Source organism: Mameliella sp. CS4, from assembly GCF_019392335.1.
Taxonomy (GTDB): Bacteria; Pseudomonadota; Alphaproteobacteria; order Rhodobacterales; family Rhodobacteraceae; genus Antarctobacter.
Genome location: NZ_JAHXRQ010000010.1, coordinates 54,892 through 164,834 on the forward strand (window position 1 = coordinate 54,892; position 109,943 = coordinate 164,834).

Here is a 109,943-nt window from a genome sequence, read left to right on the forward strand (position 1 = left end):
CGCGGATCGCCTTCTCGCCCACGACCCGCACCGCGGCGGATGTCCGGGATCAGTTGCTGGACATGAACGAATTCGGCGTCGCCGGTCTCGCCGCCATTGCGCACCATCAGACGCACCGGCCAAAAGGACAGCTTTGGCAAGGAGATCAGCCGTGATTTGATCGGGCGGATGCACGCGCTCAGATTCATCTGAACGGGTCTATGATCGCCTCGACGCGGCGGGCTTTGTACATTCGTTACCACCGAACAGTTCCCGGTTGCGTTTGGCCAGGTGAGCCTCCTCAGCGAGAGCAACCAGAGAATGCAGGTGTGATCGGTTCCTCGTGAGAGCGATGGCGCGCAGACGATACAAGGACCGGTTGACGCCAACGCGCTTCATTCGTGATTGGTGCATGGGGATGACGGAAAGACATCGCGTTTGCTCATGGATTTGCGAATGCTGTCAGCGTCATAGCCACGGTCGACCTGCAGAACGCTTGGGGTGGGCCGGTTGTCGGCCATGACCACATCGAAGCCAAGATAGTCAGAGGTTTGCCCCGCGGTGATCAGCCTAACCCGGCGTCGGGTAAACAATGTACTGAGACTTCACGCTAATCCACGGTGGCGGCGGGGCAGACCTGCTGCTGGCGGCACAAGACCGGCCACTTTGCTCGTCTTGCGGCCGGGTCCCGCACGGTCAGACCGGACATGCCCCGAAAAAAGAAAGATCCGCGCCGCAGAGCCATTTTGCGGCGCGGATCGTTTTTTGCCGGTCGGATCAGCAACCGTTTCGTACGCGGGACCTGGGCCCCCGGATGCGCTCAGAACGGGCTGTCGGGATAGTAGAACTGTGCCGCATTCTCCGGCGTGATCAGCACCGACCCGATGGTAAAGGTGCCAGAGACCGGTGCATTCGACGTCAGGCCCACCGCCGTCATCTCGATCGCGGTTGCAATCATCGAAGGCGGATAAGTCACGTCGGCAGGGATCATCGTGTCACCGTCCATGACCCGCTTGACCATCTCCTTCATGCCCGCGCCTCCCAGAACGAATTTCACGTCGTCCCGGCCTGCCGCGTCGATGGCTGCCAGCACGCCGACCGCCATGTCGTCATCCGAGGCCCAGACAGCATCGATCTGTTCGTGCTTGGACAGGAAATCCTGCATCACGTCAAAGCTGTCGTCACGGTTCCAGTTGCCGTGTTCCATGTCGATGATCTCGATGCCCGAGCCTTCGATCGCGGCCTTGAAACCATCGACCCGTTCGTTGTCGATGGTGGTCGGGATGCCGCGCAGCACGACGATCTTGCCGCCCTCGGGCATCATCGACACCATGTATTCACCCGACACCCGGCCAAAGCCCGGGTTGTCACCGGCGACATAAAGATCGGAGATCCCTTCGACCGACAGGCCACGGTCCACCACGGTAACCCATACACCGCTTTCTGCGACCGCCTGCACCGGCGGCGTCAGCGGGTCGGACTCGAAGGGCAGGACCACCAGCGCGTCGATGCCACGAGTGGCGACCATGTCCTCGATGTCGTTGACCTGCTTGCCCGGATCGGACGCCGTGGCCAGGACGAAATCCAGTTGCGGATAGACCTCTTCCAGGCGTTTTACCGTCTGCTGGGCGTGAAAGTTCATGCCGCCGGCCCAGCCATGGGTTGCGGCCGGGATCGACACGCCGATGACTTTCGTCTCGGCGTCCTGGGCAAATGCGCCGCCGGCACTTATCGCCAGAGCCGTGCAACCGGCCGTCAGCATCTTCATGTAGGACATTTTGTTTCCTCCCTTAAATGTGGCGAAGTTTCATGACTTCGCCTTGGCTTCCCGCTGCAGGATGACTGCGAGAATGATGATGACCCCCTGGATCGTGCCGTTCAGATAGGGCGAGACGAGATCGGTCAGGTTCAGGATGTTGTCGATCATGCTGAGGATCAGAACGCCGATCACGGTGCCCCAGACACGGCCGAAACCGCCCTTGAGGATCGTGCCGCCGATGATCACCGCGGCGATCGCCTCCAGCTCCCACAACACGCCGGTCGAGGCCGAGGCCGAGCCCAGGCGCGGCACATACATGATGGTCGCAACACCGACGAGCAGGCCGAGCATCGCGTAGGTATAAAGCCGCGTGCGATTGACATTGACGTTCGAGTAATGCGCCACGTGCTCATTCGATCCGGTCGCGGCGCAATGCCGACCGAACCGCGCTCGGCTCATCAGAATTTCGCCGACGATCACGGCCAGGGCAAAGACGATGATCGGCCAGCTGATCCCAAAGATCCCGTCGAAATAGACCGGGCGGTAAAAGGTGCGCAGACCGAAGTCGAGGCTGAGCGTGCCGCCATCGGCCATCCAGGTGACCAGGCTGCGATAGATCCCCATGGTGCCAAGGGTGACGATAAAGGCTTCGATCCCCAGCGTGGTGATCAGAAAGCCGTTTATCAGCCCGGCGATGATCCCCGCCAGCAGCGCCACCGCCATGCCCAGCAGGATGATCGGAACGCCAACCCCCAGCGACGGTAGCGCCGCGTTCATCACCAGGATCATGAGCCCCGCGATAAAGGCCGCCATGGACCCCACCGACAGGTCGAGCCCGCCGGCGGTGATGACAAAGGTCATGCCCACCGCAATGATGCCGATAAAGGCCGAGCGCGCCAAAACGTTGGTGATATTCGCCGCGCTGAGAAAGTTGGAATTGAGCATCGTGCCGATCACGACCAGGACAACCAGCGCTATCACCGGGCCGAGGACACTCATCGAGGGCAGCGCCCAGCGCGGCTTGGCTGCCGTAGTTTCGGACGTCATCATCCCACCCTTTCCATAGAGCCAGCGCCCACGCCCATGGCGTGCCTGACGATTGTGTCTTCCGTGATCTGATCCCCGGTCAGGGTCCCGGCGAGCCTGCCCGAGCGCATGACCAGCACCCGGTCCGCCAGACCGATGACCTCTTGCATCTCCGATGAGATGACGATGATCCCATGTCCTTCCGCGGCAAGTTTGCTCAGGAAGGCGTAGATCTGCTGCTTGGTTCCGATGTCGATGCCGCGTGTCGGCTCGTCGACGATCAGGATCACCGGGTCGGACTGCATCACCTTGGCCAGCAAAAGCTTTTGCTGGTTGCCACCCGACAGGTTGCCGACGCGCACATTGCGCGTGCCCGCGCGGACGTCGAATTCCGCGATCGCCTGGTCAAGCGCGCGCTCCTCAGCTGCGGTGTCGATCAGCAACCGGCCGTATTTGTGCAAGGCCTGCAGGGTCAGGTTCTCGCGCATCCCCTTGTTCAGCAGCAGCCCGCGCAGCTTGCGGTCCTCGGTCAGGTAGCACAGCCCATGCGCCAGCGCGTCACCGGGCCGGGCAATGCGCACCGGCGTTCCATTGATCTCGACCCGTGCGCTGGTGGCCGGACGCAGACCGCATAGACCTTCCATCGCCTCGGTGCGGCCGGAACCGATCAACCCTGCGACGCCAAGGATCTCTCCCCGGTGCAGTTCAAAGGAAATGTCGCTGGCATGGCCGGGCACGCTCAGCCTCGACTTCGGCCTGCGACTGGCCAGGACGCCCGCCGCCGAACGCGAGGCGCGGGTGGCGGAGGCCGCGCGCATCCTTGCGCTCGAGGACTACCTCGACCGCAAGCCGGGCCAGCTTTCCGGCGGGCAGCGCCAGCGGGTCGCCATCGGTCGCTCGATCGTGCGGCAACCCAAGGTCTTTCTCTTCGACGAACCCCTTTCGAACCTCGACGCGGCGCTGCGCACGCAGATGCGGGTCGAACTGGCGCAACTGCACCAGTCTCTTGATGCAACGATGATCTACGTCACGCACGATCAGGTCGAAGCGATGACCCTTGCCGACCAGATCGTCGTGATGAACAAGGGCCGGATCGAACAGGTCGGCGCACCCATGGAGCTCTACGACCGTCCGGCGACCGAATTCGTCGCCGGTTTCATCGGATCGCCAAAGATGAACCTGATCCCCGGTACCGCCATCGGGCGCAACGACGTCAAAACGGCCGGCGTCCGTCCCGAGCATATTCTGGCGGATGTGGAGCAGGGCGATTGGCCGGCCACCGCCAAGGTGGTCGAAACCCTGGGCGCGGATACCGTCGTCTATGCCGATGCCGACGGGATCGGAGAAATCACAGTGCGCCTGCCCGGCAATATGCGCCTGAAAGCGGGTGAACGGCTGTTCCTGACGCCAGAGCCGGACAGCCTTCACCTATTTGGCGAGGATGGAAACAGAATGGATAAACCACAATGAGCACTTTGGGAGTGGGCGTCGTCGGTTGCGGCGTCATCAGCGAGATCTACCTAAGCAATGCCGCCCTGTTTCCGCAGATCGAATTGCGTGCCGTGGCGGATCTGAACCCGGAAGCCGCCCGCGCCAAGGCCGAGGCGCACAGGGTTCCCGCCACGACCCCGGCCGAACTGATGGCGCGCGACGACATCGACATCGTGCTGAACCTCACCATTCCCGCGGCCCATGTCGAGGTCGGCCTGGCCGCGCTGGAGGCCGGCAAGCACGTTTATTCCGAGAAACCCCTTGCAGGCAGCACCGCCGAGGCGCGCCAGTTCGTCGACGCGGCCGAGGCGCGGGGACTGTGGGTCGGCTGTGCACCCGACACTTTCCTGGGCGGCGCGCACCAGACCGCCCGGGCCCTGCTGGACGCCGGACATATCGGGCGGCCGACCGCCGGAACGGCAACGCTCATGCTGCCGGGCCATGAACGGTGGCATCCGAACCCCGATTTCTACTACGCGGGACCGGGAGCCGGGCCGTTGTTCGACATGGGGCCATATTACATCACCGCGATGATTGCCCTGCTGGGGCCGGTGCGTCGGGTCACGGCATTGGCGGCACGCGGTCGAGACAGCCGCACCATCGCAACCGGCCCCCGCGCTGGACAGTCGGTGCCGGTCGAAACGCCGACCCACCTGACCGGCGTGATGGAATTTGCCAGTGGCGCGCTGGTGCAGCTGGTCACCAGTTTCGACGTCAGGGCGCATGGCCACGCGCCGCTTGAGCTTTACGGAACCGAAGGCTCGCTCGACATTCCCGATCCCAACCGCTTCGACGGCACCGTGCGGCTGTTCCGGGAGGACTGGCAGGACCAACCGACGACCCATGCGCATGGCGACGGAAACTATCGCGGACTCGGCCTTGCCGAAATGGCGGCGGCGATCACGGCGGGACGCCCGCAGCGCGCCAGCGGCACCCTGGCCCTGCATGTACTCGAAGTGATCGAAACCCTGCTGGCCTCGGCAGAGAGCGGCGCGGCCATCGCCCTTCAGACAACCTGTGAACGCCCGCCGGCCATGACCGCAGGCGGAAAAATCGGAGACATTACCGCGATGGAGGCGGCATGAGTAAAAGCGCACTGATCTTTTGGGGAGGCTGGGAAGGCCACGAACCCGAGGCCTGTTCGACGGTGGTCGAGGACATGCTGCGCGTGGAAGGGTTCGACACCCGCCGCGTCGAAGGCGCCGGGGTACTGGGCGAAGAGGGATTGGGCCAATACGACCTCATCGTGCCCGTGATGACCCAGGCGCCCGTCGGCAAGGAAGAACTGTCGAACCTTGTCGCCGCAATCGAAGCCGGCACCGGGCTGGGCGGCTTTCACGGCGGCATGGGTGACACCTTTCGCTTGGAACCGGCCTATCAGTTCATGGTCGGCGGCCAATGGGTCGCCCACCCCGGAAACATCATCGACTACCGGATCGAGATCACCAGGCCCGACGATCCGCTGGTCGAGGGTATCGGCGATTTCGATTACCACTCTGAACAATATTACATGCACGTCGATCCCGGCATCGAGGTCCTGGCCACGACCACCTTCAGCGGCGAACATGCGCCCTGGACAAAAGGCACCGTGATGCCGGTGGTCTGGAAACACCGCTATGGACAGGCGCGGGTGTTCTACTCGGCGCTAGGCCATACGGCGTCCGAATTCGAAGTTCCCCAGATGCGGGAAATCCTGCGGCGCGGCCTGCTTTGGGCTGCACGCTGATTGCAGTGAAAACGCGCGCCGATCATGACTCGGCGCATACCTTCTTCCCAACCCTGCATCGGTATGCAGAAATGCCAGTGCTAAAAAAGGACGGAAAATGTCTGACTTCTTTGGAAACCTTGAACCGCTGCGCTTTGACCCTGACGGGGAGGGCCTGTGCTTTCGCCACTACAACCCCGATGAGATCGTCATGGGCAAACGCATGGAGGATCACCTGCGTTTCGCCATCGCCTATTGGCACAGCTTTGCCTGGGAAGGCGGCGATCCCTTTGGCGGACGGACCTTCGAACGCCCCTGGTTTGGCGCGGACATGGACGCGGCGCGTCTGAAGGCGGATGTCGCCTTTGAAATGTTCGACCTGCTCAACGCACCGTTTTTCTGCTTCCACGATGCGGACATCCGGCCCGAGGGGGGCAATTTCTCGGACAGCCTGCGCAACTTCGAAGAGATCATCGACATCTTCGAACGCAAGATGGAAACCTCGAAAACGCGCCTGCTCTGGGGGACGGCAAACCTGTTCAGCAACCGCCGTTTCATGGCGGGTGCCGCAACCAACCCCGACCCTGATGTCTTTGCCTGGTCCGCCGCGACGGTGAAGGCCTGCCTCGATTCGACCCACAGGCTGAATGGCGCGAACTATGTTCTCTGGGGCGGTCGTGAAGGGTATGAAACCCTGCTCAACACCGACATGGGCCGCGAGCGTGAACACGCCGGACGGTTCCTGTGCATGGTCGTGGAATATGCCAAGAAGATCGGCTTTGACGGTACGATCCTGATCGAACCCAAGCCGCAGGAACCGACCAAGCACCAGTACGATTACGACGTTGCCACCATCTACGGTTTCCTCAAGGACTTCGGCCTTGAGAAAGAGGTCAAGGTCAACATCGAACAGGGGCATGCCATCCTGGCAGGTCACAGCTTTGAACACGAACTCGCCCTGGCACGCGAGCTGGGTGTTCTGGGCTCGATCGACATGAACCGGAACGACTATCAGTCCGGCTGGGACACCGACCAGTTCCCGAACAACGTGCCAGAGACGGCGCTGGCCTATTACGAGATCCTGCGCGCCGGGGGCTTTACCACGGGCGGCACCAACTTCGACGCCCGCCTGCGTCGCCAGTCGCTGGACGCCGAGGACCTGATCGCCAGCCATGCGGGCGCGATGGACGTCTGCGCGCGCGGCTTCAAGGCGGCGGCGCGGATGCTTGAGGATGACGCGCTCGAGGCACCCCGCCGCGAACGCTATGCCGGCTGGGACACCCCCGCCGCCAAGGCAATGCTGGACAGCGATCTTGCCTCCATCTCGGAGCGGGTGATTGCCGAAGACCTCAATCCGCAACCGCGTTCCGGTCGGCAGGAAGTGCTGGAAAACATCGTCAATCGCTACGTCTGATCCAGAAGAGGCGTGCCCGGCTTGCGGGCGCGCCCTTGATCAGCCTATCCGAGCGGGTATGACCGTCATGCGGATCGATCAGGTATTCTGATCATCGCCGAAGTTCGGGACAGAAACCGCAAGGCCGGCCAGCAGAGCGCGGGTATCGGCCACGATCTTCTTGAGAACCTTGTGTGGATCGGACCGGGTCGCGGTCATGGGAATTTCCAAGCCGAGCGGAATGTCCGGGGGCAGGGCGCGGATGAAGGCTGGAAGGTCAATCTGACCTTCACCCGGCGGCAGGCGCATTTCCCGCGCCGTGTAAAGCAAGTCGTCCAGACTGTAGGGCGGCGTGACCGGGGCATCACAGAGATGCGCGAGACGCAGGCGCGAAGCAGGAATTGCCTTGAGCTGTTCGGCTGTGCTGCCGGAACGGTCGAAATGGAGACTGTCCACAAGGATGGCAACCTCCGGTCCGGCCTTAGACACCAGGGTCATCGCAGCCAACACGTCAGGGACCACGGTCCAGGGGAAGAACTCCAGGGAGACCCCAAGTCCACGCGCCGCGGCGTGTTCCGACAACAGCCCGAGACGATCGGCCAGCCGGGTCAGGTCCGGGTCGTAGGGCGCGGTTATGATCTCGCACGCGCCAAGCTCGGCCCCGGCATCCAGAAAGGGGGCGAGGGAGGCAACATTCGTGTCCGGTGCGATCTTGACGAACTCGATGTCATTGACCCGTAGCCCGGTTTCGGACAGCGCCGCCTTGGTCGCGCGCATCAGTCGTGCGTCCTCCATCAGAGGATAGCCGGGGCTGGTCTCGGTCACGCGGATCAGGCGCAGGCCAACGGCATCAAGACCTGCCTGCGCTGCCAGTCGGATCAGGTCAGGAGGCGGCAGGTCGAGGGCGGTCAGATGGGCCAGGGACAGGGGGTGGTTCATGGGGTTGCCTCGGCTGCATGGCGGCCAGCGATATAGCCGAAGGTCAGGGCCGGCCCAAGGTTTATTCCCCCGGCGGGGTAATGGCCGCCCATGACGCTGGCCATGTCGGTGCCCGCGGCATAGAGGCCAGGGATTGGAAGGCCTTCCGCATCCAGAACGCGCGCGGCGCCGTCCGTGCGCAGCCCCGCGAAGGTGCCGAAACTCCCGGGCAGCACCTTGACCGCGTAAAACGGCGCATGAGTGATGGGGGCCACGCAGGGGTTGGGCAAGTTCCCGGGGTCGCCTTGCAGCCGCATGTACGCGGATGTGCCGCGCCCGAATTCCGGGTCTTCGCCGCGCGCGGCGGAGTCGTTGTACCCCTCGACGGTCTCTTTGAGCGCCGCCGCGTCGATCCCGCAGCCCCGCGCCAGTTCAGGAACCGTCTGTCCGCGCTTCAAGTATCCTGAACGCAGCCACGGCGCGATGGGCAGCGGGGCAGGGCGCACGATACCCAGGCCATAGCGCCGCAGGAAACGGTGGTCGCAGATCAGCCAGCTGGCCGGATCCTCGTCCTCCGGGATGACCTGCAGCATGGCCCGGACATAATCGTGATAGCCCAGGCCTTCGTTGCAAAAGCGCTTGCCACTGGCGAGGACGCCGATCACCCCCGGTTTGCCCCGGTCGATGATGTGCGGAAAGGTGCCTGTGCTGCCATCGGGCCAGGTGACATGTGAGACCGGGCACCATGCGCCCGGCGCGGCGAGCTCTGTCGCGGACTGTCCCCCCGCCGCTTCGCCAATGCGGACACCGTCGCCGGTGGCGTCCGGGACCGCCAAAGGCAGATGTGTCTCCGGCCTTGGAAAGGTGGCGTTGCGGCGCGCAAGGTCATGTGGGTAGCCGCCCGAGGCCAGAACCACGCCGCGCCTTGCGGTGACGTGGACTTGCCCTTTGGCGGTGTCCAGCACGGCGCCCGTTACGCGGCCATCCTCGGAAACGACATCGGTCAGCGCGTGGCCAGGTCGAAGGTCGACGCCCAGGTCCAGGGCCGAGCGGATCAGGCGGGCCACCAGAGCATTGCCATTGCGCAACTGCATGGCCCGCCCGTGCCGTGCCAGATCCCACAAGTGCCGTGCCATGCGCCGGGCGACAAAAAGTGCCGATGCGGCTGATCGTGTCGCCGTCATGAAGGCGCGCAGGTCCGGCCCTGCCTGGATCGGCAGGCCCATGAAAGAGGTCTCGCGCAGTGGCGGGCGCAACAGGTCGATGGCCTTGCCCAGGGCACGACCGTCATAGGGCTGGGCGATGACGGACCGCCCCCCTTGGCCGGCGCCGGGCAGGTCGCTGTAGGTATCGGGGATTTTCAACCCGGGCTCAAAGCAGAGCGCGGTTTCGCGCTCGAAGAAATCGACCATCTCGGGCGCGGCGCTCAGAAAGGCGGAGGCCAGGTCCTCGTTGAACGCGTTGCCCAGAACCGCCTGCAGATAGCGCTTTGGGGCATCGCTTGCCTCGTGGATTCCGTTCCGCGCGCAGACCGGATTCCCGGGCGCCCAGATCCACCCTCCGGACCAGGCGGTGGTGCCCCCCAAGACCTGCGCCTTTTCAGCGAGGACGACCCGCAATCCTCGATGCGCGGCGACCGTGGCCGCCGCCAGGCCGGCGGCGCCGGAGCCGGCAATCAAAAAATCGCATTCGATTGTGGGTTGGGGCATGCTGGAGCCTCTTGTGGTTTGGCCAAGTTTCCCCTTGCTGCTGCGTAACGTCAAATGCATGTTTGTTCGCGATGATAACATCACGTTAATCGGAAGGCCGTGCCATGTCGGAAATGACCCTGCGCCAGATCGAGGTGATCCGGGCCGTGATGATGACGGGCACGATCAGCGGCGCGGCCGAAATGCTGAATGTTTCTGCCCCGGGGATCAGTCGTCTTGTGAAACACACCGAGGAATCCCTGGGCATCCGCCTGTTCGAACGCAAGGCCGGGCTTTTCGTGCCTTCGGTCGAGGCCGGGCCGGTCTTCGATCAGGTGCGCTCGGTCTACAAGGGGGTCGAGAACCTGAATCATGCGGTGGATGCCCTGCAAAAGGGGGAGGATGTCCAGCTCGCCTTTGCGTCGGCCCCGTCGGTCGCACAATTCGTGGCGGCGCGCGTACTGAAACAGGTGCGCGCCCGATATGCCGACCTGTTCATCGACCTGAACATCCTCAAGATCGAAGAAACGACCGATTACCTGCTGCTGGAACGAGGCGAGTTCGTGATCATGAGCTCGCAGGTTCAGAGCGCCGCAATCGAGAATGAGCAGATCGCGAGCGGGCGGTTGGTGGTGATCCTGCCCGACGGGCATCCGCTGGCGCGGAAATCCGTGATCTCCGCTCATGACCTGGCGCAAGAAGAGCTGATTGGTGTCGACCCCAACGACCCATACGGGCATTTGATGGCCAGGCCGTTCGTAGAGGCCGGGTTGCCTCTGGTGCATTCCATGCGTGGACGTTTTGCGCAGACGGTGGTGAGCCTTGTCCGGCACGGGCTGGGCGTGGCGGTGATCGACGAATTCTCGGTCGCGGAGGTCTACATGCCCGGGGTCACGCAACGATCTCTCGACGTGGAAATCGAGGTCGGCATTCACGTGGTCAAGAAGAAGGGTCGCGTGCTGTCCGGTTTCGCTGAATACGCGATCCAGCAGTTTCGAAGAGAACTGGCCCGCGCAGTCGCAGACGGACCCAAATTGCGACGCAGAGAGTAACATCAAGTTAATCTCGGCATAACTTAGGTATTTGACGTTATGGGGCGGGAACGGCCATTGTACGGATTGTCTAAGGGCCGCTTTTCGGCCCCAAGGAAGAGACCACTAGGGAGGATACCTATGAAACGCGTTCTGCTTGGCGCCCTCGGCGCCATTGCCCTGACGGCCACTGCGGCTGTTGCCGAATACCCCGAGAAGGAAATCCAGGGGATCATCCAGTGGGGTGCGGGTGGCTCGACCGACACCGTGATGCGCTCTGTCACGCCCCACGCCGAAGAGGCTCTGGGTGGTACCATCGTCATGCAGAACATGACCGGCGCTGTCGGCGCCATTGCGTTGAACCACGTGGCAGGGTCTGACGCTGATGGCTACACCCTGCTGATGGGTGCGGAAAACCCGATGCTCTACAAGATCATGGGCCTCGGCGAAAAGGACTATACCGCGTTCACGCCGATCAGCATCCTTGCCCGCGGCACCCCGATGCTGGTTGCCAACAACGACGCTCCCTTCGACACCTATTCCGAGATGATGGACTACATCAAAGCGAACCCCGGGACGGTGCGTTTCGGTTCGACCGGTCCGGGTGGCCTGCCGTCGGTGATCACCGCCATGATCGAAACGGTCGAGGGTGGCCTTGACGTGATCGCCGTTCCCTATGACGGCGACGGCCCGGCGCTGACCGGCCTGCAAGGCGGTGCAATCGACGTCATGCCCGCCGTTCTGGGCGCGGCCATCGAAGGCATCCGCGCCGGCAACATGAAGCCGCTGGCCGTGTTCGATACCGCCGCCAGCGACAAGCTGCCCGATGTGCCTGCAGTGGTCGACGCAAATGACGGCTACAACACCTACCTGCCGTGGGGGCCGTTCTTTGGTGTCTTCGTGCCCAAGGGTACCCCGGAGGACGTGGTCGCCAAACTGTCCGCTGCCTATGCCGAAGGCGCGAAGAACCCCGAGTTCATCGAGCTGATGGAAGGCCGCGGCTTTACCCTGATGGGCATTTCCGGTGACGAGGCCGAGGCCTTCTTGTCCAAGTGGCAGCAAGGCACCGCTTGGCTGCTGCAGGACGCCGGGCTGACCAAGATGTCGCCGGAAGAATTCGGTATCGCACGTCCGGGCGAATAACCCCGGTGCGGGCGGACTGATCTCCGGATCACGTCGCCCGCGCATCGGGCGCAGTTGATGCCGCCTGATCGCTTGGGCGCCGCACTTCCCGAAATGGAGCGCGGCGCCTTTTTCATTCCGCTGGCAGACGGGGAGGCCGCCATGCAGCACCTAGATCCAGACCACCACGACGGTACATCCGACGCCACGCCAGGGGGCGAGCGGGACAAGCGACGCCCGGGAGAATTGCTGTTCGCGATGGCTTTGACCGGTGCGAGCCTGTTCCTGTTGTTTGACGCTTGGGGCATCGAAAACGCCTTTGGTCCCAATGGGCTGTCCTCACCGCGGGCCATTCCGCTGGCCGCGACGGCGGCCATGCTGATCAGCGCGCTTCTGGTCACGGTCAAGACCCTGCGCCTGCCGCTGGATCGGACGGAAACGGTGATGAAGGACATCCTGCCGGTGACCGTCATCCTGTTTGCGGCCCTGTTGATCGCCTATGGCGTTCTGTTGCGCCCGCTGGGCTTTCTGCCGACGTCAGCACTGTTCCTGATCGTGGCGATCAAGGTTCTGGCCCGCCGGGGATGGTTCTGGACGATCGGTATCTCGCTGGGAAGTCTTGTCGTCATCTGGTTGATCTTCCGCATCGTGTTTTCCGTTCTGATGCCGTCGGGCGTCGTGCCCGAGGCCGAGTTCATCCAGTTCTTCCGCAACCTGACCGCAGGAGGGGGCGCGTGATGGGCAGCCTGATGGACTTCCTGACCGTCTTTACCCAGCCTCAGCTTCTGGCGCTGGTGGGGGTCGGCACTTTCGCGGGCGTCTACGTGGGCGCCATTCCGGGCCTGTCCGTCACCATGGCGGTGTCGATCCTGATTTCCTTTACCTTCTCGTGGGATGTCTACCCGGCGATCTCTCTGATGATCGGCATCTACATGGGCGGCGTCTATGGCGGTTCGCGGACCGCGATCCTGCTGAATATCCCTGGCGCGCCTTCGGCCATCGCCACTGCACTGGACGGCTATCCCATGGCCAAGAGGGGCGAGGCGGGTACCGCCATCGGCGTGACCACGGTCATGAGCTTTATCGGTGGCTTTATCGGCATCGGCGTGCTGGCGCTGGCCGCGCCGATGGTGTCGGATTTCGCGCTGAGGTTCCAGCCGCGCGACTACATGCTGCTGGCAATTCTGGGTATCCTGCTGGTCGGCTCGCTGAGCCAGGGGTCGCTGGTCAAGGGGATCTTTGCAGGTGCTCTCGGCATCGCCATCGGCGCCGTGGGACGCGACCCGCTGACCTTTACCGAACGCTTCACCTTCGATCTGCAGCTGATGGAAGGCGGGATCTCTTTCATCGCCGTCATGATCGGCATGTTCGGCGTGTCCGAGGCGCTCTTGCAGCTTCATCATGTCGACAAGGCAGCCGTCCGGCAAAAAATCAGCCGCGTCGTGCCGTCAATCGCAACCGTGAAGAAACATTTGCCGCTGTCGGTGCAGACCTCGACCATCGGCGTGGTAATCGGCGCGCTGCCCGGCACCGGTGGCGATATTGCCGCGCTCATGGCCTATGACCACGCCAAGCGTGTGACCAAGGACCCCGAGCGCCCGTTCGGAGAAGGCGCGATGGAAGGCTTGGTCGCCCCCGAAACGGCCAACAACGCCGCCGTGGGTGGCGCCTTTATCCCGATGATGACGCTGGGCATTCCAGGCGACGCGGTGACCGCCATCATGATCGGCGCGTTGTTCATCCACGGGCTGAATCCCGGCCCGATGCTGATGATCGACAAGCCTGACATGTTCTGGTTTATCGTCGGGTGCCTCGTGATGGCGAACTTTTTCATGCTGCTGTTCGGCCTGACCGGCATCAGGCTGTTCACCAAGATCGTCGAGATGCCGCGCTCGGTACTGATCCCGTTGATCATGCTGCTGTCGATCGTCGGCGCTTACGCGGTGAACAACTCGGTCAGCGATGTCTACTGGATGCTCGGCTTTGGTGTCTTCGGCTATTTCATGCGACACTACGGCTATCCGCTGGGGCCGGTGATCCTTGGCGTGATCCTGTCGCGCCTGCTGGACGACAACTGGCGCAGAGCCATCATCACTGAACGGGAAGACCTGGGCCTGTTCTTCAAGGGCGTGTTTGCGAGTCCGCTGTCGACGGTGCTCTTGGTGGCCGTGATCCTGATTTTCGTGTCCCAGACGCCGATATGGGCGCGGGCAAAGGCAAAATTGCTGAATCGAAAGGAACGGGTACAATGACTCTGCCTGATCTGAAGCTGGGACTGATCGGCGACAACATCGTCCGCTCGCGCTCTCCGTTGCTGCATCGGCTGGCGGGGCAGCAGAACGGGATGAACGTGCAATACGACCGGCTGATCCCCAAGGACATGGGCGAGGATTTCGACACGGTCTTCGACCAGAGTGCGAGACGCGGGTATCGCGGGATCAATGTCACCTATCCGTACAAGGAGCGGGCGTTTCAGAAGGTGGCCGTTTCCGATCCCCTTGTCCGGGCAATCGGCGCCGTCAACACGGTCATTTTCGAGGACAGCGGGCCAAATGGATTCAATACCGATTACAGCGGGTTCATTGCCGCCTATTGCGGAGCCCGGGGCAAGGCTGCTCCGGGTATTTCCTGCCTGATCGGAACCGGGGGCGTGGGCCGTGCTTTGGCCTTTGGCCTGTTGGCACTTGGCGCGGATGAGATACGGCTTGTGGACCGCGACCAGGACAAGGCCGAGACGCTCGCCACGGAATTGCGCGCGGCGGGTGAGGCAAGCGTGTCGGTGTTCGAGCGCGCCGAAGCGGCGGCAGAGGGCACCACGGGCCTGCTGAACGGCACGCCCGTTGGCATGGTCGGTTACGGGGGTGCCCCACTGGCCGCCACGGCCATGTCCGGTGCGAAATGGGCTTTCGATGCGGTCTATACCCCGGTCGACACCCAGTTCCTTCAGGACGCCGATGCCGCCGGGCTCGATATCATCTCGGGCTACGAGCTGTTCTTTTACCAGGGCGTGCAGGCCTGGGCGCATTTCTCTGGCAAACCGCTGGACGAGGCAGAGCTGCGCCGGTCCCTCCTCGAACAGGAGGCGATGGCATGAAAACTTCGATCGCCACCGTTTCGATTTCCGGCAACCTTCGCGAAAAGCTGGATGCCATCGCCAAGGCCGGCTTTTACGGCATCGAGATCTTCGAACAGGATTTCATCGCCGACGAGGGCTCTCCGCGCGAGATCGGAAACATGATCCGCGACCACGGGTTGCAGATCACGCTGTTCCAGCCCTTCCGGGACTTCGAAGGCTTGACCGGAGATCTGCGCAAACGCGCCTTTGACCGCGCCCGGCACAAGTTCGACCTGATGACCGAGCTGGGCACGGACCACATCCTGATCTGTTCGTCGACGCATCCCAAAGCGCTTGGCGGCGTCGACCGGGCGGCAGATGATTTCGCTGAGCTGGGCGAGATCGCCAAGGGATACGAGATTCAGGTGGGCTATGAGGCGCTGGCCTGGGGCGGCCATGTCAACGATCACCGCGATGCGTGGGAGATCGTCCGCCGCGCCGATCATCCCAACGTGGGCGTGGTGCTGGACAGTTTCCATACGCTGGCACGCAAGATCGACCCGGATACCATCCGCCGCATTCCCGCCGACAAGATCAGCTTTGTCCAACTGGCCGATGCGCCGCTGATCGACATGGACCTGCTCTATTGGTCGCGTCACTTCCGCAACATGCCCGGCGAAGGCGACCTGCCGGTCACAGATTTCATGCGGGCGGTGGCGGCAACCGGCTACGATGGGCCGATCAGTCTCGAGATTTTCAACGACCAGTTTCGGGGCGGCAGCCCCGCGGGCCTGGCCCGCGACGGCTATCGTTCTTTGATCGCGCTGATGGACGATGTGCGCCGGGCCGAGCCGGCCTTGCGGATCAACGCCCCGGATATTCCGCCGCGCGTGCCCGTCGACGGCGTGGAATTTATCGAGTTCGCCACGCGCGGAACAGAGGCGGAGGCATTGTCCGGCCTCCTGGCCGCTATGGGTTTTACCCATGTAGGCGACCACATCGCCAAGGACGTGGCACTTTGGCAGCAGGGTGATATCCGCATCATCCTGAACCGCGAAACGGAAGGCTTTGCCAGTACGGCCTTCAACATGCACGGCACGTCGATTTGCGATATCGGCTTGCGCGTCGCAGACGCCCATACCACGACAGAGCGCGCCGTGGCGCTGGCCGCGGCCCCTTTCGAACAGCCGGTCGGCCCGGGCGAGCTGCAAATCCCGGCAATCCGGAGCGTCGGGGGCAGCGTTTTGCATTTCATTGACGAGGCAAGCGGGCTGACGGATGTCTGGACCATCGAATTCAAACCGGCGGGCGGTGCAAAGACCGGCGCGGGCCTGAGCCGCGTCGACCATGTGGCCGAAACCATGTCCTACGACGAGATGCTCAGTTGGTCGCTGTTCTACACCGCGATCTTCGACATGGGCCGGTCGCCTATGGTGGACGTGATCGATCCGGACGGGCTGGTGCGCTCGCAGGCGATCCGGACTCCGGATGGTGCAACCCGGATCACCCTGAACGGAGCCGAAACGCACCGCACTCTGGCGGGTGGTTTCCTGGCCGACAGCTTTGGCGGCGCGGTGCAGCACGTGGCATTCTCCACCGACGATATCTTTGCCAGCGCCGAGGAGATGGCAGGTTTCGGCTTCTCGCCTCTGCCGATGACGGGAAATTACTACAAGGATCTGGAGGCGCGCTTTTCCATCGATCCGGAGCAACTGGCGCGCATGCGGGCATTCAACATCCTCTATGACGAGGATGCAGAGGGGGCCTTTTTCCAGTTCTACAGCCAGCCCTTCGCAGGCGGAACCTTCTTCGAGATCGTGCAACGGGTGGACGGTTACGATGGCTACGGCGCGCCAAATGCGCCGTTTCGCATCGCGGCTCAAAAGCGCCTCATGCGACCCAAAGGGATGCCACGGCAGGAGTGATGCAGCGATCCCTCCAGGGCCGAAGCAATGGACCGCACCGGGAGGCCGGAGGCTCCAACTCTTCCGTGCGTCACTTCACCGGATGAACGGGGAGGGGGCGTCTCGCCCTACATTTCACCCAGCCAGTTCACGAACAGTTCTCTCGGTTGATAGCTCGGCTCATCTTTGGGCCAGACAAAGTAATACGTTCCGATGCTGGTGTTGTTTTCCGACCAAAGCGCCACCAGTCGGCCGTCTTCCAATTCGCTTTCGACCAGGTAGGTCGGCAGCAACGCCGCCCCCATATCGTGGATGGCGGCCTGGATCATCGACGCGAATTGATCGAACAGCATGCCGACAGGGCACTCGACATCTTCTCCAAGCGCCTGAGCCCATTTTTCCCATGCATCCGGGCGCGTATCGAGGTGCAGGAGCGGCAGGGAAAACAGGTCCTTCAGCGTCGTGCCCCTGAGGGTTTCGGCGACCTTGGGCGATGCCACGGGCACAACGTATTCCCGCATGAGTTCGTGGTAGGCGACATCGGACCAATCCTTTTGGCCAAAGTGGATGGCCCCGTGAAAGGGCTCAGAGGCGAAGTCGAAGGGCTTCAGCCGGGTGCTGAGGTTCACGGTCACTTCGGGATGGCGGGCCACAAAGTCTGGCAGTTTCGGGGCCAGCCAGCGGACACCGAAGGCCGGGAGCATCGCGATATTGAGCTGGCCGCCGGCGGGGTTCGCTTTCAGGCGCAGGCTTGCGGTGCCGATCTGTTCAAGCGCGGCTCTGATCTGCGTGCAGTAGTCGCGCGCCGCCGGGGTCAGCGTGATGCTCTTCTTGTCGCGCGTGAATAGCGGCGTATCGAGGTAGTCCTCCAGGACCTTGAGCTGGCGGCTTACCGCGCTTTGCGACACGCCAAGTTCAAGTCCGGTTTGCGTCACATTGCCCGTCCGCTCAAAGGACTCCAGGGCGCGGAGCGCGGTCATCGGGGGCAGGAAGCGCTTTGGGTGCGGCATGGGTATGAGTCTTTTGCATTATTAATGCGATAATTGCGTTTCTCATATGACCCTATGGCATGTCAAACAGCCACTGCAACAGGAGCTGATGATGCTGCAGAAAGCCTATAGAATAGACGGAATGGCGCTGTCCGAGATCGTCGCGATCTCGGAAGAGGCCGCGCGCTTGCGTGCCGCAGGTCATGATGTTTTGGCATTAAGCACGGGTGAACCCGACTTTCCCACGCCCGCGCATATCTGTGACGCGGCCCACAAGGCGATGCAGGATGGCCAGACGCGCTATCCGCCCACGGCAGGCACCGCCGCGCTACGGTCTGCCATTGCGGACAAAGCCGGGGTTGCGCCTGGCGAGGTGATCGTCTCCACCGGCGCAAAACAGGTGCTGTCCAATATCTTCTTGGCCACGCTGAACCCCGGGGACGAGGTCATCGTGCCCGCGCCCTACTGGACGAGTTATTCCGACATCGTTGCCTTGTCTGGCGGTGACTCAGTCATCTTGCCCTGTGGCGCCGAGGCGGGGTTCAAACTGACCCCGGAGCAGCTTGAGGCCGCCATCACGCCGCGCACGCGCTGGCTCTTGCTGAACTCCCCGTCGAACCCCACCGGTGCGGTCTACAGCGCTGCGGAACTGGCCGCCCTCGGGGATGTTTTGGCGCGGCACCCCCATGTCTGGATCGCCTCCGACGAAATCTACGACCTGATCTGCTACGCGCCCTTCACCTCCTTCCGCGAGGCCTGCCCTGATCTGGCCGACCGCACCATCGTGATCAACGGTGTGTCCAAGGCCCACGCGATGACAGGCTGGCGGATCGGCTGGGGCATTGCTCCGGCAGAGCTGGTCAAGGCGATGATCGCCGTGCAGGGGCAGATCACCTCGGGGGCCTGCTCGATCTCGCAGGCTGCCGCTCTGGAAGCGGTGACAGGGGATCAGGCCCATATCGCAGAACGCCTGGCCGCCTTCCGGGACCGCCGCGATTTTGTCGTGCAGGCGCTGAACACCATTCCCGGCATTACCTGCCCGGAGCCTGACGGGGCGTTCTACGTCTTCCCGTCCTGCGAGGCGGTGCTGGGGCAGAGAACGCCGGACGGTACTCTGCTCGAAACAGACGCCGACTTCTGCGCCTACGTGCTGGCCGCGACGGGCCTTGCCATCGTGCCTGGTCGCGCCTTCGGGCTGCCGGGGCATTTCCGCCTTTCCTACGCATATGCGCGCGCCGATCTCGAAGATGGCTGCGCGCGCCTGAACCGGGCCGTCCAAGGCCTGATCTCGAACCAAAGGACAGCTTCATGACCTATCAGGACATTCTCGACGCCTGTGGCCTGACCGCGGCAGAAACCACCGGCGGCACGCTTTCTGTCACCACCCCCGTGGATGGCAGCGAAATCGCTCAGGTTCCCATGCACACGGTTGCCGATGCCGAAGCCGCGATTGCCAAAGGCGTCGACGCCTTCAATGCCTGGCGCAAAGTGCCCGCGCCGCGCCGTGGCGAGCTGGTGCGCCTTCTGGGCGAAGAGCTGCGCCGCGAAAAGGAGACCCTCGGTCGCCTCGTGTCGCTGGAATGCGGCAAGATCTACCAGGAGGGCCTGGGCGAGGTTCAGGAGATGATCGACATCTGCGACTTCGCGGTCGGTCTGTCGCGTCAGCTTTACGGTCTGACCATCGCCTCTGAACGTCCGGGCCACTCCATGCGCGAAACATGGCATCCCATCGGAATTTGCGGCATCATCACCGCGTTCAATTTCCCCGCAGCGCCCTGGTGCTGGAACGCCGCGCTGGCGCTGGTCTGCGGCGATCCCGTCATTGCCAAGCCTTCGGAAAAGACACCGCTGACCCAGCTGGCGATCCAGAAGATCTGCGAGCGCGCCATGACCGCCTTTGGCGACGATGCGCCCGAAGGCCTGATCCAGACCCTGATTGGAGAGCGTGACCTGGGCGAGGTTCTGACCGCCTCGCGCGATGTGGCGCTGATCTCGGCCACCGGCTCTGTGCCGATGGGCAAGGCCGTCGCGGCGGATATGTCCAAGCGTCTGGGCAAGACCATCCTCGAACTCGGCGGGAACAACGCGATGATCGTGGCCCCCTCGGCGGATCTGGAAATGGCCGTACGGGCGATTGTCTTTTCCGCCGTCGGCACGGCGGGTCAGCGCTGCACCTCGCTGCGCCGCCTGATCGTGCATGAAGACATCTACGACCAGCTGATCCCGCGTCTGACCAAGGTCTATGAGGGGCTGTCCATCGGCAACCCGCTGGAAAATGGCACCCTCGTCGGCCCGCTGATCGACACCGGTGCCATGACGGCGATGGAGACCGCGCTTGAGCAGGCCAAGGCCGAAGGCGGCACCGTTCATGGCGGAGGCCGGGCGCTGACGGACCAGTACCCCGATGCGGCCTATGTGGCCCCCGCGATTGTCGAGATGCCCGAGCAAAGCGCCATCGTGCACACGGAAACCTTTGCGCCGATCCTCTACGTGGTGAAGTACACCGACCTCGACGCGGCTATCGCGATGCAGAACGAAGTCCCGCAAGGCCTGTCTTCCTGCATCTTTTCGACCGACGTGCGTGAGACTGAGTACTTCCTGTCGGCCCAGGGCTCTGACTGTGGCATCGCCAACGTCAACATCGGCCCGTCGGGTGCGGAAATCGGCGGGGCCTTTGGCGGCGAAAAGGAAACCGGCGGCGGGCGCGAAAGCGGATCGGACGCGTGGCGCGCCTACATGCGCCGCCAGACCAGCACGGTGAACTACTCGCGCGAGCTGCCGCTGGCGCAGGGCATTTCGTTCGAGATATGACAACCATGCCGCGCCCCGACAGCCTGTGGTCCGACACCGCCCCGGACCGGACCCGCTACGCGCCTCTGGCCGAGACGATCACCGCCGATGTCGTGGTGATCGGCGGCGGGTTCACCGGGGTCTCGGCGGCCTATCACCTGGCCGCCGGGGGCGCCTCGGTGGCCCTGCTGGAGGCGCGGACCATCGGTTTCGGCGGATCGGGCCGCAATGTGGGCCTTGTCAACGCCGGGCTCTGGACGCCGCCGGACCAGGTGGAAGAAAAGCTCGGAAAATCGACCGGGGGGCGGCTCAACACGCTGCTTGCCGGTGGTCCCGCCACCGTATTCGACTTGATCGAGAAACATCAAATCCGATGTGAGGCCACGCGGCAGGGCACGCTGCACTGTGCCCACTCACCGGCGGGCCTGCGCGATCTCGAAAACCGTTTTGCCCAGCAAGAGGCCCGCGGCGCGCCGGTCAAGCTGCTGGATGCCGCTGAAACGGCTCGGCGCACGGGCAGCGCGGCCTATTGCGGCGCCTTGTGGGACGGACGGGCCGGAACGATCCAGCCGTTGGCCTACGTTCAGGGGCTGGCCCGTGCCGCAGAAGGGCAGGGGGCGCAGATCTTTGAAGAGACCAGCGCGTTGACCATGTCTGAGACCGCAGACGGCTGGACCGTCCGCACAGCACAGGGCGAAGTTCGCGCGGAGCGGCTCATTCAGGCGACGAATGCCTATGGCGTGAACGCGGCAGACGACAACGCCGTTATTCCGGCGCATTTTTTCCAACTGGCGACCGCCCCGCTGCCGGACGATCTGCGCAAAAGCATCCTGTCCGGCGGCGAAGGCTGCTGGGACACGGCGCTGATCATGTCCGCCTTCCGCCTCGATCAGGCGGGGCGGATGATTTTTGGCGCGCTTGGCAATCTAGACGGGTTCGGCGGCGCGCTGCATCGCGGTTGGGCCTCGCGCAAGATGGCAAAGCTCTTCCCCCAACTCGACGGCATCGCGTTCGAGCAGGAATGGACCGGTCGCATCGCGATGACCGGCACCCATCTGCCGCGCATCGAACGGCGCGGGAGAACCGGCGTTTCGATCTTTGGCTACAGTGGGCGCGGCATTTCCCCCGGCACGCTCTTTGGCAGGGCCGCCGCAGATTGGGCGCTGGGCTCCGCCGATCTGCCTCTGCCGATCCACGACCCGCAACCCGAACCCTATGCGGCTGCCAAGGGTCTTTACTACGAGACCGGCGCGACCCTTACCCACTTCACGAACGGGCGTCTTTAAGCGCCAGAGGATCACCAGATGACCGTATCCCCAAGCCAGATCCGCGCCGATTTTTCCGCCGCGATGTCCGAGATGTACCGCACCGAAGTGCCCGCCTACGGCACCCTTGTCGGGATCGTGGAGGACGTGAACGCAGCCGTTCTGGAGCGCGACGACAATGCTCTGGCGCTGACCCCCGGCGAAGACACCAACAGGATCAGCGCGGAACGCCACGGCGCGATCCGGCTCGGCACCGCCGAAGAGCTGGCCATGATGGGACGCGTCTTTGCCGTCATGGGGATGGAGCCTGTCGGCTACTGCGATCTTTCGGTCGCCTCCGTGCCCGTTCACTCCACGGCCTTTCGCCCGATCGGGCGGGACGCCTTGGCCGAGAACCCGTTTCGCGTTTTCACCTCGCTCCTGCGGCTGGAATTGATCGAAGACGAAGCTCTGCGCGAGAAGGCCGCCGCTACGCTCGCCCGTCGCCGGATCTTCACCGAGGGGGCCATTGCCCTGACCGAGAAGGCCGAGGCCGAAGGGGGCCTCAGCGCTGCCGATGCCGCACGCTTTGTGGCCGAGGTGCTGGAAACCTTTCGCTGGCATCCCGAGGCTTGCGTCGATGATGCGACCTTTGAGGACCTGATTGGCGCGCATCGGCTGATCGCCGATGTGGTCTCCTTCAAGGGGCCGCATATCAACCACCTGACGCCCCGCACGCTGGACATCGACGCGGCCCAGGCCGAGATGGTGGCCCAAGGCCTGCCCGCCAAGGCCATCGTCGAAGGCCCCCCGCGCCGGACCTGTCCGATCCTGCTGCGGCAAACGGCGTTCAAGGCGCTGAACGAGGCGATCCGTTTCCCTGTGGATGGCGGATGGCAGGAGGGTCAGCACACCGCGCGTTTCGGCGAGATCGAACAACGCGGCGTGGCGCTTACCCCCAAGGGCCGGGCGCTGTATGACAGCCTGCTGACCGTGGTACGCGCGGACATCCTGCCGGCCGCCGACGGATCGAACGCAGAGGAGTATGTGGCGAAGCTCGAAGAGGTCTTCGCAGCCTTCCCCGATAGCTGGCGCGCGTTGCACGACCAAGGTCTTGCCTATTTCAAATATGGCATCGGACAAGGCGCAGCCACGGGCGACGATCTGCCTTCGCTGCTCGACGCGGGCGCGTTGACGATAAGCCCGATCATCTACGAAGATTTCCTGCCCGTCAGCGCAGCGGGAATCTTTCAGTCCAACCTTGGCGACGAAGCCCGCAGCGACAGCCAGGCGGCATCGAGTCGCGCAGAGTTCGAAGCGGCGCTTGGCAAGCCCGTCACGGATGAATTCGCGCTTTACGAGGCGATGCAAGCGGCCTCCTGTGCCGCAGCATTGGAACAGTTGAACGCGAGCGCGGCATGATCCTCCCCGAGGGCATCAGGGCGATAACAGAGCCGAAAGACATGGCCGCCTTTCTGCAAGGCGTCCGGGGCGAAACCGGGACCAGCCCGGCGGTCCTGTTGCCCGAAACGACGGAGCAGGTGGCGCAGTGTCAACGCTGTCTTGAGAGCATCGACACCCCCTTTGTCGCCCAGTCGGGCAACACGGGCCTGGTCGGCGCATCTGTCCCGGATGACACGGGTACGCAAGTCCTTCTCAGCCTCTCGCGCCTGCGCGACACCTTCGAGCTGGACCTTGCCAACCGCTCGCTGCGGGTCAGCGCCGGGTTCCGCCTGTCGGAGGTCAACGACCGGCTGGCAGAGCACGGGCTGTTCTTTCCCATCGACCTAGGCTCTGACCCGATGATCGGCGGCATGCTCGCGACCAATACCGGCGGTGGGCGGTTCCTGCGCTATGGCGATGTGCGTCGCAATACGCTTGGGCTGACGGTAGTGACGGAGGGCGAAGTGCTGCGGCTTGGCAGTCCTGTGCGCAAGGACAACACTGGCCCTGACTGGAAGCAGATGCACATCGGCAGTTGCGGCTGGTTCGGCACCATCACCGAGGCGATCCTGAGCCTTGAGCCTGTGGTCACGGACCAAGCGACCGCCCTTGTTGTCCCCTCCAGCGATGCGGGCATGCTGACCTTGCTGCGTCATCTGGAAACGCGCGTCGGGCCGCTGCTGTCGGCTTTCGAATTCATGTCCCGCGCCGCGATGGCGCATACCTTTGACCACGCGGCGGCCCTGAAGAACCCTTTTGCCAGGGGCGAGATCCCCGAAACCGCCGTGCTGATCGAGCTGTCCCGCCCCACGAAAGCCCCGTGGGACACGGCCCTGGACGAGGTGCTCGAAGCCGTGCTGTCCGAGGCGTGGGAACTTCCGGAGGCGCCGATTGAAGACGCGCTTTTTGGCCGTCCTCAGGAAATCTGGGCGCTGCGCCATGCGCTGTCCGAAGGTGTGAAATCGGCAGGTCCGCTGATCGCCTTCGATCTGGGCTTTACCCGGGACAAGGTGATCGCGTTCCGGGCTGCGATGACACGCAAACTCGCGGCAGATTTCCCGATGATGGAGATCTGTGATTTTGGTCACCTTGGCGACGGCGGCTTGCATTTCAACCTGGTGAAAACGGATGGGCCCGTGGAGAGGGCATTCGAACAAAAGCTGCGCGACTATGTCGTCGATGAGGCCGTGACCGCGTTCGGCGGGTCATTCAGCGCGGAGCATGGGATTGGCCCGAAGAACATCAAGTATCTTGAGAAAACGCCTGATTTTCAGAAGGCATGGCATAGCAGCGCTGGAAATCCAGTATTGTCGGGGTCGGGATTGATACCCCGTGTTTGACGAATGCTGTCAGTCGCCATCGCTATGATGAATCAACCTGGGCGCGGGATCTCGCGCTTCAGCCGGTCGCTCGCGGCCCAGCAGGATCGCCCCTCAATATCAGAAGTCGGACACCTTGCCCCACTGGCTGCCTCCGAAGCGCGCGAGCCGGTATTGTGCCGCTTCGGTAATGGTCTTGCGCCCAAGAACCAGGTCCGCCACCAGGTGACCCACCCCCGGCCCGATGCCAAAGCCGTGCCCGGACAGGCCCGCGGCCAGGACAAGGCCCGGGATGCCGATGTCGGCGTCGATCACCGGCACGCCGTCCGGGGTGCTGTCGATGTAGCCGCCCCAGGTGGCCTGAACGGGAACCTTGCGCAGTTCAGGCACAAGCGCCTGCGCGCGCGCAAGCGTCTGGGCGATAACCTTGGCGTCGGGTTTCGGGTCAAGGATCCGCACCCGTTCCATCGGGGTTGGCCGGTCGAGCGCCCAACGGCGGCGCGTCTCAAAGCCCGCGGCCCAGGCCTGTGTGCCGCCCGGGCGCAGCACGCGCCAGCGCCGGGCGAACATCGGCAGGAAATGCCGCATGCCCATGATCGCGCCGGGGGTAGGATCGATATTGGCGCGGCCCGAGGTGGCCAGCGTGTACCCGCCATCGGCGCGCCGGGTGACGGTGACGCGCGCGGTATGCAGCGCATCGGGCAGTCCCTCCGCGCCGGGCGCCAAGGACAGGGCCGAATTGCGGGCAGAGGCCTGCGGGAAGAAGATGCCCTGTTGGTGCAGGAAGCTGCCCGCCCAGGCGCCGCCCGCCACGACAACCGCAGGCGTGCGGATCGTGCCACGCTCGGTCACGACAGCCGAAACCCGGCCCGCGCTGCGTTCGATGCCCCGTGCGGCGCAGGTCTGTACCACGTGGCCACCCAGCGTTTCGATCCCTTTGGCGATCAGCGGTGCCGCCCGTGACGGATCGGCGATGCCGTCGGTGGGCGACCAGACACCGCCTTTCCACTGTTGGCCCGTGGCGGCACCACGGACCGCCGCCTCCTGCGCGGTCAGCATGTGTGTCTCGACCCCTTCGCCACGCGCGAAACGGCCCCATTTCGCCCAGCCCTCGATCTCGGCCTCGTCGTTCGACAGGTAGATCAGTCCGCAGCGGCGGAAGCCCAGGCTGTCACCGATCTCGGCGCCCATGCGCTCCCATAGTGCGAGGCTGCGCGTGGACAGGGGCAGTTCCCGCGCATCGCGGTTCTGCTGGCGGCACCACCCCCAGTTGCGGCTGGACTGTTCACCGCCGATGGCGCCCTTTTCGACCAGCACGACCTTCTGGCCTTCGCGCGCCAGCCACCAGGCGGTACAGACGCCGACGATGCCGCCGCCGATCACCACGCAGTCGGCGTCGGGGGGGAGGGTATCGGTTGTCGTCACTGCGAGGCGTGGTGCGGACATGGGCAGACCTTTCGTTTGGCCGCAGCCTACCCGTTGAGATAAAGCGGGTTGTTCTGCAATTAGGCGCGCAAACGGCATTTCCTGTTGAAACCGGATGGTAAATAACGAGCAATGGGAGGCGGTCCCGCGCGGGCGGTTCCCCCGCCCGGAGCAGGTACAAGGAAACACGATGAAGCCGGCCTACAAGCTCGACCGGATCGATGTGAATATTCTCGCCGTGCTGCAACGCAACGGCCGCATCACGAACGTCGAACTGGCCGAGGAGGTGAACCTGTCGCCATCGCCCTGCCTGATGCGGGTCAAGAAGCTGCAGCAGGCGGGGTACATCCTGGGCTATTCGGCGCAGATTGACCTGGCCCGCCTTGGCTCGACGATGACGGTGTTTACTGAATTCACGCTCAAGAACCACAGGCAGATCGATTTCGCCCGCTTTCAGGAGGCGTTGGAAAAGATCGATGCCTGTGTGGAATGCCACCTGGTCTCGGGCGGCTATGACTACCTGGTAAAGTTCGTCACCGGCGGGATTGACGATTACCAGTCCATCGTGGAGGGGCTGATCGACCGGGGGGTGGGTATCGACAAGTATTTCAGTTTTGTCGTGCTCAAGACACCCTTCTCGCGCCAGCATATCGATCTGATACGCCTGTTCGGCGATCCGGATTAGGTGTTTGATCCCCCGGTTTGGTGGTGAGATCCTTTCGCAGGAATGGAAGGAAGCCTTGTGGGGCAAGGTCCTCATGGCTGCGCCACGTCCCCCGCACGCCGTCAGAACTGCACTGCAGCGGTCGCAAGCTTCGCTCTAGGAACTGAGCCGGAAGTTCGGGATCAACCGCAAGACGATAGCGAAGTGGCGCTTGATCCCTTCGCGGGCTTCTTCCTGCGCACCTGCTTCGACCAGGTGGAGGTCCCGGGACGTTTCATGCGGCCTGATCGGCAGCGTTGACCATCCTCCGCAATCAGGGCCGAAGAAGAAATGCGCCCCGGATCCCTCCAGCAGATTTCATGGTTCGGGTGGTGTCATGTTGGCGCGCGGGTTGCGAAGAAATGGCTATTTGCGAGGTGCCAGATCATCGGTGCCCTGTTTCATTCAACGTGAAATTTTGCGGCAGCCGCTCCTACCTCAGGTGCTGGTCGAATTGCCCATGTACATCGGTCCAGCGCGCCGGTGCGGAAAGGCGGCATTCTCGAAGGCTGCGGTCTCCTGCGTCAGCAACGCATTCGGAAGAAAGGGGGCGTCCCAGGCCGACCCGGGGCACACGGTCGGGCGCCATATTCGTCATCGCCTGTCTCTGATCCTGGATGCACCTGCGGCCCTGCAATCATCAAGCTCAAATATTTCAAGCTTGAAGCAAATGGCCGACTCGCATATCGTCGTTGGAAAGCGCCGCGTCTCTTGCGCGGCGACTTGAAGGGAGATCGCAATGCGGATTGCATGTTTGGGCGGGGGTCCTGCGGGGCTGTACTTTGCAATATCGACGAAACTGCGCGACCCTTCGGCTGAGGTCGTCGTCATCGAGCGGAACCGCAGTGATGACACCTTTGGCTGGGGCGTCGTTCTGTCGGACGAAACACTCCAAAACCTGGCGGCGAACGATCCGGTCAGCGCCAGGACGATTGGCGAGAATTTTGCCTATTGGGATGACATCGCCCTGCACTACCGGGGCGAAACGCATGTCTCCTCCGGGCATGGCTTCTGCGGGATCGGGCGCAAGAAGCTGCTGCTTTTGCTTCAGGATCGCGCGCGCGAACTGGGTGTCGAGCTTCGGTTCGAAACCGAGGTGCAAAGCGCCGAAGACTATCGCAAGGAGTTCGACGTTGTGGTCGCCAGCGATGGCCTGAACTCAAAGACCCGCACGCTCTACGCTGACAGCTTCAAGCCCGAGATCGACCAGCGGCTGTGCCAGTTCGTCTGGCTGGGCACCCATCAGAAGTTCGATGACGCCTTTACCTTTATCTTCGAAGAGACCGAACACGGCTGGATCTGGGTCCATGCCTACCAGTTCGACGACGACACAGCGACCTTCATCGTGGAGTGTGCGCAGGACACCTTCGACCGTTTCGGTTTTGGCGAGATGAGCCAGCAAGAGACGATTGCGGTCTGCGAAAAGATCTTTGCCAAGTATCTGGATGGTCATTCCCTCATGACCAACGCGAGCCATATCCGGGGCTCTGCCTGGCTGCGTTTTCCCCGCGTGCTGTGCGAAACATGGCATCATGAAAACGTCGTGCTGCTGGGCGATGCCTCGGCGACGGCGCATTTCTCCATCGGGTCCGGCACCAAGCTGGCGATGGAAAGCGCCATCGCCCTGGCCGAATACATCCACACCGAAGACAGCCTGGAAGCCGCCTTTACCCGCTACCAGGAGGAGCGCCGGCTGGAGGTCTTGCGCCTTCAGTCTGCCGCCCGCAACTCGCTGGAATGGTTCGAAGAGGTGGAGCGGTACCTGGGGCTCGATCCGGTCCAGCTGAACTATTCGATGCTCACCCGGTCCCAGCGCATCAGCCATGAAAACCTGCGGATGCGCGACCCGAAGTGGATGGAAAGCGCCGAGCGGTGGTTCATGACCCAGGCGGGCATGGCAGCCGATGCGCCGGTGCGGGCGCCGATGTTTGTACCCTTCAAGCTGCGCGACATGGAGCTGAAGAACCGCATCGTCGTCTCGCCAATGGCACAGTATCTGGCCGAGGACGGGTGCCCGAACGACTGGCACATGACGCATTACGGCGAGCGGGCCAAGGGCGGGGCAGGGCTGGTTTATACGGAAATGACCTGTGTCAGCCCATCGGGTCGGATCACGCCTGGATGTCCGGGGCTTTATGCGCCCGAGCATGAGGCCGCCTGGACGCGTCTGACCGACTTCGTGCACCAGTTTACCGATGCCAGGATCTGCTGCCAGATCGGACATTCCGGGCGCAAAGGCTCGACGAACATCGGGTGGGAAGGCATGGACAGGCCGCTTGCCGAGGGCAACTGGGATCTTGTCAGTGCCTCGCCGATCCCCTGGGCGGCTGAAAACGCCACCCCGCGTGAGATCACGCGGTCAGAGATGGACGAGATCCGCGATCAGTTCGTCAGCGCAGCGCAGATGGCCGACCGCGCGGGGTTCGACATGATCGAATTGCACGCCGCCCACGGCTACCTGATCTCGTCCTTCATCTCTCCGGTGTCGAATGACCGGACGGACGACTATGGCGGGAGCCTGGAAAACCGCATGCGGTATCCGTTGGAAGTCTTCGAGGCGATGAGGGCCGTTTGGCCCGCTGCCAAGCCGATGTCGGTGCGCATCTCGGCCAATGACTGGGTCGGGGACGAAGGCATCACACCCGAGGAGGCGGTCGAGATCGCCCGAATGTTCACCGAAGCGGGGGCCGATCTGATCGACGTCTCGGCAGGCCAGACCACGACCGAGGCAAAGCCGGTCTATGGCCGGATGTTCCAGACGCCCTTCTCGGACCGCATCCGCAACGACGCTGGCATCAAGACGATGGCGGTCGGCAATATCTACGAGGCCGATCACGCCAACTCGATCCTGATGGCGGGTCGCGCCGATCTGGTTGCGGTCGGCCGTCCGCATCTGGCCGATCCTTATTGGACGCTCCACGAAGGAGCGAAGATCGGCGACCGCCTGGCCGCGTGGCCGAAGCCCTACGAGGCGGGACGCGACCAGACCTGGCGCCTGGCCGACCGTGAAGCAGAGACGATCCGGGTATGAGCGTCGAGGGCAAGCATATCGTTGTCACCGGTGGCGGTACGGGCGTCGGGGCAGAGACCGCCCGGACATTGGCCGAAGCCGGTGCCAAGGTGACGATCATGGGCCGGTCCAAAGCTCCGCTCATGGAGCAGGGCCTGCCCTACCAGCTCTGCGATGTGACCGATGCGGATGCCGTCGGACAGGCGTTTGACGGGGCGCGCGAGGCGCATGGGCCGATCACGGGGGTCGTTGCGAATGCAGGCGCCGCCGACAGCGTGCCGTTCGCCAAGATGACGCCCGAACAGCTGCAGGCCATGCTGTCCGTGAACCTGATCGGCGTTTCGAATGTCTGGCAAGCGGCGCTGCCGGACATGAAAGCTGCCGGCTGGGGGCGGATGATCGCCATCGCATCGACGGCAGGCCTGAAAGGCTATCCCTACGTTGCTGCCTATTGTGCGGCCAAGCACGGTGTCGTGGGCCTGACCCGCGCGCTGTCGCTGGAACTTGCAAGGACGGGCATCACCGTCAACGCGATCTGCCCCGGGTTCATCGAGACACCGATGCTGGACCGATCGATCGCCAACATCATCGAGAAAACCGGAAAGACCGAGGACGAGGCCCGCGCGGCACTCTACGCGGGCAACCCGCAAAAACGGTTCATTCAGACCGACGAGGTCGCCGGCGCGACGCTCTGGCTGTGCTCAGAGGCGGCGCGGTCGGTCAATGGGCATGCATTGAGCCTGACAGGAGGCGAGATATGACGGTGCACCCCCAGACGACTCGTGAGTCCCTCTCAAAGGAACGTCTGCGCCTCTGGCTGAAGCTGCTCAAGACCAGCCGGTCCATCGAGGACGAGGTGCGGCGCAGGCTCCGACGCCATCACGACTGGACCCTGCCACGGTTCGACGTGATGTCGGCCCTGTCGCGCGCGCCGGACGGGCTGAAGATGGGCGAGATCTCTCGCATGCTGAAGGTCTCGGGCGGCAATATCACGGGCATCGTGGACAAGCTGACCGAAGAAGGGCTGGCCCTGCGCGTCGCGATCCCCGGGGATCGGCGCGCCCAGCTGGTGCGCCTGACGGACAAAGGGCAGGAGATGTTCGCCCGGCATTCCGCGGACCATGAAGCCTGGATTGATGACATTCTTGGCGGGCTGGATGCCGACGATCTGGGCGGCATGATCGCCCGGCTCGACCGGCTTACCGAAACACTGCTGGCGGAGGACAAAGATGCGGACTGATGTAGAGCACTTCTTGTGCAAGGTTGAGGATGGCATCGCGACGGTGTCCCTGGACCGACCTGAACGAAAGAACCCCCTGACCTTCGACAGCTACGCGGAACTGCGCGACTGGTTTCGTGACCTGCACTACAGCGATGACGTCAAGGCCGTGGTTTTCGCCCCCAATGGCGGCAACTTCAGTTCCGGCGGCGATGTGCATGACATCATCGGGCCGCTCACCAGAATGACCATGAAGGACCTCTTGGCCTTCACCCGCATGACCGGCGATCTGGTCAAGGCGATGGTGAATTGCGGCAAGCCGATCATCGCGGCGGTGGACGGCGTTTGCGCAGGCGCTGGGGCGATCATTTCGATGGCTTCCGATCTGCGGATCGCCACGCCTGAGGCCAAGACCGCCTTTCTGTTCAACCGCGTTGGGCTTGCGGGGTGCGACATGGGGGCTTGTGCCATCCTGCCGCGCATCATCGGTCAGGGACGTGCCGCCGAGCTGTTGTACCTGGGCCGGTCCATGACCGCCGAGGAAGGCGCGGCCTGGGGATACTTCAACAAGGTTGTGCCTGCGGAAGACCTGCTGGCGACGGCGCAAGGGCTGGCGCGGCGCATCGCGGACGGGCCGACCTGGGCCAACATGATGACCAAGACCATGCTGGCACAGGAGTGGTCGATGTCCATCGAACAGGCCATCGAAGCGGAGGCGCAGGCGCAAGCGATCTGCATGCAAGGGCAGGACTTTCACCGCGCCTACCAGGCGTTTGTGGCCAAGGAAAAACCGGTGTTCGAGGGCGACTGATGTCAGACAAGAGCTTTCTCGACTGGCCGTTCTTCGAGGATCGGCACCGCGACCTGGCCGCTTCGCTGGAAGAATGGGCGGCGGATCAATTGGCCACGGTCGATCATTCCGACACGGATGCGGCCTGTCGCCAGCTTGTGACGATGCTGGGCGAGGCGGGCATAGCCCGCCATTCCGGCGCCGAGGACGGCAAACTGGACGTGCGGACGCTCTGCCTGATCCGCGAGACGCTGGCGCGCCATGACGGGCTCGCGGATTTCGCTTTTGCCATGCAGGGGCTGGGGACGGGCGCGATTTCCCTCTTTGGCTCACCAGAGCAAAAGGCCGACTGGCTGCCGCTTACGCGCTCTGGCAAAGCCATCTCGGCCTTCGCCCTGACCGAACCCGGCAGCGGGTCCGACGTGGCGGCCAACACGATGAGCGCCGAGCGTGACGGTGATCACTATGTCCTGACCGGGCAGAAGACCTGGATTTCCAACGGCGGGATCGCCGATGTCTACACCGTCTTTGCGCGTACCGGCGAGGCGCCCGGCGCAAAGGGGATGTCGGCCTTTATCGTGCCTGCGGACACCGTAGGCCTTGAGATCACGGAACGGCTTGAGACCATCGCGCCGCATCCTTTGGCAACACTGACCTTCAACGAGGCCCGCGTGCCCGCGGCGGCGATGATTGGTGCGCCGGGGCAAGGCTTCAAGATCGCGATGTCGGTGCTGGATGTCTTCCGCTCCACGGTTGCGGCGGCAGCGCTGGGGTTTGCGCGGCGGGCCTTGGACGAGGCCCTGGGGCGGGTGACGACCCGGCAGATCCAGGGCGCGCCGCTCTTCGATCTGCAGATGGTGCAGGGGCATATCGCGGACATGGCGCTCAACGTGGATGCGGCGGCGCTGCTGGTCTACCGCGCCGCGTGGACCAAGGACAGCGGCGCGCCCCGGGTGACGCGCGAGGCGGCGATGGCCAAACTGTTCGCCACCGACCAGGCGCAGCAGGTTATCGACAAGGCGGTGCAGTTGCACGGCGGCGATGGCGTCAAATCGAACGAGACCGTCGAAAAACTCTATCGCGAAATCAGGGCCTTGCGCATCTACGAAGGGGCTTCGGACGTACAGCGCGTCGTCATCGCGCGCCAGGCTCTCAACGCTTTTCAGGGGAAATGATGATGCTAAGGCCTTCTGCACATACAGACACGTTTACGCGTGACAATCTTCCCCCGGCGGAACAGTGGCCGGACCTGATCCTGGACGGCTTCGACTATCCCGACCGGTTGAATGCGGGTTGGGAACTGACCGATGCCATGGTTGAAAAGGGGTTCGGGGATCGCACCGCGTTGATCGGCAACGGACGCCGCCGAACCTACAAGGAACTGTCGGACTGGACCAATCGCCTGGCCCACACTCTGGTGGACGATCTTGGTGTGAAACCGGGCAATCGTGTCCTGATCCGCTCCGCCAACAATCCCGCAATGGTGGCCTGCTGGCTGGCGGCCAGCAAGGCTGGGGCCGTTGTCATCAACACCATGCCGATGCTGCGCGCGGGGGAGCTCGCCAAATACGTCGAGAAGGCCGAAATCACCCACGCCTTGTGCGATACGCGGCTCATGGACGAGATGACGGCCTGTGCCAAGGGCAGTGCGCATCTGACGACCGTGGCGGGTTTCGACGGCACCGCAAACCACGATGCCGAGCTTGACCGCCTGGCCCTGACGAAACCCGTTCAATTCGATGCGGTCCCGACGGCCCAGGACGATGTGGCGCTGATCGGCTTCACATCCGGCTCGACCGGGAACCCCAAGGCGACCATGCACTTTCACCGCGATCTGCTGATCATCGCGGATGGATACGCCAAAGAGGTGCTGGACGTGCAGCCCGATGATGTCTTCGTCGGCTCTCCACCCCTGGCCTTTACCTTTGGGCTGGGCGGGCTGGCGATCTTTCCCTTGCGCTTCGGCGCGACCGCAACCTTGCTGGAAAACGCATCCCCGCCGAACATGATCGAGATCATCGAGACCTACAAAGCTACCGTTTGCTTCACTGCGCCGACGGCCTATCGCGCCATGCTGCGGGCCATGGAGGAAGGGGCGGACCTTTCCTCACTCCGCGCGGCGGTCTCGGCGGGGGAAACGCTGCCGGCCCCGGTCTATGACGAATGGCAGGCCAAGACCGGCAAGCCGATGCTGGACGGGATCGGCGCGACAGAGATGCTGCACATCTTCATCACCAACCGGTTCGAAGACCACAGACCGGCCTGCACCGGCAAGCCAGTGAGCGGCTATGAGGCCAAGGTGATCGGCCCCGATGGTGCCGAGTTGCCGCGCGGCGAAATCGGGCGCCTTGCCATGCGCGGGCCGACCGGTTGTCGCTACATGTTCGGCGAACGCCAGGACGAATATGTCCAGGACGGCTGGAACATCTCGGGCGATGCATTCACGCAGGACGCGGACGGGTATTTCCACTTTGCCGCCCGCAATGACGACATCATCGTCTCGTCCGGTTATAATATCGCGGGACCCGAGGTCGAAGCCGCGCTTCTGGCCCATGACGCTGTGGCGGAATGTGCCGTGATCGGTGCGCCGGATGAAGATCGCGGCGCGATCGTCGAGGCCCATGTGGTTCTGAGCGCCGGAGAGGTCCCGTCGGATGCCCTGGTCAAGCTCTTGCAAGATCACGTCAAGGCCACCATAGCCCCTTTCAAATACCCACGTTCGGTCGTCTTTACCAAGGCACTGCCCAAGACCGAGACCGGCAAAATCCAGCGTTTCAAACTGCGGGGAACGTCGTGATGAGTGGCGGAGCCTATGATCCCGGTACCGGTGGTGCCAAGATGGACTTCAAGGATGCCATGTCCTACGGCGACTACCTGCATCTGGCGCCGATCCTGAGTGCACAGGCCCCACAAAGCGCGGCGCATGATGAGCTTTTGTTCATCATCCAGCACCAGACCTCGGAGCTTTGGATGAAGCTTATCCTGCATGAGCTTGGCGCGGCGCGTGATGCGCTCAGAACATATGACACCACGACCATGTTCAAGATGCTGGCCCGGGTCAGCCGGATCTTCGAACAGCTCAACAATCAGTGGGACGTGCTGCGCACCATGACGCCGGCGGACTATACGACGTTCCGCGAAGCATTGGGCCCGTCATCGGGTTTTCAATCCTACCAGTACCGGATGATCGAATATGTTCTGGGAAACCGGAACCCCAACATGCTGAAGCCTCACGCGCATATGCCGGACGTCCACGCCATGCTGGAGGCCGAGCTGGCGCAACCCAGTTTCTACGACGAGGTTGTGCGGTATCTCTTTCGCACGCTGGACGGCCATGAAGAGAACATGCCCGCCCCGCAACTGGACACGCCGCACGCCGCGCAACCAGAGATCCAAGCCCGATGGAAAACCGTCTACGAGAACATCAACGACTTTTGGTCGCTCTATGAACTCGCCGAGAAACTCGTGGACCTCGAAGATTATTTCCGCCGCTGGCGATTTAACCACGTGACAACCGTGGAACGCGTGATCGGCTTCAAGCGCGGGACTGGCGGCACGGCAGGTGTCTCCTACCTTCGCAAAATGCTCGATGTCGAGCTCTTTCCAGAACTCTGGCACTTGAGAGGTGAGCTATGACTCTTCCCCACAAAGATCGCTTCGAAATTCCCGAAGGCGTGATCTACCTCGACGGCAACTCGCTTGGTCCGTTGCCCAAGGGGGCCGCGGCCCGCGCCGGCGAGGTGATTGCCAGCGAATGGGGGCAGCAGCTGATCAGGGCCTGGAATACGGCTGACTGGATCTCGTTGCCGGCCCGTGTTGGCGACCGGATCGCCGGATTGATCGGAGCGCCTGCGGGGTCGGTGGCCACGGGGGATACACTCTCGATCAAGGTCTACCAGGCGCTGGCGGCCGCACTGAAGATGAACCCCGACCGGCGGGTGATCCTGTCGGACGCGGGCAACTTTCCCAGCGATCTCTACATGGCGCAGGGTTTGATCGGCACAATCGACAAGGGCTATGAGCTGCGCACCCCTGCGCCAACTGACGTGGCCCAAGCCATCACCGATGAGGTCGCGGTGGTGATGCTGACGCATGTCGATTACCGCTCGGGCCGGCTGCACGACATGAAGGCGATCACCGAGAAGGCCCACAGTGTCGGCGCGGTGATGATCTGGGACCTTGCCCACAGTGCGGGCGCGGTCCCTCTGGACGTGGCCGGATCGAATGCCGAATTCGCCGTGGGCTGCACGTACAAGTATCTCAACGGTGGGCCGGGCGCCCCCGCCTTTATCTACGCCCGGCCTGACATTGTTGAGACGGTTGAACCGGCCCTTTCCGGATGGATGGGCCATGACGCGCCCTTTGCAATGGAACTCGGCTATCGTCCGGCCATGTCGACCGAACGTCTGCGCGTCGGCACCCCGCCGATTGTGCAACTCTCCATTCTGGATGCCGCACTGGACGCTTGGGACGGTGTCGACATGGACGACCTTCGGGCGGCCTCCATCGCGCTCTGCGACACCTTTATCGCCGAGGTGGAGGCCCGCTGCCCCGAGCTTACCCTTGCCTCGCCGCGCTCCGGCACCGAGCGTGGCAGCCAGGTTTCTTTTGCCTTTGCGCACGGATACGAGGTGGTGCAGGCCTTGATCGACCGGGGTGTGATCGGGGACTTCCGCGCGCCGGAAATCATGCGCTTCGGCTTTACCCCGCTGTATATCGACACCGCAGACGTGGTTGGTGCCGCGAAAATTCTGGAAGAGGTGGTGAAGGGCGAGCTTTGGCGCGATCCGAAGTATCAGACAAAGTCGAAAGTGACCTGATGCATTTTACCTTCCCGCAAAAGGTGCTGTTCAAACATTGCGACCCCGCAGGTATTGTTTTCTACCCGCGGTTCTTCGAGATGATCAATGACGCGGTAGAGACCATGTTCGGCGATGTTTTCGACTGGCCGTTCGAAGACATGCATCCGGACGCAGGCGTGCCGACGGCGGGTTTCAACGTGCGCTTCAGGCAGCCTTGCCGACATGGTGACCAATTGGATTTGAACCTGACACTGACCCGCCTTGGCGGCAGCAGCCTGTCCCTGACCACCCGTGCGGTGCGGCAGGACGCTGTCTGCTTCGAAGCCGATCAGACCCTTGTCTGCGTTGGCGGCGATGGGCGGCCCGTGCCCTGGCCCGAGCACGTGCGCGCCAAGATCGAAGAACTCATGGAGGCCTCAACATGAAACCGCAAACCATTCATCCCGAAGGGTGGGCGCCCGCCCTTGGGTATGCCAACGGCATTTTGATGCCCGATGGAACACTGCACATCGGCGGCCAGATCGGTTGGGACAAGGACAAGAAATTTGCCGAGGGGGGCTTTATCCCCCAGATGGAACAAGCCCTGGCCAACATCGCCGAGATCGTGCGGGCCGCCGGTGGCGACGTGACGGACGTCGGGCGCCTGACCTGGTTCGTCAAGGACAAGGACGAGTACCTGGCCCATCAGCGCGAGGTCGGCAAAGCCTACCAGCGCGTGTTCGGCAAGCACTTCCCGGCCATGTCCATGATCATCATCAACGACCTCGTCGAGGACGAGGCCCTGCTGGAGATTGAGGCCACCGCCTACATAGATCGCAGCGCCGCGTCGGGCACCTCGGACTAGCCGCCCAATAGCCCTGCACAAAGCGGGGAGTGCGGCGATTTCAGCCCTTCGAGGATCGTGAAGTGATTGTGATCGCCGTCGATGGTCAAATCGGTGGTCGCGTCCAGCCCCTGCCAGATCATGTCCAGCAGACGCGCCTGCCGAATGAATTCGGGACGTTCGCCACCTCCCACCCAGATCGAGACGCGCACACCCGGAACCGGGGTCAGCAAGGCGGGGCTTTCCTCTGTCGCCTCTTCGGCGGTCAGGCGCAGAGTGTCGTTCATCGCAGTCTGCCGCAGCGGGCGCAGGTCGTGCAGGCCGCTGATCGACAGAACCTGTTCCACCCGCGCGATGGTCTGTGCTGACAAGGGGCTGTTGTCACAGATCATGCGCGTGACAAGATGCCCTCCGGCCGAATGCCCGACCAGGTGGATCGGGCCGCCGACGCGTCGGGCGGCCTCTTCTATCGCGGCGGCGACCTGTGTGGTGATTTCGGAAATCCGGGCCTCGGGCGTCAGGGTATAGCTGGGGATGGCGACCGCCCAACCCTGTGCCCGTGCCCCTTCCGCCAGATCTGTCCAGTAGGACTTGTCGAGCCGCATCCAGAACCCGCCATGCACAAAGACCACAAGTCCCTTCGGCGCACCATCGGGCCAGACCAGGTCAAGGGTTTCGCGCTTTGCCGACCCATAGGGAATGTCGGCGTCGATCCTGGTCTGCGCGCGGTAATCCTCGGCGCGCTTTGCCCAGAAACCGGGCAAAGCTGCGGAGCCTTCGACATGACCCATATTGTTGAACGCATCGTCCCAGTCACGCATTGTCGAAGGCTCCTTTTTATCCTGCCTGGTATTGCGGGGTCGAGGCCAGGAATTCTCCGTAAGCCTCCGCGTCGGGGTAAGAGAATTGTTCCGCCAGAGGGTTGGACCGTTTGGCTTTCTTCGCGCCCATATCGGCAAGCAATTCGTCGAAGTGCTTGAAATGGAAGGGCGCGGAACACAATCCGCCATAGACCTGCGCCGCCGGGCGTTCCTTGCGCCGCCAGTCCAGCATCATTTGGATGTTCTCGCGCATCTGGGCCTCGGTCGGTTGATTGGCAAGTTGACCATCAGCGTAACGCACCAGCCAGTTGGCGATCATTTCCGCCGACAACACTGTGCAAAAACTGGAGTTGAACCCGACAAAGCCCATGTCCGGCAGGTCCGGATTCACGGACAGGCGGTAGGTCTTGTATTGTCCGTCCGGCTCGACAAGCTTGGCGCGGTAGGCATCGGGCAGTACAGGAACGCCCAGTTTCCACCCCACGGCCAGAACCGACACGTCGCACCGGACCTTTTCCCCGGTCGTCAGCAGGATACTGTCACCGACATATTTGTCATAGGTGCCCAGGACCAGTTTCAGCTTGCCGCTCTTCAGCGCTTCGAACAATCCCGGCGTGACCAGAGGCAGCGAACACGACGCCTCCTTCTCGATCGGCGTATCGGGAACCATGTTCCATTTCTTCAGGCCAAGCTGCAGCTTCAGCATGGTTTCCAGCCCACGGAAGTTGGCCCAGACCAGAGGCTTGGTGACCGCCGCAAGAACCTTCTTCAGCGGGCCGCGATTCCAGCTGTTGAACTGCATCTCCTGCGCCCGCATGTAGAGCAGGCGTTTGAAATTGATGCCGCCGATGAAATACGGAATGCGCCAGACGTTTTGGCGGTAGACCATCGTCACCTGTTCAGCGCCGTTTTGCACCGCGTTGACCGCGATATCAGTCGCGGATTTCGACCCACCCAGAACCACGACATGTTTGCCCCGGGCAATTTCGGGGTCGGTATATTCCGAAGAGTGCATCACCTGACCGCCCTGGGCGACAAACTCCTCCTGCCCGGGATGGGAAATGATGTTCTTGTAGGAAAACTGACCGGTGCAGATCGCGACGAAATCGAAATCCTGTTTGCGGGTGCGCCCGGCGCTTTCCAGCGTCAGGGTCCAGCCCGGCTGCCCATCGGCGCGCCGTTCCATCCCCACCACGTCGGTGTTGAGCTGAAAGAGCCGCCCCAGTTTGTGCTTGTCGGCGTAGGAGTGCAGATAGGCATGCACCTGCGGCCCCTTGGGCCACTGGGCATAGTCCTCCGGCATGGCCAGATCGGTGTAGCGATAGAGATCCTTGGGGCTTTGGGTCTGAACGCCGGGGTAGGAGCGGCTCAGCTCCCACACGCCGCCAAAGTCATGGCTGCGTTCAAACCCGATCACCCGGTGGCCGCGCTCATCGAATGCCTTCGCCGCGGCAAGCCCAGAGACCCCGCCGCCGATGACGGCGACAGTTTTGCGTTTAACCATGGCTTGTGTCTCCTTATCCGGCGTCCGGCGGGGGCGGCAGGAAATCCACCTCGCGCAGGGCCGAAAGGCGCACCAGCTCTGCCGGATCCGTGACACCGTCCAATTCGCCGAACAGCTCGAACAGCTTGCGCGACGGCGAAACGCCAAAGACGCATTTCGCCTCTTTCCCGGATCGGTTGAAGATACCATGCGCCACGCCCATCGGCATGCGAACCGTGTCGCCAGGTCCGGCCTTGTTTGCTGTCACATTGCCGGTTTCAAAGCCGAATTCGACCTCAAGCTCGCCTTCGAGCATGTAGATCCATTCGTCCTGCGTCGGGTGGACATGAGGCGGAACGAACGTTTCGGCCGGGATGAGCGCGTGCCAGATGAATGCGTTGTCCGACCAAAGCTTGGGCGTATAGATGTGCCCGACGACGTTCCATGCGGTTCCGTCCAGCCCTTCGGCCGACCCGGTGACCCCTTCTCCATTGTACATTTTTTTTGTCTCCCTGTTCGTTGGTGGGACCGAGGGTATTGGAGGCCCGGCCAAACCTGTTATCCAAAAAGCGAATCCAAGTTGCGCGCAACATCCGAAGAGGAAGAAAATGTGCTACGTTGGCAGGTGGAGAGATGCGCGAAACAGATGACAAGACCTGCAAACACAGCTTTGCCTTTGGAAAAGAACCGCCTTTTTCAGTCCGGTGACCTGGACGAGGCGCGGGCTGTGGTCGCTCGCAAGTTTTGTGATCATCGGCTGGATCGGATTTCGCGGTCAGGTCATTTCGATGCGGTACACAATCGTGCCGAAGGTCAGGCGACATCGCTCAACTATATCCAGTACGGGGCCGATGTCGAAATCGAGCCGGGCGAACTTGGGTCCTTCTACCTGGTGCAGATCCCACTGACCGGGCAGGCCCGGATAGACAACTCTGCAGGCGACGTGGAAACCGGCCCGGGGTTGGGCAGTGTCCTGAACCCGCACCGTCATGCGTCGATGCGCTGGCGTGAGGGCTGTTCGCAGCTCCTTCTGCAGATCAATGCGCAGCAGTTGAACCGGGTCGCCGAACGCCTGGTCGGGCGGCCGCTTTCTGGCCAGGTGACCTTTCAAACGGCGGTGGATCAGCGGATGTCGGAAGTCGACAAATGGGTCCAGAAATTGCGGACCTGTTTTTCCCTTGCCGAGAAAGAAGCCGTCTATGCCAAGGGCAATTTGCACACCCAGGCGCTGGTCGAAGAACAACTGATCGAAGGGTTCCTGCTGTGTCAGCCAAGCGACGTCAGCGGCCTGCTGATGCAGGAGAACGAACAGGCCGAAAACGTGCATGTGCGCCGGGCCATGCAGTATATCCATCGCAATCTTGGCGACGTGATGACGGTGGGCGATATCGCGGAAGTCCTGCAGATTTCGCCCCGCTCATTGCAATTGGGCTTCAAAGCAGAACTTGGCGTAACTCCGAAGCAATACCTGCGAGAAGCGCGCCTGCGCCGCGCGCATGCCCTGCTGAAAAGCGGTTCTGGCGACGGCATGATCGGGGATATTTGCGAACAAGTCGGGTTCGGCCATTTCGGGCGCTTTTCGGTCGAATACAAACGCCGATACGGCGAAAGCCCGCACGAAACGCGGCGTAGAAACTGCTAGCGCGTCGTTGAAGTGTGCGAAAGGTACAAGCGGCCTGTCGGATCACCGGACCAAGCCCGGGGAAATCTGGATCTGCCTGAAAAGGCCTGATCCAACATTCCGGGGGCCCTGAATCTATTCCAGCATAGCCAGCTTTTCCCGGTCGTTCCGGGCCTGCTCTATGACCCAGTCACGAAACAGCCGGTGATGGTGCCCGATCTGGCGCTCCGCCGGGGTCACAAGATAGAAATTCTGGCCCGTCGCAACCTTTGTCTTTGCGACGCAGCGCAATCTGTTCTCTTTCACGAACAACCCCACCAGGTGTTCCCATCCGAGCGCGACGCCCTGGCTGAGCAACGCGGCGTGAATGGCTGAATGGTAGTCAGAGAAGATCATTCCCTCATCAAGCCTGCTGTGCGGCTTGCCCGCAGTTGCGAACCACCCCGCCCAGTCCATCCTGTTGCGCTTGGCTTCGATCGCATGCAGCAAAGTCGCTTTGTGCAGGGAGTTGATGTCCAGCACTTCCGGATGCGCTGCAACATATTCCGGTGAGGCCACGGCATAGAGCACTTCAGGGGCGTATTCCCAGGCTTTTACATCATGCCAATTCCCGTCTCCCAGCCGGCTTGAGAAATCAAATTCCAGTTCGGCCGGGTTCGGCCGACCGCTGTATTCGGAAATCCTGAAAGTGATGTCCGGGTACCTGCGGGTGAACTCCGACAGCCGCGGCAGCAGCCACATCGAAACAAAGCTTGAAGAGAAGACAAGGCGAAGAACAGTCTCGGCGGCGTCCTCACTTGCCTGGTTCGTCACTTCGAACAACCTGGAAAGCGACACACTGATTTCGGCGCAAACCTCGCGCCCTTTGACAGTGTATGCCAACCCGCCTGGACGTCGCTCGAACAGTTCGAACCCAAGGTTTTCCTCTGCCAACCTGATGGATTTGCTGACCGCTGGCTGAGACAGACCGAGCTCGCGCGCCGCGCTTGTAAAGCTCATGTGCCGTGCCACTGCATCAATGGCGTACAGGCAGGTCAGGGAAGGAAGGATTCGTCTAAGCGGGCGCATAACTTCAAGTTATATCCCTCGTGACCATTTTTGAAGATCACAAGTCGCAACTTCCCTTCTAAGAGTCTGAGGAAAGCGCGCTTGAAGGAAATGCCATGCGATCACATGCGAAAGTCGTCGTCGTTGGAGGTGGATGTGTCGGGGCATCCATACTGTACGGCCTGACCGAAAACGGCTGTTCAGACGCCGTTCTGCTCGAGCGCAGCCAATTGACCGCCGGGTCAACCTGGCATGCCGCCGGGCTGCTGGTTACCTTCGTGCGGTCGCATGTCATCAGCCAGATGACAATGGAGACGATCCGTATTTACGGAGAGGTCGAGGAAAGGCTTGGGTCCTCTTGCGGATTGCGCAAGGTGGGTCAATTGCGCGTTGCCAACACTCAGAAACGCTGGGACGAGTTCCAAAGCTACATCGGCGTTGCCGAAGCAGCGGGCGTTCCGGCACAGCTGCTGACCCCCGAAGAAGTTCAGGAAAAGCACCCCTTCCTATCGCCCAATGAGAACATCTATGGCGGCATCCTGCATCCCGAGGATGGCTACATCAACCCGGCCGATATTACCCAAGGCCTGGTGCGCCTGGCGCGCGATAAGGGGGCAAAAGTTTATCAGAACACCGAAGCCCAGTCCTATGAGAAGCTGCCGGATGGGGGCTGGAAGGTTGTGACATCCAAAGGCGAGATCACATGTGATCACCTGGTCTTTGCGACGGGCAACTACGCGCGTGAAAACGCCAAACGGGTGGGGCTGGATCTGCCGTGCATTCCGATTGTGCACCAGTACTGGACCACCGAGGTTGTTCCCGAATTGAAGGAACGCAAGGCTGCCGGGCTGCCGGAATTTCCGATTCTGCGGGATGAGGACTATGGCGCCTATCTGCGGGAGGATGTGGGCGCCTTCCAGTTTGGTCCCTACGAATTTGAAAAAGACCTGAAACTCTTTGCCGTCGACGGTGTTCCCAAGGACTTTGGCGCCGATCTGCTGCCGGAGGATTTCGACGCGGTCGAAGGGCAGTGGGAACAGGCCTTGGCCCGTGTGCCGGCCCTGGGCGAAGTCGGCATCAAGTCCAATACACGCGGTCCGTTCCAAATGACGCCGGACGAACTGCCGTTGTGCGGCCCCGCACCGGGTCATGATGACTTGTGGCTGGCCGAAGGCGTGCCAGGCGGCATTCTCTGGGGCGGCACCATGGGCGAACGTCTCAGCCGCTGGATTCTGAATGGCGAGCCGGGAATTGACATGTCGCCGCTCGACCCGCGCCGTTTCGGGAATTATGTCACCAAACGCTGGACGGCGGACAAGGTGCGTGAAGTCTGGGGGAGGCACATGCATGCCCACACCCCGGGCGAAGATTACCCGGGCGCGCGTCTGCTCAAGACCGTTGGCTCCTACGACCTCCTGACCGCAAAAGGTGCGGTCTGGACCTCGCTGAACGGGTACGAATTTCCCAGCTGGTTTGCGCCTTCGCCAGAACTGGCCGTACCGGAATTCAGTTTCCGCAAGACCAAGCACATGAAGTATGTCGAAGCCGAAGTGCGCGCCACTCGAACCACGGTTGGCCTGATCGATATGTCGCCCATGACCAAGTTCTGGGTGCGCGGCCCCGGAGCGGCGGCCTGGCTCGACAGGATCATGGCAAACAGTCTGCCCAAAGCCGGGCGTGTGACCCTGAGCGTGGCCTGCAATGCCAAGGGCGGGATCGACGCGGAATACACCATCGTGCGCTATGGCGATGACGCGTTCTACCTGGTCAGCACACCCACCGGCGAAATCTACAACTTTGACCAGCTCTCGCGTCTTTTGCCGCAGGACGGCAGTGTGACACTGGATAATGTCTCTGAGCAAATGGGTGTCATCGCGATTGCCGGGCCGAAATCGCGCGAAATCCTACAGCCGCTGACCGACAACGATCTTTCAAACGAGGCCTTCCCCTGGCTGTCTGCGCAAATGGGTGAAGTCGCCTATGCCCGGGATGTGCACCTTATCCGGGTCAGCTACACCGGGGAACTGGGATGGGAACTGCATCATCCCGTCGCCTATAACCGTCATCTGGTGGACACACTCTTGAAGGCGGGTGAGCCGCACGGGCTTGTGCCTTTTGGCCTCAAGGCACTGGACTCCATGCGCTTGGAGAAATCCTACCGCGCAATTCACCGCGAGCTGGCACAGGACATCACGCCGCTGGAGGCGGGCCTTGGCCGGTTTGTGAAGCTGAACAAGGGCGAGTTCACAGGGCGCGAGGCTTTGACGAAACAGGCTGCGGCCGGACTGGAGCGCGTGCTTGTCACTCTGAAGCTGCCCTCCTGCGACACATCCGTCATTGCCGATGAAGGCGTTTACTGTGACGGAAAGCTGGTCGGCCGTGTGACTTCGGGCGGGTTCTCCTACCATTTCGGTCACGACATCGCGATGGCCCTGGTGTCCCCCGACATGTCCGAGGACGGCACCAGCCTTCAGGTTCTGATCCACAACGAAATGCGCGACGCCACGGTGGTCCAAGACAGCCTGTACGATCCTACCAGCGCCAAGGCGCGCCTTTGACGAACGAGGTTGATTTCGGCGAGAAAAGCTGGCGGCGCCCGTCTGTCCGCTGAGATTGAACAGGGCTGTCGGCCCGGTTCAATCTGTTGGGGCCGGAAGGTGTGCAGAGCATCCACAACGCCGCGATGGAGCGTCTTACATCCACAGGCGTGACCCTCCGCGACGGCTTTATTGCGCAAAGGCCGGGGGGATTCATCTCGGGATTACAGCATGGTAGCTGTCCTGCAGGAGCAGACCCATCCCGCCGAACCACAAGACCAAGAACGGGCCGGCCTATAGCGAAACGCTGAAACAGCGTGGCTCCCTGCCCGGCAGGGTCATGCACAACATGATCCCGAGCGGGGCGTGGATGAACCGAGGTCGGGGGCCCACGCCATAGAGGACACCGGCCGCACCATCGGCGATGCGTAAAGACCGCCCGAACTCCTTGACCATACCCCCGCTGATGAGCAGATCGGCTCGGTCACCGCGGATGGCGCCCACGACACCCGCAAATGCCACGACGCCGTCTCGCATCGTGGCGCCCAACCGAATGCCAGGGTCCTGCGGTTGCCCGATCCCGATCGAAATGGATCGGATCAAGTATCTCAAAACGTGGTCGAACGGGATCACCGCACCATCAAGACGCCGGCCCGCCCCAAGTTCGGCTTCACCTCCTTTGCATTGGCCTCGGCAAGGCTTGCAGGGGGCGAGGTGGCGAACATGAACCGCAAAGGTCCGTCGACGCCCGGAGCCTGTCTGTTTGCCCAGTTCGCGGCGCTGGCGGCCTGACAGAAGAAGATCAAAGATCGTTCCCGATCAGCGCCGAAGTCTGCGACAGAACCGTTCCCGAAAGCGACAGGCAGGAACCTTTCGCGCCACCAACCGTTCTCTTTGCAACGGACGCAATCCAGGGGACACCTTCCGATGACCCGCAAGACGCAAGACCGCAAACGCTCTCGTTCCACAGGAAAGAAGGACGCCGCGCGTGATGCGGGCGCATTGGCACTGCGCGCCGGAGCGGGCGGTCCTGCGGGATTGATCTCGCAGGCGATGGGCGTTGCCCGCCGCTACCCGGCCCTGGCCGTGGCGGCAGGCATGCTGGCGGGCTACGCGGCCGGGCGCCGGGCGCAGCGGCGCGGGACGCTGATGCCACCCCGCGACACCAAGGTGCGCGACGCCTGGGCACCGCAGAACAGCGGCGCACGAGGGCCTCATCCCCCGGCGCAGGATCACCGGAACCTGTTGGCGCGGATGCAGCTGGAGGAACGCAATGAGCGGTCCTGACCTGCGTGACGCGCCGCGCATCCTGACCGAGGTGCTGCGCCATCTGACGTCCCTGGTGCAAAGCGAGATGCGCCTGGCTCGTGCGGAGATCGGGGAAAACCTGTCTCGTGCCGGGACAGGGCTGGTCTTCTATGGTCTGGCTCTGGTCCTGACCATCGCGGGGCTGAACGCGTTGGCCACGGCGGGCATCGCCTGGCTGGAAACGCGTGGTCTGACGCTGGTTGAGGCGGCAGGTGGCATGGGCGGCGGCCTGCTGGTGCTTGCGCTTTTCTGCGTGCTGATCGCCCGCAAGCGCATCAATGCCCGGGTCCTGACTCCCCGGCGCAGCCTCAACAACGTCAAACGCGATCTGGAAACCCTGCAGGAGGTCCGCCGTGGCTGAGATCGAAAAGCTCGAAATGCGCGCCGCCGAAGACCGTGCCCGGCTCAAAATCGCGCTGGAGGCGCTGGGCAGCAGCACCAGCAAGAGCGCCATCGCCGCCCCGCTCACCGGTGCCGCGATGGGTCAGGCCGGACGCCTGGGCCGGGGCGCTGTCGGAGCGGCGGGCCGCAACCCGACCGCCGCGGCGCTGATCGGCCTTGGCGTGGGCCTGTTCGCCACGGGCACGGGCGCGCGCGGCTCGACAGCCGTCAAGGACGAGACGCCCAAGAGCCGTGCGCCGATGCTGACCGCCGGGGCGCTGATCCTCGGGGCCGGTGCGCTGGCCGGCGCATTTCTGCCCGGCCTGGGCCGTGACAGCCACGGCGACGATTGACCTTCGGGACCTGAACCATGCTCACCACCGTTCTCAGCGAACGCGCGCAGCGCGTGATGCTGCTGATCCTCACCGTGATCGCGCTCACCGGCGCCCTGCACCTGGGCCAGCAGCTCTTGGCCCCCATCGTCTTCGCGGTGGTGCTGGGCATCGTCGTCTCGCCGCTGGCCGAGCGCCTGACCGACGTGGGCGTCCCGCGGGTCGCGGTGGCGATCCTGTTGCTGCTGGTCACGACCAGCCTGATCGCACTGCTGATCCTGATGATCGAGCCGCTGCTCAACATGTTCATCGAACAGTTGCCCCGGCTCAAGGCGGCGGCGACCCGCTGGATCGCCTCGGTCTCTGACGTGCTGCGCGGGATCGAGACCATCAGCGAGGAAATCGAAGGGGCCAAGCCCGCCGCCGAGGACGCCGAAAGCGCCCTGCCCACGGTGCGCGATGCGCTGTGGATGGCGCCCAACTTCGGCGCACAGTTCTTTGTATTTGTCGGCACGCTGTTCTTTTTCGTCCTGACCCGCAACGATCTGTATTCCGCGGTCGGCCCGCTGGAACCGAAACTGCGCAAGGCGGATCGCGCCGTGGCCCGCTATTTCGCCGCCGTGACTCTGGTCAACACCGGGCTGGGCGTCGTGACCGCGTTGATCATGCTGGCGATCGGGGTCGATTACCCGATGCTCTGGGGGCTTGCGGCGGCAATCCTGAACTACATGCTTTACCTTGGGCCGTTGTTGGTCATCTTCAGCCTGGCCATCGCCGGGTTGCTGCAATTCACCGGGGCGATGTCCCTGTTGCCGCCTGCCTTGTTCCTCGTGGCCAATTTCACCGAGGCGAATTTCGTCACACCCTGGGTCGTGGGGCAGAGGCTGGCCATGAACCCGCTGGGCGTCTTCGTGGCCATCGTCTTTGGCCTCTGGCTCTGGGGGCCGGTGGGGGCGATCGTTGCCCTGCCTGTAATGCTGTGGTTTGGCGTGATCATTCGGCCCGAGATGCTGCACAGGTCGCGTGAGGCAGAGCATCTGCAAGCGGCAGAGTAAGGTGGTCAGGCCCCCAGATCGGAGAGAGTGTCGGTCAGCCGTTGCCGTTCTCTGTCGGTCATCAGCCCGGCCTCACCGTGGGCGCGCAAATCCTCCAGGAGGTCGGCGATGACCTCGCGTCCCGCCTCTGGCATCTGGCCGCGCAGGCGCACCAATGCCGCCGCCACTGCGGCCAGCACGTCACCAAATCCCGCCGCGTCGCGGGTGATGTCGCGAAACCCTGCCTCGACCAGGTCACCGGCGCCCAGTTCGCCCAGGAACACCCGGTCATAGATGGGGCCCTCGGTCTTGGAGGTATTCAGGGCCCAGTCCCACAGTAGCCGTTCCAGCCGCGCGATCACGTCGATGGCGGTCTTGGGGTCATTGATCCCGGGGGACAGCGCCTTTGAGGCGGATTCCCTCAGCGCCTGCAGGGCATAGGCCGGGTCCTGATCGTAGGTCCGGTCGGTGGCAAGCAGGAAACAGGCGGCGAACTTCTTGGCCTCATCGCACCCGCGCAACAGGCCCAGCCGCTGGTTGCGAAGGACGATGTCGCCGGGCAGGTGGTCCAGAAAGACCTGGGCGTCATGGGTTTTCGCCAGCTTTTGCAGTTCATCCATGTCGATGCGTCGCAGAAAGCCCGAGCGCGGCGCCTCGATGGTCACGCCGTCTGTTGGCATCTCTTCCAGCTTGCACCCCCCCAGCCGGGGCAGGCGCCGCTGTTGGTACAGGATCTCGCGCGCGGTCTGTTCTGCGCGCAACAAAGCGTATTCCAGGCTGCCGATCCTGGACAGCTGCCCGATCCAGCGTACCAGCGAGACGACGATGGCGGCCACCACAAAGACCGTGACGGCAAAGACGATCACCGACGCGCTGTCCGAATAATAGCCCGAGCGGTAGAGGATGATCGAGGACAGGGCAAAGACGAAGGCGCCGATGAAGGTTGCCAGCATCGTCTGGGTCGAGGTGTCCTCCATCAGCAGGCGGTGAATGCGGGGCGTGGTCTGCTGGGCCAGCGTGCGGTGTGTCGACACCATGACCCCCAGCGAAAAGGTGGCCACCGCCAGCATCCCGTTGGCCAGGATGGTCAGGATCGGCAGGGTGGCATCCTCGGAGAAGCGGTCACGCGGGCCGTCCGGGATCAACGGCCCCAGCAGTTCCGCCGAGAGCGCCGCCAGCACCGACAATGCGGACAGCAAGGCAACCCGGACCCAGAGGATCCGGCTGATCCGACGTAGGGTCAGCATGGTCTGGATCAGTTTCATCGTGTGCTTGCCCGCCATGCCGGTCAGCAGGCCACCATTCGGGGGGAATGGTCAAGCGCAAGCCAGCCGCGCAGCGCGCGGGCAAAGGTGCGGGGATGCTCCATAAAGGGCAGGTGCCCGCCGGGAACAAGCCGCGCCTGCGCCTGCGGCAGGCGCCGCAGCAGCTTTATCTGGTGATGCGGCGGGACGACCGTATCCTGGCGTCCAATCACCGCGAGGCAGGGCTGGGTGATCTCGGTCATGTGCCCGGTGATGTCCTGGTCCAACACCCACTTGCCGAACTGGCGGATCGCCTCGGGATCGCGATGTTGCAGGGCCAGGCGCATCTCGTCCGGCACATCGGCGGCGGCCCTGCGCGGCAGCACCGTCGCCAGCGCGCGCTCGAAATTCCCGCGCGTGGCAAGGCCAAGACGCCACATCATCGGCAGCGACAAGCGCCCGGCAAGGTCGTGCGACAGGATTGCCGCGCCGATGTCGCGCGGCAGGTCGCGGTGACCCGTGACCGGCGCCCCCACCAATACCAGAGAGCGCACGAGGTCCTGAGCACGGCGCGCCAGCAGCAGGCTGACCAGCCCTCCGCTGGAATGGCCCACAAGATGCACGGGGCGCCCGCCGGAAAACGCCGCGATCCGCTCCAGCATCGTGTCCAGCCACTTGCCCGAGGCCAGATCCTGCGTGACCGTCTCCGCGTCTTCGTTCGGCCCGTGGCCGGGCAGGTCCAAAAGCAGCCGGTTGCCCAGCCCCATATCGCGGCATAGCGGCAGCCAAGCCTCGCATGTCATGAAAAGGCCGGGCAGAAAGACCAGCGGGTCGCCTAGGGGTGGAGACGTCGTTCCGGGCGGGCGGTGACAATCGGGCAGGGAAATCGCGTTCATCGGGACCCTTGGGCTATCTTTCTGGGCTGTCTGCCAGGGCCATGCCTCCGGCATGAAGCCAACGCGGCGTGCCTCTCTGCGGTTCCGGCGCGGAGTTCTTGGCGCGAAAATCCCGGTCTGGCGGAACTTCTTCTGCGCTGCATGCGTTGAGTTCGCGAAGACGGCGGAAGGAGGTCCCCGTCCTGCGGCAGATGTGCCTGCAGCGACAAGAGCCCTCCGCCGGGGTGCCGCAAGCTGCGGTGCCGTAAAGGCGGTCAAATCGCCGTGTGGAGGATGGAACGCGATGAACACGATCACGGCACCAGCACCCCAACGGGGCCTGTCGCACGCATCTTCCCCCTTTTGCGGGCGGCACTGCCCCCCCATGTCCATGCAGATGCGGCGCTAGCGCGAAACCACCCAGATCCGCAGATTTCGACAAACGACCAGGCCGAGGTGGCCTGGCCGACAGGGCGCGTTTTGCCCGAACCCGACGAACCAGAGAACAGGAGGCAGCCAAATGCTCCGTATTCTTGCCTTTTCCCTCGCCGCCACGTTGATGGTCGGCACTGCCGAGGCGCAGGTGCGCGACGCGCTTGCCTCTGATCTGCGGAATTTCGTCGAGGCGTTCGAGCTTGCACAGGTGCCGGACGCAGAACAGGCCCGACTGCGGGTGATCGTCGATCATCCCGAGGCCTCGCATGTGGCCAAGGTCATGGCGATCCATGAGATCCTTCAGAACAATGGCGCCCTGCGCCACGTGGACATGCACGGCGACGCGCCGACGCTGCATTCGTCCCTGCTCGACTGACGGCGACCAACTCGCAGCTGAAAAAGCCGCGCACCTCTACGGGTGCGCGGCTTTTCATTTTCATTCGAGATTGGAAAAAAAGAACGCCCCCGCCGAAAATTGGCGGGGGCGATTGTTGCGGGCGTTGGGGGATGAGGGATCTGCGCCCGCAGATGACGTGCCCGTCACAAGGGAAATTCACCGGGCGGCAATTGGTTCCCGCCCGGTGAATCTTTTCTTCACGGGCAAGGGGCCTTGCCCCGGCCCGGACCGTTGCGCCAAGCTGGGGCAGGGGCAATCGGAGAAACCGGGCCGCATCCGGGGGTGGAGCAGAGATTGGGACATATTCTTGCGATCGACCAGGGCACCACGTCCAGCCGCGCGATCCTGTTCGATTCCGACCTGCGCATCGCGGGCCTGGCGCAAGAGGAGTTTCCACAGCACTACCCGGCCTCCGGTTGGGTCGAACATGACCCCATGGATCTCTGGGCCACCACCGCCGCCACCTGTCGCGCTGCACTGGAAAAGGCGCGCGTCCGGGCGACAGAGGTGGCGGGCATCGGCATCACCAACCAGCGCGAGACGACGCTGGTCTGGGACCGGGCCACCGGCAAGCCGATCCACAATGCCATTGTCTGGCAGGACCGGCGCACTGCCGATCTCTGCCGGAGACTGAGGGACGCGGGCCGGGAACCCTCCGTGACAGAGACGACGGGCCTGCTGCTCGATCCCTATTTCTCGGGCACGAAACTGGCCTGGCTGCTGGACAACGTCGAAGGCGCCCGCGCGCGGGCCGAGGCGGGTGATCTGCTGTTCGGCACGGTTGATACCTGGCTGATCTGGAACCTGACCGGAGGCGCGCGCCATGTCACCGATGCCACCAATGCCGCGCGCACAATGCTGTTCGACATTCATACCGGCACCTGGTCCGAAGACATGTGCCGGATGCTGGACATTCCCCTGGGGATGCTGCCCGAGGTGCTGGATTGCGCCGCCGATTTCGGCATGACGCGCGCCGATCTGTTCGGCCGCGAGATCCCCATCCTTGGCGTTGCGGGCGATCAACAGGCGGCCACCGTCGGGCAGGCCTGTTTCGCACCGGGAATGCTGAAATCGACCTACGGGACCGGGTGTTTTGCCCTGCTGAACACCGGCGACACGCCCGTGATTAGCCAGAACCGCCTGCTGACCACCATCGCTTATCAACTTGACGGCCAGCGGACCTATGCGCTCGAAGGGTCGATCTTCATCGCGGGCGCCGTGGTGCAATGGCTGCGCGACGGGCTGCGCCTGATCCGGGAGGCCTCAGAGACACAGGCCCTCGCAGAGGCGGCGGACGAGGGCCAGCAGGTGATCCTTGTGCCGGCCTTCACCGGGTTGGGGGCACCCTATTGGAACGCCGATTGCCGGGGTGCTGTCTTTGGCCTGACGCGCAATTCCGGCCCGGCGGAATTCGCCCGTGCCGCGCTGGAATCCGTCGGCTATCAGACCCGCGACCTGTTGGAGGCGATGCAGGCGGATTGGGCTGCCAAGGGTGAAACAGCGCTTCGGGTGGACGGGGGCATGTGCGCCTCGGACTGGACGATGCAGTTCCTGTCGGACATCCTGGGCGCGCCGGTGGATCGGCCCAGGGTGTTGGAAACCACCGCGCAGGGCGCCGCATGGCTGGCCGGTCAACGCGCGGGCGTCTATCCTGACATGGCTGGCTTTGCCGAGACCTGGGCGCTGGACCGCCGGTTCGAACCGCAGATGGCCCAGGACGACCGCACCCGGAAATACACTGCCTGGAAACGCGCCGTCGCCGCGGCGCAGGAGGTCTGACCGATGATCCCCGAAACCCATCTCCGCGACATCACCGACCGCCTGTCGGCGATCACGCCCAAGGGGCGCCGCCTGATGATCGCCGTGGCCGGTCCGCCGGGCTCGGGCAAGTCCACCCTGGCCGAGGCGCTGGTCGACCGGATCGGCCCCGAGGCGGCGCTGATGCCGATGGACGGGTTTCACCTTGATGACCGCCTGTTGGAACCGCGCGGGCTGTTGCCGCGCAAGGGGGCCCCGGAAACCTTTGATTTCCACGGGCTGAAGGCCGCGCTGGGGCGCGCCGCCTCGGACCCATCGGTGATCCTGCCGGTCTTTGACCGCGCGCGAGAGATCGCCATCGCCGGCGCGCAGGAGATCGGCCCAGAGACGCGCGTCGTGGTGGCCGAGGGCAACTACCTGTGTTTCGCAGAGCCGCCCTGGTCGGATCTGATGCCGCTCTGGGACCTGTCTGTTTTCCTTGAGGTGCCCGAGGCAGAGCTGGAGCGCCGCCTTGTCGACCGCTGGCTGGGGTTCGGGTATGACGCAGAGACCGCGCAGCGCAAGGCTCTGGCCAATGACATCCCCAATGCCCGCCGCGTCATGGCCGAGCGTGAGACCGTGGATATCGTCTTGCGTCAGACGGACTCTGCCTGAAAATCGGGCATAGAGCCGTATTTCAGGTCATTTGCACATCTATTGGGCGCGATGATTGGGCCGGGCGGACCGCCTCTGGTCTGTCCTGCACGGCGCGGCCATAGTTCGGGCATGGGTGGGATGAACGGTTGACCGTGTGAGCAAACTCGTTGTCTTCAGCGATCTGGACGGAACGCTTCTGGATCACGCGAATTACTCTTTCGCCCCGGCGCAGCCCGCGCTGGACGCACTGGCGGCGCGGGGCATTCCGCTGATTCTTGCCACCTCCAAGACGGCTGCCGAGGTTGCCGTTTTGCATGAGGCCCTGTCCCTGGGCGACTGGCCCGCCATCGTCGAGAATGGGGCCGGCATTTATCGTCCGGGACGCGCTGGCGGGGATGCCGCGCCCTATGCCGCCCTGCGGTCCGCTCTGGACGCCTTGCCGCCGGACTTGCGCGCGCCGTTCAGGGGATTTGGCGACATGAGTGACGCCGAAGTGGCCGAAGTCACCGGCCTGTCTCCCGAGGCCGCCGCGCTGGCGCGCCAGCGGCAGCACTCCGAGCCGGGCCTCTGGCAGGGGGACGAGGCCGCGCGGCAGGGCTTTCTCGATGCCTTGGCCAAACGGGGCATCGCGACCCGGTCCGGGGGGCGCTTCCTGACGCTGTCACATGGGCGGACCAAGGCGGATGGCCTGCGCGAGATTTCCGCCGAACTGGGGGCCGAACGAACACTGGCGCTGGGCGATGCCCCCAATGACACCGACATGCTGCAGGCGGCCGACCTGGGCGTCATCGTCCGCAACGACCACGGCCCCGGCATCCCGCCCCTTCCGGGCGAGGCCCAAGGCACTATCCGGCGCACCGCGCGTCCCGGCCCGGAAGGCTGGAACGTGGCGGTCCTGGCCATCCTGAACGACATAAAGGACTGATCTCATGTCTGATTTCCATCAGAACGGCAATATCGCGCAGTTTCACAACCTGCGCAGCCGCCCCCTGGAAGAGCTGATCTACGAGATCGAGACTTACGCCCAGACCCGCAAGATCACGCTTGTCCTGCCCTGTCTCTACTCCGAGCTCGAAGGCCCCGCGATGGGCAATATCCTCGATGAGCTGAGCAAGGTCACCTACCTGCACCGGATCATCATCGGGCTGGACCGCGCCGACGAGCACCAGTTCCGCCGCGCCCGCGACTTTTTTGCCCGACTGCCGCAAGAGCACGTGGTCCTGTGGAACGACAGCCCCCGCATGTCCGAACTGGACGCCAAGCTGGCCGAAATGGGTCTGGCGCCGCAGGAACAGGGCAAGGGCAAGAACATGTGGACCTGCATGGGCTACCTGATTTCCTGCGCCGATACCTCGGTCATGGCGCTGCACGATTGCGATATCGTCACCTACCAGCGCGACCTGCTGGACCGGCTGGTCTACCCGGTGGTGAACCCCAACTTCCGCTACCAGCTGTCCAAGGGCTATTACCCGCGCATCGGCGACGGCAAGCTGAACGGGCGCGTGACCCGCCTGCTGGTCTCGCCCCTGTTGATCGCACTGAAACGCACCATCGGCGACCGCGATTACATCGACTACCTGCGCGCCTTCCGCTATCCGCTGTCGGGAGAGTTTGCCCTGCGCACCTCGCTCTTGCCCGACCTGCGCATCCCCTCGGACTGGGGGCTGGAAATCGGCGTCTTGTCAGAGGTCTGGCGCAACCTTGGCCGTCACTCGGTCTGCCAGGTGGAAATCGCGGATGCCTATGACCACAAGCACCAGCAGGTCAGCGAAGAGGATGCCGCCACGGGCCTCAACCGCATGTCGATGGATATCTGCAAGGCGATCTTTCGCAAGCTGGCGGCGGATGGCACTGTCTTTACGCCCAATGTCTTCCGCGCGCTCAAGGCCACCTATTACCGCGTGGCGCTGGACCTGATCGAGTTCTACGACAACGACGCCAAGATGAACGGGTTGACCATCGACCGCCACCGAGAGGAACTGACGGTCGAACTGTTCGCCAACAACATTGTCGAGGCGGGCAAGGTCTTTCTCGAAAAGCCGAATGAGACGCCCTTTGTCCCGAACTGGAGCCGTGTGAACGCTGCCGATCCGGGGATCGTGGGGGAATTGCGCGCGGCCGTCGCGGCGGACAACGAGGAATATGCGCCGATGACCTTTTGAGTCAGCGGTAGGTGCGCTCTTCCATCGGGGTGGCCTCAATGGCTTCCAGCAGGGCGGTCAGCAGCAGGTCCTCGGCCCGGTTCTTGATCGCTTTCGGGTTCCAGACCACATGCACGTCGATGGCGGGCAGGTCGGTGTAGGGCGGCAATTGCCACAGCAACCCGTCCCGCACGTCGCGCGCCGCGACGTGGACGGGCAGGGGGCCGATGCCCAGCCCGGCGATGATCATGCGGCGGACCTCTTCGAGGTTGGTGGACACGCCGGTGATTCGCTGGCCCAGGTCGGCCTGGGCCCGCATCAAGGTGACGGGCCGCAAGACGTCCTGCAGCCGGTCGGTTTCGAAACTGACGGACCCCAGTCCCGCAAGATCGCTGATCGTGAGGTCGTCACGGCCGAAAAACGCATGTTCCGGCCCGCAGAACAGGCCGAAATACTCGCGGTAAAGGCGCCGGTATTCCAGCTTGGGGCTGTGGTCCCGCACCAGGCAGATGGCAAACGAGGCGCGCTTGGCCAGTACCTCGGCGCTGGCCTCGGCGCTGGAGCGGACCTCGATCGACAGGCTGGCGCGGGGGTGGGATCGGTGGAACGCGGCCAGCGTCTGATCAAAAACCGGGCAGATGACGTGACTGGCCACCTCGATCTTGACGTGCCCCTGCACCTCGTCCGTCAGCTCGCGCACCAGCGTCGACAGGCGCAGGACAGAGCCGTTGATTTCCACCGCCTCGCGGTACAGCAGGCGGCCGGCATCGGTCAGCTGGAAATGCCCCGGAGAACGGTTCACCAGTTTCCGACCGATCCGGTCCTCAAGTCTTTGAAGTGCCGCGGAAACTGACGGTTGCTTGAGCCGCAGTCGCTGTGCCGCTTCGGTGATGGAATGGCTGTCCGCCAGCACCACGAAAGTGCGCAAGAGGTTCCAGTCCAATTCGCGGGCGATACGCTCTGGTTCATAGCGTGGGTCTCTTGCGGGATCACCGGGGGTCATAGACATTATCTATAGTCATCATTCCGCTTATCTATTTGATCTATGATTGCCCGCTTCGCATGGTTTTCTCAAGTCTCCAGACACGAGGAAACGCATGTCCGTCGAAGCCCGTGAGGCGCGCCAACCCTGGATCCTGCTGGCCCCGGCCATCAGCGCGGTCACGCTGCTGCTGCTGGTGCCGCTGATCTTTATCGTGGTTTACAGTTTCTGGCTGCGCACGGCCACCGGCGCCGACCAGGTCGGGTTCTACCTCGACAACTGGCAGGAGGCGCTGACCGACAGGTTTTACCGCGATATCCTGTTCAGCACCCTGCGCATCGCCGCCATCACCACGGTGGTCTGCGCGCTGATGGGCTATCCGGCGGCCTATTTCATCGCCCGCTCGCGCGGCAACAAGGTGATCCTGCTGCTGCTGCTGATGCTGCCCTTCTGGATCAGCTACATCATCCGCACGATGAGCTGGATCAACATCCTGGGCGTTTCGGGCGCGCTGAACACGCTGCTGATGAGCGTGGGCATCATCGGCGAACCGATCAACATGCTCTACAACGAGACCACGGTGATCCTGGGGCTGGTGCATTTCCTGCTGCCCTTCATGGTGCTGAACGTTTTTGTCAGTCTCGACGGGATCGACACCAACCTCGAGGACGCCGCCAATTCGTTGGGCGCAACCAAGTGGCAGTCGTTTATCCAGGTCACGCTGCCCCTGTCGCTTCCCGGACTGGCGGCAGGCGGCCTGCTTTGCTTCGTTCTGGGGGCGGGCACCTATATCACGCCGCTGGTGCTGGGCGGGCCGCGGGACGCGATGTTCGCCAACCTCGTCTTCGAGGCGATCATCACGCAGCTCAACTGGCCCCTTGGATCCGCGCTCAGCCTGATGCTGCTGGTCGTCCTCGGCGCGCTGGTCATGATCTACAACCGCTATCTGGGCATGGCACAACTGATGAAGGGGCTGGGCTGATGCGCTGGGGATGGCACCTGATCCGACTGTGGAGCCTGCTGGTCTACGGCTTCATGTTCCTGCCGGTGGCCGTGGTCGTGCTTCTGAGCTTCAACGCCAGCCAGTTCGGCAGCTTTCCGATGACGGGCTTTTCCTTCCGCTGGTTCGTGGAGCTCTGGAACAACGATGCCATCATGCGCGCCTTTCGCACCTCGATCGTGCTGGGCCTGCTGACGGCGGTGATCTCGACGACGCTGGGCGTTTTGGCCAGCCTCGCGCTGGTGCGCTACAAGGTGCCCGGCGCCAACGCGATCTCGACCCTGTTGATCGCGCCGATCCTCGTGCCCGAGGTGGTTCTGGCGGTGGCGTTGCTTCTGTTCCTCAACTTCCTCGGATTGCACAAGAGTTTCACTCTGCTGCTCTTCGGCCATGTGATCTTTACGCTGCCCTTCGTGATCCTTGTGGTGCAGGCCCGGCTGGTCTCGATCCGGCGCGACGTCGAAGAGGCGGCGATGAGCCTTGGCGCCAGCCCGGTCCAGACCTTTTTCCAGATCACCCTGCCGCTGATGCTGCCGGCGGTGCTGGCCGGCGCGCTCTTTGCCTTTACCATCAGCTTTGACGACATCACCGGCACGCTGTTCTGGAAACCCGGCGGGGTGGAAACCGTACCGACCCAGATCTTTGCCATGCTGCGCAATTCCATCAGCCCGGAAATCAATGCCCTTGGCACAGTCATGATTGTCATGACGGTCGGCCTGCCCCTGATCGGGGCGGCGATCGCACGGCAACTCGCCCGCAAGAGCGGCACCTAGAACCGCCTGCATAGTCCCATACCCGACAAGGAGATGAAGATGACACGCAAGATCGACGACACCACACGCTATGAGCGCCTGCGCGAGCGTTACATGAACGGGGGGCTGGACCGCCGCAGTTTCCTGGGCCTTCTGGGCGCGGCTGGGGCCGCCTATGGTCTGGTGACCCCCTACCGCGCGCTGGCGCAAAGCGTCAGCCAGGTGCGGTTCGATGGCTGGGGTGGCGTGGTCTCCGAGGCGCTGCGCGCCAATGCCTTTGATCCCTTCACCGCCAAGACCGGCATCGAGGTCGTCGATGGCACGTTCGGCGGCGGCGACGAGTACCTCAGCCGGGTCAAGGCCAGCCAGCCGGGCGAATACAACATCGCCCACCTGTCCGGCGTGTTCGACTATGCGCGCTATCACGGGCTGGGCCTGACCGCGACGCTGAACGAAAAGAATATCCCCAACCTGGAGTTCGTCATTCCCAAGCTGGTGGACGTGTTCCGCAACATCACCGACGGATCGCTCAGCTGTGTGCCCTACGACTATGGCACCACGGGTCTGGCCTATAACCGCAAGTACATCTCGGATGACGAGATGAAGGAAAAGGGCGCCAAGATCCTGATCGACGAGGCCCACAAGGGCAAGATCGGCGGCTGGTCCGACTGGCGCACGCGGATGTGGTATGCCTCGCTGCAGACCGGGCAGGACCCGAACGGCGTCACCGACGAAGAGGCCTGCTGGGATGCCGTGCGGCAGCACCGCGACCTGGCGCTGAAATACTGGGGCTCGGGCGCAGAACTGATGAGCCTTCTGGCGGAGGAGGAAATCCACGTCACCGAGGGCTGGTCCGGGCGTATCTACGCGCTGCAGGAACAGGGCCACGACATCGGCTACATGGACCCGCCCAACGGCTTTGGCTGGCAGGAATGCATGTTCGTCATCAAGGGCTTGCCGCTGGAGGCCTGCGAGGAACTGCTGAACTTCATGCTGGACCCGGCCACCTCGATCGCCGTGGCCGAGGGGCAGAGCTATCCGCCCGCGCTGGACCCGCAAAAGGTCGACCTGGGCGAAAAGATCCCCAAGCTGCCGGCCTTCGATCCCTCGGGCACGCTGTCCGGCCTGACCTTTGCCGATCCGGACTACTGGAACGGTCACGAGGCGGCCTGGTCCAAGACCTTCGGTCGTGTCCAGAAGGGCTACTGACCCCAATCCTACCTGCCCGCCCCGGCCGATGTGCCGGGGCGGGCACCCCTCTCTTGCAGGACCTTGCCCATGAGTACCGTCATCCTGGACAAAATCGTCAAGCGGTTCGGCACGTTTACTGCCGTGCATCCGACCAACCTGGAAATCCCCGAGGGCACTTTCCTGACGCTGCTCGGCCCTTCGGGCTGTGGCAAGACGACCAACCTGCGGATGATCGCCGGGCTGCTGGACCCGACCGAGGGCGAAATTCGCATCGGCGGCAAGAGCGTGAACAACGTGCCGATCCACAAGCGCAACCTCGGCATCGTCTTTCAGAACTACGCGCTGTTCCCGCACAAGAGCGTGGCCGACAACGTCGCCTTCGGCCTGAAATACCGGAATATCCCGTCGTCCGAGATCCCGGGCCGCGTGCAAAAGGCGCTGGACCTGGTGCAACTGCCCGACGTGGGCGACCGGTATCCCAAGGCGCTGTCCGGCGGCCAGCAACAGCGCATCGCGCTGGCGCGGGCCATCGTGATCGAACCGGACGTGTTGCTGCTGGACGAACCGCTGTCGGCGCTGGACGCCAATCTGCGCGAGGACATGCGGGTCGAGCTGAAACGCATCCAGGACCAGATCGGGGTCACGACCGTCTTTGTCACGCATGACCAGTCCGAGGCGCTGGCCATGTCCGACCAGATCGTCGTCATGAGCGCGGGCCGCGTCGAACAGGTCGGCACGCCGGAAGAGGTCTACAACCGCCCGGCCAGCGAATTCGTCGCCAATTTCCTGGGTGCCTCAAACATCATCGAAGGCAAGTGCACCGGCAAGGACGCCGAGACCGCGGCGCTGGACGTGCCGGTGTTCGGAAAGGTGCCCGTGCCCGCCGACAAGGCGCCGCATGTCAGCGAAGGCGCGGCCAAGCTGGTGCTGCGGGCGGAAAAGCTGCTCCTCATGCCCCAGGGCGCCGATACCACCGGCATGGTCACCTCCGAGGCGGTGGTCGAAACCGTCGACTACCAGGGCCAGACCGTGCGCTATTTCATTCGCGCCGGCGACCGCCAGTTCCAGGCGATCAACATGATCGACGGTCACCCCTTTGCCGAGGGCACGACGGTGACGGTCGGGTTCCGGCCCATCGACTGCGCCGGTTTGCCGGGGTGACGGGATGAGCAAGCTTTTCTACCAGGGCCGCGGTCGCAAGCCGGTGCTGGATCAGGCGCGCGGCGTCTACATGTGGGACAAGAACGGGCGCCGCTACCTTGACGGCTCGTCCGGCGCGATGGTCTGCAACATCGGTCATTCCAACGAACATGTGCTGGCCGCGATGCAGCGCCAGATGGAGAAATCGACCTTCGGCTACCGCCTGCACTTCGAAACCGAAGCCTCGGAGAACATGGCGGAGAAACTGGCCGAGAAGATGCCCGAGGGGCTGGACCGCGTGTTCTTCGTCTCGGGTGGGTCCGAGGCGGTGGAAAGCGCGATGAAACTGGCGCGGCAATATGCGCTGGCCATCGGTCAGGGCAGCCGCTGGAAGATCATTTCACGCACGCCCTCTTATCACGGCTGCACTTTGGGGGCGCTGGCGACCACCGGTTACACGACGCTGACCGCACCGTTTGAACCCATGATGCGGGTCATGCCCAAGGTGCCCGCGCCGCGTGCCTACCTCGACGGGCTGGACCCCGACGCCGAGGCGACGGGCAGGCACTATGCCGACATGCTGGCAGAGCGGATCGAGGATGAAGGGCCGGAGAGCGTGCTTGCCTTTCTCGTGGAACCGATCGGCGGCGCATCTACCGGGGCGCTGGTCTCTCCCCCGGGCTACCTCGAACGGGTCCGCGAGATCTGCGACGAATACGGTATCCTGATGATCCTTGACGAGGTCATGACCGGGGCGGGGCGCACAGGCGCCTTCCTCGGCGTCGATCACTGGGGCGTGCGGCCAGACATCGTGGTCCTGTCCAAGGGCATCGGGTCCGGCTATGCGCCCTTGGGCGCGATGGTGGCCGACAGGCGGCTGGTGGACCCCGTGCTGGACGCGGGCGGGTTTGCGCATGGGTTCACCTATGCCGGTAACCCGTTGGCCTGCGCCGCGGGCCTTGCCGTTCTGGAAGAGATCGACCGGCAGGACCTCAGCGCCAATGCCGCCGCGATGGGTGAGAAATTGCTGGCGCGGCTGGGTGGCCTGATGCAGCGGCACGAGATCATCGGCGACGTGCGCGGCAAGGGCCTGCTGACCGCCTTTGAGTTCATGTCGGACCGGGCCACCAAGGCGCCCTTGCCGAAACATCTGAACGCGCATCAGCGGTTCGTGGACATCGCCTATGAGCGCGGGCTGATCGTCTATTCGCGCCGCACCCGCGACGGGGTCGAGGGCGACCATATCCTTGTCTGCCCGCCGCTGATCCTGAACGAGGGGCACATTGACGAGATCATCGAGGGGCTGGATGAGTCCCTTGTCCAGTTCGCGCAGGAAATCGCGCCCGCGATGCAGGCCGGATGACATGAGCAAGATCCTCATCACCTGCGCCGTCACAGGCTCGATCCACACGCCGTCCATGTCGCCGCACCTGCCGGTGACGGCGGATCAGATCACCGAGCACGCCGTTGACGCGGCAGAGGCCGGGGCCTCGATCCTGCACCTGCACGCGCGCGATCCAGAGACCGGGCAGCCCTCTGCCGACCCGGAGCATTTCATGGCCTTCCTGCCGCGGATCAAGCAGGCGACGGGCGCGGTCCTGAACATCTCGACCGGCGGCAGCGCGGTGATGACGCTGGACCAGAGGCTGGCCGCGCCGAAACTGGCCGAACCGGAGATGTGCAGCCTCAACATGGGGTCGATGAATTTCGCGCTTTACCCGGCGGCGGCGCGCATCGACGCGTGGAAACACGATTGGGAACAGCCCTTTCTGGAAAACTCCGACGACCTGGTGTTCAAGAACACGCCGCGCGATATCGCGGGCATCCTGCAGACGATGGGTGCGGAGCGCGGCGCCCGGTTCGAGTTCGAGTGTTACGATCTGAGCCATCTCTACATGCTGCGCCATTTCGTGGACCGGGGCATGGTCGAACCGCCGTTTTTCATCCAGTTCGTCTTTGGCGTGCTGGGCGGCATGGGGCCGGACCCGGAAAACCTGACCCATATGAAGACCATCGCCGACAAGCTGTTCGGGCAGGACTACATGTTCTCGGTCCTGGCGGCCGGGCGGCACCAGATCCCGCTGACCAGCATGGCCGCCGCGATGGGCGGGCATGTGCGCGTCGGGCTGGAAGACAGCCTGATGATCGCGCGCGGTCAACTGGCCCGGACCAACGCCGAACAGGTGGTCAAGATCCGTCGGATCGTCGAGGACATGGGTCGCGAGGTCGCCAGACCCGAGGACGCGCGCCAGATGCTGGGGCTGAAGGGCGCGGACAGGACAGCGATCTGATGGGGGTGACGATCAGGACGGCGGGGCGCTCTGACGTGGAGCGGCTCGACTACGCGCTTGCCGCTCTGGCGCGGGATCTGGGCGATGCCTACAACGTCTCGCCCGGCGCGCTGGAACGCGCGGGCTGGGGCGAGGTGCCCGCCTTTCACGCCCAACTGGCCGAGGAGGAGGGGGCGCTGGCGGGGCTGGTGCTGTATTCGCCGGGCTTCTCCTCGGTGCGCGGCGGCTCGGGGCTTTATGTCTCGGACCTCTGGGTGGCGGGCGCACAGCGGTCCGGCGGGCTGGGGCGGCGCTTGCTGGCCGCGGCCTACGGCGATGCCGCGCAGGCTTGGGGGGCTTGCTTCCTGCGCCTGCAGGTCTATGACCGGACCCCTGCGGCGCGCCGTTTCTACGACCGGCTGGGCTTTGTCCCGGCCAAGGGTCACACCGATCTGTTCTTGGATGAGGCCGGATGCGCGGCCCTGGAAGGAGAGCGATGAAAGCCGTCTTCGACGACCGTCAATGGCGCCATGATCCCAAGCATTTCATGGCCAACGGGGCAATCATGCCCAACCCTGAACAACCGCGCCGGATCGAGGTGCTGAAGGCCGCCGCCGAAGAGGCCGGGTGCCGCTTTCAGCCGCCGCAGGACGCGGGTCTTGGCCCCATCGCGGCCGTGCACACGCCCGAATACCTGACCTTTCTCGAAAACATCTACAGCCGCTGGCGCCGGATCGAGGGCGCGGGCGAAGAGGTGATCCCCAACATCCACCCCGCCAGCCGGACAGACGGCTATCCGAAATCCGCTGTGGGGCAGGCCGGCTATCACCAGGCCGACACCGCCTGTCCCATCGCCGAAGGCACCTGGGAGGCGGCCTATTGGTCCGCGCAAAGCGCCATCACCGGGGCCGACCTGATCGCAGGCGAGGACCGCGCCGTTTATGCGCTGTCGCGGCCGCCGGGACACCATGCCTTTGCCGATCTGGCAGGGGGGTTCTGTTTCCTCAACAACTCCGGCATCGCCGCAGAACGGTTGCGGGCCAAGGGCTTTCGCCCTGCGATCCTCGACGTGGACGTGCACCACGGGAACGGCACGCAAGGCATGTTCTATGACCGTGACGACGTGCTGACCGTCTCGATCCATGCCGATCCGGCGCGGTTCTATCCGTTCTTCTGGGGCCACGCGCAGGAACGCGGCGCGGGGCGCGGCATGGGCTGCAACCTGAACCTGCCCTTGGCGCGCGGAACGGGGGACGCGGAATTCCTCAAGACGCTGGACACGGCGCTGCAGCGGGTGCGCAGCTTTGGCACCGATGCGCTGGTGGTGGCGCTGGGGCTGGATGCCTCGATCGACGATCCGTTCCAGGGGCTGGCCGTCACGCAGGACGGCTTTGCCCGCATCGGGGCTGCCATCGCCGCCACCGGCCTACCGGTGCTGTTTGTCCAGGAGGGCGGATACCTCTCTGACACTCTGGGCGCGAATCTGACCAAAACCCTGACCGGGTTTCAGGAGGGCGCGTGACCTCTTCGGACGTGATCGTGATCGGCGGCGGCATCGCCGGTGTCAGCGCGGGCGCGGAACTGGCCGCCGACATGTCGGTGACCGTGCTCGAAGGCGAAGGCCAGATCGGCTACCACTCGACGGGCCGGTCCGCCGCGATCTTTATCCGCAACTACGGCAACGCGACCCTGCGTGCGCTCAACGCCGTCTCTGCCGGGCTGATGGAACGGCCCGAGGGTGTCTCTGACAACAGCCTGCTGTCGCCGCGCGGCGAGATGATGCTGGCCACCGAAGACGAGCTGGCCACGCTGGAGGACTACTGTGCCGAGGCGCAGGGGCTGGAACGGCTGAGTGCCGCGCAGGCGGCGGAGCTGGTGCCGATCCTGCGCCCCGAGCTGATCGCCGCTGCGGTGATCGAATGGGACGCGCAGGACATCGACGTCGACCGGATGCTGAACGGATATGCACGGCTATTGCGGCGTCGCGGCGGTCGGATCGAGACCGGCGCGCAGGTGACGGAGATCCAGCGCGACGGCGGCCAATGGGTTGTCACCGCCGGCACGGAGGAGTACCGCGCGCCGCTGATCGTCAATGCCGCCGGGGCCTGGGCCGCGCAGGTTGCGACCCTTGCAGGTGTCCGCTCCATCCCGATGCACCCCTTGCGGCGTTCGGCGGCAATCCTGCCCGCGCCAGAGGCGCATGACGTCAGCCGCTGGCCGCTCTTCGTCTCGGCCTCGGAACAATGGTATGCCAAGCCCGAGGCAGGAAAGCTGATGGTCAGCCCCGCCGACGAGGACCCGGTGGAACCGCATGACGCATGGGTCGACGATATGGTGCTGGCCGAGGGACTCTACCGCTTTGAACAGGCCGTGACGATGCCCGTCACCCGCGTCGAACATACCTGGGCGGGTCTGCGCAGTTTCACGCCAGACCGGACGCCCGTTGTCGGGCGCGACCCGGACGAGCCGGGGTTCTTCTGGCTGGCGGGGCAGGGGGGCTATGGCGTGCAGACCGCGCCCGTCCTGTCGCGCGTGACCGCCGGGCTTGTCACCGACAAAGCCCCACCCGTTTCCGAAACCGTGATCGGGGCGCTGTCCCCGATGCGGTTCCATTCCTGACCCCAAGAGGCAAGACATGACAGAGATCACCCGAAGCCATACCGGCCCGCGCATGAGCCAGATCGTGACGCATGGCGAGACCATCTACCTGGCAGGCCAGGTCGGCACCGCGGGCGCCAGCGTCACCCAGCAGACGCTGGACTGCCTGGAAAAGATCGACGCGCTTCTGGCAGAGGCGGGGTCGGACAAGACGCGCATCCTGCAATGCGTGATCTGGCTGGCGGACATGGGCGATTTCGCCGAGATGAACGCGGTCTGGGACGCCTGGGTGCCAGAGGGTCACAGCCCCGCCCGTGCCTGTGGCGAGGCGAAACTGGCGACGCCGGACTACAAGGTCGAATTCATCGTCACCGCCGCAAAGGCCTAGTCCGGCAGCCTCTCTGATCCCGCAAGCAGCGCCTTGCTGCGGGTGACGACATGTTCGACGAACAGCCGGACCTTTGGGTCCTGCAATTTTTTGTGCGGGTAGAGACAGCCAAAGATCATCGGCAAGGGCGGCGTGTCGGGCAGGATCTCGACCAGCCGTCCTGAAGCCAGGTGATGGGCCACGTCGAACCTGGGCTTGTTGGCAATGCCGCGCCCGGCCAGCGCCCAGTCGGTCAGCACGTCGCCATCGTCGGCGTCGAACCGGCCCCGAACCTCCAGTTTCAGTGGATCCCCGGCGGTGTTGAGCGTCCAGAAATACTCTGGCGAGCGGGGGTAGCGCAGCAGCAGGCAGTTGTGGTTCTGGTTCAGCAGGTCCTCGGGCTGCATCGGGGTCCCCGCCGCGCGCAGGTACTCTGGCGAGGCACATAGAACGCGGGCGCAGTCGGCGATCTTGCGCAGCTTCATGTTGCTGTCCTGGGGCGCACCGATGAAAAACGCCACGTCCTGCCCGTCGGCCAGGATGTCGACCCGCCGGTCAGACAGGCGCATCCGCACCTCTGTCTCGGGGTAGGTATCGGTAAAGGCGGGCACCAGCGGCGCCACGATCCGGCGGCCGACGCCCAGCGGAGCAGTTACGCGCAGCGCCCCGCGCGGACTGTCGGAAAAACTGGCCACCCGTGCCTCGGCGGTTTCCAGCGCCTGCAGCACCCTGCGCGCCTCGTCGTAAAAGACGCGGCCAACCTCTGTCGGGGTGATCGAGCGGGTGGTCCGGTTGAACAGCCGCACGCCAAGATGGCGCTCCAGCTCCTTGATCCGTTTGCTGGCCACCGCCGGTGTCAGGCGCAGGTCGCGCCCTCCCGAGGTGATGCTGCCCAGCTCGGTGACGCGGACAAAGACTTGCAGGCTCTCGATGTAGGACATGGCGTTACCCCTGGGTAAGACCCCGTGCAGCCTTGCAGGTCCGTCATTGATTATCAACGTTTCGTTGAAAGTATTTGCCGGACGTGGATATTTTTCGAATGTAATCCAACCTGTACCCTTCCTGACAGCCCCGCAATCTTGCGAGTCTCCAGGGAGGAAATCATGCCGCACCGATCCGAGATCCGTTTCATTCTGAACGGCCGCGATGTGTCCGTCAGCGATGTCGGCGCCGACCGCACGCTGCTGGACTTTCTGCGGCTGGACCGCCGCCTGACCGGCACCAAGGAAGGCTGTGCAGAGGGCGACTGCGGCGCCTGTACGGTTCTGGTCGGGCGCCTGACGCGGGACGGCTTGCGCTATGATCCCGTGAATGCCTGTATCCGCTTTCTTGCCTCGCTCGACGGGTGTCACGTCGTGACGGTCGAACATCTGGCGGGCGCGGAGGGCGGGTTGCACCCGGTGCAACAGGCGATGGTCGACCACCACGGCAGCCAATGCGGGTTCTGCACGCCGGGCTTTGTCATGTCGCTCTATGCCTTCTGGATGGCGGTGCCCGAGCCGACGGAGGCACAGGTGGAAACCGCGCTACAGGGCAACCTGTGCCGCTGCACCGGCTATGCGCCGATCATCCGCGCCGCCGTTGCCATCAGCCGCTACGGCTCTCCCGCCGCCGATCCGATCAGCCGCGAGCGGGAAGAGATCACCGCGCGGCTGACGGCGATGCGCGACGGAAGCCGGGTCGACACCGGCCCCGAGGGCAACCGCGCGATCCTGCCCGCCGATGTGGACGATCTGGCGGCCTGCCTGCTGGAGCACCCGGGCGCGACCATCGTCGCCGGGGCCACGGATGTTGGCCTCTGGGTCACGAAATTCCTGCGGCCCATCGGTCCAGCGATCTTTACCGGCCATCTCGACGGGCTGAAGACGGTCGAGACGCGGGACGGCGCGCTGTGGATCGGGGCCGGGGCCAGCTATTCGGAATGCCAGGATATGCTGACCGGCGCCTTTCCGCATATGGCCCCCTACTGGGACCGGATCGCCGGTTGGCAGGTGCGCAACATGGGCACGGTTGGCGGCAATATCGCCAATGGTTCTCCGATTGGGGACACGCCGCCGGTGCTGATCGCGCTGGGGGCAGAGATCACCCTGCGCAAAGGAGATACCCGTCGCGTGCTGCCCCTGCAGGACTTCTTTGTCGACTACGGCAAGCAGGACCGGCAGGCGGGCGAATTCGTCGAGACGATCCGCGTGCCGCTGTCGCAACCCGGCCAGCGCCACGCCGCCTACAAGATCTCCAAGCGGCGGGACGAGGATATCTCCTCACTGGCGGCGGGCATCCGCGTGACGGTCGCGGAGGGCCGGATCACCGATTGCCGGATCGCCTTTGGCGGCATGGCGGCGACGCCGAAACGCGCCGCGACTGCCGAACGCGCCTTGCTGGGGCAGGCCTGGTCCGAACAGGCCTTTGCCGATGCCGCCGCCGCGCTGGCGCAGGATTTCACACCGCTGAGCGACTGGCGCGCCTCCTCCGACTACCGCAGCCTGTCGGCGCGCAACCTGTTGCGCCGGTTCTTCCTTGAAAACGACGCGGCGACGGACGCGCCCGTGCAACTGGCCACCGCCTGAGAAGGGATAGACCGATGAAAGACAATGTGACCATCACCGGCGCCGTGCATCAGGACCGCATCCATGACAGCGCCACCAAGCACGTCACCGGACGTGCCGACTATACCGACGACATCGCCCTGCCCGAGGGCGCGCTGCATGCCTACCTGGGTGTCTCGGACGTGGCCCATGCCACGTTGAAGGGGATCGACCTGACCGCCGTCCGCTCTGCGCCCGGCGTCATAGGTGTGCTGACCGCCGAGGATATTCCCGGCGTCAATGACGTCAGCCCCACGGGCCGCAATGACGAGCCAGTCTTTCCCACGGAGAAGATCGAGTTCCACGGCCAGCCGCTGTTTGCGGTGATCGCGGACACCCGCGATGCGGCGCGCCGCGCGGCGACGCTGGCCCAGGTTGACTGCGAGGTTCTGCCCCATGCGCTGGACCCGCAGGCGGCCATCGCCGCGGGCTATCCCCATGTCACCCCACCGCTGAAGCTGGAACGCGGTGACGTGGAGGCTGGGCGCAAAGGGGCCGCCAACCGGATCACCGGCCGGATGCAGGTCGGCGGACAGGACCACATGTACCTCGAAGGCCATATCGCCTGCGCCATCCCCGGCGAGGACGACGACGTTCAGGTGCATTGCTCGACACAGCACCCGTCTGAGGCGCAGCACATGGTGGCGCATGTCCTTGGCGTGCCGTCGAATGCCGTCACGGTGAACGTACGGCGCATGGGCGGCGGGTTCGGCGGCAAGGAAAGCCAGATGAACCTCTTCTGTGCCGTCGCCGCCGTGGCCGCCAAGAAATGGAACCGCGCGGTCAAGATCCGCCCCGACCGCGACCAGGACATGACCGCGACGGGCAAGCGGCATGACTTCGTGATCGATTACGATGTCAGCTTTGACGACACCGGCAAGATCGAGGCCGTCGAAGGCAGCTTTGCTGCGCGTTGCGGCTATTCCTCGGACCTGTCGGGGCCGGTCACGGACCGGGCGCTGTTCCACGCGGACAATGCCTATTTTTATCCCAACGTGCGCCTGACCTCGCGCCCGATGAAGACGAACACCGTCTCCAACACCGCCTTTCGTGGTTTTGGCGGGCCGCAGGGCGTGATCGCGGCCGAACGGATCATCGAGGAAATCGCCTATGCCACTGGGCAGGATCCGCTGGATGTGCGCAAGGCCAATTTCTACGGCGAGGGCCGCGACCTGACCCCCTACTATCAAGAGGTCGAGGACAATATCCTTGACCGCTTGGTGGGTGAACTGGAGGGCAGCGCGGAATACCGCCAACGCCGAGCCGCGATCATCGAGCACAACCGGACCTCACCGGTGCTGAAAAAGGGCATTGCGCTCACGCCGGTGAAATTCGGCATCTCCTTTACCGCGACCTGGTACAATCAGGCGGGCGCCCTGGTGCATGTCTACAACGACGGTTCCATCCACCTGAACCACGGCGGGACCGAGATGGGGCAAGGCCTCAACACCAAGGTGGCGCAGGTCGTGGCCAACGCCTTTCAGGTCGACTTCGAGCGCATCAAGATCACCAAGACCACGACCGAGAAGGTGCCCAACACCTCGGCCACCGCGGCCTCTTCGGGGTCGGATCTGAACGGCATGGCGGCGCTGAACGCGGTCGAGCAGATCAAGGCGCGGCTGGTGGAGTTCGCCGCCGGGAAATGGGGCGTCGCCCCCGAGGCCGTCCGGTTCCTTGCCAACCAGGTGCACATCGGCGACGAGGTCCTGCCCTTCGACACGTTCATCAAGGCCGCCTACATGGCCCGGGTGCAACTGTCGGCGGCGGGGTTCTACAAGACGCCCAAGATCCACTGGGATCGGGACAAGGGGCAGGGTCGTCCGTTTTACTACTTTGCCTATGGCGCTTCGTGTTCCGAGGTCACCATCGACACGCTGACCGGCGAATACCGGGTCGAGCGCACCGACATCCTGCATGACGTGGGCCGCTCTCTGAACCCGGTGCTGGACAGGGGGCAGGTCGAAGGCGCCTTCGTGCAGGGGATGGGCTGGCTGACCAGTGAGGAACTCTGGTGGGACGACGCGGGACGCCTGCGCACGCATGCGCCCTCGACCTACAAGATCCCGCTGGCCTCGGACCGGCCGGGCGTCTTCAACGTGAACCTGGCCGACTGGTCGGAGAACCGGGAACTGACGATCAAGCGGTCCAAGGCCGTGGGGGAGCCGCCTTTCATGCTGGGCATTTCGGTGTTCGAGGCGCTGTCGATGGCGGTGGCCTCGGTCGCGGATTACCGGGTCTGCCCGCGTCTGGATGCGCCCGCCACGCCGGAACGCGTGCTGATGGCCGTCACGCGTCTGCAGGCCGGGGGCTGAGCCGATGGCCCCCGCAGTCAGGTCATTGGCGGAGTTCCTCGGCACGGAAAAGGCGGTTGTCCGCGTCGAGCTGAGCCGTGTGCGCGGCTCTTCCCCGCGCGGGGAGGGGACAGAGATGTTTGTCGCCGCCTCGGGCCTCTGGGGCACCATCGGGGGTGGGCAACTGGAGTACCGCGCGATCGAGAGCGCCCGCGAGATGCTGCGCGACGGGGATTTGAGCCAGTCGCTGGACCTGCCGCTGGGCCCCGAGATCGGCCAATGCTGTGGCGGACGGGTCGAGATGGCGCTGACGCGGATGCGGGGTTCGGACATGCGGGCGGCGATCCGGCGCGAAACCCAAACCGCTGAAACCCGCCCTCATGTCTACGTTCTGGGCGCCGGTCACGTGGGCCGGGCGCTGGCCGACCAGTTGCAGCACCTGCCGGTCAACTGCATCGTGATCGACACGCGGCCCGAGGAAATCGCCCTGTGCTCGGCGGACGTGGACAAACGTGTCCGCGCGATCCCGGAAATCGACATCATGACCGCCCCGGCGGGCAGCGCCTTTATAGTGCTGACCCATGATCACGCGCTGGATTTCCTGCTGACCTCCGCCGCGCTGGAACGGGGCGATGCGGGTTATGTCGGCATGATCGGCTCGGCCACAAAGCGGGTGAAATTCAAGAACTGGATGCGCCGGAACTGCGATGGCGGCGACATCGACACACTGATTTGCCCCATCGGGGCAAGCGGCAGCCGCGACAAGCGGCCCAGCCTGATCGCGGCCTTTGTCGTGGCCGAAGTCATGGCTGAATTGACCTCTGAACCTGCCGCAGCCGGCCCAAGGGAGACGGGGACACCACCCCGGTCGGGCCATCACCAAGACCAGAGAGGAATGTGGGCCTGATCCCTCGGGCCCTGGGACTGGTCATATCGGAGGAGGAGACCGTCATGGACGGTGCAAGTTACTCTTACAGGCTGTTTTCACGCAGCGATTTCAGCGCCTTCTGGGCGCTGTTCACCGACAACCTCGTGAACCTTCTGATCCTGTCCGGGGTCTGCCAGTTCGTGTTCCAGATGCCGCCAGAGATCGTCTATGGCCGCATCGTGCCGGGCGCGGCGGTTGCCATTCTGGCGGGGGTTGCGGTCTATACATTCATGGCGAAATGGGCGGCGACGCGGCAGGGGCGCGACGTGACCGCGCTGCCTTACGGCATCTCCACCCCGGTGATGTTCGTCTATCTCTTTGGCGTCATCGGCCCGATCTACTGGGCGACGCAGGATCCGCTGCTGGCCTGGCAGGTGGGCATCGGCGCGGGTTTCATGGGCGGCATCGTCGCGGCGCTGGGCGCCCTCGTCGGGCCCTACCTGAAACGCATCACGCCGCGCGCGGGCATGCTGGGCACGCTCTGCGGGATCGCGCTGGTGTTCATCGGGTCGGTGCCGCTGGCCGAGATATTTGAAAACCCGATCATCGGCTTTACCTCGCTGCTGTTCATCCTCTGGGGGCTGATCGGGCGGTTCCGCCTGCCGGGCAACGTGCCTGCGGGCCTGGTGGCCATCGGCGCGGGCACCGTGATCGCCATCGTCCTGGGCGAGGCGAAATTCGATTTCTCCGGCGTTGGGGCCTATCCGCCGGTGCCTTACATCGGCGACATGATCGCGGGCGTTCAATACCTCTTTGCCAACCCGGAGCTGTTCCTGGTGCTGATCCCGGTGCAGATCTACAATTTCATCGAGACGATGAACAACGTCGAAAGTGCAGAAGCCGCCGGTGACAGCTATCCCGTGGGCCTGTGCCAGGTGACGGACGGCGCCGGAACCATGATCGGCGCCATCTTCGGCTCGCCCTTTCCGACCACCGTCTACATCGGCCATCCCGCCTACAAGCGGCTGGATGCCCACGCGGGCTATATCGTCGGGGTCGCCGTGGTGATCGCTGCCGCCGCCTTCCTTGGGTTCCTGTCCTTCCTGGCCGGGCTGATCCCGATTGCCGCCGCCGCGCCGGTGTTGGTCTTTGTCTCGGTCAGCCTGATCACCAACACCGCCTGGTCGATCAAGCCGATGCATATGGCCGCCGTGTCCTTTGCCATCCTGCCGCATATCTCGGAGTTCCTGATGGTCAAATGGGGCTCACTCATGAACGCGCTGCGCAGTTCCGGGGTCGAGGGGCTGCCCACGTTGGGCGATGCCAACCTGACCGCCGCCTTGCTGATGGAGGGCGCGCATTACGAGGGGCACCTTGCGCTCAGCCAGGGGGCGATCCTGACCGGGCTGATCTGGGGCGCCATCGTGGCCGACGTGATCGACGGGAGGTTCCGCATGGCCGGTGGTTTTGCGCTGGCGGCTGCGGCCATGTCCTCGCTGGGGATCATCCATGCGCCGACCCTTCAGATGCCACAGTTCGACGGCATCACCGTCGGCTACCTCATCATCGGGGCCTTCCTGCATCTCTACCCGCTGGTCGCTCCAAAAGAGGATCTCGAAGAGCGTGTGATCGTTCCGGATGAGCCGGACATGATGGATGACATCCCGCCCGCGCAACGGGCCTGACACCCGCCGGGGCGGCCCATGCGCCGCCCCCGCCAACAACAAGAGACACCTCATGACAGAGACACTTCTGCGCGGCCGCATCCTGAGCTTTCACCGCGCTCCGTCGGATGGCGTAGATACCGGCGCCTATACCTACATCGAAGACGGCGCCCTGCTTCTGAATGACGGGATGATCGTTCAGCGCGGTACGTTTGACGAGGTGGCGCGCGTCGCCCCCGGCGTGCCCGTGACAGATCATCGCCCGCACCTGCTGATGGCCGGGTTCATCGACACGCATATCCATTTCCCGCAGGTACAGGTGATTGCCTCCTGGGGCGCGCAACTGCTGGACTGGCTGAACAGCTACACTTTCCCCGAGGAAACGAGGTTTGCGGATGAGGCGCACGCAACGCGCATGGCGACGGCCTTCATGGATCAATTGGTGGCGCATGGCACCACCAGCGCCGTGGCCTTCTGCTCGGTGCACTCGACTTCCGTCGATGCCTATTTCACAGAGGCCACCCGCCGGAACATGCGGATGCTGGGCGGCAAGGTGCTGATGGACCGCAACGCGCCGGACGGTCTGCGCGACACGCCGCAATCAGGCTATGACGACAGCGCCGCACTGATCGGCAAATGGCACGGCAAGAGGCGCTGCGACTACGTGATCTCACCGCGTTTCGCCATCACCTCGACGCCCGAACAGATGGAGATGGCGCAGGCTTTGGCGCAGGAAAACCCGACCTGCCCGATCCAGACTCACCTGTCGGAAAACCGCGATGAGATCGCCTATACGCTGGAGTTGTATCCGCAGGCGCGCGATTACCTGGACGTTTACCAGTCTTACGGCTTGCTGCGCGGGAACAGCCTGCTGGGCCACGCCATCCACCTGGAACCGCGCGAAGTCGACGTGCTGGCAGAGACCGGTGCGCATCCGGTGTTCTGCCCGACCTCCAACCTTTTCCTTGGCTCCGGCCTCTTCGATCACGGCGGGCTGTCGGCGCGCGGGATCAGCAGCGGGATCGCCACGGACGTCGGCGCGGGCACCAGCTATTCCATGCTGCAGACCCTGAACGAGGGCTACAAGGTGCTGCAATTGCAGGGCCAGGCTCTGCACCCGTTCCAGGCTTTCGACTGGGCGACACGCGGCAATGCCGAGGTGCTGGGGCTGGCGGACAGGATCGGCACGCTGGAGCCGGGGACCGAAGCGGACATCGTGGTGCTGAACGCCTGCGCGACTGGTGCGATGGCGCTGCGCATGGAGCGCGCCGAGACGCTGGCCGAAGAACTGTTCATTCTTCAGGTCATGGGTGACGACCGGGCGGTCGAAGAGGTCTATGTCGCCGGGCAGGCCAGCAAGACCGTGAGCGCGTCGTCGGCCCGTGTGGCGGCCGCCTGATCCCGGATCAGGCGCGTTCCAGCCGGTCGTAGACCAGCGTCAGGGCCTCAAAGGCGATCTTGTCCTCTTGTGCCTCCAATGGGGCCGCACGGAAACCAGAAGGCCAAGCCTCGTATAAGATCCAGCGGGCGGCCTCTGTCTGGCCGTCGTTGGCGTATAAGGTGACAGAGGCGGTGCGACGGGAGATGGTGCCCGCCACCGATGCGTTGCACCAATCCCAAAGCCCGCTGTGCGATGACACTCCATACCGAAGGGTCACGGGAGAGACCTGGGCGGTGCCCGGCAGATGCCGCACGGGTCCACGGCCGCCCTCTCGATAGGCGATTGTGTCGATATGCGCGCTCAGGCCCTCGATGCTCTGGAAGCGGGCGGCCGCTTCTCCGTCAAGATGCAGGGCAAAGGCGTAGGCAAGGCCCGGATCGCCATTCATCGCTCAAGCCTCCTACGGCGCCGAAGCGGATTGTAGGATCCGGATCATGAGGAATTCCGCCGGTCTGACCGGGGCCACGCCGATGTCCACGATCACCCGGCCCGCCTCGATGTCGGTTGGTGTCGTGGTGGTGGCGTCGCAGGTCACGAAATAGGCCTGGGTGGATGTTGATCCCATCAGGGCGCCGTCGCGCCAGAGCATGTTCAGAAAGGATCCGATGTCGCGGCGGAGCGCGTTCCAGAGCGTTTCATCATTGGATTCAAAGACGACCCAGCGCGTGCCCAGCTGAATCGATTGTTCGATCATGGTCAGCAGACGGCGGACATTGATGTACCGCCAGTCGCTGTCCGGATCCGAAAGGGTGCGGGCGCCCCAGATCCGGATGCCGTCCGGGAACTGCCGGATGGCATTCACGCAGGCCGAGGTCAGGGTGGCCTGATCGGCATCGGTAAAGTCGCGCGACAGCCCAAGCGCCCCGCGGAGCGTGATATTCGCCGGGGCATGGTGGACGCCACGCATGGCATCATTGGCCGCATAGGAACCGCAGATATGGCCGGACGGCGCAGATGTGACCCGGTCGCCACTTGCGTGGTCTTGAACCTCGATCCAGGGGGCATAGACCGCCGCCATGCCTTGTGCCGCGTTGCGGGGCCGCAGGCCGCCCTGATCCTGCGTTCGGGCCAGATCGGCGATTGCCCCGCCTTCGGCCATGTCCAGAACGGCGAAACGATCCTTGCGGGTCTCGCAGTCGGCAAGGATGGCCTCGACACTGTCGGCGTCTGTGAACCCGGGCGCGGCGATCAGGCTGATGCCTTCGATCTCTGCCAGGAGCGCAAGATCGCCCGGCGCGATGGCCTGGGCATCTGCGCCAAGGTTGACGACCCAGAGAAGCCCGCCGCCGTTCAGGAAGAACCCGTCGACCGCAAGGGAAAGTGCCGTGCTCGCCTGACCCTCTCCCACGAAGAGACGCTGGAAATCTGCTTGGGATGTCACGAAGACAGGCTCGCGCAGATGGGTGTCGGCCTGTGGCGCGATGCCCAGGAAAGCCGCGGTCGAGGTGCTGACGGCGCTGATCGGGCGGGCGCCGGAGCTGACCTCTTCGATGTAGACCCCGGGCTGCCTGTACTCTGCCATGTCGCGTCCTTTTCACTGCAGCCGCGCCGCCCGGTCATCGCCCGGCGCACCACAACTTTTGCGCGATCCTAGCACGGCGACACGCCTTGCGCACCTGGTGGCTACGCCTTGTTGGTGATCCAGCGGCACTGGTAGGGGGCCAGCGTCACGCCGTCCTCCTCCGGGTGCAGGGTCTCGCCCGATAGCAGGTCGATCCATTCCTCGTCCGCAATCAGGTTGAGCGACTTGGGCGGCAGGTCCACCTCTTCGGCAGAGACGTTGTGCAGGGCAAAGATCGACTGGCTGCGATCCAGTGCCTGACGCCAGACCGCAAAGACCCGGTCATCCACGGAGAGCGTGAAATTGGTCGCGTTTGGATGAAAGGCCGGTTGTTTCGTGCGCAGCCGCAAGCGGTCCGACAGGGCCGTCAGAACGCGGGACTGGTTGCTGTTCGGGTCGGCCAACTTTTCCCGCAGGTCCGGATAGTTCCAGCGATGCCGGTTGATCGCCCGGTTCATGCCGCGTCGCGCCACGCCGTCCAGGTCGTTTTCCGTCGCCAGCATCGCGTGGATGTAGAAGGCGGGGATGCCTTCCAGCGACATGACGATGGTCTGCGAGCAGATGAAACGGTCCACCTGCCTGCCGTCCTCGCCCTTGTAGGTGCGCTGCATGGCGGAAAAGAAGGTGGTGTTCAGCTCGTAGACCGCCGTGCCGCCGCCGGGCAGCGCCCGCATGGAGGCAAGGCCGCCAGTCGCCTGCACGGTCTTGATCATCTGGGCGATTTCCTCGTCCGGCAGCAGACCCTCGGCGGGGCGCATCCCGATGCCGTCATGGCTGGACGAAAAGTTGAGGTAGGCGCAGCCCTGCGGCGCAGGGGGCATGGCCCGTTGCCAGTTGGACAGCGCCCGCGCATCGCCTGCCAGCATGGCGTGCAGGATCAAGGGTGGCAGCGGGAAATTGTAGATCCAGTGGGCCTCGTTCAACTGGCCGAAATAGCTGAGGTTTTCCGTCTTGGGGACATTGGTTTCGGTCAACAGGACAATTGGTTCTGCGGCGAAATCCGCCAGCACCCGCAACAGCTGTACAATGGCGTGGGTCTTGGGCAGGTGGATCGAAGGCGTGCCCGGCTCCTTCCAGATGAAGGCCACCGCGTCCAGGCGGATGATCTTGACCCCGGCATCGACGTGCAACCGGATGATGCGGATGATCTCCAGCAGCACCTCGGGGTTGCGGAAATCCAGGTCCACCTGGTCGTGGCTGAAGGTGCACCAGACGTGCTTTATACCGTTGGAGGTCTCGACCTCCTGCAGGAGCGGCGTTGTCCGGGGGCGAACCACGGCAGAGAGGTCGTCCTCGGGCGAGGCCTCGTAAAAGAACTTGTCGTAGGGTTCCTGGCCCTGCCGGTAGGCGTTGAACCAGGTGCCCTGGGATGAGACATGGTTCAGCACCAGGTCCGACATCAGGTGCCATTCCGCGCCGATCCGGCTGATGTCCGGCCAGTCGCCAAGCGTCGGGTTCACCTTGCGGTAATCGGTGACGGCAAACCCGTCGTCCGAGGTAAAGGGAAAGAAGGGCAGGATGTGCACGCCGTTGACCACGCCCGGCATGTAGTTGCCCAGGAAGTCACGGAGCAGGTCCAGCGGCTTGTAGACCCCGTCGATGAGGCTGTCGCCATAGGTGATCAGCACCGCGTCCTTCTGCGACCACAGCGAATTGCCCGGCTTGCGCGCGCGCTTGCGGGCGGTGGCGCTTTCGGGCCAGAAAGCCTCGATCACCTGGGTGGTCAGGTCGTCGGTGTCACGGTCGGGATAGATGCGCATCAACAGGGCGCGCAGGCGGTTGGAAAGCTGGGCGGGCGGCGTCATCGCGGATGGTCCGGCTGTGGTCATGCCATCCTTATAGTCCCGTCGCCCCCTGCCTTGGAAGCGGCACGCGCCGAAAGTGGCGCGATTTCAGGCCGTTTGCACGGATGTTGGGCGCGGTAAGGTCTTTCCCCCGGGTCGGACCCACAGTAGGACGGAATGGCGCAACCGCGGGAGGCCCGGAGATGGCAGAGGAAGAACTGGCACGCATCACGACATCCGCATCGCGCCGGGTGATCGGGGTCGTCTCGATGCTGGGCCTGGGCGGCCTGATGCTGTGGATGGCCTTCATGACGGCGGGGATGGCGCTGGGCTGGAAGGTCGTTCTGATCGCGCTGGGCGCCGGCGCGCTCTGGGCGGGGCAGGTCATGTGGCAGGCCACGGGGCATTCCCTGATCCTGACCGAAGAGGCCCTGACCGACAGCGACGGCACCGTGGTGGCCCGCCTGGACGAGATCGAAAAGGTCGACCGGGGCATGTTCGCGATGAAGCCGTCGAACGGCTTTATCATCCTCCTCAAGGAACCGGGGTCACGCGTCTGGCGCCTGGGCCTCTGGTGGCGGCTGGGCCGCAGGGTGGCTATTGGCGGCGTCACCGCCGCCTCTCAGACCAAGCCGGTGGCCGATATCATGATCCACCTGCTGAGCCAGAGAAACAACGGCTGAACAGATAGCGAAAGGGCCACGGCGGATGCCGTGGCCCCTTGCTCTTCGGTCAGCCGTTTTGGGGTAATCAGGCCGGCCGCTCGAAGACAACCTGCGGCGCATAGCGCGGGCGGGTGAAACTGTAGGTGCGGATCTCGAAGGCATCGAGGCCGACGCTGAACACCGGGCTGTATTGATCCCAGGTCTCGACCAGGATCAGCTGTTCGCCATTGACGCCCGAGGGCAGCTTGTCGGCATAGGCGGCCAAGTCGGCGTCGGACAGGCTGGGATAGTCGCCCCGCTGCTTGGACCAGCTGACACGCCATTCGCCATAGTAATCGCTGTACTGCACGACGGTGATGCGCAGGTCGCTGTCCGCGCCGCCGGTCTTGGTCAGGTGGCGCAGCAGGTGGCGGGCATTGGTCAGGTAATCCGGCGTGATCGCCTCGGTCTCGCGCGAGAGCATGTCGCCGATGACGTAGTTGGCCTTCTGGTTGACGGCCTGCTGGCGGAAGGCGTCGAAGTAGGTCCAGCCGACACCGAAAAGGAACAGCAGAGCGGGGAAGACGATGACCGCCTCGACGTTGATGTGGCCGCGATTGTCGCGGGCAAACCGCGAAAGGAAGGAGGGAAGGCGCATGGCTGGATCTCCTCAGCTGGGCTCATAGACAAAGGCAGAGGTCGACACGATGGCGGTATAGCCTTCGGCGTCCTTGGGCAGGCTGGCGTTCAGCGTCGAGGCCGGCGTCAGCGGACGGAACTTGTAGCAGGCGCGCAGGAACATCATCTGGCCTCCGCCACCGTGGCTGAAACTGCGCTGCGGCGTGGCGTCCTGGCTGACGTCGACGCAATCGGCCGAGGCCGGCGGTTCGACGTAGTTGCGCATGTCCAGCGGGATCATCTCCAGGTGCAGCGTTTCCGTGCAGCCGGGCAGGACGGTGGTCTTGGCGCAGATCGCCGCCTTGAGCGCGTCGTGGCTGGGTGCGGTCACGCCGATCTTCAACTCGCGCACCGATTGGTCCAGCGCGCGCTCCAGCTGGGTGTGGCGGACCGTGATCATGCCCACCTCGACCGCCGAGACGATGATGGCGACGAACAGAGGCACCCAGAGGGCGTAAGGGACAACCGAGGTGCCGGCCTCGTCGGACCAGAAGCGGCGCAGGGCGGGAAAGGACGCGCGGGTCATTGGGTCAGCCTCAGTTGGGTGATGGTGTTTGCGATCGAGGCGAAGGTCTCTTCGAGGTCGGCCCCGTTCACGTCGAAGAAATGGGCAGGCGAGGAGGCACAGTTGCGCATCGCGTCCAGGCCGCGCTGCGGTGCTTCGAAGCCGATGGCAAAGACCACCACCCCCTGGGCCTTGGCCGCGTCGCAGATCGTGTCCAGCCGGGCGTCGGCCGGATCGGGTCCGACGGTGGCCTCGTAGGCGTAATAAACGTCATAGTACTGATTGTAGGAAACATAGCCGTCGTAGTAGGGCTGAACGTAGAGCTTGCCGGCGACAGCGCGGGTGCCGAAACGGGCGAACAGGTCGGCGTTGCTCATGCGACGGGCATTGCTGCCGCCGTCCGGCGCGCCGCGATAGCGATAGCTGTAATAGCTGTTTTCGTAGCGCTGCCAGAAATAGACGTCGTCTGTGGTGCCGGCCCGGTCGCGCACCAATAGCGAGAACCGGTCGTCGCTGGGGTCGGAGTTGCCGCGATCGTCGATCCAGACGTCGGACATGCCGTACTTGTACCGTTGTTTCAGGTCATACTGGGTGGTGTTTTCCCCGTCCGTCATGACGACGATGTATTTCGAGGTCTCGGGATCGGTGTAGGCGGCGGGGCGCGCGGCAAAGGCGGCGTCCACCAGCCCATCACCGGCCATCGCCGAGATTGCGGGTCGCGCCGCCGGGTCCAGCAGGGCGGTGCCCCATTTCATGCCCAGGTCGATGGCGGTGTTGCCGCCGGCGTTCAACCCGCTGATATGGGTCTTGAGCGCCGCAGGGTCCGAGCTGTGCGCCATGACCGCCCCGGTGTTGCCGGTATAGCACCAGGGGCCGGGGATCGCGGTGGTGTATTCATTGGTCGAGTTGAGGTCGAAATGCCCCAGCCGCGTCAGGATCTCCGTGGGTGAGATGCCGGTGGTGTCGAACTCGGCATCGTCGAAAATCACGCAGTTGGAATAGTCGTGCAGGTCGTCAAGCGTGAAATAGCTGGCCGTCGTGGTGCCAAGGTTCACGTTGGCATTGTAGGGCACGATGGAAATGGTGGTCAGCGCCTCGCCATCCGGCGGCATCAGGATGTCGACGAAGTTGCGCGCGGCGCTGCGCATGTTCACGATCTTGCTGTTCCAGCCCATCGAGCCGGAAATATCCAGCACCATCGAAATTTCGACGTTGGCGGTGGCATGTTCGGCGGTGGCCAGCCCGTAGGCATCCAGCGAGTTGACCCCGATCAGGGACATGAACCCGGACGCAATCGCCGAGTTGCCGGTGGCGGTGACGCGCTTGGCGGTGGCGCTCTGGTCGAAATCGACCGTGGTCAGCGCATCGCCCATGCCCATCGCGGTGAAATATTCCTCGACCACCTGCCGTGGGTCGGTCACGTTCTCGATGTTGGCGGCGGCCAGCACCGCGCGGTCGAGCGTATTCTGAACCTTGGTGCGCTTCAGCTCGGCATGCATCATGTCGACGCCGACGCCGCCGAAGACCATCATGACCAGAGATCCGACGATCGCGAGGTAGGACATGTTGCCCGACGTGTCGGCGGCAAAGCCGCAAAGCCGGTCTCTTATGCCGGAGCCGTTGGGCGCGAGCGCCCTGTGGCTGGTGGTTGATCTAAACATTCGGACACCTTTCAACCGGGTCGGCACGGCAGCCCCGGACACCGTGGACGGATCAGTTTTGATGACAATTTTATGCCATTTCAAAATGGCCAAACTTGGGCAGTTAGAATTGAGTTTTCCTTGAATTCTAGAGAGTTGTCTGGACAGTTCCGGGCGGCTTTGCGGCATTGTTTCAGTCTGGCCGACGATGGTCTCGCAAGGGTTGTGGCAAGAGCTGCGGACGACTCGGCCAAATCCGGGGTTGGGACACGGGCCATGCCGGGCTAGGCTGATCCCGCGTGCTCCCGTCAAGAGGAGCCATGCGCGCGGGGTGCAGCGCGCCCCGCGCGGACACTGGAAAGGAAGGAAACCCATGTCCGTCGTTACCGAGCGGCCCACTGTGCCGTCCAATGAGCCGACCTTCAGACAGTCAGTCGATCTAATGTTCAACCGTGCGGTGGCGCTGATGGACCTTCCGCCGGGGCTGGAGGAAAAGATCAGGGTGTGCAACGCCACCTACACGGTCCGCTTCGGCGTTCGGTTGCGGGGCAAGATCCAGACGTTTACCGGCTATCGCTCGGTCCACTCGGAACACATGGAACCGGTCAAGGGCGGTATTCGCTTCGCCACCGAGGTGAACCAGGATGAGGTCGAGGCGCTGGCCGCCCTGATGACCTATAAATGCGCCCTGGTCGAAACGCCGTTCGGCGGGTCCAAGGGCGGGCTCTGCGTCGACCCCCGGCAATACGATGAGCATGAGCTGGAACAGATCACCCGTCGTTTTGCCTACGAGCTGATCAAGCGCGACCTCATCAACCCGTCGCAGAACGTGCCCGCGCCCGACATGGGCACAAGCGAGCGTGAAATGGCCTGGATCGCCGACCAGTACCGGCGGATGCACACCACCGACATCAACGGCAATGCCTGTGTCACCGGCAAGCCGACCAATGCCGGCGGTATCCAGGGCCGGACCGAGGCCACGGGCCGTGGCGTGCAATTCGCGCTGCGCGAGTTCTTTCGGCACCCCGAGGACAAGGCCAAGGCGGGACTCTCGGGCACGCTGGATGGCAAGCGCGTGGTTGTCCAGGGGCTTGGCAACGTCGGCTTCCACGCGGCCAAGTTCCTGCAGGAGGAAGACGGCGTGCGGATCACCGGGATCATCGAGAGGGACGGCGCGCTGTTCAATCCCGATGGACTTGACGTGCAATCGGTGCGTGACTGGATTGTTCGTCATGGCGGAGTGACGGGCTATCCGGACGCCAACCACAGCGCCGACGGCGCTCAGGTGCTGGAGGCCGAGTGCGACATCCTCATTCCGGCCGCGCTGGAAGGGGTGATCAACCTGGGCAATGCGCACAACATCAAGGCGCCGCTGATCATCGAGGCCGCGAACGGCCCGATCACCGCCGGGGCCGATGATATTCTGCGCGAACGCGGCGTTGTCATCATTCCCGACATGTATGCCAACGCGGGCGGTGTGACCGTGTCCTATTTCGAATGGGTCAAGAACCTCAGCCACATTCGCTTTGGCCGGATGCAGCGCCGCCAGGAAGAGGCCCGGCACGAACTGATCGTGCGCGAACTGGAACGGCTGTCGGATCACTTGGGCGACAAGTGGTCCATGACACCGGATTTCAAGGCGCGTTACCTGCGCGGGGCGGACGAACTGGAACTGGTGCGCTCGGGGCTCGATGACACCATGCGCACCGCCTACCAGTCGATCAGCGAGGTCTGGCACAGCCGCGAGGATGTCACCGACCTGCGCACCGCCGCCTTTATCGTGGCCATCGGCAGGGTGGCGTCCAGCTATCGCGCCAAGGGGCTCTGACCACCGCAACCACAGCGCAAGGGGCGGCCGGATCGGTCGCCCTTTGTGATGAATGCGGACCGAACTTATAGAAAATCATCTTGTTAGGCCCTTCTTCTGCCACATTTCTGGCCGGAGGGTTGACCGAATCTTACCCGACTACAGGGTCCGTTCCGCCGGTTTCGTGCCGTGCGGCAAAACCGGAGACCCCAGATGGCAAGATTTGCATTCCCGTCCCGTTCTGCACTGCTGCGCGACTCCAGCGCGATCGCACGTTTCGTCCGCGACGAGCGCGGCAACATTACCATCTATTCGGTCTACATCGCGTTGCTGGCCCTGACGATCATGGGGGCGTCTGTCGATCTGATGCGGCAAGAGGCGTCCCGGGCGCGGCTGCAGACGACGCTGGACCGCGCCGTGCTGGCCGCGGCAGACCTGGACCAGTTCCAGGACCCGACGTTCGTCGTCAACGACTATGTCGGAAAGGCGGGGCTGGACGCTTTCGTCACCAGCGTCAACGTCACGCTGGGCCTGAACGAACGCACCGTCAGCGCCGACGCGGCGTCCAGCCTGTCGACGATCTTCCTGCGCATGTCCGGTCGGGATGTCCTGCCCGCGAATGCGCTGGCCACCGCCGAAGAACGCATCGCCAACGTCGAGATCAGCTTGGTTCTGGATATTTCCGGGTCGATGCGCTGGAACGGGCGCCTGGAAAACCTCAAGCCCGCGGCCAAGAACTTTGTCCAGAAGGTCATGTCGGAAAGCACTGAAAGCGTTACGACCCTGAACCTGATCCCCTTTGCGGGACAGGTGAACCCGGGCGACGAGATGTTCGAGTATTTCCGCGGCGAGCGGCCTTCGGTTCCCGTGGTGGAACCAGAGGTGCCCGAGGGCGGCACCCCGGACTTCTTCCCGCCCTGGGCGCAGGCGATTTCCAACATCGTGATGTATTTCGACACCGATGGCGACGATATCTTTGACCGCGCGCACAAGATCGAGGCCTTCCCCGAGAATGCCCCGCGCGACGTCGACGCGTTCTTTCGCGGTGCGGCGGCCTATGCGGTTGCGCATGACCCAAAGCTCAGTTCGTCGAGCGAGTTCCTTGGCATCTCGATCAAGGGCGGCACGCAGACCACGCGCTATTTCACCGTGCGCGGCGATTCCAACGGCCCTGCGTCCGATCTTGGCCCGACCAAGAACAAGGGCAAGATTCCAGGCTCGACCTTCAGCTATGGCAGCATCGACTACGAGACATGGGAGGCGTCCTATGATGGTCCCGGCACGGCACAGGGACTGGCCGAGATCAATATCAACATGCCGTCCAGCTGTATCGAGATCGACGGGTTCGAGTTCGCCAATTCGAACCTGCCCGTTTCGGATGAATATGTTCCGCATTTCCATCACTGGGACACCGCGCCGGATGTGATGGACTGGGGCTGGTGCCCCGAGGATGACACCGCGATCCAGTACTACTCGGGCGACGCGGCAAGCCTGATGCAGTTCATCGACGACATCCGGATGCATGACGGCACCGGGGCGCAGTTCGGCATGAAATACGCGCTCGCGCTGCTGGATCCGACGACGCGGGACGCGGTCAGCCACCTGATTTCCGAAGGCGTGATCGAGGCACGCTTCCAGGGCCGTCCGATCGACTGGGATGACCCGGAAACCGAGAAATACATCGTCCTGATGACCGATGGCCAGGTCACCGACCAGTTCCGCCCCAATGATCCCTACGCGCCGATCAATGGCGAGGTCGAGTTGCTGAACCAGGGCTCGGCCAACTATCACGTCCGAACCGGGCGGGCCGTCAACCTCGACAACCTCTACCAGCAATGCGACCTGGCGCGCGAACTGGGGGTCACGGTCTTTACCATCGCCTTCGAAACGACGGCCGCAGCCGCAGAGGAAATGCGGCTCTGCGCCTCTTCCGACAGCCATTTCTTCCACGTCCACGGTGCCGAAATCATCGATGCCTTTGATAGCATCGCGCGCCAGATCAACAATCTGAGGTTGATCCAATGAGGGGTGCATCTAAGCCTTATGGTAGTGAGGCCTATCCGTTTGGATATCTCAAGCCACTACAATCACGGAAAAACTCCAAGACTGTACCGCTTCTCGCCTCAATACCGGCGCATTTCTTAACCATTCCCTACTGCGGCCAGAAAGGCCAACGGAAGTGGGAGAAGTGTCATGGACCGATGCAAGACGATACACGGACGGACGTACCGTTTTCTGAAACGGGAGGACGGGAACGTCACGGTCTTTTCTGTCTTGATGGTCCTTCTGACCCTGGTGATCTCCGGCGCTGCGGTGGACATCATGCGGTTTGAATCGACACGTGCGCAGATGCAAACGCAGATGGACCGCGCGGTGCTGGCCGCTGCGGATCTTGACCAATACCTGTCTTCGGACGCGGTCGTGCGCGACTACATGGACAAGGCCGGGATGAAAGATGTCCTGCTGGGCACCCAGGTCGACTGGGGGTTCAACCACCGGACGGTCAAGGCCTGGGGCGAAACCACCATCCCCACCTATTTCCTCAAGATGAGCGGCTATGACAGTCTGACGCCGCCGGCGCTCAGCGTCGCCGAGGAAAAGATCGCCAACGTGGAAATCAGCCTGGTGCTGGATATCTCGGGGTCGATGCGCTGGAACGAGCGCATGGTTCGGCTCAAGCCCGCGGCACAGAACTTTGTCCACAAGGTGATGACGGATGAGACCAACGGCGTGACCACGCTGAACCTGGTTCCCTTCGCGGGACAGGTGAACCCCGGTGACATCCTGTTCGACTATTTCCGCGGTGAACGCCCGGACATTCCCAACCCGGATCCAGAACCCACGCCCGAGCCCGAGCCAGTGGTCGATGACGGCGATTACTTTACCCCGTGGGGGCAGGCGATCTCCAACATCGTGATCTACTTCGACACCGATGGCGACGATATCTACAACCGCGCGCACAAGATCGAAGGGTTCCCCGAGGATGCCCCGCGCGACGTCGATGCCTTTTATCGCGGTGCCGTGGCCTACATGATCGCGCATGACAGCAAGCTGAGCGATCCCGGCCAGTTCCTGGGCATTTCGATCAAGGGGGGCTGGCAACGAACCCGCTATTTCCAGGTCAAGGGCGACCAGAACGGACCGCATTCGGACCTGGGCCCGACGAGCAACCGCGGCAGGATCCCAGGCAGCACCTATCGCTACGGCGAAATCGACTACGCCACCTGGGCCGACTCCTACGTGTCGCCGAACCTTGGGGACTTGGCCGCAGGTACTGAAACGACCGTCGATAGTGCCGTCGATCCGGTCCACATCAACATGCCGTCCTCCTGTGTCGAGATCTACGACCCGGAGTTCGACACCACCGAATTGCCCCTGTCCGACGACTATGTTCCCCATTTCCACCACTGGGACATCGACGAGGAGGTCATGGACTGGGGCTGGTGCCCGGGCGAACAGATGGCCGTGCAGTATTACTCTGCCGACCGCGACGCGCTGCTGCAATTCATCGGCGACATGCGGATGCACGACGGAACCGGCACGCAGTACGGCATGAAGTACGGTCTTGCCCTTCTGGACCCGGCCAACCGCGACGAGGTCAGCCACCTGATTGCCAACGGCCTTGTGGATGCCCGTTTCGAAGGGCGCCCGATCGACTGGCACGACCCCGAGACGGAAAAATACATCGTGCTGATGACCGATGGCCAGACCACGGACCAGTTCCGCCCGAACGACCCCCGCGATCCCATCAACGGCGAGGTGGAGCTGCTGCAGCAAGCGGCAACCAGCTACTACAACATGTCGCTCCAGTCCAAGAACAAGAGCAACCTGCAGAAACAGTGCGACCTGGCCCGGCAGCGCGGCGTGACCGTCTTTACCATCGCCTTCGAAACCGATGACGCCGCCGCCGCCGAAATGCTCGCCTGCGCCTCTTCGGCCAGTCACTTCTTCCACGTCCAGGGCGTCGAGATCTACGAGACCTTCGATACGATCGCGCGCCAGATCAACAACCTGAGGCTGATCCAATGACCCAACGTCTGATTGAAATGCTCAAGGGGTTCCGCCGCGACGAGGAGGGGTCGAGCACGATCGAATTCTCGATCTACTTCACGGTCTTCTTCTTCATCCTCGCGGCGACGGTCGAGATGGGCTACATGAACCTTCGGCACGCGTTGCTGGAACGGGGCGTGGACCTGGCGACGCGGGAAATCCGGCTGAACACCGGCGTGATCCCCACCTACGAGGAAGTGCGTCAGAAGATCTGCGATGAGGCGGTCATCGTGGACGGCTGCACCGAAAACCTGCGGCTGGAAATGGTGCAGGTGGACCCGCGCAACTTTACCGCCATTCCGCTGGTTGCCGATTGCATCAACGCCGAGGAAGATCCCCGGCCGGTGCGCAACTTCGTGCCCGGGCTGGACAACCAGCTGATGCTCTTGCGCGCCTGCCTGAAATACAAGCCCGCCATGCCGACCACCTCATTTGGCATGGCCCTGCCCAAGGACCCGCAGGGCTATGCCCAGCTGGTCGCAACATCCGCATTCGTCCAGGAACCGAGGTAAGTGCCATGAACCGCTCTTCGATCCTTTGCCATCTGCGCCGCTTTGCCGCCGACACCCGGGGCAACGTCGCGCTGGAAAGCCTGATCTGGCTGCCCTTCGTCCTGTTCCTGCTGGCCGCGACCTTCTCGCTGCACGATGCGTTCCGCTACAAGGCGCTGAACACCAAGGCGGCCTACACGATCTCCGACGCGATCTCGCGCGAGACGGACCCGATCGACGCGTCTTACCTGGACGGGATGATCGAACTGCTGGACTTCCTTGTCCGGCCCGGGGGCGACTCTTCGCTGCGGGTGACGCTGGTGCGCTACAACGGCAACAACGCCTCCTACGAGGCCGAGTGGTCCAAGACCCGCGGCAGCTTCAGCGCGCTGCAGTCGACGCAGATTGCGGAGATGTACGACCAGTTGCCCCATATGCTGCACAATGAACGGGTGATCGTGGTCGAGACCGAGACCTACTATGATCCGCCTTTCGCAATCCCGGGTCTGACCGGGGCGGGCCTGTTCTACAATTACGGCTTCACCCGGCCGCGTTTTGCCCCCAAGATCGTCTGGAGTGACGGCTGACCGCTCAGCCGCCCGCATCATCAGGCACGAAAACGTCACGTTCTGTCGCCTGGAGGAATTGATCCCGGGCGGCGGGGCTGCTTTGCTGCGCTCCGGTACTGTTGGAGGGGGCGATGCGCTTTTCCGGTTTGAAGGTTCTGGCCCAGGGGCTGACGGGCAACCGTGGATGGCGGCCGCATTGGCGGGACCCAGCGCCAAAGCCCGAGTATGACATCGTCATCATCGGCGGCGGCGGGCACGGGCTGGCCACGGCCTTCTACCTGGCCAAGGAACACGGGCTGACCAATGTCGCTGTGTTGGAAAAGGGCTATCTGGGTGGCGGCAACGTGGGCCGCAACACCACCATCGTGCGCGCCAATTATGGCCTGCCCGGAAACTCCGAGTTCTATTCCCATTCCCTGAAGCTCTGGGAAGGGATGGAGCAGGAGCTGAATTTCAACACCATGATGAGCCAGCGCGGCATTCTCAACCTGTGCCATTCCGACGGCCAGCGCGATGCCTTTGCCCGGCGCGGGAATGCCATGCGCAACCAGGGCGACGATGCCGAGTTGCTGACACCCGAACAGGTGCGGGACAAGGTGCCGTATCTCGATTTCGACAACGGGCGGTTTCCCATCTACGGCGGGCTTTGGCACGCGCGGGGCGGCACGGCACGGCATGACGCGGTGGCCTGGGGCTATGCGCGCGGCGCCGATCAGCGCGGGGTGGACCTGATCCAGAATTGCGAGGTGGCGGGCATCGACATCGAGGCCGGGCGCGTGACCGGCGTGCAGACCACGCGCGGTGAGATCCGGGCGAAAAAGGTCGGCATCGTTGTCGCGGGCCGGTCGGGGCAGGTGGCGGGGCTGGCCGGTATGCGCCTGCCGATTGAAAGCCACGTTCTGCAGGCCTTTGTCAGCGAGGGGCTGAAACCCTGCATCGACAATGTGATCTCTTTCGGTATGGGCCATTTCTACATCAGCCAGTCTGACAAGGGCGGGCTGGTCTTTGGCGGTGACCTGGATTTCTATGCTTCCTACGCGGCGCGGGGGAACCTGCCGATGCAGGAACATGTCATGGAGGCGGCGATGACACTGATGCCGATGATCGGCAAGGCGCGGGTGCTGCGCAGTTGGGGCGGGATCATGGACATGTCGACCGACGGCTCGCCGATCATCGACAAGACTGGGATCGAGGGGCTCTACCTGAATTGCGGCTGGTGCTACGGCGGCTTCAAGGCGGTGCCGGGTTCGGGCTTTTCCTTTGCGCATCTGATCGCACAGGACAGGCATCACGACCCGGCGGCGCAGTTCCGGCTGGACCGGTTCAGCACGGGTCGGGGTATCATGGACGAAGAAGGCACGGGCGCGCAGCATAACCTGCACTAGGGACCTCTGGAGGGCTGGGAAATGGGTATTTTTGCCAAGAAGACGCTGCAGGGTGCGGCATTGGCGGTGATGGCCGCGCTGATGGGCCTGCCGCTGGCAGCCGAGGATATCCGTCCGGGCTGTTACACGCGGTTCTACTCCGACGCTCATCTCCGCGGGCAGCCGGCGCAGGTGGTGCGCTCGGTGCGGCTCTGGGTCGGGCCCTGGATGACCGAGGTCGCGCGCGAGGCGCGGATCGAGGTCGTTCCGGCGAACCAGGGCCATGCCCGGGGCGCGCCCTGGGTGGGCGCGCGTTTGCAGCAGTTCCTGATCTGCGGCACCGAAAGCGGCGCGCCCCATTGCCAGGTGGAATGCGACGGCGGCCGGATGGAGGTCACGAAGCAGGATGCGCAGGGCATGGTGTTCCGGACCCGGTACATGGTGGTGGGCAATACCGGCGAGTGTGGCGGGGTCATGGATCTGGCCGAATATCCGGGCCAATGGGTAAGCTACCGCCTGTACCGCACGGATGACGCCAATTGTTCGGGGATGTGACGCGATGCGCTTGACCTGTCCCATTTGCGGCGACCGCGACCGGCGCGAGTTCTACTACCAGGGGGATGCGGTGATGCTGGACCGTCCCGATCCCGGCGCCCCGTCGCAGGATTGGGTCGACTGGCTGCACCTGCGCGACAACCCGGCAGGGCGCGCCCGCGAGCTTTGGTATCACGAGGCAGGGTGCACCGCCTGGCTGGTGGTGGAGCGCGATACGGTCACGCACGAGGTGTTCTCGGTCGGGTTGGTGGAGCGTGCCGATGCGGATTGATGGCAAGGGCCGGGTGGATCGCGACCGCCCGGTGAAATTCACCTTTGACGGCAAGGCGTTCAGCGGCTTTGCCGGGGATACGCTGGCCTCGGCGCTCTTGGGCGCTGACGTGCGGCTGATGGGGCGCAGTTTCAAATATCACCGCCCGCGCGGGGTGCTGACCGCCGGCTCCGAGGAGCCCAACGCCCTGGTCACCGTGCGCAGCGGTGCAGAAGCCGATCCGAACACCCGGGCCACGGTGCAGGAACTGTACGAGGGGCTGGAGGCCGTCAGCCAGAACCGCTGGCCCTCGCTGGATTTCGACGTGCTGGGGGTGAACGATCTCGCCGCGCCGTTCTTTGGCGCCGGGTTCTATTACAAGACCTTCATGTGGCCCAAGAGTTTTTGGGAGAAGCTCTACGAGCCGATGATCCGCCGGGCCGCTGGCTTGGGCGCGCTGTCGGGTATGGCCAATGCCGACCGATATGAAAAGGCCTATGCCTTTTGCGATGTGCTGGTGATCGGTGGCGGTCCGGCCGGGCTGATGGCGGCGCTGACGGCGGCGCGGACGGGGGCCGATGTGATCCTGGCTTCCGAGGATTGCTGTTTCGGCGGGCGGCTGCAGGCCGAGGACGAAGATGTCGATGGCGAGGCGGGGTGCAGCTGGGCGACGGCTCTGGCCGGCGAACTGGCGACGATGGAAAACGTCCGCCTGATGCCGCGCACCACGGTGACCGGCGCCTACGACGGTGGCACCTACGGCGCGCTGGAACGGGTGACGCAGCACCTGGCCGATCCGGGCGATGCGCCTCTGGAGTGTTTCTGGCGGATCGCGGCAAAGCGCGTGGTGCTTTGTACCGGGGCGCTGGAGCGGCACGTCGCCTTTCGCGACAATGACCGCCCCGGCGTGATGATGGCGGGCGCGCTTCGCGCCTACCTGAACCGCTGGGGCGTGGCGCCGGGGCGCCGCGTGGTGATCTTTGGCAACAACGATGATGCCCATCGCTCTGCGCGCGACATGCAGCATGCAGGGCTGGAGGTCGTGGCGCTGGTCGACAGCCGCCATGACGCCGAGAACCTGGCAGGCGACGTGCCCTTCTTTCCCGGCTGGCAAGTGGCACGGGCGCATGGCGCCAAGGGGGTGGAAGCCGTGGACCTTGTCGGGCCGCAGGGGGCGATCAAGCGGTTGCAGGCCGAGGCGCTGGGCGTTTCGGGTGGCTGGAATCCCGCCGTGCACCTGACCTGTCACCTGAACGGTCGGCCCGTCTGGGACGAGCGTATCGCGGGTTTTGTCCCGCGCGAGGGCGCTGTGCCGGGGATGAGCGTGGCCGGGGCCGCGCGCGGGACGTTTTCCACGACCGCCTGCCTGCGCGAAGGTGCCGAAGCGGGGCTGGCGGCGGCACAGGCGCTTGGCTTCAGCGGCGACTTGCCGGTGATCCCGGAGGCTGGCGACGAGGCCTACCGGATCCGCCGTCTCTGGGCCGTGCCGGGCAAGGGCCGCGCCTGGCTGGATTTCCAGAACGACGTGACCGTCAAGGACGTCAAACAGGCCGCGACCGAGAACTATCGCAGCGTCGAGCACATGAAGCGCTACACGACGCAGGGCATGGCCACCGACCAGGGCAAAAGCTCGAACGTGCAGGCGCTGGCGATCCTCGCCGATGCCACGGGACGCGACATTCCCGAAACCGGCACAACCACGTTCCGCCCGCCCTACGTGCCGGTTTCCATCGCGGCGATGGGAGCCGGGGCACAGGGCAAGGGGTTTGCCCCGCAGCGGTTCACCACCTCGCACGAGGCCAGTGTCGCGCGGGGCGCGCCGATGGTGGAGGCGGGACTGTGGTATCGTCCCTCGTATTTTCCGAAACCCGGCGAAACCACCTGGCAGGAAAGCTGTGCCCGCGAGGTCAAGATGGTGCGCGAGACCGTGGGCATCTGCGATGTCTCGACCCTGGGCAAGATTGACCTGCAGGGGCGCGATGTGGGCGCCTTCCTCGATTTCGTCTACGCCAACACCTTCTCGACGCTAAAGCCGGGGCGCGTACGCTATGGGCTGATGCTGCGCGAGGACGGGCATGTCATGGACGACGGCACCACCGCGCGGCTGTCGGAGAACCAATGGGTGATGACCACCACCACCGCCGCCGCGGGGCAGGTGATGAAACATCTCGACTGGGTGCGGCAGGCGTATTGCCGGCAGATCGATGCGCGCTTCATCTCGGTCACGGAACATTGGGCGCAGTTCGCCGTGGCCGGACCCAAGTCGCGCGAGGTGCTGAACGGGCTGCTGGACAGCCCCATCGACGACGACAGCTTTCCGTTCATGCAGTGCGGGCCGGTCAGTATCGGCGGCGTGGCGGCGCGGCTGTTCAGGATCAGCTTTTCCGGTGAACATGCCTATGAGATCGCCGTGCCTGCGCGCTATGGCGCGAGCCTTTTCGAAGTGCTGCTGGGCCGGGCAGAGGCGCTGGGCGGCGGGCCCTACGGGATGGAGGCGCTGAACGTGCTGCGGATCGAAAAGGGCCATATCACCCATGCCGAGATCCACGGGCGCACCACCGCCTTTGACATCGGCTTTGCGCGCATGATCTCGGCCAAGAAGGACTGCATCGGCAAGGCGCTGGCCGCGCGCCCGGGCCTTGTCGAGGAGGACCGCGAACAGCTGGTGGGTCTGCGCCCTGTCACCACGGGGCGGGCGCTGACCGCCGGGGCGCATCTGTTCGACGAGGGGGCAGAGCCGGTGCGAACCAACGATCTGGGATATGTCACGTCGGTCGGGTTCTCGCCGTCGCTGGGGACCTATCTGGGGCTGGGCTTTCTCAGGAACGGGCGCGCGCGGCATGGAGAGGAGATCAGGATGGTCGATCATGTCCGGGGCACCGCAGAGACCTGTATCGTGACCGATCCGGTCGCCTTGGACACGGATGGAGGGCGATTGCGTGGTTGACCTGACGGCTTTGACGCCCTGCAGCGGGCTGTTGCCGCTGCGCAAGGGCGATGTGACCCTGAGCGAGCTGGACCCGGGGCGGATCACCTCTCTGATGCCTTTCCCGGGGCAGGGCGCGGCCCTGTCCAGGGCGCTGGAGGTGGCCTATGGCCTGGGGTTTCCCGCGCCGGGCCAGGTGACGCGGGCCGAGGGGGTGGCTTGCGTCTGGACAGGGCGAGACCAGGCTTTCCTGATGGGGCCAGAGCCGGATCCGACTCTCGCCGACCATGCCGCCATGACGGACCAGTCCGATGCCTGGGCGGTTGTCCTGCTGGCCGGCGAGGGTGCCGAAGACGTGCTGGCGCGCCTTGTCCCGATTGACCTGCGACCCGCCGCCTTTCCCGAGAGCTCTGCGGCGCGGACGCTTTGCCAGCACATGACAGTCTCGATCAGCCGCCGGGCAGAGGGGCTGCAGATCATGTGTTTTCGTTCGATGGCGCGGACGCTTGCGCATGAAATTGCCGATGTCATGGCCTCGGTTGCCGGGCGGCGGGCCGCGGGCTAGAACCCAGTGCAGTCCGGCAGAAAGGAAACCGCCATGCGCGCATTGGTCATGATCGCTGTTCTCGGGTTCGGAGCGTCCACCGCGGTGGCGCAGGATGCGAACAAATGCGTCCAGACAGAGACCTGGTTCAACACCGCTGTGCAAGCCCGCCTGGACGGGGAGAGCAAGGCAAAGGTGCGCCGCACCATGACCCGGGAAATGGGAAAGGATGCCGCTGGGCAATTGGTGGATTTCATCTTTCTGCTGCCCGAGGCGCAACTGACGCCCGAGGTGGGCAAGGCTGCGCGCGCGCAATGCGAGGCGCTCTAAGCCGGGCTGACTCTGCCCCCTTGCCTATGGGCCGCGCCGGACGATATTGAGAGGCATGAGCCTCCCCCCCGGATTCCTTGATGAGCTGCGCAACCGCACCAGCCTTTCGCAGGTGGTGGGCCGCAAGGTGTTGTGGGACAATCGGAAATCCAACCAGGGCAAGGGCGACCTATGGGCGCCGTGCCCCTTTCACCATGAAAAAACCGCATCTTTTCATGTAGATGACCGCAAGGGCTATTACTATTGCTTTGGGTGCCACGCCAAAGGTGACGCGATTTCCTTTGTCCGCGAGACAGAGAACGTCGGCTTCATGGAAGCGATCGAGATCCTGGCCCAGGAGGCCGGGATGGAGGTGCCCAAGCAGGACCCGCGCGCGCAGGAAAAGGCCGACCGCCGGACCCTGCTGAGCGAAGTCATGGAACAGGCGGTGGGCTTTTTCCGACTGCAGCTCAAGACCGGGGCAGGGGCCGAGGCGCGCGCCTACCTGGCGCGGCGCGGGCTGGACGAGGCGGCGCTGGAACGCTGGGAGATCGGCTTTGCCCCGCCGGGATGGGAAAACCTGCGTCAGGCGCTGACAGGGCGCGGTGTCGAGGTCGACCTGTTGCTGGGCGCCGGGCTGGTGCGGGCCTCTGACAAGGGGCGCGCGCCCTATGATGTCTTCCGCAACCGCATCATGTTCCCGATCCGCGACGGACGGGGTCGGGCCATCGCCCTTGGCGGGCGGGCCATGGATCCGAACGACAACGCGAAATATCTCAACTCTCCCGAAACCGAGCTGTTCGACAAGTCGCGCAACCTGTTCAACCTCAAGCCCGCGCGCGAGGCGGCGGGTCGGGGCCAGCGATTGATCGTGGCCGAGGGCTACATGGACGTGATCGCGCTGAGCGAGGCGGGATTCGCCGCCTCTGTGGCGCCGCTGGGCACCGCCGTGACCGAACCGCAGCTGCAGCAGATGTGGCGCGTCTCGAACGAGCCGGTGATTGCGCTGGACGGGGACAAGGCGGGCCTGAACGCGGCCTATCGGGTCATCGACCTGGCCCTGCCGCTGCTAGAGGCGGGCAAGGGACTGCGCTTTGCGATCATGCCCGAGGGCAAGGACCCCGACGATCTGTTGCGTGCCGAGGGCCCGGAGGCCGTGGCCAAGGTGCTGGACGGCGCGCTGCCGATGGTACAACTGCTTTGGCGACAGGAAACCGACGGCCTGGTGCTGGACAGCCCCGAACGCCGCGCCGCGCTGGACAAGGCGCTGCGGACCCGGATCGGCAAGATCCAGGACCCGACGTTGCGCCATCACTATGGCGAAGCGCTCAAGGAGCTGCGTTACCAGGCCTTTCGCCCGGCACGTCCGCCCCGCCCAGACCGTCCGTTCCGGGGTGGGGGGCGTTTCCAGCAACAGGTGGCCGCGGTGCCGACCGCCGGGGCCAAGTCATCGCGGCTGGCCTCTGGCGGAGAAGAGGGAGAGCGCCGTCTGCGCCAGGAGGTGATCCTGGCCGCGATCCTGTCGGCGCCCGATATTGCCGAGGAATTCGAGGCCCAACTGGAGGATATGGCCTGTGCCGACACCGAGCTGACGGTTCTGCGCGACGCGATTCTGCGAGGTCTTGGTGACACTGACAGGATGCTGGACGTGGTCGAGGCGGCGCTTGGCCCCGATGCCCTTGAAAACCTTCGGTCCGGACGCCATGTCGCCGTGGTGCCCTGTATCCGGGCACCCGGAAACGCCGAGCTTGCCCGGCTGACGGTTGCAGAGGAACTGGCCAAGCTGGCCGCGCAGGATGGCTGGCAGCTGGAAATGAAGGAAGCCCAGGAAGATCTCGAGGCACGGGCCGACGAAGCCCTGACCTGGCGCCTGGCAGAGGCCGCGCGCGTGCGCGCACAGGCCGGACGCCGCCGCGACGAGGATGACGCAGACTATGACATTGGCCCCAACGGGGCCCCGATCGACCGCGAGGAACGCAGTGCGTTTGATTCGCTCCTGTCACAGATTCGATTCGACAAAAGCCGCAAATAAGCAGCGAATTGGTGACGAACTGGTAAAGAAATATGGTTAGACGGGTGTGCGAATCACCGAATCGCGCTAATGAGTCGGTTTATCGAATCGCCCCCGTTCCCGAGCCCCTCATCAGGAGAGCCGCATGGCAGCCAAGGACAACGAAGACGTAAAGTCCGAAGATCAGGAAGAGGAAATCAGCCTCGACATGAGCCAGACAGCGGTCAAGAAAATGATCGCCGAGGCGCGTGAGCGTGGGTACATCACCTACGATCAGCTCAACCAGGTTCTTCCCCCCGATCAGGTCTCTTCCGACCAGATCGAGGACGTGATGTCGATGCTCTCCGAAATGGGCATCCAGGTCACCGAGGAAGAAGAACAGGAAGAGGACGACAACAAGGGAACGACCGATCTGGTCGAAACCAAGAAGGCGGGTGAGGTCACGCTGTCGGGCGGTGGCGCCGAAAAGCTCGACCGGACCGACGACCCGGTGCGCATGTACCTGCGCGAGATGGGCAGCGTCGAACTGCTGAGTCGCGAGGGCGAGATCGCCATCGCCAAGCGCATCGAGGCCGGTCGCAACACGATGATCCTGGGCCTCTGCGAGAGCCCGCTGACCTTCCAGGCGATCACGATCTGGCGCGACGAACTTCTGTCCGAGGACATTCTGCTGCGCGACGTGATCGACCTCGAGACCACCTTCTCGGGCCAGATGGACGAGGAAGGTGGTATCGGCGAACCCGTCGTCGACACCGCAAACGTCGAGACCTCTGCCAAGCCCAAGAGCGATGAGCCGGAATACGACGCCGACGGCAATCCCATTGCCAAGGAAGACGATGAAGACGACGACGAGCAGGCCAACATGTCGCTCGCCGCGATGGAAACCGCGCTCAAGCCGCGGGTTCTGGAAACGCTCGACCGCATCGCCCAGGACTACGAGGCGCTGGCCGAAATGCAGGACAGCCGGATCTCGGCGACCCTGAACGAGGACGGCTCCTTCGATGCACAGGACGAGGCGCTGTACCAGAAGTTGCGCTCGGAGATCGTCGAACTGGTCAACGGTTTGCACCTGCACAATAACCGGATCGAGGCGCTGATCGACCAGCTTTACGGCATCAACAAGCGCATCATGTCCATCGACAGCGCAATGGTGAAACTGGCCGACCAGGCCCGCATCAACCGTCGTGAATTCGTCGAGGAATACCGTGGCCACGAGCTTGACCCCAACTGGATGGAGCGCATGTCGCAGAAATCCGGGCGCGGCTGGCAGATGTTCATCGATCGCTCTTCGGACAAGGTCGAGGAACTGCGCGCGGACATGGCACAGGTCGGCCAGTATGTCGGCCTGGACATCAGCGAATTCCGCCGCATCGTGAACCAGGTGCAGAAGGGTGAGAAAGAGGCGCGGCAGGCGAAAAAGGAAATGGTCGAGGCCAACCTGCGCCTCGTGATCTCGATCGCCAAGAAGTACACGAACCGTGGGCTGCAGTTCCTCGACCTCATTCAGGAAGGCAACATCGGCCTGATGAAGGCGGTCGACAAGTTCGAGTACCGCCGCGGCTACAAGTTCTCGACCTACGCAACATGGTGGATCCGTCAGGCGATCACCCGGTCCATCGCGGACCAGGCCCGCACCATCCGTATCCCGGTCCACATGATCGAGACGATCAACAAGCTGGTCCGCACCGGGCGCCAGATGCTGCACGAGATCGGCCGCGAGCCGACGCCGGAGGAGCTGGCCGAAAAACTCCAGATGCCGTTGGAGAAGGTCCGGAAGGTGATGAAGATCGCCAAGGAGCCGATCTCTCTCGAAACCCCGATCGGGGACGAGGAAGACAGCCAGCTTGGGGACTTCATCGAGGACAAGAATGCGATCCTGCCGCTGGATTCCGCCATTCAGGAAAACCTGAAGGAAACCACGACACGGGTTCTGTCTTCGCTCACGCCGCGCGAGGAACGGGTGCTGCGCATGCGTTTCGGTATCGGCATGAACACCGACCACACGCTGGAAGAGGTCGGCCAGCAGTTCAGCGTGACCCGCGAACGCATCCGCCAGATCGAGGCCAAGGCCCTGCGAAAGCTCAAGCACCCGTCGCGGTCGCGCAAGCTGCGCAGCTTCCTGGACCAATAAGCGCATGTCGCTGCTGAAACGCCTGTTTGGCGGCAATGGCGGCGGGGCGGAAACGCCCGCCGCCCAGACCGTCGAATACGAGGGCTTTCGGATCACGCCGCAGCCCGCGGCCGAAGGTGGTCAGTTCCGCATCGGCGCCCTGATCGAGGGCGAAGTGAACGGCGACCCCCGCAGTCACCAGTTGATCCGCGCCGACATGATCCGCGATCGGGATGAAGCCGAAGAGGCTTCGATCCGGAAGGCGAAACAGATGATCGACCAAATGGGCGCTCGTCTCTTCGACTGAATCCGGACAGGGGCTGTATGGATTTCGACGCGGTGACAGGAGCGATGGGCTCCGTTCAGGGTCTTGCCGGCCTGTTTTTGGCTTTGAACCTTCTTACGTTTTTCCTGTTCTGGCTGGACAAGACGCGCGCGCGCCGGGGGCGCTGGCGCGTGCCCGAACGGACCTTGCTGACTTTCGCATGCCTCGGAGGGTCCATAGGGGCCAAAGCCGGGCAGCGGCTCTTTCGCCACAAGACAAGCAAGCAGCCTTTCGCCTCTGTCTTGAACGCAATTTGCCTGCTGCAACTGGTGTTGGTCATATTTTTGACGGTCCCGTCCAGTCGAGGCTGGCTTTTGTCCGCGTTGACGGGGTGATCGGGCCGTTGCGGTTCCGGGGGTCGGATGCCAAAAAGGTTGACGCGCCGCTAAGTCGGGGAAGGCCATGCCACAGACCAGCTTTACCGTTCACACAGATGGTGCCGGTCTCTATGAGATCACCAGAGAGGTGGCGCAATGGGCCGCCGCTGTCGGGGCGCAAGAGGGGCTGTGCACCCTGTTCCTGCGCCACACCTCGGCCAGCCTGCTGATCCAGGAAAACGCCGATCCGGATGTGCGGCGCGATCTGGACGCCTATTTCGCCCGATTGGTGCCACGCGCAGACACGCCTGAAATGGAGTACCTGACCCACCGCTGTGAGGGGCCGGACGACATGCCCGCCCATATCAAGGCCGCTTTGCTGCCGGTCAGCCTGTCCATTCCCCTGGTACGGGGAGGGTTGGGGCTGGGCACCTGGCAGGGCATCTACCTCTTCGAACACAGGGACGCGCCGCACCGGCGCGAGATCCTCGCCCATATCGGCGGGTGAGGTTTTCCGCCATTGTTCCAAGGACCCGCGCTGGTAGACTGCTACGCAGACCTGACAGGATTTCCAGACCGTAACCGGGATTGAACTCATGCAACGCAAGACGAAAGGTCGGGCGCTTTTTGCCATTGGCCTCCTGCTCGTCGCAGGCGGGGCCGGGGCCGTGATCGGTTTGCCTGAATATCTGGCCCGCAGCGCGGCGGCCAAGGCCTCGACCTGTCTCGAGGTGCAAAGCCGCGACCGGCTGTGCCGCTTTATCGGCGGGCCGCTGCAGATGGCCGGCGAGCCGGTCTTCATCGAGAACTTTCACCACGCTTTCCTGCCGACACGGGCCAAGATCGATTTCATCGACGCCAGTGGCGACACCTGGACGGCGCCGCCGCAGACGCTGACCGATGGCGCCACCATCCCGGTGATCTTTGCGCCGCTGATCGGCGACCGGCAAAGCCGAGAATACCTGATGGCAGCAGCGCTGCATGACGCCTATTGCGGTGTCGGCAACGAGGAACTGTCCACCTATCGCAAACGCGGGTGGCGCGAGGTCCATCGCATGTTCTACGAGGCGCTGCTGGTCAACGGGACGCCCCCCAAGAAGGCCAAGATCATGTATGCCGCCGTCTTCTTGGGCGGCCCGCGCTGGAATGAGCCGGACGTCTCGCTGTCGCATATCCCGGATGAGGTGCTGTTGCAGGAAATGGAATGGTGTCTCGAATGGATCGACCTGGTCGATCCGACGCCCGACGAAATCGCGCAATGGATGGAAGACCGGGGCCAGTTGCTGCTATCTGGGGAGGCACAGACCATGCCAGCCTACCTGCGCGAGGCATCCGACCCAAGGAAGTTCTGAACGTGAGCAAAGACACAGCGGACCGCTGGATCGCGGACCATGCCGGGGATCTCTCGGCCTGGTGCGCACGGATTTTCGACTATGGTGAACCGGCGTGGCGAGAGTATCGCTCTGCCGAATGGTACGTCGCGCGGCTCCGCGAAGAGGGCTTCGAGGTCGAAGAAGGCTCTGCCGGGATGCCCACTGCCTTTTGTGCGCGCTGGTCGCAAGGCGACGGACCGATGATCGGCATGTATGCCGAATACGACGCGGTGCCGGCCAATTGCCAGGCTCCGGTCCCGTTCGAGGCCCCGCGCGAGGGGCTTGGCCCGCTGGCGGCAGGCCATACGGACCCGCATTCGGCCCTGGGCATGGGCGCCTTGGCCGGCGTTCTGGCAACCAAGGCGGCGATGCAGGCGCACGGCATCCCCGGGGGGTTGCAGATCACCGGCGAACCGGCGGAAAAGGTGCGCGGGTCCAAACCCCTGCACGCGGCGGCGGGCTATTATGACGGGCTTGCGGCCATGCTGTCCTGGCACCCGTTCTACATGCTGCCGCTCTGCAACACCGTTCGCTGGGACACCCATTGCGGCGCGGCCTATGCCTTTGTCTACCGCTTTCGCTGTGAGGCGCCGCAGACCTGGATGCAGGGTGGCGACGGTGCGCCGCCGATCCCGCAAAGCCATTCCGACGTCCGTGCACCCGGTGCCAATGACGCCTTGGTGACAATGTACCAGATGGGCCGGTCCCTGAGGGAGTCCATGCTGCCGCATCGCGGCGGCTGGTCCGTGTCAGAGGCGATCCTGTCCACGGGGCAGGCGACGGCGGACAACCTGCCTGCACGTCAGGCCGACCTGCAATACCTCATGCGCATGCCCGACCTGCAAATGGCCGAGCAGATCACCGCGCAACTGGACCGGCTGGCCGATCATGTCGCCCAGATCACCGGCTGCACGGTCGAAAAGATCTGGGTCAGCAAGTCCCGCCCCGGCCTGCCCAACCACGCCCTGGCGGGTCTTGCCTGGGAGGCTTTGCAGGACGTTGGGGCGCCGGACTACAGTGCAGAGGCGCTGGACCTTGCGCGACAGGTGCAGAGCGCCTGCGGGGGCGAGGCCACCGACGATCCGCTGATCCCCGAATGCACCCGCCTGATCGCCCCGCAAGAGGCCGAGGCGATCCTGCGCCGGGATCTGCCACCCGGTCAGTTGAACAGCACCTCGGACGACTATACGGACATGTGCTGGCACGCGCCGACCGCACGGATCTACATTGGCCGCCCGGCACTGCGTGGTGGGCCCTATCCGCCCTGGGCGATGAACGCGCTAGGCGGCATCCCCGCGCTGATCGACCCGACTGTGCAGACCGCTGGCCGCGTGTTGTCACGCACGGCACTGCGCCTGCTGACGGATCAGACCGCGCGCGCGGAGTGTTGGGCCGAATTCGAGGAGCGCCGCGCCGCCAACCCGATCCCGCCACTGGCCGACTACCCGGCGCCGGTCGATCTGCCCTGGCCGGAATATGTCACCACCCCGCGCGGGCGGCATTGGCATATTCCCGGCTGATCCCGCGCCGTATCTAGCGGCGTCAATTCCCCTCTACCCAAATTATGGCGGCTGACCTATAGTGGCTGTGGATAAATGGGGGTTAACCCCATGGCCAGAGGCAGGAACACCAAGAAAAACGAGGGGATGGGCCCATGCGCTGCCCGTTTTGCGGAAATATCGACACCCAAGTGAAGGACTCTCGCCCGGCAGAGGATCACGTTTCGATCCGGCGGCGCAGGTTCTGCCCCGCCTGCGGCGGTCGTTTCACCACCTATGAGCGGGTCCAGTTGCGGGATCTCGTTGTCATAAAGACGAACGGACGGCGCGAGGACTTTGACCGGGACAAGCTGGAACGCTCGATCCGGATTGCGCTGCAGAAGCGCCCGATAGACCCGGAGCGCATCGACCAGATGATTTCCGGCATCGTGCGGCGGCTGGAAAGCATGGGTGAGACAGACATCCCGTCGAAGATGATCGGCGAGATCGTCATGGAGACGCTCGCCCGGATCGATACGGTCGCCTACGTGCGTTTTGCCAGCGTCTACAAGAACTTCCAGGCGGCGGACGATTTCGACAAGTTCGTCAGCGAGCTGCGGCCAGAAACCCAGGCCGAGAAGTGACACCGGACGATAGGCGACACATGGCCCATGCGCTGGCGCTGGGCCGTCGCGGCATGGGGCAATGCTGGCCCAATCCGGCGGTTGGGTGCGTGATTGTCCGCGACGGTCGTGTTGTCGGGCGCGGCTGGACCGCGCCGGGCGGCAGACCGCATGCGGAAACCGTTGCGCTGGACATGGCTGGCGCGGCGGCGCGGGGCGCCACGGCTTATGTCACCCTGGAACCCTGTGCGCACCACGGTGCCACACCGCCCTGCTGCGAGGCCCTGGTCGCAGCAGGCGTGGCCCGCGTGGTGGCCCCCATCGCCGACAGCGACCCGAGGGTCGACGGACAAGGCTTTGACTACCTGCGAAAAAATGGCGTCGAGGTCACGACCGGCATTGGTGCGGAACAGGCATTGTCGGATCATGCCGGTTTCTTCCTGCGGATCGCGCAGGGGCGACCCTGGGTGACGTTGAAACTGGCCATGACGGTGGATGGGCGCATCGCCACGGCGACCGGAGAAAGCCAGTGGATCACCGGCCCGGAGGCCCGCCGCGCGGTTCACGCCCTGCGCGCCAGCCATGACGCGGTGATGGTGGGCGCCGGCACCGCCCGCGCTGACGATCCCCAGCTGACAGTGCGCGGCTATGGAGAAAGGCGCCAGCCGGTGCGCGTCGTCGTCTCTCGCCTGATCGACGTGCCGCTGATGAGCCAGCTTGCGCAAAGCGCCCGCGAGGTGCCGCTCTGGCTCTGCCACGGTCCCGAAGCGCGCAGTGAACTGAAGACCGCCTGGGAGGGCGTTGGAGCGCGTCTGCTGCCCTGCCAGATCTCCGGTGGACGTATCGACCCGCTGGCCATGCTGCGCGCGCTGGGGTCTGGAGGGCTGACACGGGTCTTCTGCGAGGGGGGCGGTCAGCTAGCCGCCTCGCTCTTGCTGCATGACCTGGTGGACGAATTGCATGTCTTCACCGCGGGCATGGCACTGGGGGCCGAAGGTTATCCAGGGATCGGTGCGCTGGGGGTGGCCAGGCTGGACGAGGCCCCCCGTTTCGACCTTGTGGATGTTGTGGGCGTGGGTGCGGATATCCGGCACGTCTGGCGCCGCCGCCAAGGCGAGTAATCCGAAGTGTTAACAGAAGGTTAATTGTTGCTGCACCTTGTTAACCAGGGGTCAGCATCCTGTGGATAAGTCTGAAAATAACTTTTTATCAGAGGAATATGTCACTTAACTGTAATAAAGCCTTAACGTCGCCAGAGATCGGCATGGCTCGCGAGCGCGCCCTGCAGTTTCGCCAGCACCCGGTTCGCCGGACCGGGAGACGGAATCCTGCCGGTTTTCAGACGATTGACCGTGCATTCTACGGAACAAGGTAAACCTGTCTGCGGGTCGAAATAGCGCGGATAATCGACCAGCGTCGCATGGGCGAGCGCCTCGAGTGTGGGGCGTGGGCCATGCAGGCGGCGTGCGGGGACCGGGCCGATATCCCGGGTCAGGCCCCAGCCCGCATAGAAAGGCGCGCCCAGAGTCACCACTCGGCATCCGCGCAAGAGCGCCTCGAAACCGGTGAGCGACGTCATGGTCCAGACCTCGTCGACCTGACGCAGGAGCGCACCGATATCGCAGCGGTCCAGTACGACATCGGCCCATTGGTCCGGATTGTCCACTGTTCCTGCCCGCAAACCGGCCTCCACGTCCGGGTGCGGCTTCCACAGGATCACTGCATCGGGGTTTTCCTGACGCACACGCGCCAACAGATCGGCGTTGCGCCGGATGTCCGGGCTGCCCGTCAGGATAGAGGCATCGTCTTCGACCTGTCCGGGCACCAGGATGCGGCGACCCGCAGGTAGATCGGGCAGGGAGCCGGAAAGATTGTATTTGGACAAGCCGTCCGCGACAAGATCACGGATCAGTCTGTGGATACGTTGGGTTTGGTCCGGTCGCAGTCCAGCAGCACGTTTGTGAATCCAGCCTTCAAGGTCTGAAGAACGGGTGGGATCGTAGTAAATTCCCCCGGAATCCAGCACCAGGGACAGGGGCGGGACCAGATCGGCCCCCAAACCGCGCGATCTGAGGAAACCGTCTTCGACCCGCACGGCTTTTCCACTCGCCTTGCTGGCCCAGCACATATGGCTGCGACCCTCTCGCGCGGCGATATCCCCAGCTTTGTCTACATCGTCTTCAAAGCGTATTCGCTTTGTCTGACCAAAGAATTTCTGCAATGGCCGTCTTTTCCACAGGCGCATACCAGAGGCAACCCAGCCGGTCCTGTCCTCCCGCCAGGCGCGCGCCTGCGCTTCGATCGCGCCCAGGGTATCCTCGATTTCGCAGAGTCGATCGCCATGCGGGTCGTACCAGCGCGGGTAGAGGATCATCGCCCCGGCACAAAGCTGCGCGCGTGTCAGTCGGGCGGTGCGACGCGGGATCACCTCTTCGTCCTGCGTCAGCCCCCAGCCCGCGTAAAAGGGAAGGCCGAACACACGAGGGCGATGTCCCGCGAGGATCGCCTCGAACCCCATCTGGGAAGAAACGGTATAGACCGAGGTGGCCCCCTCCAGCAGCGCCCAGGGGGAGGCGGGACCGTCAAAGAGCGCAACATCTCCCACCGCGTCCTCGGGCGTATAGTGCCCCGGACGATAGCCCGCGCCGGACTCTGGGTGAGTCTTCAGCACGATGCGCGCGCCGGGATTTTCCTCGCGCGCGACAAAGAGCATTTCGAGGAAACGCGCGCGGTCGGCCCCGCTGGCCCGGACAGAGGCGTCGCCACGGGTCTGGTCGATCACCAGCACATAGCCCGGCTTGGGCGGGTCCACGTCCAGTCTTGTGGCGGAATACTTGCTGAGATGGGCCTCTTGCATGCGCGCCATGACGCCCCGCGCGCGGTCCAGCAGCGAGGTGTCGTCGAGTGGATGTGTGTTCAGCAGGGTTTCCAGGTCGGATGGCGTGCGGCCATCGAAATGCACGCCGCAGTGGTCGATCAAGAGGCCAAGCGGGGGCTCTCCGGCGCGACCGGGATGCAATGAGCGCAGGAAAGCGTCCTCGATCCGAACCAGCCCGGCGCCACTGCGCGCGGCCACAGCCTCGCCCCGGTGCGCGGTGGGGGACTGCCCCCAGACGCCCACCAGGTCATCCGGGCCGGGGCGGCCAAGGGTCACGCGGTATCCGGCCAGTCCCAGGATACGGCGCAACCGGCTCTGCCAGAGAAATCCGCCGTTGTAGACGTGCAAACGCCGGGGGCGAGGACCCCCGGCGTTCACCGTTTCCGTGTGTCCGGTCGTCAAGGCGCGTCAGCCACCCGACAGCGTGTCGGCGGCGGTTGTCAGCGTGCTGACCGCGCCCAGCGTGCCGGTCAGGGCGGCGATCACCTTGTTCCACTGGGTAAAGGGCGCCTCTGTCACATATAGCGTATCCTGGTCGCGGATGACGAAGTCGCGCGCCATGAACATGCCGTTCGGTTCGGTCAGGTCCAGGACATAAACCATGCGCTGTGCGCCGATCAGGTCGTCGCGGCCCAGCACCTGGTTGGCGATTTCAGCCGGTTCGTTGCGCAGGACGAAAACGCCCGTCGGGTCGGCCGCGGCGGCCATCAGGCCGCCCACCTGGGCAATCGCCTCGACCGCGGAGATGACCTGACTGTCGAAGGGCACGCGGGCCTGGGTGCCGGTGGCCCCCAGTGCTGTGAAGGAACGGGTGTCCTCCTCAACAAGGATGCGGTCGCCGCCGCGCAGGGCGATGTCGAACTTGGGGTTCTCGTAGAGGTCCTGGAACCAGATCTTGCCCTTGTGATCGCCGCGCAACACGGTGATCTGCGCGATCTCGGGGTCGATGGAAATACCGCCCGCGCGGGCCAGCATGGCAGAGAGTGTGCGCGTCGGTCGTTCGATGGCATAGACACCCTGGCCACCCACGGCGCCCACGAGGCTGACGGTCGATCCGTCGCCCGCGAGGCGGCGCACCTCGACCTGTGGGTCCGGGGTCTGGTCTTCGAGCCGTTCGGTGATGATCCGGCGGATGCGTTCGGGCGTGTTGCCCGCGGCGCGGATGCGCCCGGCGTAGGGCACAAAGATGAAGCCCGCGCCATCCACCTGCACCTCTTCGAGGATGGTGGAATTGGCCGCCTCGCCGGCCAGCAGGCCGTCATCGACGTTTTCCCAGATGGTCAGGCCCAGCGTATCGCCCGGGCGGATCGTGTCAGAGCCCAGGACACCCGCGTTCTTGAAGCCCTCGGTGAACCCCAGCGCCGGAACAACGGAGGTCGCCCGTGTGACGCGGTCGTTCACCGAAACGATGAAGGCGTCGCCCTCGCGTTGGACCGATCCGGCAAAGATTTCACGTTTGTTGGGGCCAACGCGGGGAAGGCCGCAGGACGCCACAAGCGATACCGCGACCAGGAGCGCGACACCACGCGCCCACCGGAGAGGGGGTTGTTTCACTGCTCGGTCTCCTCGACCTGTATTGTTCTGCCTCAGGTTTTTTCTGCAACCTACCGGAGTCCGGTCGAAAAAGCCAGTCCGGGGTTGCCCGCGCGTCAGTGCACGACGCGCAACTGTTGCCTCGGGGCCGCGGTGCCGCGCGACAGGGCATCATAGGGGTCGTCAGGCGACAGCATCATGTCCACCACCTGCCGCAGCAGTTGCCGCCGCCCGCGTGCCGAGTAAAAGCCGCCGGGCAGCTGAGAGGTTTCCAGCAGGTAGCGCCGGTAGTCCTTGTAGGCCTTGTTGTCCGGCCGTGTGGGTTGGGCAAAGAACTCGGGCAGAGGCTGGGTCGAGACGAACTCGGGCTTGGCATAGACCGCGTCGCCGAAGACCTTGATCGGGATGCCGCGCCAAAGCACCTGCTGGGCGGCGGTCGAATTGACTGTCACAGCGCTGCGCGCATCGTTCAGCAGTTGCGCCAGCTTGCCACCGCGGACGTAATGCACCCGGTCGGTCACGCCGTGTTTCGCGGCCGATTGCGCCACGGCGCGGCGCACCTGGGCGCGGCCGTCTTCCAGCGGATGCGCCTTGAATACCAGGTGGTGATGGCCCGGGGCGCCCTCGGCAAAACCCGCGATCACAAGGTCGACGAAGTCAGGCATCGTGTCGAAGGGCGAATGCTGCTGGAAGCTGGAGTCATGCTCCAGCTGCATCAGCGCCAGGTGATAGGGAAAGCCGCCCATGCGAATGCGGGTGGTGGCGATGACGCGATCCGCCCAACTGAAGGGCATCAGCAGCAGCCGTTTCAGATACAGCAGGAATTCCTGGAAGACGCTGAGCGAACGATGTGGTTGAAAGTTGCGATAGTCCCCGTTCCGGAACATCACGAACCAATGGTAGAGCGCGCCGTAGAAGATGTGCTGGCGCATGTCACCCCAGTGGGCCGGGGGCAGAGGCGCCTCCATGTCCGATAGCTCCAACGCCCGGCGCATGTCGTCCACGCTCATCCGCATCAGCCGCGAATGCCCGTTCGATCCGCCACGTTCATAGGTGACCCAATAGGGCCGCATGTAGCCTTCCTCGAAGACATGCACCGTCAGCCCGCGCGCCTTTGCCTCCTCGACCGCCTGGGCGTGAATTGCGCGCACGTCGCCATAAAGCACGATGTCAGTGATGCCGCGCGCCCCAACCAGGTCGCAAAACCAGTCGCGCCAGTCCTCGGGCGCGCCGCGATAGGGCAGGTAGCTTTTGGGGTGGAACCAGAAGGCGCGATCCCCGGCGTTGAAACCCACGCGCCAGACCTCTGCCCCGGTCTTGCGCAGCATGGCGCCGAGCCGGTGAAAGAACGGCCCATGCGGTCCCTGAAGGAACAGAAAGACCCGTTTGTCGCCAGTTGCCTTGACCATGATGCCGCTATATGTCCGGTTGCTGAACAAAGTTCTACCGCTTGAGTTCGGCGAAATTAAGGCTCTACGGGCCGGGAAAGGGCAAGAGATGTTCACTGGGATCGTCACCGACATGGGCACCGTTCGCGCGCTGGAGCATCGCGGCGACCTGCGCGCCCGCATCGGCACCTCTTACGAGACCTCGGGGATCGACATGGGCGCCTCTATCGCCTGCAACGGTGTCTGCCTGACAGTCGTGGGACTTGGTGAGGGTTGGTTCGACGTCGATATCTCGGCCGAGAGTGTGTCCAAGACCAACATCGGTGACTGGGCCGAGGGCACGCGGATCAATCTGGAACGCGCGCTCAAGGTGGGCGACGAACTGGGCGGGCACATCGTGTCCGGCCATGTGGACGGCGTGGCCGAAGTGGTGGGCATGGTGGACGAGGGTGACAGCACCCGCGTCACCTTTCGCGCGCCCGAGGCGCTGGCGAAATTCGTCGCGCCCAAGGGATCGGTGGCGCTGAACGGCACGTCGTTGACAGTGAACGAGGTCGACGGATGCGATTTTGGTATCAACTTCATCCCGCACACCAAGGAGGTGACGACCTGGGGCGGGGTGAAAGTGGGCGACCGCATCAACCTGGAGATCGACACGCTGGCGCGCTACGTCTCCCGGTTGCAGGAGTGGGGCTAATCCTGCGCGATTGACCGGCTCGGCCGGCCGGGCTCTGCTCCCGGCAGCGTTTCGGGAACCGTGCAGAGGGACTGCCATGACCGTCGAGATATCGCTTTGCGACCGCCTTCCGCCCCGCGAAGACCTCGATCTCGTTCTGGGCGAATACTATTTCTCGCCCATACCGAGTTTCCAGCCTCCAGCACATCATCAACAAATTCAACACAATTAGTACCCATCAAGCTGTAGTTATTGGGGCCCAACCGCCCCCAGATATAGTTGTCCATCAATTCAGCTTGGCCCGGGGTCACAGAAAATGAAATTGTTTTTACAGGTCTTGCTTCGGAAAACCTTATCTTGGATAAAACCATCAGACGGCCCAACAGGGGCGCTGAACGACAGCCCCGCAGACGAACCCTTAAACAGACCCACATCTCCTACATATTGCTGTTCATAGACCACCCCATTGACAGCAATTGACACATGACCACTCAAGCCAGCATCACAAAAGTTAACTGTTATATATTCATTCCCGGCCACATTACTTCTCCTCAAAAATTACAAAGGAATAACCGGGGCACTCAACCCCAGACCATACAAACCCAGACTTATACGCCCCATAAAGAACCTTCCTATAAGGGTCCAGTGCGTAGGGTCAGGACTCGTTCTCACTCAAAGCCAGAAGATGACGGTTGCGGCGAGTGCGATCGCTGAGAAGAAGGTCTTC

Annotated in this window: 100 protein-coding genes and 3 pseudogenes (1 of these 103 running past the window's edge); 77 read left to right on the plus strand and 26 right to left on the minus strand. The window is 63.8% G+C overall.

What is annotated here, in order from left to right; all coding sequences use genetic code 11:
• On the plus strand, window positions 1-155 hold the 3' portion of the coding sequence (locus KZZ07_RS13650) for a hypothetical protein (RefSeq protein ID WP_219514837.1). 184 nt of this gene lie to the left of the window's left edge; the window shows 155 of its 339 coding nt (coding positions 185-339); the start codon falls outside the window, past its left edge; its stop codon occupies window positions 153-155.
• 181 nt (window positions 156-336) lie between these two features.
• Here KZZ07_RS13650 and KZZ07_RS27725 read toward each other — a convergent pair.
• The 4 genes and pseudogenes from KZZ07_RS27725 to KZZ07_RS13665 form a co-directional block, all read right to left on the minus strand.
• Window positions 337-545 (minus strand): annotated as a pseudogene (locus tag KZZ07_RS27725) (IS5/IS1182 family transposase); the annotation flags it as partial.
• Window positions 546-799: 254 nt separating this feature from the next.
• Window positions 800-1,741, minus strand: a complete 942-nt coding sequence (locus KZZ07_RS13655; protein ID WP_255564357.1) for an ABC transporter substrate-binding protein — start codon at window positions 1,739-1,741, stop codon at window positions 800-802.
• A gap of 45 nt (window positions 1,742-1,786) precedes the next feature.
• The gene (locus KZZ07_RS13660) at window positions 1,787-2,788 is read right to left on the minus strand and encodes an ABC transporter permease (protein WP_255564343.1); all 1,002 of its coding nucleotides are present in this window, start codon (window positions 2,786-2,788) and stop codon (window positions 1,787-1,789) included.
• Window positions 2,785-3,507: pseudogene (locus KZZ07_RS13665) on the minus strand (ATP-binding cassette domain-containing protein); the annotation flags it as partial. The pseudogene KZZ07_RS13665 and the gene KZZ07_RS13660, both read right to left, overlap by 4 nt.
• A 55-nt stretch (window positions 3,508-3,562) precedes the next feature.
• Between KZZ07_RS13665 and KZZ07_RS13670 the strand changes: the two are divergent.
• The 4 genes from KZZ07_RS13670 to xylA all read left to right on the plus strand — a co-directional run bounded on the left by KZZ07_RS13670 (window position 3,563) and on the right by xylA (window position 7,374).
• Complete coding sequence (locus KZZ07_RS13670; RefSeq protein ID WP_370631160.1) at window positions 3,563-4,234, plus strand: ABC transporter ATP-binding protein; 672 nt, start codon at window positions 3,563-3,565, stop codon at window positions 4,232-4,234.
• Window positions 4,231-5,340: a Gfo/Idh/MocA family protein gene (locus tag KZZ07_RS13675; RefSeq protein ID WP_219514841.1), complete on the plus strand. Its 1,110-nt coding sequence runs from the start codon at window positions 4,231-4,233 to the stop codon at window positions 5,338-5,340. The genes KZZ07_RS13670 and KZZ07_RS13675 overlap by 4 nt, the downstream gene beginning before the upstream one ends.
• Window positions 5,337-5,981 (plus strand): ThuA domain-containing protein, encoded by a 645-nt coding sequence (locus KZZ07_RS13680; RefSeq protein WP_219514842.1) that lies wholly within the window; start codon window positions 5,337-5,339, stop codon window positions 5,979-5,981. The genes KZZ07_RS13675 and KZZ07_RS13680 overlap by 4 nt, the downstream gene beginning before the upstream one ends.
• 97 nt (window positions 5,982-6,078) lie before the next feature.
• Window positions 6,079-7,374 carry a xylose isomerase gene (gene xylA, locus KZZ07_RS13685; RefSeq protein WP_219514843.1) on the plus strand — a complete coding sequence of 432 codons (1,296 nt, stop codon included), beginning with the start codon at window positions 6,079-6,081 and terminating at the stop codon, window positions 7,372-7,374.
• Window positions 7,375-7,452: 78 nt separating this feature from the next.
• Here xylA and KZZ07_RS13690 read toward each other — a convergent pair whose 3' ends face one another.
• A complete protein-coding gene (locus KZZ07_RS13690; protein WP_219514844.1) occupies window positions 7,453-8,292 on the minus strand; it encodes a sugar phosphate isomerase/epimerase family protein in 840 nt (279 codons plus the stop codon).
• Window positions 8,289-9,980, minus strand: coding sequence for an FAD-dependent oxidoreductase (locus KZZ07_RS13695; protein ID WP_219514845.1), 1,692 nt, complete (start codon window positions 9,978-9,980; stop codon window positions 8,289-8,291). Before KZZ07_RS13695 ends, KZZ07_RS13690 begins: the two co-directional genes overlap by 4 nt.
• A 104-nt stretch (window positions 9,981-10,084) precedes the next feature.
• Between KZZ07_RS13695 and KZZ07_RS13700 the strand changes: the two genes are divergently transcribed.
• The 6 genes from KZZ07_RS13700 (at window position 10,085) to KZZ07_RS13725 (ending at window position 17,092) form a co-directional block, all read left to right on the plus strand.
• Complete coding sequence (locus tag KZZ07_RS13700; protein WP_219514846.1) at window positions 10,085-11,011, plus strand: LysR substrate-binding domain-containing protein; 927 nt, start codon at window positions 10,085-10,087, stop codon at window positions 11,009-11,011.
• Between the two features lie 120 nt (window positions 11,012-11,131).
• Window positions 11,132-12,133 carry a Bug family tripartite tricarboxylate transporter substrate binding protein gene (locus tag KZZ07_RS13705; RefSeq protein ID WP_219514847.1) on the plus strand — a complete coding sequence of 334 codons (1,002 nt, stop codon included), beginning with the start codon at window positions 11,132-11,134 and terminating at the stop codon, window positions 12,131-12,133.
• A gap of 141 nt (window positions 12,134-12,274) precedes the next feature.
• The gene (locus KZZ07_RS13710; RefSeq protein WP_219514848.1) at window positions 12,275-12,850 is read left to right on the plus strand and encodes a tripartite tricarboxylate transporter TctB family protein; all 576 of its coding nucleotides are present in this window, start codon (window positions 12,275-12,277) and stop codon (window positions 12,848-12,850) included.
• The gene (locus KZZ07_RS13715) at window positions 12,850-14,364 is read left to right on the plus strand and encodes a tripartite tricarboxylate transporter permease (protein WP_219514975.1); all 1,515 of its coding nucleotides are present in this window, start codon (window positions 12,850-12,852) and stop codon (window positions 14,362-14,364) included. Before KZZ07_RS13710 ends, KZZ07_RS13715 begins: the two co-directional genes overlap by 1 nt.
• Window positions 14,361-15,206, plus strand: a complete 846-nt coding sequence (locus KZZ07_RS13720; protein ID WP_219514850.1) for a shikimate dehydrogenase family protein — start codon at window positions 14,361-14,363, stop codon at window positions 15,204-15,206. Before KZZ07_RS13715 ends, KZZ07_RS13720 begins: the two co-directional genes overlap by 4 nt.
• Window positions 15,203-17,092 carry a bifunctional sugar phosphate isomerase/epimerase/4-hydroxyphenylpyruvate dioxygenase family protein gene (locus KZZ07_RS13725; RefSeq protein ID WP_219514852.1) on the plus strand — a complete coding sequence of 630 codons (1,890 nt, stop codon included), beginning with the start codon at window positions 15,203-15,205 and terminating at the stop codon, window positions 17,090-17,092. Before KZZ07_RS13720 ends, KZZ07_RS13725 begins: the two co-directional genes overlap by 4 nt.
• Window positions 17,093-17,199: 107 nt before the next feature.
• Here KZZ07_RS13725 and KZZ07_RS13730 read toward each other — a convergent pair whose 3' ends face one another.
• Entirely contained in the window at window positions 17,200-18,081 is an 882-nt protein-coding gene (locus KZZ07_RS13730; RefSeq protein WP_219514853.1) for a LysR family transcriptional regulator, read from the minus strand.
• 88 nt (window positions 18,082-18,169) lie between these two features.
• On the opposite strand from KZZ07_RS13730, the gene KZZ07_RS13735 reads away from it, so the two are divergent.
• Genes KZZ07_RS13735 through KZZ07_RS13755 form a run of 5 tightly spaced genes read left to right on the plus strand, consistent with a single transcriptional unit; the run spans window position 18,170 to window position 24,877 of the window.
• Window positions 18,170-19,372, plus strand: coding sequence for a pyridoxal phosphate-dependent aminotransferase (locus KZZ07_RS13735; RefSeq protein WP_219514854.1), 1,203 nt, complete (start codon window positions 18,170-18,172; stop codon window positions 19,370-19,372).
• Window positions 19,369-20,871, plus strand: coding sequence for an L-piperidine-6-carboxylate dehydrogenase (gene amaB / locus KZZ07_RS13740; protein WP_219514855.1), 1,503 nt, complete (start codon window positions 19,369-19,371; stop codon window positions 20,869-20,871). Before KZZ07_RS13735 ends, amaB begins: the two co-directional genes overlap by 4 nt.
• Window positions 20,868-22,136 (plus strand): NAD(P)/FAD-dependent oxidoreductase, encoded by a 1,269-nt coding sequence (locus KZZ07_RS13745; RefSeq protein WP_219514856.1) that lies wholly within the window; start codon window positions 20,868-20,870, stop codon window positions 22,134-22,136. The genes amaB and KZZ07_RS13745 overlap by 4 nt, the downstream gene beginning before the upstream one ends.
• Before the next feature lie 18 nt (window positions 22,137-22,154).
• On the plus strand, window positions 22,155-23,516 hold the full coding sequence (hglS, locus tag KZZ07_RS13750; protein ID WP_219514857.1) for a 2-oxoadipate dioxygenase/decarboxylase HglS: 1,362 nt from the start codon (window positions 22,155-22,157) through the stop codon (window positions 23,514-23,516).
• Window positions 23,513-24,877 (plus strand): FAD-binding oxidoreductase, encoded by a 1,365-nt coding sequence (locus KZZ07_RS13755; RefSeq protein ID WP_219514858.1) that lies wholly within the window; start codon window positions 23,513-23,515, stop codon window positions 24,875-24,877. Before hglS ends, KZZ07_RS13755 begins: the two co-directional genes overlap by 4 nt.
• 99 nt (window positions 24,878-24,976) lie before the next feature.
• Here the strand turns inward: KZZ07_RS13755 and KZZ07_RS13760 are convergent, their stop codons facing one another.
• Window positions 24,977-26,302, minus strand: coding sequence for an NAD(P)/FAD-dependent oxidoreductase (locus KZZ07_RS13760; protein ID WP_219514859.1), 1,326 nt, complete (start codon window positions 26,300-26,302; stop codon window positions 24,977-24,979).
• 169 nt (window positions 26,303-26,471) lie between these two features.
• On the opposite strand from KZZ07_RS13760, the gene KZZ07_RS13765 reads away from it, so the two are divergent.
• The 11 genes from KZZ07_RS13765 to KZZ07_RS13815 all read left to right on the plus strand — a co-directional run bounded on the left by KZZ07_RS13765 (window position 26,472) and on the right by KZZ07_RS13815 (window position 37,649).
• Window positions 26,472-26,966, plus strand: coding sequence for an Lrp/AsnC family transcriptional regulator (locus tag KZZ07_RS13765; RefSeq protein ID WP_219514860.1), 495 nt, complete (start codon window positions 26,472-26,474; stop codon window positions 26,964-26,966).
• Window positions 26,967-27,723: 757 nt separating this feature from the next.
• Window positions 27,724-30,015 (plus strand): bifunctional salicylyl-CoA 5-hydroxylase/oxidoreductase, encoded by a 2,292-nt coding sequence (locus tag KZZ07_RS13770; RefSeq protein WP_219514862.1) that lies wholly within the window; start codon window positions 27,724-27,726, stop codon window positions 30,013-30,015.
• Complete coding sequence (locus KZZ07_RS13775) at window positions 30,012-30,755, plus strand: SDR family NAD(P)-dependent oxidoreductase (RefSeq protein WP_219514863.1); 744 nt, start codon at window positions 30,012-30,014, stop codon at window positions 30,753-30,755. Before KZZ07_RS13770 ends, KZZ07_RS13775 begins: the two co-directional genes overlap by 4 nt.
• Window positions 30,752-31,234 carry a MarR family winged helix-turn-helix transcriptional regulator gene (locus KZZ07_RS13780; protein ID WP_219514864.1) on the plus strand — a complete coding sequence of 161 codons (483 nt, stop codon included), beginning with the start codon at window positions 30,752-30,754 and terminating at the stop codon, window positions 31,232-31,234. Before KZZ07_RS13775 ends, KZZ07_RS13780 begins: the two co-directional genes overlap by 4 nt.
• Window positions 31,224-32,024 carry an enoyl-CoA hydratase family protein gene (locus KZZ07_RS13785; RefSeq protein ID WP_219514865.1) on the plus strand — a complete coding sequence of 267 codons (801 nt, stop codon included), beginning with the start codon at window positions 31,224-31,226 and terminating at the stop codon, window positions 32,022-32,024. Before KZZ07_RS13780 ends, KZZ07_RS13785 begins: the two co-directional genes overlap by 11 nt.
• Window positions 32,024-33,178 carry an acyl-CoA dehydrogenase family protein gene (locus tag KZZ07_RS13790; protein WP_219514866.1) on the plus strand — a complete coding sequence of 385 codons (1,155 nt, stop codon included), beginning with the start codon at window positions 32,024-32,026 and terminating at the stop codon, window positions 33,176-33,178. Before KZZ07_RS13785 ends, KZZ07_RS13790 begins: the two co-directional genes overlap by 1 nt.
• A gap of 2 nt (window positions 33,179-33,180) precedes the next feature.
• Window positions 33,181-34,800: an AMP-binding protein gene (locus KZZ07_RS13795; RefSeq protein ID WP_219514867.1), complete on the plus strand. Its 1,620-nt coding sequence runs from the start codon at window positions 33,181-33,183 to the stop codon at window positions 34,798-34,800.
• Window positions 34,800-35,639: a tryptophan 2,3-dioxygenase gene (locus tag KZZ07_RS13800; RefSeq protein ID WP_219514868.1), complete on the plus strand. Its 840-nt coding sequence runs from the start codon at window positions 34,800-34,802 to the stop codon at window positions 35,637-35,639. The genes KZZ07_RS13795 and KZZ07_RS13800 overlap by 1 nt, the downstream gene beginning before the upstream one ends.
• Entirely contained in the window at window positions 35,636-36,823 is a 1,188-nt protein-coding gene (kynU, locus tag KZZ07_RS13805) for a kynureninase (protein WP_219514869.1), read from the plus strand. Before KZZ07_RS13800 ends, kynU begins: the two co-directional genes overlap by 4 nt.
• Window positions 36,781-37,230 carry an acyl-CoA thioesterase gene (locus tag KZZ07_RS13810; protein WP_370631163.1) on the plus strand — a complete coding sequence of 150 codons (450 nt, stop codon included), beginning with the start codon at window positions 36,781-36,783 and terminating at the stop codon, window positions 37,228-37,230. The genes kynU and KZZ07_RS13810 overlap by 43 nt, the downstream gene beginning before the upstream one ends.
• Complete coding sequence (locus tag KZZ07_RS13815; RefSeq protein WP_219514870.1) at window positions 37,227-37,649, plus strand: RidA family protein; 423 nt, start codon at window positions 37,227-37,229, stop codon at window positions 37,647-37,649. The genes KZZ07_RS13810 and KZZ07_RS13815 overlap by 4 nt, the downstream gene beginning before the upstream one ends.
• Here KZZ07_RS13815 and KZZ07_RS13820 read toward each other — a convergent pair.
• The 3 genes from KZZ07_RS13820 to KZZ07_RS13830 are packed head-to-tail and all read right to left on the minus strand — an operon-like array spanning window position 37,646 to window position 40,431.
• Entirely contained in the window at window positions 37,646-38,449 is an 804-nt protein-coding gene (locus KZZ07_RS13820) for a hormone-sensitive lipase (protein ID WP_219514871.1), read from the minus strand. The two genes, KZZ07_RS13815 and KZZ07_RS13820, sit on opposite strands and share 4 nt — an antisense overlap.
• Before the next feature lie 16 nt (window positions 38,450-38,465).
• On the minus strand, window positions 38,466-39,953 hold the full coding sequence (locus tag KZZ07_RS13825; protein ID WP_219514872.1) for a flavin-containing monooxygenase: 1,488 nt from the start codon (window positions 39,951-39,953) through the stop codon (window positions 38,466-38,468).
• A 13-nt stretch (window positions 39,954-39,966) separates the two neighbouring features.
• The gene (locus KZZ07_RS13830; RefSeq protein WP_219514873.1) at window positions 39,967-40,431 is read right to left on the minus strand and encodes a cupin domain-containing protein; all 465 of its coding nucleotides are present in this window, start codon (window positions 40,429-40,431) and stop codon (window positions 39,967-39,969) included.
• An 81-nt stretch (window positions 40,432-40,512) separates the two neighbouring features.
• On the opposite strand from KZZ07_RS13830, the gene KZZ07_RS13835 reads away from it, so the two are divergent.
• The gene (locus tag KZZ07_RS13835) at window positions 40,513-41,574 is read left to right on the plus strand and encodes an AraC family transcriptional regulator (protein WP_219514874.1); all 1,062 of its coding nucleotides are present in this window, start codon (window positions 40,513-40,515) and stop codon (window positions 41,572-41,574) included.
• Window positions 41,575-41,688: 114 nt separating this feature from the next.
• On the opposite strand, the gene KZZ07_RS13840 is transcribed toward KZZ07_RS13835, so the two are convergent.
• A complete protein-coding gene (locus KZZ07_RS13840; protein ID WP_255564345.1) occupies window positions 41,689-42,621 on the minus strand; it encodes a LysR substrate-binding domain-containing protein in 933 nt (310 codons plus the stop codon).
• A 95-nt stretch (window positions 42,622-42,716) separates the two neighbouring features.
• On the opposite strand from KZZ07_RS13840, the gene KZZ07_RS13845 reads away from it, so the two are divergent.
• The 7 genes and pseudogenes from KZZ07_RS13845 (at window position 42,717) to KZZ07_RS13875 (ending at window position 48,213) form a co-directional block, all read left to right on the plus strand.
• The gene (locus KZZ07_RS13845; protein WP_219514876.1) at window positions 42,717-45,158 is read left to right on the plus strand and encodes a GcvT family protein; all 2,442 of its coding nucleotides are present in this window, start codon (window positions 42,717-42,719) and stop codon (window positions 45,156-45,158) included.
• Between the two features lie 372 nt (window positions 45,159-45,530).
• Window positions 45,531-45,683 (plus strand): annotated as a pseudogene (locus KZZ07_RS13850) (IS5/IS1182 family transposase); the annotation flags it as partial.
• Between the two features lie 24 nt (window positions 45,684-45,707).
• Window positions 45,708-45,929 (plus strand): transposase, encoded by a 222-nt coding sequence (locus KZZ07_RS13855; protein ID WP_219514987.1) that lies wholly within the window; start codon window positions 45,708-45,710, stop codon window positions 45,927-45,929.
• A gap of 135 nt (window positions 45,930-46,064) precedes the next feature.
• Entirely contained in the window at window positions 46,065-46,424 is a 360-nt protein-coding gene (locus KZZ07_RS13860; RefSeq protein ID WP_219514877.1) for a hypothetical protein, read from the plus strand.
• On the plus strand, window positions 46,411-46,806 hold the full coding sequence (locus tag KZZ07_RS13865; RefSeq protein WP_219514878.1) for a phage holin family protein: 396 nt from the start codon (window positions 46,411-46,413) through the stop codon (window positions 46,804-46,806). Before KZZ07_RS13860 ends, KZZ07_RS13865 begins: the two co-directional genes overlap by 14 nt.
• Window positions 46,799-47,179, plus strand: coding sequence for a hypothetical protein (locus tag KZZ07_RS13870; protein ID WP_219514880.1), 381 nt, complete (start codon window positions 46,799-46,801; stop codon window positions 47,177-47,179). The genes KZZ07_RS13865 and KZZ07_RS13870 overlap by 8 nt, the downstream gene beginning before the upstream one ends.
• Window positions 47,180-47,196: 17 nt before the next feature.
• Entirely contained in the window at window positions 47,197-48,213 is a 1,017-nt protein-coding gene (locus KZZ07_RS13875) for an AI-2E family transporter (protein WP_219514882.1), read from the plus strand.
• A 5-nt stretch (window positions 48,214-48,218) separates the two neighbouring features.
• Here the strand turns inward: KZZ07_RS13875 and KZZ07_RS13880 are convergent, their stop codons facing one another.
• The gene (locus KZZ07_RS13880) at window positions 48,219-49,457 is read right to left on the minus strand and encodes a DUF2254 domain-containing protein (protein ID WP_219514883.1); all 1,239 of its coding nucleotides are present in this window, start codon (window positions 49,455-49,457) and stop codon (window positions 48,219-48,221) included.
• Window positions 49,458-49,480: 23 nt separating this feature from the next.
• Complete coding sequence (locus KZZ07_RS13885; protein WP_219514884.1) at window positions 49,481-50,332, minus strand: alpha/beta fold hydrolase; 852 nt, start codon at window positions 50,330-50,332, stop codon at window positions 49,481-49,483.
• 499 nt (window positions 50,333-50,831) lie between these two features.
• Here KZZ07_RS13885 and KZZ07_RS13890 point away from each other — a divergent pair, with 499 nt between their 5' ends.
• The 5 genes from KZZ07_RS13890 (at window position 50,832) to KZZ07_RS13910 (ending at window position 55,699) form a co-directional block, all read left to right on the plus strand.
• A complete protein-coding gene (locus tag KZZ07_RS13890; RefSeq protein ID WP_219514885.1) occupies window positions 50,832-51,122 on the plus strand; it encodes a hypothetical protein in 291 nt (96 codons plus the stop codon).
• A gap of 315 nt (window positions 51,123-51,437) precedes the next feature.
• Window positions 51,438-52,922 carry a glycerol kinase GlpK gene (glpK, locus tag KZZ07_RS13895; protein ID WP_219514886.1) on the plus strand — a complete coding sequence of 495 codons (1,485 nt, stop codon included), beginning with the start codon at window positions 51,438-51,440 and terminating at the stop codon, window positions 52,920-52,922.
• Between the two features lie 3 nt (window positions 52,923-52,925).
• Complete coding sequence (locus KZZ07_RS13900; protein ID WP_219514887.1) at window positions 52,926-53,555, plus strand: nucleoside/nucleotide kinase family protein; 630 nt, start codon at window positions 52,926-52,928, stop codon at window positions 53,553-53,555.
• Between the two features lie 136 nt (window positions 53,556-53,691).
• Complete coding sequence (locus KZZ07_RS13905) at window positions 53,692-54,462, plus strand: HAD-IIB family hydrolase (RefSeq protein ID WP_219514888.1); 771 nt, start codon at window positions 53,692-53,694, stop codon at window positions 54,460-54,462.
• 4 nt (window positions 54,463-54,466) lie between these two features.
• On the plus strand, window positions 54,467-55,699 hold the full coding sequence (locus KZZ07_RS13910; protein WP_219514889.1) for a glycosyltransferase family protein: 1,233 nt from the start codon (window positions 54,467-54,469) through the stop codon (window positions 55,697-55,699).
• Window position 55,700: 1 nt separating this feature from the next.
• Here the strand turns inward: KZZ07_RS13910 and KZZ07_RS13915 are convergent, their stop codons facing one another.
• Window positions 55,701-56,681 carry a LysR family transcriptional regulator gene (locus tag KZZ07_RS13915; protein WP_219514979.1) on the minus strand — a complete coding sequence of 327 codons (981 nt, stop codon included), beginning with the start codon at window positions 56,679-56,681 and terminating at the stop codon, window positions 55,701-55,703.
• A 94-nt stretch (window positions 56,682-56,775) separates the two neighbouring features.
• Here KZZ07_RS13915 and KZZ07_RS13920 point away from each other — a divergent pair, with 94 nt between their 5' ends.
• The 10 genes from KZZ07_RS13920 (at window position 56,776) to KZZ07_RS13965 (ending at window position 65,999) form a co-directional block, all read left to right on the plus strand.
• Entirely contained in the window at window positions 56,776-57,642 is an 867-nt protein-coding gene (locus tag KZZ07_RS13920) for an ABC transporter permease (RefSeq protein ID WP_219514890.1), read from the plus strand.
• Window positions 57,642-58,433 carry an ABC transporter permease gene (locus KZZ07_RS13925; protein ID WP_219514892.1) on the plus strand — a complete coding sequence of 264 codons (792 nt, stop codon included), beginning with the start codon at window positions 57,642-57,644 and terminating at the stop codon, window positions 58,431-58,433. Before KZZ07_RS13920 ends, KZZ07_RS13925 begins: the two co-directional genes overlap by 1 nt.
• 39 nt (window positions 58,434-58,472) lie before the next feature.
• Window positions 58,473-59,621 carry an extracellular solute-binding protein gene (locus KZZ07_RS13930; RefSeq protein WP_255564346.1) on the plus strand — a complete coding sequence of 383 codons (1,149 nt, stop codon included), beginning with the start codon at window positions 58,473-58,475 and terminating at the stop codon, window positions 59,619-59,621.
• Window positions 59,622-59,690: 69 nt separating this feature from the next.
• Window positions 59,691-60,764, plus strand: coding sequence for an ABC transporter ATP-binding protein (locus tag KZZ07_RS13935; RefSeq protein WP_219514893.1), 1,074 nt, complete (start codon window positions 59,691-59,693; stop codon window positions 60,762-60,764).
• Between the two features lie 4 nt (window positions 60,765-60,768).
• Window positions 60,769-62,106, plus strand: coding sequence for an aminotransferase family protein (locus tag KZZ07_RS13940; protein WP_219514894.1), 1,338 nt, complete (start codon window positions 60,769-60,771; stop codon window positions 62,104-62,106).
• 1 nt (window position 62,107) lies between these two features.
• Window positions 62,108-63,034 carry a 3,5-dioxohexanoate:acetyl-CoA acetone transferase gene (gene kce / locus KZZ07_RS13945; RefSeq protein ID WP_219514895.1) on the plus strand — a complete coding sequence of 309 codons (927 nt, stop codon included), beginning with the start codon at window positions 62,108-62,110 and terminating at the stop codon, window positions 63,032-63,034.
• Entirely contained in the window at window positions 63,034-63,513 is a 480-nt protein-coding gene (locus tag KZZ07_RS13950; RefSeq protein WP_219514896.1) for a GNAT family N-acetyltransferase, read from the plus strand. Before kce ends, KZZ07_RS13950 begins: the two co-directional genes overlap by 1 nt.
• Complete coding sequence (locus tag KZZ07_RS13955) at window positions 63,510-64,535, plus strand: histone deacetylase family protein (RefSeq protein WP_219514897.1); 1,026 nt, start codon at window positions 63,510-63,512, stop codon at window positions 64,533-64,535. Before KZZ07_RS13950 ends, KZZ07_RS13955 begins: the two co-directional genes overlap by 4 nt.
• On the plus strand, window positions 64,532-65,632 hold the full coding sequence (locus tag KZZ07_RS13960; protein WP_219514898.1) for an NAD(P)/FAD-dependent oxidoreductase: 1,101 nt from the start codon (window positions 64,532-64,534) through the stop codon (window positions 65,630-65,632). The genes KZZ07_RS13955 and KZZ07_RS13960 overlap by 4 nt, the downstream gene beginning before the upstream one ends.
• Before the next feature lie 16 nt (window positions 65,633-65,648).
• Complete coding sequence (locus KZZ07_RS13965) at window positions 65,649-65,999, plus strand: RidA family protein (protein WP_219514899.1); 351 nt, start codon at window positions 65,649-65,651, stop codon at window positions 65,997-65,999.
• Here the strand turns inward: KZZ07_RS13965 and KZZ07_RS13970 are convergent.
• A complete protein-coding gene (locus KZZ07_RS13970) occupies window positions 65,996-66,919 on the minus strand; it encodes a LysR family transcriptional regulator (protein WP_219514901.1) in 924 nt (307 codons plus the stop codon). The two genes, KZZ07_RS13965 and KZZ07_RS13970, sit on opposite strands and share 4 nt — an antisense overlap.
• A 162-nt stretch (window positions 66,920-67,081) precedes the next feature.
• Here KZZ07_RS13970 and xdhA point away from each other — a divergent pair, with 162 nt between their 5' ends.
• The 5 genes from xdhA to guaD are packed head-to-tail and all read left to right on the plus strand — an operon-like array spanning window position 67,082 to window position 74,785.
• Window positions 67,082-68,545 (plus strand): xanthine dehydrogenase small subunit, encoded by a 1,464-nt coding sequence (gene xdhA, locus KZZ07_RS13975; protein WP_219514909.1) that lies wholly within the window; start codon window positions 67,082-67,084, stop codon window positions 68,543-68,545.
• A 14-nt stretch (window positions 68,546-68,559) separates the two neighbouring features.
• Window positions 68,560-70,875: a xanthine dehydrogenase molybdopterin binding subunit gene (gene xdhB / locus KZZ07_RS13980; RefSeq protein WP_219514913.1), complete on the plus strand. Its 2,316-nt coding sequence runs from the start codon at window positions 68,560-68,562 to the stop codon at window positions 70,873-70,875.
• Between the two features lie 4 nt (window positions 70,876-70,879).
• Complete coding sequence (gene xdhC, locus KZZ07_RS13985) at window positions 70,880-71,761, plus strand: xanthine dehydrogenase accessory protein XdhC (protein WP_219514914.1); 882 nt, start codon at window positions 70,880-70,882, stop codon at window positions 71,759-71,761.
• A 44-nt stretch (window positions 71,762-71,805) separates the two neighbouring features.
• A complete protein-coding gene (locus KZZ07_RS13990; RefSeq protein WP_219514915.1) occupies window positions 71,806-73,407 on the plus strand; it encodes a xanthine/uracil/vitamin C permease in 1,602 nt (533 codons plus the stop codon).
• A gap of 52 nt (window positions 73,408-73,459) precedes the next feature.
• On the plus strand, window positions 73,460-74,785 hold the full coding sequence (gene guaD / locus KZZ07_RS13995; protein WP_219514916.1) for a guanine deaminase: 1,326 nt from the start codon (window positions 73,460-73,462) through the stop codon (window positions 74,783-74,785).
• Window positions 74,786-74,792: 7 nt separating this feature from the next.
• On the opposite strand, the gene KZZ07_RS14000 is transcribed toward guaD, so the two are convergent.
• The 3 genes from KZZ07_RS14000 to KZZ07_RS14010 all read right to left on the minus strand — a co-directional run bounded on the left by KZZ07_RS14000 (window position 74,793) and on the right by KZZ07_RS14010 (window position 78,193).
• Window positions 74,793-75,215, minus strand: coding sequence for a phage tail protein (locus tag KZZ07_RS14000; RefSeq protein WP_219514917.1), 423 nt, complete (start codon window positions 75,213-75,215; stop codon window positions 74,793-74,795).
• A gap of 12 nt (window positions 75,216-75,227) precedes the next feature.
• A complete protein-coding gene (locus KZZ07_RS14005) occupies window positions 75,228-76,349 on the minus strand; it encodes a phage tail sheath family protein (RefSeq protein ID WP_219514918.1) in 1,122 nt (373 codons plus the stop codon).
• A 101-nt stretch (window positions 76,350-76,450) separates the two neighbouring features.
• Window positions 76,451-78,193, minus strand: coding sequence for an alpha-amylase family glycosyl hydrolase (locus KZZ07_RS14010; RefSeq protein ID WP_219514982.1), 1,743 nt, complete (start codon window positions 78,191-78,193; stop codon window positions 76,451-76,453).
• A gap of 182 nt (window positions 78,194-78,375) precedes the next feature.
• Between KZZ07_RS14010 and KZZ07_RS14015 the strand changes: the two genes are divergently transcribed.
• Window positions 78,376-78,855 (plus strand): hypothetical protein, encoded by a 480-nt coding sequence (locus KZZ07_RS14015; protein ID WP_219514919.1) that lies wholly within the window; start codon window positions 78,376-78,378, stop codon window positions 78,853-78,855.
• Window positions 78,856-78,922: 67 nt separating this feature from the next.
• On the opposite strand, the gene KZZ07_RS14020 is transcribed toward KZZ07_RS14015, so the two are convergent.
• Genes KZZ07_RS14020 through KZZ07_RS14030 form a run of 3 tightly spaced genes read right to left on the minus strand, consistent with a single transcriptional unit; the run spans window position 78,923 to window position 81,660 of the window.
• Complete coding sequence (locus tag KZZ07_RS14020; RefSeq protein WP_219514920.1) at window positions 78,923-79,474, minus strand: TadE/TadG family type IV pilus assembly protein; 552 nt, start codon at window positions 79,472-79,474, stop codon at window positions 78,923-78,925.
• A 12-nt stretch (window positions 79,475-79,486) separates the two neighbouring features.
• Complete coding sequence (locus KZZ07_RS14025; RefSeq protein ID WP_219514921.1) at window positions 79,487-80,020, minus strand: TadE/TadG family type IV pilus assembly protein; 534 nt, start codon at window positions 80,018-80,020, stop codon at window positions 79,487-79,489.
• A complete protein-coding gene (locus KZZ07_RS14030; RefSeq protein ID WP_219514923.1) occupies window positions 80,017-81,660 on the minus strand; it encodes a TadE/TadG family type IV pilus assembly protein in 1,644 nt (547 codons plus the stop codon). The genes KZZ07_RS14025 and KZZ07_RS14030 overlap by 4 nt, the downstream gene beginning before the upstream one ends.
• A gap of 352 nt (window positions 81,661-82,012) precedes the next feature.
• Between KZZ07_RS14030 and KZZ07_RS14035 the strand changes: the two genes are divergently transcribed.
• The 20 genes from KZZ07_RS14035 to ribD all read left to right on the plus strand — a co-directional run bounded on the left by KZZ07_RS14035 (window position 82,013) and on the right by ribD (window position 103,862).
• Complete coding sequence (locus tag KZZ07_RS14035; RefSeq protein ID WP_219514925.1) at window positions 82,013-83,467, plus strand: Glu/Leu/Phe/Val family dehydrogenase; 1,455 nt, start codon at window positions 82,013-82,015, stop codon at window positions 83,465-83,467.
• Between the two features lie 192 nt (window positions 83,468-83,659).
• Window positions 83,660-85,471 carry a TadE/TadG family type IV pilus assembly protein gene (locus KZZ07_RS14040; RefSeq protein WP_219514927.1) on the plus strand — a complete coding sequence of 604 codons (1,812 nt, stop codon included), beginning with the start codon at window positions 83,660-83,662 and terminating at the stop codon, window positions 85,469-85,471.
• Window positions 85,472-85,639: 168 nt separating this feature from the next.
• Window positions 85,640-87,475: a TadE/TadG family type IV pilus assembly protein gene (locus tag KZZ07_RS14045; protein ID WP_219514929.1), complete on the plus strand. Its 1,836-nt coding sequence runs from the start codon at window positions 85,640-85,642 to the stop codon at window positions 87,473-87,475.
• Complete coding sequence (locus KZZ07_RS14050; RefSeq protein WP_219514930.1) at window positions 87,472-88,008, plus strand: TadE/TadG family type IV pilus assembly protein; 537 nt, start codon at window positions 87,472-87,474, stop codon at window positions 88,006-88,008. Before KZZ07_RS14045 ends, KZZ07_RS14050 begins: the two co-directional genes overlap by 4 nt.
• A 5-nt stretch (window positions 88,009-88,013) precedes the next feature.
• On the plus strand, window positions 88,014-88,574 hold the full coding sequence (locus tag KZZ07_RS14055; protein ID WP_255564347.1) for a TadE/TadG family type IV pilus assembly protein: 561 nt from the start codon (window positions 88,014-88,016) through the stop codon (window positions 88,572-88,574).
• A gap of 113 nt (window positions 88,575-88,687) precedes the next feature.
• Window positions 88,688-89,941 carry a sarcosine oxidase subunit beta family protein gene (locus KZZ07_RS14060; RefSeq protein ID WP_219514933.1) on the plus strand — a complete coding sequence of 418 codons (1,254 nt, stop codon included), beginning with the start codon at window positions 88,688-88,690 and terminating at the stop codon, window positions 89,939-89,941.
• A gap of 21 nt (window positions 89,942-89,962) precedes the next feature.
• On the plus strand, window positions 89,963-90,475 hold the full coding sequence (locus tag KZZ07_RS14065) for a hypothetical protein (RefSeq protein ID WP_219514934.1): 513 nt from the start codon (window positions 89,963-89,965) through the stop codon (window positions 90,473-90,475).
• A gap of 4 nt (window positions 90,476-90,479) precedes the next feature.
• On the plus strand, window positions 90,480-90,746 hold the full coding sequence (locus tag KZZ07_RS14070; RefSeq protein WP_219514937.1) for a sarcosine oxidase subunit delta: 267 nt from the start codon (window positions 90,480-90,482) through the stop codon (window positions 90,744-90,746).
• A complete protein-coding gene (locus KZZ07_RS14075) occupies window positions 90,736-93,672 on the plus strand; it encodes a sarcosine oxidase subunit alpha family protein (RefSeq protein WP_219514940.1) in 2,937 nt (978 codons plus the stop codon). The genes KZZ07_RS14070 and KZZ07_RS14075 overlap by 11 nt, the downstream gene beginning before the upstream one ends.
• Complete coding sequence (locus KZZ07_RS14080) at window positions 93,665-94,216, plus strand: sarcosine oxidase subunit gamma (RefSeq protein WP_219514942.1); 552 nt, start codon at window positions 93,665-93,667, stop codon at window positions 94,214-94,216. Before KZZ07_RS14075 ends, KZZ07_RS14080 begins: the two co-directional genes overlap by 8 nt.
• Before the next feature lie 33 nt (window positions 94,217-94,249).
• On the plus strand, window positions 94,250-94,525 hold the full coding sequence (locus tag KZZ07_RS14085) for a hypothetical protein (RefSeq protein WP_219514944.1): 276 nt from the start codon (window positions 94,250-94,252) through the stop codon (window positions 94,523-94,525).
• A 55-nt stretch (window positions 94,526-94,580) separates the two neighbouring features.
• Window positions 94,581-96,536, plus strand: coding sequence for a DNA primase (gene dnaG / locus KZZ07_RS14090; protein WP_219514946.1), 1,956 nt, complete (start codon window positions 94,581-94,583; stop codon window positions 96,534-96,536).
• Window positions 96,537-96,660: 124 nt separating this feature from the next.
• Window positions 96,661-98,646, plus strand: coding sequence for an RNA polymerase sigma factor RpoD (gene rpoD, locus KZZ07_RS14095; RefSeq protein WP_219514948.1), 1,986 nt, complete (start codon window positions 96,661-96,663; stop codon window positions 98,644-98,646).
• Between the two features lie 4 nt (window positions 98,647-98,650).
• Entirely contained in the window at window positions 98,651-98,932 is a 282-nt protein-coding gene (locus KZZ07_RS14100; RefSeq protein WP_219514950.1) for an HlyU family transcriptional regulator, read from the plus strand.
• Window positions 98,933-98,949: 17 nt separating this feature from the next.
• Window positions 98,950-99,285, plus strand: coding sequence for a DUF1294 domain-containing protein (locus tag KZZ07_RS14105; RefSeq protein WP_255564348.1), 336 nt, complete (start codon window positions 98,950-98,952; stop codon window positions 99,283-99,285).
• 67 nt (window positions 99,286-99,352) lie between these two features.
• On the plus strand, window positions 99,353-99,775 hold the full coding sequence (locus KZZ07_RS14110) for a secondary thiamine-phosphate synthase enzyme YjbQ (protein ID WP_219514952.1): 423 nt from the start codon (window positions 99,353-99,355) through the stop codon (window positions 99,773-99,775).
• Window positions 99,776-99,863: 88 nt separating this feature from the next.
• Complete coding sequence (locus KZZ07_RS14115; protein ID WP_219514953.1) at window positions 99,864-100,619, plus strand: DUF1353 domain-containing protein; 756 nt, start codon at window positions 99,864-99,866, stop codon at window positions 100,617-100,619.
• A gap of 2 nt (window positions 100,620-100,621) precedes the next feature.
• Window positions 100,622-102,160, plus strand: a complete 1,539-nt coding sequence (locus KZZ07_RS14120) for a zinc-binding metallopeptidase family protein (RefSeq protein ID WP_370631166.1) — start codon at window positions 100,622-100,624, stop codon at window positions 102,158-102,160.
• A 134-nt stretch (window positions 102,161-102,294) separates the two neighbouring features.
• Window positions 102,295-102,762, plus strand: a complete 468-nt coding sequence (nrdR, locus tag KZZ07_RS14125; protein WP_043144595.1) for a transcriptional regulator NrdR — start codon at window positions 102,295-102,297, stop codon at window positions 102,760-102,762.
• Window positions 102,759-103,862, plus strand: coding sequence for a bifunctional diaminohydroxyphosphoribosylaminopyrimidine deaminase/5-amino-6-(5-phosphoribosylamino)uracil reductase RibD (gene ribD, locus KZZ07_RS14130; protein WP_367181453.1), 1,104 nt, complete (start codon window positions 102,759-102,761; stop codon window positions 103,860-103,862). The genes nrdR and ribD overlap by 4 nt, the downstream gene beginning before the upstream one ends.
• Before the next feature lie 122 nt (window positions 103,863-103,984).
• On the opposite strand, the gene KZZ07_RS14135 is transcribed toward ribD, so the two are convergent.
• The 3 genes from KZZ07_RS14135 to KZZ07_RS14145 all read right to left on the minus strand — a co-directional run bounded on the left by KZZ07_RS14135 (window position 103,985) and on the right by KZZ07_RS14145 (window position 108,561).
• Window positions 103,985-106,021 carry a capsule polysaccharide biogenesis protein gene (locus KZZ07_RS14135; protein ID WP_255564349.1) on the minus strand — a complete coding sequence of 679 codons (2,037 nt, stop codon included), beginning with the start codon at window positions 106,019-106,021 and terminating at the stop codon, window positions 103,985-103,987.
• Between the two features lie 6 nt (window positions 106,022-106,027).
• A complete protein-coding gene (locus tag KZZ07_RS14140; protein ID WP_219514955.1) occupies window positions 106,028-107,173 on the minus strand; it encodes a polysaccharide biosynthesis/export family protein in 1,146 nt (381 codons plus the stop codon).
• Window positions 107,174-107,268: 95 nt separating this feature from the next.
• Window positions 107,269-108,561: a capsule polysaccharide biogenesis protein gene (locus KZZ07_RS14145; protein WP_219514956.1), complete on the minus strand. Its 1,293-nt coding sequence runs from the start codon at window positions 108,559-108,561 to the stop codon at window positions 107,269-107,271.
• Between the two features lie 88 nt (window positions 108,562-108,649).
• On the opposite strand from KZZ07_RS14145, the gene KZZ07_RS14150 reads away from it, so the two are divergent.
• Window positions 108,650-109,237 carry a riboflavin synthase gene (locus tag KZZ07_RS14150; protein ID WP_219514957.1) on the plus strand — a complete coding sequence of 196 codons (588 nt, stop codon included), beginning with the start codon at window positions 108,650-108,652 and terminating at the stop codon, window positions 109,235-109,237.
• Window positions 109,238-109,507: 270 nt separating this feature from the next.
• Here the strand turns inward: KZZ07_RS14150 and KZZ07_RS14155 are convergent, their stop codons facing one another.
• Window positions 109,508-109,756: a hypothetical protein gene (locus KZZ07_RS14155; protein ID WP_219514958.1), complete on the minus strand. Its 249-nt coding sequence runs from the start codon at window positions 109,754-109,756 to the stop codon at window positions 109,508-109,510.
• Window positions 109,757-109,943 lie beyond the last annotated feature (187 nt).

Bases quoted from the DNA above. Each gene is read 5' to 3' on its own strand.
- KZZ07_RS13655 (WP_255564357.1), bottom strand. From the start codon at position 1,741: ATGCTGACGGCCGGTTGCACGGCTCTGGCGATAAGTGCCGGCGGCGCA.
- KZZ07_RS13660 (WP_255564343.1), bottom strand. From the start codon at position 2,788: ATGATGACGTCCGAAACTACGGCAGCCAAGCCGCGCTGGGCGCTGCCC.
- KZZ07_RS13675 (WP_219514841.1), top strand. From the start codon at position 4,231: ATGAGCACTTTGGGAGTGGGCGTCGTCGGTTGCGGCGTCATCAGCGAG.
- KZZ07_RS13680 (WP_219514842.1), top strand. From the start codon at position 5,337: ATGAGTAAAAGCGCACTGATCTTTTGGGGAGGCTGGGAAGGCCACGAA.
- xylA (WP_219514843.1), top strand. From the start codon at position 6,079: ATGTCTGACTTCTTTGGAAACCTTGAACCGCTGCGCTTTGACCCTGAC.
- KZZ07_RS13690 (WP_219514844.1), bottom strand. From the start codon at position 8,292: ATGAACCACCCCCTGTCCCTGGCCCATCTGACCGCCCTCGACCTGCCG.
- KZZ07_RS13695 (WP_219514845.1), bottom strand. From the start codon at position 9,980: ATGCCCCAACCCACAATCGAATGCGATTTTTTGATTGCCGGCTCCGGC.
- KZZ07_RS13700 (WP_219514846.1), top strand. From the start codon at position 10,085: ATGTCGGAAATGACCCTGCGCCAGATCGAGGTGATCCGGGCCGTGATG.
- KZZ07_RS13705 (WP_219514847.1), top strand. From the start codon at position 11,132: ATGAAACGCGTTCTGCTTGGCGCCCTCGGCGCCATTGCCCTGACGGCC.
- KZZ07_RS13710 (WP_219514848.1), top strand. From the start codon at position 12,275: ATGCAGCACCTAGATCCAGACCACCACGACGGTACATCCGACGCCACG.
- KZZ07_RS13715 (WP_219514975.1), top strand. From the start codon at position 12,850: ATGGGCAGCCTGATGGACTTCCTGACCGTCTTTACCCAGCCTCAGCTT.
- KZZ07_RS13720 (WP_219514850.1), top strand. From the start codon at position 14,361: ATGACTCTGCCTGATCTGAAGCTGGGACTGATCGGCGACAACATCGTC.
- KZZ07_RS13725 (WP_219514852.1), top strand. From the start codon at position 15,203: ATGAAAACTTCGATCGCCACCGTTTCGATTTCCGGCAACCTTCGCGAA.
- KZZ07_RS13730 (WP_219514853.1), bottom strand. From the start codon at position 18,081: ATGCCGCACCCAAAGCGCTTCCTGCCCCCGATGACCGCGCTCCGCGCC.
- KZZ07_RS13735 (WP_219514854.1), top strand. From the start codon at position 18,170: ATGATGCTGCAGAAAGCCTATAGAATAGACGGAATGGCGCTGTCCGAG.
- amaB (WP_219514855.1), top strand. From the start codon at position 19,369: ATGACCTATCAGGACATTCTCGACGCCTGTGGCCTGACCGCGGCAGAA.
- KZZ07_RS13745 (WP_219514856.1), top strand. From the start codon at position 20,868: ATGACAACCATGCCGCGCCCCGACAGCCTGTGGTCCGACACCGCCCCG.
- hglS (WP_219514857.1), top strand. From the start codon at position 22,155: ATGACCGTATCCCCAAGCCAGATCCGCGCCGATTTTTCCGCCGCGATG.
- KZZ07_RS13755 (WP_219514858.1), top strand. From the start codon at position 23,513: ATGATCCTCCCCGAGGGCATCAGGGCGATAACAGAGCCGAAAGACATG.
- KZZ07_RS13760 (WP_219514859.1), bottom strand. From the start codon at position 26,302: ATGTCCGCACCACGCCTCGCAGTGACGACAACCGATACCCTCCCCCCC.
- KZZ07_RS13765 (WP_219514860.1), top strand. From the start codon at position 26,472: ATGAAGCCGGCCTACAAGCTCGACCGGATCGATGTGAATATTCTCGCC.
- KZZ07_RS13770 (WP_219514862.1), top strand. From the start codon at position 27,724: ATGCGGATTGCATGTTTGGGCGGGGGTCCTGCGGGGCTGTACTTTGCA.
- KZZ07_RS13775 (WP_219514863.1), top strand. From the start codon at position 30,012: ATGAGCGTCGAGGGCAAGCATATCGTTGTCACCGGTGGCGGTACGGGC.
- KZZ07_RS13780 (WP_219514864.1), top strand. From the start codon at position 30,752: ATGACGGTGCACCCCCAGACGACTCGTGAGTCCCTCTCAAAGGAACGT.
- KZZ07_RS13785 (WP_219514865.1), top strand. From the start codon at position 31,224: ATGCGGACTGATGTAGAGCACTTCTTGTGCAAGGTTGAGGATGGCATC.
- KZZ07_RS13790 (WP_219514866.1), top strand. From the start codon at position 32,024: ATGTCAGACAAGAGCTTTCTCGACTGGCCGTTCTTCGAGGATCGGCAC.
- KZZ07_RS13795 (WP_219514867.1), top strand. From the start codon at position 33,181: ATGCTAAGGCCTTCTGCACATACAGACACGTTTACGCGTGACAATCTT.
- KZZ07_RS13800 (WP_219514868.1), top strand. From the start codon at position 34,800: ATGAGTGGCGGAGCCTATGATCCCGGTACCGGTGGTGCCAAGATGGAC.
- kynU (WP_219514869.1), top strand. From the start codon at position 35,636: ATGACTCTTCCCCACAAAGATCGCTTCGAAATTCCCGAAGGCGTGATC.
- KZZ07_RS13815 (WP_219514870.1), top strand. From the start codon at position 37,227: ATGAAACCGCAAACCATTCATCCCGAAGGGTGGGCGCCCGCCCTTGGG.
- KZZ07_RS13820 (WP_219514871.1), bottom strand. From the start codon at position 38,449: ATGCGTGACTGGGACGATGCGTTCAACAATATGGGTCATGTCGAAGGC.
- KZZ07_RS13825 (WP_219514872.1), bottom strand. From the start codon at position 39,953: ATGGTTAAACGCAAAACTGTCGCCGTCATCGGCGGCGGGGTCTCTGGG.
- KZZ07_RS13830 (WP_219514873.1), bottom strand. From the start codon at position 40,431: ATGTACAATGGAGAAGGGGTCACCGGGTCGGCCGAAGGGCTGGACGGA.
- KZZ07_RS13840 (WP_255564345.1), bottom strand. From the start codon at position 42,621: ATGCGCCCGCTTAGACGAATCCTTCCTTCCCTGACCTGCCTGTACGCC.
- KZZ07_RS13845 (WP_219514876.1), top strand. From the start codon at position 42,717: ATGCGATCACATGCGAAAGTCGTCGTCGTTGGAGGTGGATGTGTCGGG.
- KZZ07_RS13860 (WP_219514877.1), top strand. From the start codon at position 46,065: ATGACCCGCAAGACGCAAGACCGCAAACGCTCTCGTTCCACAGGAAAG.
- KZZ07_RS13865 (WP_219514878.1), top strand. From the start codon at position 46,411: ATGAGCGGTCCTGACCTGCGTGACGCGCCGCGCATCCTGACCGAGGTG.
- KZZ07_RS13875 (WP_219514882.1), top strand. From the start codon at position 47,197: ATGCTCACCACCGTTCTCAGCGAACGCGCGCAGCGCGTGATGCTGCTG.
- KZZ07_RS13880 (WP_219514883.1), bottom strand. From the start codon at position 49,457: ATGAAACTGATCCAGACCATGCTGACCCTACGTCGGATCAGCCGGATC.
- KZZ07_RS13885 (WP_219514884.1), bottom strand. From the start codon at position 50,332: ATGAACGCGATTTCCCTGCCCGATTGTCACCGCCCGCCCGGAACGACG.
- KZZ07_RS13890 (WP_219514885.1), top strand. From the start codon at position 50,832: ATGCTCCGTATTCTTGCCTTTTCCCTCGCCGCCACGTTGATGGTCGGC.
- KZZ07_RS13900 (WP_219514887.1), top strand. From the start codon at position 52,926: ATGATCCCCGAAACCCATCTCCGCGACATCACCGACCGCCTGTCGGCG.
- KZZ07_RS13910 (WP_219514889.1), top strand. From the start codon at position 54,467: ATGTCTGATTTCCATCAGAACGGCAATATCGCGCAGTTTCACAACCTG.
- KZZ07_RS13915 (WP_219514979.1), bottom strand. From the start codon at position 56,681: ATGACCCCCGGTGATCCCGCAAGAGACCCACGCTATGAACCAGAGCGT.
- KZZ07_RS13920 (WP_219514890.1), top strand. From the start codon at position 56,776: ATGTCCGTCGAAGCCCGTGAGGCGCGCCAACCCTGGATCCTGCTGGCC.
- KZZ07_RS13925 (WP_219514892.1), top strand. From the start codon at position 57,642: ATGCGCTGGGGATGGCACCTGATCCGACTGTGGAGCCTGCTGGTCTAC.
- KZZ07_RS13930 (WP_255564346.1), top strand. From the start codon at position 58,473: ATGACACGCAAGATCGACGACACCACACGCTATGAGCGCCTGCGCGAG.
- KZZ07_RS13935 (WP_219514893.1), top strand. From the start codon at position 59,691: ATGAGTACCGTCATCCTGGACAAAATCGTCAAGCGGTTCGGCACGTTT.
- KZZ07_RS13940 (WP_219514894.1), top strand. From the start codon at position 60,769: ATGAGCAAGCTTTTCTACCAGGGCCGCGGTCGCAAGCCGGTGCTGGAT.
- kce (WP_219514895.1), top strand. From the start codon at position 62,108: ATGAGCAAGATCCTCATCACCTGCGCCGTCACAGGCTCGATCCACACG.
- KZZ07_RS13950 (WP_219514896.1), top strand. From the start codon at position 63,034: ATGGGGGTGACGATCAGGACGGCGGGGCGCTCTGACGTGGAGCGGCTC.
- KZZ07_RS13955 (WP_219514897.1), top strand. From the start codon at position 63,510: ATGAAAGCCGTCTTCGACGACCGTCAATGGCGCCATGATCCCAAGCAT.
- KZZ07_RS13965 (WP_219514899.1), top strand. From the start codon at position 65,649: ATGACAGAGATCACCCGAAGCCATACCGGCCCGCGCATGAGCCAGATC.
- KZZ07_RS13970 (WP_219514901.1), bottom strand. From the start codon at position 66,919: ATGTCCTACATCGAGAGCCTGCAAGTCTTTGTCCGCGTCACCGAGCTG.
- xdhA (WP_219514909.1), top strand. From the start codon at position 67,082: ATGCCGCACCGATCCGAGATCCGTTTCATTCTGAACGGCCGCGATGTG.
- xdhB (WP_219514913.1), top strand. From the start codon at position 68,560: ATGAAAGACAATGTGACCATCACCGGCGCCGTGCATCAGGACCGCATC.
- xdhC (WP_219514914.1), top strand. From the start codon at position 70,880: ATGGCCCCCGCAGTCAGGTCATTGGCGGAGTTCCTCGGCACGGAAAAG.
- KZZ07_RS13990 (WP_219514915.1), top strand. From the start codon at position 71,806: ATGGACGGTGCAAGTTACTCTTACAGGCTGTTTTCACGCAGCGATTTC.
- guaD (WP_219514916.1), top strand. From the start codon at position 73,460: ATGACAGAGACACTTCTGCGCGGCCGCATCCTGAGCTTTCACCGCGCT.
- KZZ07_RS14000 (WP_219514917.1), bottom strand. From the start codon at position 75,215: ATGAATGGCGATCCGGGCCTTGCCTACGCCTTTGCCCTGCATCTTGAC.
- KZZ07_RS14005 (WP_219514918.1), bottom strand. From the start codon at position 76,349: ATGGCAGAGTACAGGCAGCCCGGGGTCTACATCGAAGAGGTCAGCTCC.
- KZZ07_RS14010 (WP_219514982.1), bottom strand. From the start codon at position 78,193: ATGACGCCGCCCGCCCAGCTTTCCAACCGCCTGCGCGCCCTGTTGATG.
- KZZ07_RS14015 (WP_219514919.1), top strand. From the start codon at position 78,376: ATGGCAGAGGAAGAACTGGCACGCATCACGACATCCGCATCGCGCCGG.
- KZZ07_RS14020 (WP_219514920.1), bottom strand. From the start codon at position 79,474: ATGCGCCTTCCCTCCTTCCTTTCGCGGTTTGCCCGCGACAATCGCGGC.
- KZZ07_RS14025 (WP_219514921.1), bottom strand. From the start codon at position 80,020: ATGACCCGCGCGTCCTTTCCCGCCCTGCGCCGCTTCTGGTCCGACGAG.
- KZZ07_RS14030 (WP_219514923.1), bottom strand. From the start codon at position 81,660: ATGTTTAGATCAACCACCAGCCACAGGGCGCTCGCGCCCAACGGCTCC.
- KZZ07_RS14035 (WP_219514925.1), top strand. From the start codon at position 82,013: ATGTCCGTCGTTACCGAGCGGCCCACTGTGCCGTCCAATGAGCCGACC.
- KZZ07_RS14040 (WP_219514927.1), top strand. From the start codon at position 83,660: ATGGCAAGATTTGCATTCCCGTCCCGTTCTGCACTGCTGCGCGACTCC.
- KZZ07_RS14045 (WP_219514929.1), top strand. From the start codon at position 85,640: ATGGACCGATGCAAGACGATACACGGACGGACGTACCGTTTTCTGAAA.
- KZZ07_RS14050 (WP_219514930.1), top strand. From the start codon at position 87,472: ATGACCCAACGTCTGATTGAAATGCTCAAGGGGTTCCGCCGCGACGAG.
- KZZ07_RS14055 (WP_255564347.1), top strand. From the start codon at position 88,014: ATGAACCGCTCTTCGATCCTTTGCCATCTGCGCCGCTTTGCCGCCGAC.
- KZZ07_RS14060 (WP_219514933.1), top strand. From the start codon at position 88,688: ATGCGCTTTTCCGGTTTGAAGGTTCTGGCCCAGGGGCTGACGGGCAAC.
- KZZ07_RS14065 (WP_219514934.1), top strand. From the start codon at position 89,963: ATGGGTATTTTTGCCAAGAAGACGCTGCAGGGTGCGGCATTGGCGGTG.
- KZZ07_RS14070 (WP_219514937.1), top strand. From the start codon at position 90,480: ATGCGCTTGACCTGTCCCATTTGCGGCGACCGCGACCGGCGCGAGTTC.
- KZZ07_RS14075 (WP_219514940.1), top strand. From the start codon at position 90,736: ATGCGGATTGATGGCAAGGGCCGGGTGGATCGCGACCGCCCGGTGAAA.
- KZZ07_RS14085 (WP_219514944.1), top strand. From the start codon at position 94,250: ATGCGCGCATTGGTCATGATCGCTGTTCTCGGGTTCGGAGCGTCCACC.
- dnaG (WP_219514946.1), top strand. From the start codon at position 94,581: ATGAGCCTCCCCCCCGGATTCCTTGATGAGCTGCGCAACCGCACCAGC.
- rpoD (WP_219514948.1), top strand. From the start codon at position 96,661: ATGGCAGCCAAGGACAACGAAGACGTAAAGTCCGAAGATCAGGAAGAG.
- KZZ07_RS14100 (WP_219514950.1), top strand. From the start codon at position 98,651: ATGTCGCTGCTGAAACGCCTGTTTGGCGGCAATGGCGGCGGGGCGGAA.
- KZZ07_RS14105 (WP_255564348.1), top strand. From the start codon at position 98,950: ATGGATTTCGACGCGGTGACAGGAGCGATGGGCTCCGTTCAGGGTCTT.
- KZZ07_RS14110 (WP_219514952.1), top strand. From the start codon at position 99,353: ATGCCACAGACCAGCTTTACCGTTCACACAGATGGTGCCGGTCTCTAT.
- KZZ07_RS14115 (WP_219514953.1), top strand. From the start codon at position 99,864: ATGCAACGCAAGACGAAAGGTCGGGCGCTTTTTGCCATTGGCCTCCTG.
- nrdR (WP_043144595.1), top strand. From the start codon at position 102,295: ATGCGCTGCCCGTTTTGCGGAAATATCGACACCCAAGTGAAGGACTCT.
- KZZ07_RS14145 (WP_219514956.1), bottom strand. From the start codon at position 108,561: ATGGTCAAGGCAACTGGCGACAAACGGGTCTTTCTGTTCCTTCAGGGA.
- KZZ07_RS14150 (WP_219514957.1), top strand. From the start codon at position 108,650: ATGTTCACTGGGATCGTCACCGACATGGGCACCGTTCGCGCGCTGGAG.